Source organism: Mycolicibacterium neoaurum (assembly GCF_036946495.1).
Lineage (GTDB): Bacteria > Actinomycetota > Actinomycetes > Mycobacteriales > Mycobacteriaceae > Mycobacterium > Mycobacterium neoaurum_B.
In genome coordinates, this window is the sequence record NZ_JAQIIX010000002.1 from 2179553 (window position 1) to 2293999 (window position 114447).

General features: G+C 65.9%; 105 protein-coding genes, 4 tRNA genes and 1 pseudogene (2 of these 110 only partly in view). 54 read left to right on the top strand and 56 right to left on the bottom strand.

Going from position 1 to position 114447, the window contains the following annotated elements; genetic code table 11:
* From culp6 to PGN27_RS15835, 7 genes are all read left to right on the top strand, one after another.
* On the top strand, positions 1-364 hold the 3' portion of the coding sequence (gene culp6 / locus PGN27_RS15805) for a carboxylesterase Culp6 (RefSeq protein ID WP_335326970.1). 647 nt of this gene lie to the left of the window's left edge; the window shows 364 of its 1011 coding nt (coding positions 648-1011); its start codon lies off the left edge, out of view; it ends in the stop codon at positions 362-364.
* Positions 365-587: 223 nt separating this feature from the next.
* Complete coding sequence (fadD32, locus tag PGN27_RS15810) at positions 588-2477, top strand: long-chain-fatty-acid--AMP ligase FadD32 (RefSeq protein WP_335326971.1); 1890 nt, start codon at positions 588-590, stop codon at positions 2475-2477.
* Positions 2478-2538: 61 nt separating this feature from the next.
* The gene (pks13, locus tag PGN27_RS15815) at positions 2539-7968 is read left to right on the top strand and encodes a polyketide synthase Pks13 (RefSeq protein WP_335326972.1); all 5430 of its coding nucleotides are present in this window, start codon (positions 2539-2541) and stop codon (positions 7966-7968) included.
* The gene (locus PGN27_RS15820) at positions 7965-9539 is read left to right on the top strand and encodes an acyl-CoA carboxylase subunit beta (protein ID WP_019510929.1); all 1575 of its coding nucleotides are present in this window, start codon (positions 7965-7967) and stop codon (positions 9537-9539) included. The genes pks13 and PGN27_RS15820 overlap by 4 nt, the downstream gene beginning before the upstream one ends.
* A gap of 49 nt (positions 9540-9588) precedes the next feature.
* Positions 9589-10233 (top strand): dihydrofolate reductase family protein, encoded by a 645-nt coding sequence (locus tag PGN27_RS15825; protein WP_335326973.1) that lies wholly within the window; start codon positions 9589-9591, stop codon positions 10231-10233.
* A gap of 19 nt (positions 10234-10252) precedes the next feature.
* Positions 10253-10657 (top strand): hypothetical protein, encoded by a 405-nt coding sequence (locus PGN27_RS15830; protein WP_141867074.1) that lies wholly within the window; start codon positions 10253-10255, stop codon positions 10655-10657.
* Between the two features lie 164 nt (positions 10658-10821).
* Complete coding sequence (locus tag PGN27_RS15835) at positions 10822-11262, top strand: RDD family protein (protein WP_335328743.1); 441 nt, start codon at positions 10822-10824, stop codon at positions 11260-11262.
* On the opposite strand, the gene PGN27_RS15840 is transcribed toward PGN27_RS15835, so the two are convergent.
* The 4 genes from PGN27_RS15840 to PGN27_RS15855 all read right to left on the bottom strand — a co-directional run bounded on the left by PGN27_RS15840 (position 11259) and on the right by PGN27_RS15855 (position 19794).
* Positions 11259-12137 carry an MBL fold metallo-hydrolase gene (locus PGN27_RS15840; RefSeq protein WP_335326974.1) on the bottom strand — a complete coding sequence of 293 codons (879 nt, stop codon included), beginning with the start codon at positions 12135-12137 and terminating at the stop codon, positions 11259-11261. The two genes, PGN27_RS15835 and PGN27_RS15840, sit on opposite strands and share 4 nt — an antisense overlap.
* The gene (locus PGN27_RS15845; protein ID WP_335328744.1) at positions 12134-15298 is read right to left on the bottom strand and encodes an arabinosyltransferase domain-containing protein; all 3165 of its coding nucleotides are present in this window, start codon (positions 15296-15298) and stop codon (positions 12134-12136) included. The genes PGN27_RS15840 and PGN27_RS15845 overlap by 4 nt, the downstream gene beginning before the upstream one ends.
* A gap of 59 nt (positions 15299-15357) precedes the next feature.
* Positions 15358-18552 carry an arabinosyltransferase domain-containing protein gene (locus PGN27_RS15850; protein WP_335328745.1) on the bottom strand — a complete coding sequence of 1065 codons (3195 nt, stop codon included), beginning with the start codon at positions 18550-18552 and terminating at the stop codon, positions 15358-15360.
* 108 nt (positions 18553-18660) lie between these two features.
* The gene (locus tag PGN27_RS15855) at positions 18661-19794 is read right to left on the bottom strand and encodes an alkane 1-monooxygenase (RefSeq protein WP_335326975.1); all 1134 of its coding nucleotides are present in this window, start codon (positions 19792-19794) and stop codon (positions 18661-18663) included.
* 119 nt (positions 19795-19913) lie between these two features.
* Between PGN27_RS15855 and PGN27_RS15860 the strand changes: the two genes are divergently transcribed.
* Positions 19914-21530, top strand: a complete 1617-nt coding sequence (locus tag PGN27_RS15860; protein ID WP_335326976.1) for a GMC oxidoreductase — start codon at positions 19914-19916, stop codon at positions 21528-21530.
* Between the two features lie 165 nt (positions 21531-21695).
* Here PGN27_RS15860 and PGN27_RS15865 read toward each other — a convergent pair whose 3' ends face one another.
* Genes PGN27_RS15865 through PGN27_RS15885 form a run of 5 tightly spaced genes read right to left on the bottom strand, consistent with a single transcriptional unit; the run spans position 21696 to position 29434 of the window.
* Positions 21696-24884, bottom strand: a complete 3189-nt coding sequence (locus PGN27_RS15865; RefSeq protein WP_335326977.1) for an arabinosyltransferase domain-containing protein — start codon at positions 24882-24884, stop codon at positions 21696-21698.
* A 26-nt stretch (positions 24885-24910) separates the two neighbouring features.
* Positions 24911-26761 carry a galactan 5-O-arabinofuranosyltransferase gene (locus PGN27_RS15870; protein ID WP_335326978.1) on the bottom strand — a complete coding sequence of 617 codons (1851 nt, stop codon included), beginning with the start codon at positions 26759-26761 and terminating at the stop codon, positions 24911-24913.
* Positions 26761-27540, bottom strand: a complete 780-nt coding sequence (locus tag PGN27_RS15875) for a decaprenylphospho-beta-D-erythro-pentofuranosid-2-ulose 2-reductase (protein ID WP_335326979.1) — start codon at positions 27538-27540, stop codon at positions 26761-26763. Before PGN27_RS15875 ends, PGN27_RS15870 begins: the two co-directional genes overlap by 1 nt.
* Before the next feature lie 33 nt (positions 27541-27573).
* Positions 27574-28983, bottom strand: coding sequence for a decaprenylphosphoryl-beta-D-ribose oxidase (locus PGN27_RS15880; protein WP_335326980.1), 1410 nt, complete (start codon positions 28981-28983; stop codon positions 27574-27576).
* Positions 28984-29023: 40 nt separating this feature from the next.
* Positions 29024-29434: a GtrA family protein gene (locus PGN27_RS15885; RefSeq protein ID WP_030137463.1), complete on the bottom strand. Its 411-nt coding sequence runs from the start codon at positions 29432-29434 to the stop codon at positions 29024-29026.
* Positions 29435-29463: 29 nt separating this feature from the next.
* On the opposite strand from PGN27_RS15885, the gene PGN27_RS15890 reads away from it, so the two are divergent.
* Positions 29464-30087, top strand: coding sequence for an HD domain-containing protein (locus tag PGN27_RS15890; RefSeq protein WP_036464350.1), 624 nt, complete (start codon positions 29464-29466; stop codon positions 30085-30087).
* Here PGN27_RS15890 and pdxR read toward each other — a convergent pair.
* Complete coding sequence (gene pdxR / locus PGN27_RS15895) at positions 30077-31483, bottom strand: MocR-like pyridoxine biosynthesis transcription factor PdxR (RefSeq protein ID WP_335326981.1); 1407 nt, start codon at positions 31481-31483, stop codon at positions 30077-30079. The genes PGN27_RS15890 and pdxR overlap by 11 nt on opposite strands.
* Positions 31484-31533: 50 nt before the next feature.
* Between pdxR and PGN27_RS15900 the strand changes: the two genes are divergently transcribed.
* Positions 31534-32004: a carboxymuconolactone decarboxylase family protein gene (locus PGN27_RS15900; protein WP_335326982.1), complete on the top strand. Its 471-nt coding sequence runs from the start codon at positions 31534-31536 to the stop codon at positions 32002-32004.
* 33 nt (positions 32005-32037) lie between these two features.
* Here the strand turns inward: PGN27_RS15900 and PGN27_RS15905 are convergent, their stop codons facing one another.
* From PGN27_RS15905 to PGN27_RS15935, 7 genes are all read right to left on the bottom strand, one after another.
* A complete protein-coding gene (locus PGN27_RS15905) occupies positions 32038-33555 on the bottom strand; it encodes an HNH endonuclease signature motif containing protein (protein ID WP_335326983.1) in 1518 nt (505 codons plus the stop codon).
* A gap of 52 nt (positions 33556-33607) precedes the next feature.
* Positions 33608-34387, bottom strand: coding sequence for an alpha/beta fold hydrolase (locus tag PGN27_RS15910; protein ID WP_335326984.1), 780 nt, complete (start codon positions 34385-34387; stop codon positions 33608-33610).
* Positions 34388-34400: 13 nt separating this feature from the next.
* Positions 34401-34994 (bottom strand): hypothetical protein, encoded by a 594-nt coding sequence (locus PGN27_RS15915; protein WP_335326985.1) that lies wholly within the window; start codon positions 34992-34994, stop codon positions 34401-34403.
* Positions 34995-35082: 88 nt separating this feature from the next.
* Entirely contained in the window at positions 35083-35913 is an 831-nt protein-coding gene (wzm, locus tag PGN27_RS15920; protein WP_019510910.1) for a galactan export ABC transporter permease subunit Wzm/RfbD, read from the bottom strand.
* Positions 35910-36848: a galactofuranosyltransferase GlfT1 gene (glfT1, locus tag PGN27_RS15925; protein ID WP_335326986.1), complete on the bottom strand. Its 939-nt coding sequence runs from the start codon at positions 36846-36848 to the stop codon at positions 35910-35912. Before glfT1 ends, wzm begins: the two co-directional genes overlap by 4 nt.
* A complete protein-coding gene (gene wzt, locus PGN27_RS15930; protein ID WP_335326987.1) occupies positions 36841-37641 on the bottom strand; it encodes a galactan export ABC transporter ATP-binding subunit Wzt/RfbE in 801 nt (266 codons plus the stop codon). Before wzt ends, glfT1 begins: the two co-directional genes overlap by 8 nt.
* 6 nt (positions 37642-37647) lie before the next feature.
* Positions 37648-38151 (bottom strand): bacterial proteasome activator family protein, encoded by a 504-nt coding sequence (locus tag PGN27_RS15935; RefSeq protein ID WP_030137532.1) that lies wholly within the window; start codon positions 38149-38151, stop codon positions 37648-37650.
* 226 nt (positions 38152-38377) lie between these two features.
* Here PGN27_RS15935 and PGN27_RS15940 point away from each other — a divergent pair, with 226 nt between their 5' ends.
* A complete protein-coding gene (locus PGN27_RS15940) occupies positions 38378-39574 on the top strand; it encodes a cysteine desulfurase-like protein (protein WP_335326988.1) in 1197 nt (398 codons plus the stop codon).
* Here PGN27_RS15940 and PGN27_RS15945 read toward each other — a convergent pair.
* On the bottom strand, positions 39571-40551 hold the full coding sequence (locus PGN27_RS15945; RefSeq protein ID WP_335326989.1) for an NAD(P)H-quinone oxidoreductase: 981 nt from the start codon (positions 40549-40551) through the stop codon (positions 39571-39573). The two genes, PGN27_RS15940 and PGN27_RS15945, sit on opposite strands and share 4 nt — an antisense overlap.
* Before the next feature lie 41 nt (positions 40552-40592).
* Between PGN27_RS15945 and PGN27_RS15950 the strand changes: the two genes are divergently transcribed.
* From PGN27_RS15950 to PGN27_RS15960, 3 genes are all read left to right on the top strand, one after another.
* Entirely contained in the window at positions 40593-41105 is a 513-nt protein-coding gene (locus PGN27_RS15950) for a MarR family winged helix-turn-helix transcriptional regulator (RefSeq protein WP_335326990.1), read from the top strand.
* A gap of 19 nt (positions 41106-41124) precedes the next feature.
* Positions 41125-41214, top strand: a tRNA-Ser gene (locus tag PGN27_RS15955).
* A 1405-nt stretch (positions 41215-42619) separates the two neighbouring features.
* A complete protein-coding gene (locus PGN27_RS15960; RefSeq protein ID WP_335326991.1) occupies positions 42620-42829 on the top strand; it encodes a hypothetical protein in 210 nt (69 codons plus the stop codon).
* Between the two features lie 3 nt (positions 42830-42832).
* On the opposite strand, the gene PGN27_RS15965 is transcribed toward PGN27_RS15960, so the two are convergent.
* Positions 42833-43992 (bottom strand): IS3 family transposase gene (locus tag PGN27_RS15965; protein WP_335326992.1). Its coding sequence is split into 2 segments (ribosomal slippage): positions 42833-43701 and positions 43701-43992, totalling 1161 coding nucleotides; the frame shifts between segments, so codons are not numbered across the junction.
* Positions 43993-44063: 71 nt separating this feature from the next.
* Here PGN27_RS15965 and PGN27_RS15970 point away from each other — a divergent pair.
* Together PGN27_RS15970 and PGN27_RS15975 are read left to right on the top strand one after the other, a co-directional pair.
* Entirely contained in the window at positions 44064-44873 is an 810-nt protein-coding gene (locus PGN27_RS15970; protein ID WP_335326993.1) for a hypothetical protein, read from the top strand.
* Positions 44874-44944: 71 nt separating this feature from the next.
* Positions 44945-45394 (top strand): hypothetical protein, encoded by a 450-nt coding sequence (locus PGN27_RS15975; RefSeq protein ID WP_335326994.1) that lies wholly within the window; start codon positions 44945-44947, stop codon positions 45392-45394.
* Between the two features lie 349 nt (positions 45395-45743).
* On the opposite strand, the gene PGN27_RS15980 is transcribed toward PGN27_RS15975, so the two are convergent.
* Both PGN27_RS15980 and PGN27_RS15985 read right to left on the bottom strand, forming a co-directional pair.
* Positions 45744-46601: a PE-PPE domain-containing protein gene (locus tag PGN27_RS15980; protein ID WP_335326995.1), complete on the bottom strand. Its 858-nt coding sequence runs from the start codon at positions 46599-46601 to the stop codon at positions 45744-45746.
* A 305-nt stretch (positions 46602-46906) separates the two neighbouring features.
* A complete protein-coding gene (locus PGN27_RS15985) occupies positions 46907-47644 on the bottom strand; it encodes a 3-keto-5-aminohexanoate cleavage protein (RefSeq protein ID WP_335326996.1) in 738 nt (245 codons plus the stop codon).
* A gap of 438 nt (positions 47645-48082) precedes the next feature.
* Between PGN27_RS15985 and PGN27_RS15990 the strand changes: the two genes are divergently transcribed.
* Positions 48083-49105: a bile salt hydrolase gene (locus PGN27_RS15990; protein ID WP_335326997.1), complete on the top strand. Its 1023-nt coding sequence runs from the start codon at positions 48083-48085 to the stop codon at positions 49103-49105.
* On the opposite strand, the gene PGN27_RS15995 is transcribed toward PGN27_RS15990, so the two are convergent.
* From PGN27_RS15995 to hisC, 3 genes are read right to left on the bottom strand one after another with little or no spacing between them, the layout of a single operon-like run.
* Positions 49092-49901 (bottom strand): crotonase/enoyl-CoA hydratase family protein, encoded by an 810-nt coding sequence (locus PGN27_RS15995; RefSeq protein ID WP_335326999.1) that lies wholly within the window; start codon positions 49899-49901, stop codon positions 49092-49094. The two genes, PGN27_RS15990 and PGN27_RS15995, sit on opposite strands and share 14 nt — an antisense overlap.
* A gap of 29 nt (positions 49902-49930) precedes the next feature.
* The gene (locus tag PGN27_RS16000) at positions 49931-50386 is read right to left on the bottom strand and encodes a DUF3558 domain-containing protein (protein ID WP_335328746.1); all 456 of its coding nucleotides are present in this window, start codon (positions 50384-50386) and stop codon (positions 49931-49933) included.
* Positions 50386-51447 (bottom strand): histidinol-phosphate transaminase, encoded by a 1062-nt coding sequence (hisC, locus tag PGN27_RS16005; protein WP_335327000.1) that lies wholly within the window; start codon positions 51445-51447, stop codon positions 50386-50388. The genes PGN27_RS16000 and hisC overlap by 1 nt, the downstream gene beginning before the upstream one ends.
* Before the next feature lie 106 nt (positions 51448-51553).
* On the opposite strand from hisC, the gene PGN27_RS16010 reads away from it, so the two are divergent.
* The 3 genes from PGN27_RS16010 to PGN27_RS16020 all read left to right on the top strand — a co-directional run bounded on the left by PGN27_RS16010 (position 51554) and on the right by PGN27_RS16020 (position 52164).
* Positions 51554-51642 (top strand) — tRNA-Ser (locus PGN27_RS16010).
* Positions 51643-51683: 41 nt separating this feature from the next.
* Positions 51684-51756 (top strand) — tRNA-Arg (locus tag PGN27_RS16015).
* A gap of 18 nt (positions 51757-51774) precedes the next feature.
* Entirely contained in the window at positions 51775-52164 is a 390-nt protein-coding gene (locus tag PGN27_RS16020) for a nuclear transport factor 2 family protein (RefSeq protein ID WP_335327001.1), read from the top strand.
* On the opposite strand, the gene PGN27_RS16025 is transcribed toward PGN27_RS16020, so the two are convergent.
* Entirely contained in the window at positions 52124-54271 is a 2148-nt protein-coding gene (locus PGN27_RS16025; protein WP_335327002.1) for a putative bifunctional diguanylate cyclase/phosphodiesterase, read from the bottom strand. The genes PGN27_RS16020 and PGN27_RS16025 overlap by 41 nt on opposite strands.
* Before the next feature lie 292 nt (positions 54272-54563).
* Here PGN27_RS16025 and PGN27_RS16030 point away from each other — a divergent pair, with 292 nt between their 5' ends.
* The 4 genes from PGN27_RS16030 to PGN27_RS16045 are packed head-to-tail and all read left to right on the top strand — an operon-like array spanning position 54564 to position 58676.
* A complete protein-coding gene (locus PGN27_RS16030; RefSeq protein ID WP_335327003.1) occupies positions 54564-55073 on the top strand; it encodes a metallophosphoesterase family protein in 510 nt (169 codons plus the stop codon).
* A gap of 37 nt (positions 55074-55110) precedes the next feature.
* Positions 55111-56988 (top strand): alkyl/aryl-sulfatase, encoded by a 1878-nt coding sequence (locus PGN27_RS16035; protein ID WP_335327004.1) that lies wholly within the window; start codon positions 55111-55113, stop codon positions 56986-56988.
* 56 nt (positions 56989-57044) lie between these two features.
* Positions 57045-57644 (top strand): histidine phosphatase family protein, encoded by a 600-nt coding sequence (locus PGN27_RS16040; RefSeq protein WP_335327005.1) that lies wholly within the window; start codon positions 57045-57047, stop codon positions 57642-57644.
* 9 nt (positions 57645-57653) lie between these two features.
* Complete coding sequence (locus PGN27_RS16045) at positions 57654-58676, top strand: phosphotransferase family protein (RefSeq protein WP_335327006.1); 1023 nt, start codon at positions 57654-57656, stop codon at positions 58674-58676.
* Positions 58677-58683: 7 nt separating this feature from the next.
* On the opposite strand, the gene PGN27_RS16050 is transcribed toward PGN27_RS16045, so the two are convergent.
* A complete protein-coding gene (locus PGN27_RS16050) occupies positions 58684-59043 on the bottom strand; it encodes a LapA family protein (RefSeq protein WP_335327007.1) in 360 nt (119 codons plus the stop codon).
* A 129-nt stretch (positions 59044-59172) separates the two neighbouring features.
* On the opposite strand from PGN27_RS16050, the gene PGN27_RS16055 reads away from it, so the two are divergent.
* The 5 genes from PGN27_RS16055 to PGN27_RS16075 are packed head-to-tail and all read left to right on the top strand — an operon-like array spanning position 59173 to position 63221.
* Complete coding sequence (locus PGN27_RS16055) at positions 59173-60114, top strand: ABC transporter substrate-binding protein (protein WP_335327008.1); 942 nt, start codon at positions 59173-59175, stop codon at positions 60112-60114.
* Between the two features lie 8 nt (positions 60115-60122).
* Positions 60123-61229, top strand: coding sequence for an ABC transporter ATP-binding protein (locus PGN27_RS16060; RefSeq protein WP_335327009.1), 1107 nt, complete (start codon positions 60123-60125; stop codon positions 61227-61229).
* The gene (locus PGN27_RS16065) at positions 61230-61877 is read left to right on the top strand and encodes an ABC transporter permease (protein WP_335327010.1); all 648 of its coding nucleotides are present in this window, start codon (positions 61230-61232) and stop codon (positions 61875-61877) included. It abuts the gene before it with no gap.
* On the top strand, positions 61874-62644 hold the full coding sequence (locus PGN27_RS16070) for an ABC transporter permease (RefSeq protein ID WP_335327011.1): 771 nt from the start codon (positions 61874-61876) through the stop codon (positions 62642-62644). The genes PGN27_RS16065 and PGN27_RS16070 overlap by 4 nt, the downstream gene beginning before the upstream one ends.
* On the top strand, positions 62637-63221 hold the full coding sequence (locus tag PGN27_RS16075; RefSeq protein WP_418888606.1) for a putative glycolipid-binding domain-containing protein: 585 nt from the start codon (positions 62637-62639) through the stop codon (positions 63219-63221). The genes PGN27_RS16070 and PGN27_RS16075 overlap by 8 nt, the downstream gene beginning before the upstream one ends.
* Here PGN27_RS16075 and PGN27_RS16080 read toward each other — a convergent pair.
* On the bottom strand, positions 63184-64161 hold the full coding sequence (locus tag PGN27_RS16080) for a prephenate dehydrogenase (RefSeq protein ID WP_335327013.1): 978 nt from the start codon (positions 64159-64161) through the stop codon (positions 63184-63186). The genes PGN27_RS16075 and PGN27_RS16080 overlap by 38 nt on opposite strands.
* 63 nt (positions 64162-64224) lie before the next feature.
* Here PGN27_RS16080 and PGN27_RS16085 point away from each other — a divergent pair, with 63 nt between their 5' ends.
* The 3 genes from PGN27_RS16085 to PGN27_RS16095 all read left to right on the top strand — a co-directional run bounded on the left by PGN27_RS16085 (position 64225) and on the right by PGN27_RS16095 (position 65408).
* Positions 64225-64743, top strand: a complete 519-nt coding sequence (locus PGN27_RS16085) for a tRNA adenosine deaminase-associated protein (RefSeq protein ID WP_335327014.1) — start codon at positions 64225-64227, stop codon at positions 64741-64743.
* Entirely contained in the window at positions 64740-65192 is a 453-nt protein-coding gene (locus PGN27_RS16090) for a nucleoside deaminase (RefSeq protein ID WP_335327015.1), read from the top strand. The genes PGN27_RS16085 and PGN27_RS16090 overlap by 4 nt, the downstream gene beginning before the upstream one ends.
* Positions 65193-65317: 125 nt before the next feature.
* A tRNA-Ser gene (locus PGN27_RS16095) sits at positions 65318-65408 on the top strand.
* 42 nt (positions 65409-65450) lie between these two features.
* On the opposite strand, the gene PGN27_RS16100 is transcribed toward PGN27_RS16095, so the two are convergent.
* Positions 65451-66272, bottom strand: coding sequence for an aminoglycoside phosphotransferase family protein (locus PGN27_RS16100; protein ID WP_335328747.1), 822 nt, complete (start codon positions 66270-66272; stop codon positions 65451-65453).
* A gap of 80 nt (positions 66273-66352) precedes the next feature.
* On the bottom strand, positions 66353-68062 hold the full coding sequence (locus PGN27_RS16105; RefSeq protein ID WP_335327016.1) for an alpha/beta hydrolase: 1710 nt from the start codon (positions 68060-68062) through the stop codon (positions 66353-66355).
* 91 nt (positions 68063-68153) lie between these two features.
* On the opposite strand from PGN27_RS16105, the gene PGN27_RS16110 reads away from it, so the two are divergent.
* On the top strand, positions 68154-69317 hold the full coding sequence (locus PGN27_RS16110) for a zinc-binding dehydrogenase (RefSeq protein WP_241474216.1): 1164 nt from the start codon (positions 68154-68156) through the stop codon (positions 69315-69317).
* Between the two features lie 189 nt (positions 69318-69506).
* Here the strand turns inward: PGN27_RS16110 and PGN27_RS16115 are convergent, their stop codons facing one another.
* The gene (locus PGN27_RS16115) at positions 69507-70817 is read right to left on the bottom strand and encodes a PE-PPE domain-containing protein (protein ID WP_335327017.1); all 1311 of its coding nucleotides are present in this window, start codon (positions 70815-70817) and stop codon (positions 69507-69509) included.
* A 112-nt stretch (positions 70818-70929) separates the two neighbouring features.
* On the opposite strand from PGN27_RS16115, the gene PGN27_RS16120 reads away from it, so the two are divergent.
* Positions 70930-71271 carry a DUF732 domain-containing protein gene (locus PGN27_RS16120; RefSeq protein ID WP_030137504.1) on the top strand — a complete coding sequence of 114 codons (342 nt, stop codon included), beginning with the start codon at positions 70930-70932 and terminating at the stop codon, positions 71269-71271.
* 54 nt (positions 71272-71325) lie between these two features.
* Here the strand turns inward: PGN27_RS16120 and PGN27_RS16125 are convergent, their stop codons facing one another.
* Both PGN27_RS16125 and PGN27_RS16130 read right to left on the bottom strand, forming a co-directional pair.
* Positions 71326-71838: a lipoprotein LpqH gene (locus PGN27_RS16125; RefSeq protein ID WP_335327018.1), complete on the bottom strand. Its 513-nt coding sequence runs from the start codon at positions 71836-71838 to the stop codon at positions 71326-71328.
* Between the two features lie 119 nt (positions 71839-71957).
* Positions 71958-72404, bottom strand: coding sequence for a lipoprotein LpqH (locus PGN27_RS16130; protein WP_335327019.1), 447 nt, complete (start codon positions 72402-72404; stop codon positions 71958-71960).
* Positions 72405-72461: 57 nt separating this feature from the next.
* Between PGN27_RS16130 and tgt the strand changes: the two genes are divergently transcribed.
* From tgt to PGN27_RS16145, 3 genes are all read left to right on the top strand, one after another.
* On the top strand, positions 72462-73691 hold the full coding sequence (gene tgt / locus PGN27_RS16135; protein ID WP_335327020.1) for a tRNA guanosine(34) transglycosylase Tgt: 1230 nt from the start codon (positions 72462-72464) through the stop codon (positions 73689-73691).
* A gap of 112 nt (positions 73692-73803) precedes the next feature.
* Complete coding sequence (locus PGN27_RS16140) at positions 73804-75021, top strand: saccharopine dehydrogenase family protein (RefSeq protein ID WP_335327021.1); 1218 nt, start codon at positions 73804-73806, stop codon at positions 75019-75021.
* 101 nt (positions 75022-75122) lie between these two features.
* Positions 75123-76451: an acetyl-CoA hydrolase/transferase family protein gene (locus PGN27_RS16145; RefSeq protein WP_335327022.1), complete on the top strand. Its 1329-nt coding sequence runs from the start codon at positions 75123-75125 to the stop codon at positions 76449-76451.
* A 34-nt stretch (positions 76452-76485) separates the two neighbouring features.
* Here PGN27_RS16145 and PGN27_RS16150 read toward each other — a convergent pair whose 3' ends face one another.
* The 7 genes and pseudogenes from PGN27_RS16150 to PGN27_RS16180 all read right to left on the bottom strand — a co-directional run bounded on the left by PGN27_RS16150 (position 76486) and on the right by PGN27_RS16180 (position 82866).
* Entirely contained in the window at positions 76486-77268 is a 783-nt protein-coding gene (locus PGN27_RS16150; RefSeq protein WP_335327023.1) for an amino acid ABC transporter ATP-binding protein, read from the bottom strand.
* A complete protein-coding gene (locus tag PGN27_RS16155; RefSeq protein ID WP_418888657.1) occupies positions 77265-78659 on the bottom strand; it encodes an ABC transporter permease subunit in 1395 nt (464 codons plus the stop codon). The genes PGN27_RS16150 and PGN27_RS16155 overlap by 4 nt, the downstream gene beginning before the upstream one ends.
* 15 nt (positions 78660-78674) lie before the next feature.
* Positions 78675-79412: pseudogene (locus PGN27_RS16160) on the bottom strand (transporter substrate-binding domain-containing protein); the annotation flags it as partial.
* 98 nt (positions 79413-79510) lie between these two features.
* Entirely contained in the window at positions 79511-80377 is an 867-nt protein-coding gene (gene gluQRS / locus PGN27_RS16165; RefSeq protein WP_335327024.1) for a tRNA glutamyl-Q(34) synthetase GluQRS, read from the bottom strand.
* On the bottom strand, positions 80374-81015 hold the full coding sequence (locus PGN27_RS16170; protein ID WP_335327025.1) for an MBL fold metallo-hydrolase: 642 nt from the start codon (positions 81013-81015) through the stop codon (positions 80374-80376). The genes gluQRS and PGN27_RS16170 overlap by 4 nt, the downstream gene beginning before the upstream one ends.
* A gap of 73 nt (positions 81016-81088) precedes the next feature.
* Positions 81089-81757, bottom strand: a complete 669-nt coding sequence (locus PGN27_RS16175; protein ID WP_335327026.1) for a polysaccharide deacetylase family protein — start codon at positions 81755-81757, stop codon at positions 81089-81091.
* 44 nt (positions 81758-81801) lie between these two features.
* On the bottom strand, positions 81802-82866 hold the full coding sequence (locus tag PGN27_RS16180; protein ID WP_335327027.1) for an ATP-dependent DNA ligase: 1065 nt from the start codon (positions 82864-82866) through the stop codon (positions 81802-81804).
* A 233-nt stretch (positions 82867-83099) separates the two neighbouring features.
* Here PGN27_RS16180 and PGN27_RS16185 point away from each other — a divergent pair, with 233 nt between their 5' ends.
* Positions 83100-84428: an HNH endonuclease signature motif containing protein gene (locus PGN27_RS16185; protein ID WP_335327029.1), complete on the top strand. Its 1329-nt coding sequence runs from the start codon at positions 83100-83102 to the stop codon at positions 84426-84428.
* A 75-nt stretch (positions 84429-84503) separates the two neighbouring features.
* Here the strand turns inward: PGN27_RS16185 and PGN27_RS16190 are convergent, their stop codons facing one another.
* Complete coding sequence (locus PGN27_RS16190) at positions 84504-85433, bottom strand: LysR family transcriptional regulator (RefSeq protein WP_335327030.1); 930 nt, start codon at positions 85431-85433, stop codon at positions 84504-84506.
* Between the two features lie 99 nt (positions 85434-85532).
* Here PGN27_RS16190 and PGN27_RS16195 point away from each other — a divergent pair, with 99 nt between their 5' ends.
* The 4 genes from PGN27_RS16195 (at position 85533) to PGN27_RS16210 (ending at position 88802) form a co-directional block, all read left to right on the top strand.
* Entirely contained in the window at positions 85533-85880 is a 348-nt protein-coding gene (locus PGN27_RS16195) for a CBU_0592 family membrane protein (RefSeq protein WP_335327031.1), read from the top strand.
* An 89-nt stretch (positions 85881-85969) separates the two neighbouring features.
* Positions 85970-87574, top strand: coding sequence for an SLC13 family permease (locus tag PGN27_RS16200; protein ID WP_335327032.1), 1605 nt, complete (start codon positions 85970-85972; stop codon positions 87572-87574).
* Positions 87575-87624: 50 nt separating this feature from the next.
* Entirely contained in the window at positions 87625-88191 is a 567-nt protein-coding gene (locus PGN27_RS16205) for a TenA family protein (protein WP_335327033.1), read from the top strand.
* A complete protein-coding gene (locus PGN27_RS16210) occupies positions 88188-88802 on the top strand; it encodes a TenA family protein (RefSeq protein WP_335327034.1) in 615 nt (204 codons plus the stop codon). Before PGN27_RS16205 ends, PGN27_RS16210 begins: the two co-directional genes overlap by 4 nt.
* 15 nt (positions 88803-88817) lie before the next feature.
* Here the strand turns inward: PGN27_RS16210 and PGN27_RS16215 are convergent, their stop codons facing one another.
* The 4 genes from PGN27_RS16215 to PGN27_RS16230 all read right to left on the bottom strand — a co-directional run bounded on the left by PGN27_RS16215 (position 88818) and on the right by PGN27_RS16230 (position 91712).
* A complete protein-coding gene (locus PGN27_RS16215; protein WP_335327035.1) occupies positions 88818-89381 on the bottom strand; it encodes a type 1 glutamine amidotransferase domain-containing protein in 564 nt (187 codons plus the stop codon).
* Positions 89382-89426: 45 nt separating this feature from the next.
* Positions 89427-90179 carry an SDR family NAD(P)-dependent oxidoreductase gene (locus tag PGN27_RS16220; RefSeq protein ID WP_335327036.1) on the bottom strand — a complete coding sequence of 251 codons (753 nt, stop codon included), beginning with the start codon at positions 90177-90179 and terminating at the stop codon, positions 89427-89429.
* 12 nt (positions 90180-90191) lie between these two features.
* Complete coding sequence (locus PGN27_RS16225; protein WP_335327037.1) at positions 90192-91205, bottom strand: acetamidase/formamidase family protein; 1014 nt, start codon at positions 91203-91205, stop codon at positions 90192-90194.
* Positions 91206-91271: 66 nt separating this feature from the next.
* Positions 91272-91712: a MarR family winged helix-turn-helix transcriptional regulator gene (locus tag PGN27_RS16230; RefSeq protein ID WP_335327038.1), complete on the bottom strand. Its 441-nt coding sequence runs from the start codon at positions 91710-91712 to the stop codon at positions 91272-91274.
* A gap of 105 nt (positions 91713-91817) precedes the next feature.
* Between PGN27_RS16230 and PGN27_RS16235 the strand changes: the two genes are divergently transcribed.
* From PGN27_RS16235 to PGN27_RS16250, 4 genes are all read left to right on the top strand, one after another.
* Positions 91818-92894, top strand: coding sequence for a substrate-binding domain-containing protein (locus tag PGN27_RS16235; RefSeq protein WP_335327039.1), 1077 nt, complete (start codon positions 91818-91820; stop codon positions 92892-92894).
* Between the two features lie 96 nt (positions 92895-92990).
* Positions 92991-93614, top strand: a complete 624-nt coding sequence (locus tag PGN27_RS16240; RefSeq protein ID WP_335327040.1) for an AmiS/UreI family transporter — start codon at positions 92991-92993, stop codon at positions 93612-93614.
* A gap of 79 nt (positions 93615-93693) precedes the next feature.
* The gene (locus tag PGN27_RS16245; RefSeq protein WP_335327041.1) at positions 93694-94731 is read left to right on the top strand and encodes an aliphatic amidase; all 1038 of its coding nucleotides are present in this window, start codon (positions 93694-93696) and stop codon (positions 94729-94731) included.
* Positions 94732-94741: 10 nt separating this feature from the next.
* Positions 94742-95809, top strand: a complete 1068-nt coding sequence (locus PGN27_RS16250) for an AAA family ATPase (protein ID WP_335327042.1) — start codon at positions 94742-94744, stop codon at positions 95807-95809.
* Here PGN27_RS16250 and PGN27_RS16255 read toward each other — a convergent pair.
* Positions 95806-97038, bottom strand: coding sequence for an alpha-hydroxy acid oxidase (locus tag PGN27_RS16255; protein WP_335327043.1), 1233 nt, complete (start codon positions 97036-97038; stop codon positions 95806-95808). The genes PGN27_RS16250 and PGN27_RS16255 overlap by 4 nt on opposite strands.
* A 170-nt stretch (positions 97039-97208) precedes the next feature.
* The gene (locus PGN27_RS16260; protein WP_030137356.1) at positions 97209-97631 is read right to left on the bottom strand and encodes a nitroreductase family deazaflavin-dependent oxidoreductase; all 423 of its coding nucleotides are present in this window, start codon (positions 97629-97631) and stop codon (positions 97209-97211) included.
* Positions 97632-97706: 75 nt separating this feature from the next.
* On the opposite strand from PGN27_RS16260, the gene PGN27_RS16265 reads away from it, so the two are divergent.
* Positions 97707-98534 carry a sulfurtransferase gene (locus PGN27_RS16265; protein ID WP_335327044.1) on the top strand — a complete coding sequence of 276 codons (828 nt, stop codon included), beginning with the start codon at positions 97707-97709 and terminating at the stop codon, positions 98532-98534.
* 9 nt (positions 98535-98543) lie between these two features.
* Here the strand turns inward: PGN27_RS16265 and PGN27_RS16270 are convergent, their stop codons facing one another.
* Both PGN27_RS16270 and PGN27_RS16275 read right to left on the bottom strand, forming a co-directional pair.
* Positions 98544-99050 carry a hypothetical protein gene (locus PGN27_RS16270; protein WP_335327045.1) on the bottom strand — a complete coding sequence of 169 codons (507 nt, stop codon included), beginning with the start codon at positions 99048-99050 and terminating at the stop codon, positions 98544-98546.
* Positions 99047-99952, bottom strand: a complete 906-nt coding sequence (locus tag PGN27_RS16275) for an alpha/beta hydrolase fold domain-containing protein (protein WP_335327046.1) — start codon at positions 99950-99952, stop codon at positions 99047-99049. The genes PGN27_RS16270 and PGN27_RS16275 overlap by 4 nt, the downstream gene beginning before the upstream one ends.
* Positions 99953-100052: 100 nt before the next feature.
* On the opposite strand from PGN27_RS16275, the gene PGN27_RS16280 reads away from it, so the two are divergent.
* The 7 genes from PGN27_RS16280 to PGN27_RS16310 all read left to right on the top strand — a co-directional run bounded on the left by PGN27_RS16280 (position 100053) and on the right by PGN27_RS16310 (position 107194).
* On the top strand, positions 100053-101423 hold the full coding sequence (locus tag PGN27_RS16280) for an LLM class flavin-dependent oxidoreductase (RefSeq protein ID WP_335328749.1): 1371 nt from the start codon (positions 100053-100055) through the stop codon (positions 101421-101423).
* A gap of 42 nt (positions 101424-101465) precedes the next feature.
* Entirely contained in the window at positions 101466-101696 is a 231-nt protein-coding gene (locus tag PGN27_RS16285) for a hypothetical protein (protein WP_335327047.1), read from the top strand.
* 57 nt (positions 101697-101753) lie between these two features.
* Entirely contained in the window at positions 101754-102611 is an 858-nt protein-coding gene (locus PGN27_RS16290) for a DUF559 domain-containing protein (protein ID WP_335327048.1), read from the top strand.
* Positions 102612-102760: 149 nt separating this feature from the next.
* Positions 102761-104107, top strand: coding sequence for a sugar ABC transporter substrate-binding protein (locus tag PGN27_RS16295; protein ID WP_335327049.1), 1347 nt, complete (start codon positions 102761-102763; stop codon positions 104105-104107).
* 1 nt (position 104108) lies between these two features.
* A complete protein-coding gene (locus PGN27_RS16300; RefSeq protein ID WP_335327050.1) occupies positions 104109-105689 on the top strand; it encodes a sugar ABC transporter ATP-binding protein in 1581 nt (526 codons plus the stop codon).
* A 4-nt stretch (positions 105690-105693) separates the two neighbouring features.
* Positions 105694-106713 carry an ABC transporter permease gene (locus PGN27_RS16305; protein ID WP_335327051.1) on the top strand — a complete coding sequence of 340 codons (1020 nt, stop codon included), beginning with the start codon at positions 105694-105696 and terminating at the stop codon, positions 106711-106713.
* A gap of 22 nt (positions 106714-106735) precedes the next feature.
* A complete protein-coding gene (locus tag PGN27_RS16310; protein WP_335327052.1) occupies positions 106736-107194 on the top strand; it encodes a PPOX class F420-dependent oxidoreductase in 459 nt (152 codons plus the stop codon).
* Positions 107195-107200: 6 nt separating this feature from the next.
* On the opposite strand, the gene PGN27_RS16315 is transcribed toward PGN27_RS16310, so the two are convergent.
* The 8 genes in view from PGN27_RS16315 to PGN27_RS16350 are tightly spaced (at most 9 nt apart) and all read right to left on the bottom strand, a layout consistent with a single transcriptional unit that may run on beyond the window.
* Positions 107201-108001: a thioesterase family protein gene (locus PGN27_RS16315; RefSeq protein ID WP_335327053.1), complete on the bottom strand. Its 801-nt coding sequence runs from the start codon at positions 107999-108001 to the stop codon at positions 107201-107203.
* Positions 108002-108010: 9 nt separating this feature from the next.
* The gene (locus PGN27_RS16320; protein WP_335327054.1) at positions 108011-109090 is read right to left on the bottom strand and encodes an MSMEG_0565 family glycosyltransferase; all 1080 of its coding nucleotides are present in this window, start codon (positions 109088-109090) and stop codon (positions 108011-108013) included.
* 1 nt (position 109091) lies between these two features.
* The gene (locus PGN27_RS16325; RefSeq protein ID WP_335327055.1) at positions 109092-109928 is read right to left on the bottom strand and encodes a carbon-nitrogen hydrolase family protein; all 837 of its coding nucleotides are present in this window, start codon (positions 109926-109928) and stop codon (positions 109092-109094) included.
* 9 nt (positions 109929-109937) lie between these two features.
* Positions 109938-111353, bottom strand: coding sequence for an MSMEG_0567/sll0787 family protein (locus PGN27_RS16330; RefSeq protein WP_335328750.1), 1416 nt, complete (start codon positions 111351-111353; stop codon positions 109938-109940).
* Complete coding sequence (locus PGN27_RS16335) at positions 111353-112408, bottom strand: MSMEG_0568 family radical SAM protein (protein ID WP_335327056.1); 1056 nt, start codon at positions 112406-112408, stop codon at positions 111353-111355. Before PGN27_RS16335 ends, PGN27_RS16330 begins: the two co-directional genes overlap by 1 nt.
* Before the next feature lie 9 nt (positions 112409-112417).
* On the bottom strand, positions 112418-113689 hold the full coding sequence (locus tag PGN27_RS16340; protein ID WP_335327057.1) for an MSMEG_0569 family flavin-dependent oxidoreductase: 1272 nt from the start codon (positions 113687-113689) through the stop codon (positions 112418-112420).
* Positions 113686-113982, bottom strand: coding sequence for an MSMEG_0570 family nitrogen starvation response protein (locus PGN27_RS16345; RefSeq protein WP_335327058.1), 297 nt, complete (start codon positions 113980-113982; stop codon positions 113686-113688). Before PGN27_RS16345 ends, PGN27_RS16340 begins: the two co-directional genes overlap by 4 nt.
* Positions 113975-114447 carry the 3' portion of a carbon-nitrogen hydrolase family protein gene (locus PGN27_RS16350; RefSeq protein ID WP_335328751.1) on the bottom strand. The gene runs 427 nt beyond the window's last position, so only the last 473 of its 900 coding nucleotides appear in the window; its start codon lies off the right edge, out of view — the gene reads right to left on this strand; it ends in the stop codon at positions 113975-113977. The genes PGN27_RS16345 and PGN27_RS16350 overlap by 8 nt, the downstream gene beginning before the upstream one ends.

Below are 114447 nucleotides of genomic sequence, written 5' to 3' on the forward strand. Positions count from 1 at the left end.
GCAGAACCTGCAGCCCAATGCCCCGGGCCAGGGAGCCGAGATCACGCTGCACGAGGTGCCGATGCTCGCGGCGATGGGTCTGGCGATGACCGGACCGCGCGACGGCGGATTCGGGGAACTGGACAACCGGACCTATCAGATCTGCGCCAACGGTGACCTGATCTGTGCGGCACCCGAGTCGGCATTCTCGATCGCCAACCTGCCCGCCACGATCAACGCTCTGCTGGGCAGCACGGCAGGCCCGGTGCACGCGCTGTACAACACCCCGCAGTTCTGGCAAATGGACGGTAGGACGTCTACCCAGTGGACGCTCGGCTGGGCACGCGATCTGCTGCAGAACGCGCCGGAGCCCAAGCACGGTTGAGCCCCGGTTGAGCCGAGGTGCGGGTCGGGCGATATCCCGGTCGCTTCGCTCGCCTCGAAGCCGACTCGCCGGTAACCAGATTTGGCCTGCACGAATCGAACAATTAACATTAAGAGAAAACTAAGAGTGGCGTGTCGCCGAGTGCAGGCTTCGGCGCCGACCGCCGGTACGATTCCCCAGGTTCGGGGGCGACCATGAGAAGTGTGCGTGACAGGAGTATTCGATGCCGTTCCATAACCCGTTCATCAAGAACGGTCAGATCATCTTTCCTGACAACGCCAGCATCGTCTCCCACGTCGAGCGGTGGGCCAAGGTCCGCGGTGACAAACTCGCCTATCGCTTCCTGGACTTCTCGACCGAGCGCGACGGCGAGGTCCGCGAACTGACCTGGGCTCAGTTCAGTGCGCGCAACCGTGCGGTCGCCGCCCGTCTGCAGCAGGTCACCGCCGAAGGTGACCGCGTCGCCATCCTCAGCCCCCAGAACCTGAACTATCTGGTCGCCATGTACGGCGCCATCTACGCCGGCCGTATCGCGGTGCCGCTGTTCGATCCGTCCGAGCCCGGCCACGTCGGCCGCCTGCACGCCGTGCTGGACGACTGCAAACCCTCGGCGATCCTCACCACCACCGATGCCGCCGAGGGCGTGCGCAAGTTCTTCCGTAGCCGCCCGGCCAACCAGCGCCCCAGGGTGATCGCCGTCGATGCCGTGCCCGAAGAGGTCGCCGCCACCTGGGAGCCCGTCGAGGTCACCAAGGACACCGTGGCGTACCTGCAGTACACCTCGGGCTCCACCCGCATCCCCACCGGCGTGCAGATCACCCACCTCAATCTGGCCACCAATATCGTCCAGGTCATCGAGGCGCTGGAGGGTGAGGAAGGTGACCGCGGCCTGTCCTGGTTGCCGTTCTTCCACGACATGGGTCTGATCACCGCGCTGCTGGCCCCGATGATCGGCCACAACTTCACCTTCATGACCCCGGCGGCATTCGTGCGCAGGCCCGGCCGTTGGATCCGCGAGATGGCACGCAAGCCCGAGGACACCGGCGGCGTGATCTCGGTGGCCCCGAACTTCGCCTTCGACCACGCGGCGGCGCGCGGACTGCCCAAGGACGGTGAGCCGCCGTTGGACCTGTCCAACGTCAAGGCCGTGCTCAACGGCAGCGAACCGATCTCCGCGGCCACCGTGCGCCGGTTCAACGAGGCGTTCGGTCCCTACGGCTTCCCGGCCAAGGCCATCAAACCGTCCTACGGACTGGCCGAGGCGACTCTCTTCGTCTCCACCACGCCGTCCCAGGAAGAGCCCAAGATCATCAATGTGGACCGGGACGCTCTGAACACCGGCTCCATCGTCGAGGTCGACGCCGACTCGCCCAAGGCCGTCGCGCAGGCGTCGGCAGGCAAGGTGGGCATCTCCCAGTGGGCGGTGATCGTGGACGCCGAGTCGGCCACCGAGCTTCCCGACGGTCAGATCGGCGAGATCTGGATCAGTGGTCCGAACATGGGCACCGGGTACTGGGGTAAGCCCGAGGCCACGGTCGAGACGTTCCAGAACACACTGAAATCACGCACCACGCCCTCGCATGCCGAGGGCGCGGCGGATGACGCCACCTGGGTACGTACCGGCGATTACGGTGCCTTCTATGACGGTGATCTCTACATCACCGGACGCGTCAAGGATCTGGTCATCATCGACGGCCGCAACCACTACCCCCAGGATCTGGAGTACTCCGCACAGGAGGCCTCCAAGGCGGTCCGCACCGGGTTCGCCGCGGCATTCTCGGTGCCGGCCAATCAGTTGCCCGCCGAGGTCTTCGACGACACGCACGCCGGTCTGAAGTTCGACCCGGAGGACACCTCCGAGCAGCTGGTCATCGTCGCCGAGCGGGCCGCAGGTTCGCACAAGATGGAGCTCGGTCCGGTCATCGACGATATCCGCGCAGCCATCGCGGTGCGCCACGGCGTCACCGTGCGTGACGTTCTGCTGACCCCGGCCGGTGCCATCCCGCGTACCTCCAGCGGCAAGATCGGCAGGCGCGCCTGCCGGGCCGGTTACCTGGACGGCAGCCTGCGCAGCGGCAAGATCGCCAACGATTTCCCCGACGAGACGGACTGAGGCACATTCAGTTCCTCACCGCGCCACCCAGGCCGCACGGCGGCGAAAGTGAACAGTGAAAATGACTGAAGCGCAAGATAATTCGCAACCCGCCGGCGACCTGCCCGCGGTGTCAGGGTCGGCCTCGGATGCCGTCGCCCCCGCTCGCGGTGACATGACGGTCGCCGAGATGCGGGAATGGCTGCGCAACTGGGTGGCCAACGCCACCGGGCAGCCGGCCGACTCCATCAACGAATCGGCGCCGGTGGTCGAACTCGGGCTGTCCTCCCGTGACGCGGTCGCGATGGCCAGCGATATCGAGGATCTGACCGGTGTCACGTTGACCGCCACCGTGGTGTTCCGCAATCCGACCATCGAGGCGTTGGCCACCGTCATCATCGAGGGCGAGCCCGAGCCGGTGGTCGACAGCGACGAGGACTGGACCCGCGAACCCGGGGTCGAGGACATCGCAATCGTCGGTTTGGCCACCCGATTCCCGGGTGAGATGAACAGCGCCGAGCAGATGTGGGCGGCACTGCTTGAGGGTCGCGACGCCAGCTCGGATCTGCCCGAGGGTCGCTGGTCGGAGTTCCTCGGCGAGCCCCGCATCGCCGAGCGGGTGGCCAAGGCACACACCCGTGGCGGCTACCTCTCCGATATCAAGGGTTTCGACTCCGAGTTCTTCGCGCTGTCGAAGATGGAGGCCGACAACATCGATCCGCAGCAGCGGATGGCCCTGGAGCTCACCTGGGAGGCGCTCGAGCACGCGCGCATCCCGGCGTCGAGCCTGCGCGGCGGTGATGTCGGCGTCTACGTGGGCAGCTCGAACAACGACTACATGTTCCTCGCCGTGGCCGACCCGACCACCGCGCACCCGTATGCCATCACCGGCACCACCAGCTCGATCATCGCCAACCGGGTGTCCTACTTCTACGACTTCCGCGGTCCGTCGGAATCCATCGACACCGCATGTTCGTCCTCGCTGGTCGCCGCGCACCAGGGAGTGCGCGCGCTGCGCTCCGGTGAAATCGACGTCGCGATCGTCGGCGGCGTGAACGCCATGGTGACCCCGCTGGTCACCATCGGGTTCGACGAGGTCGGCGGCGTGTTGGCGCCGGACGGCCGGTGCAAGTCGTTCTCGTCGGACGCCAACGGCTACGCCCGTTCCGAGGGCGGCGGCATGCTGGTGCTCAAGCGCGTCTCCGATGCGCGTCGCGACGGTGACGAGATCATCGCCGTCATCGCGGGCAGCGCGGTCAACCACGACGGCCGCTCCAACGGCATGCTGGCGCCCAACCCGGATGCCCAGGAAGCGGTGCTGCGTAAGGCGTACAAGGACGCCGGGATCAACCCGCGCGATGTCGACTACATCGAGGCGCACGGCACCGGCACCATCCTGGGTGACCCCATCGAGGCCGATGCGCTCGGCCGGGTCGTGGGTCGTGGCCGTGCCGACGACAAGCCCGCGCTGCTCGGTGCGGTGAAATCCAATGTGGGCCATCTGGAATCGGCGGCCGGTGCGGCCAGCCTCGCCAAGATGGCACTCGCGCTGCAGCATGACAAGCTGCCGCCGTCGATCAACTACGCGGGTCCCAACCCGTACATCGATTTCGACAAGGAACATCTCAAGGTCAACGACACCGTCTCGGACTGGCCCCGCTACAGCGGGCAGGCCATCGCCGGGGTGTCCGGTTTCGGCTTCGGTGGCGCCAATGCGCACCTGGTGTTGCGTGAGGTGCTGGCCTCCGACCTGGTCGAGCCCGAGCCGGAAAACCCTGTCGCCGAGGACAAAACGTCCGAAACGCCCGACGAGGCCGACGAGCTGAATCTCAGCGGCCGGCGGATGGATGAGTACGGCGAGTTCGTCGAGGACGAGCCCGAGTACCCAGGCTACGACGATGACAACTACGAACTGCCCGGCCTCACCGAGGAAGCCCAGCGGCTCATCGACGAGGGTCGCGCCGCGCTTGCCGCCGCCGAGCCCGCCAGACCTGTTGTGCCGCTGTTCGTCTCGGGCTTCCTGACCTCACGTAAGCGCAGCACCGCCGCAGAACTCGCCGATTGGATCGACAGCGAGGCCGGACGCGCCTCCTCGCTCGAATCGATCGGTCGTTCGCTGTCGCGGCGTAACCACGGCCGCTCCCGGGCCGTCGTGCTGGCCCACGACCACGACGAGGCCGTCAAGGGCCTGCGGGCGCTCGCCGATGGCAAGCAGAGCCCGCTGGTCCTGGCCGCCGATGGGCCGGTCACCAACGGCCCGGTGTGGGTGTTCGCCGGATTCGGCGCCCAGCACCGCAAGATGGGCAAGGACCTCTACCTGCGCGATGAGGTGTTCGCCGAGTGGATCAACAAGGTCGACGCCCTCATCCAGGACGAGCGTGGCTATTCGATCGTCGAGCTCATCCTCGATGACGCGATCGACTACACCGCAGAGACCTGCGAGTACCCGATCGAGGTCGTCCAGACGGTGATCTTCGCGCTGCAGATCGGGCTCGGTGAGCTGCTGCGCCACCACGGCGCCACACCCGGTGCGGTGGTCGGGCAGTCGCTGGGCGAGGCGGCCGCGGCCTACTTCTCCGGTGGTCTGTCGCTGGCCGACGCCACCCGGACCATCTGTTCGCGCGCTCACCTGATGGGTGAGGGTGAGGCGATGCTGTTCGGTGAGTACATCCGGCTGATGGCTCTGGTCGAATATTCCGCCGACGAGATCAAGACCGTGTTCTCCGATTTCCCCGGCCTGGAGGTGTGCGTGTACGCCGCACCGACCCAGACGGTGATCGGTGGTCCGCCCGAGCAGATCGACGCGATCATCGAGCGCGCGGAATCCGAGGGCAAGTTCGCCCGCAAGCTGCAGACCAAGGGTGCCAGCCACACCCAGCAGATGGACCCGCTGCTCGGTGAGCTCTCGGCCGAGATCCAGGGTATCGAGGCCCGGCCGCTGCAGACCGGCTACTTCTCGACCGTGCATGAGGGCCAGTTCGTCCGGGCCGGAGCCGAACCCATCCACGATGTCGAGTACTGGAAGAAGGGGCTGCGGCACAGCGTCTACTTCACCCACGGCATCCGCAACGCCGTCGACAACGGGTACACCACTTTTCTGGAGCTCGCGCCGAATCCGGTGGCGCTGATGCAGGTTGGGCTGACCACGGCCAGCGCCGGGCTTCATGATGCGCAATTGATCGCGACGCTGGCGCGCAAGCAGGACGAGGTCGATTCGATGACCACGGCGTTGGCGCACCTGTACGTGTACGGCCACGATATGGACCCGCGGTCGTTGTTCCCGCGTCGCAATCGCGGTCTGGCCGGTGCGCTGGACTTCGCCGATATCCCGCTGACCCGGTTCAAGCGCAAGGAGCACTGGCTCGACGCCCGCTTCACCGGGGACAGCTCGGTCGTCGCACCGGGTACCCATGTGGCCACTCCGGACGGCAGGCACGTGTGGGAATACGCACCCAACGGCTCACCCGATCTGGCCGGCCTGGTGAAAGCGGCTGCGGCACAGGTTCTTCCCGATGCACTGCTGACCGCCGCCGAGCAGCGTGCGGTGCCCGCGGACAACGCCCGGCTGGTGACGACGTTGACCCGCCATCCCGGTGGTGCATCGGTGCAGGTGCACGCCCGTATCGACGAATCCTTCACCCTCGTCTACGACGCCATCGTCAGCCGCGCGGGTCAGCAGACCGCGCTGCCGACGGCCGTCGGGGTGGGCACGGTCGCCGAGATCGCCGCCGCCGCACCGGTATCGGTCGAGGAGCCCGAGGATGACAGCCCGGCTTTCGAGGCCGACAATCTCACCGCCGGAGCCAATCTGGGTTCGGATTTCGCGAAGTGGAACCCCGAATCCGGGGAGACGGTCGGGCAGCGGTTGGGCACCATCGTCGGCAGCGCCATGGGTTACGAGCCGGAGGATCTGCCCTGGGAGGTGCCGCTGATCGAGCTGGGCCTGGATTCGTTGATGGCGGTGCGTATCAAGAACCGGGTCGAATACGACTTCGACATGCCGCCCATCCAATTGACCGCGGTGCGGGACGCGAACCTCTACGCGGTGGAGAAGCTGATCCAGTACGCGATCGAGCACCGCGACGAGGTCAGTGCGCTGGCCGAGGCTCAGAAGGGGCAGTCCGCCGAGGAGATCGCGGCCGCGCAGGCCGAGCTCATGGGCGGTGCAACCACGGTTGCCGAGCTTGAAGCCAAACTGGCCGAGGCGGGTCATCCGCTCGCGGACAAGGCCGACGAGACCACCGAGTCCTTGGCCGAGGTCGGTATCGAAATCCCGCCGCCGACCTCGGATGTCGCCGGCGTCCCGGCTCAGACCTCTGATGTCGCCGGCGTCCCGGCTCCGCCGACCGATCCGAGTGGGCCCAAGAAGGCGACCGCCGCCGCGGCCGCGGCGAAGGTGCTCACCCAGGAGGCCGTCACCGAGGCGCTCGGCGCCGACGTGCCCCCACGTGATGCCGCCGAGCGCGTCACCTTCGCGACGTGGGCCATCGTCACCGGCAAGTCCCCCGGCGGCATCTTCAACGAGCTGCCCGCAGTCGACGAGGAGACCGCGGCCAAGATGTCGGCCCGGCTGACCGAGCGGGCCGAGGGCCCGATCAGTGTCGAGCAGGTGCGGTCGGCCAAGACCATCGAGGAATTGGCCACCCACGTCCGCGACCAGCTCGAGGACGGACTCGTCGACGGTTTCGTCCGGACCCTGCGCCCGCCGACCGGTGGCTCGAAGGCTGTGCCGCTCTTCGTGTTCCACCCCGCCGGTGGATCGACGGTGGTCTACGAGCCGTTGATCAAGCGGCTACCCGCCGATATCCCGGTCTATGGCATCGAGCGTGTCGAGGGTTCCATCGAGGAGCGGGCCGCCGAGTACGTGCCCAAACTCCTTGAGCTGCACGACGGTCCGTTCGTGCTGGCCGGGTGGTCTCTCGGCGGCGCGCTGGCCTATGCCTGCGCGATCGGTCTCAAGCGGGCCGGTGCCGATGTGCGATTCGTCGGCCTGATCGATTGTGTGCGCCCCGGTGTACCGATCGATCAGTCCAAGGAGGGGATGCGGGCCCGCTGGGATCGTTACGCCCGCTTCGCCGAGCGCACCTTCAACGTCGAGATTCCCGAGATTCCCTACGAGGAACTGGAAAAGCTCGACGACGAGGGTCAGGTCAAATACGTGCTCGACATCGTCGCCGAGAGCGGGGTGCAGATCCCCGGTGGCATCATCGAACACCAGCGCACGTCCTACCTGGACAACCGCGCACTCGACACCATCGAGCTGCAGCCCTACGACGGGCACGTCACGCTCTACATGGCCGACCGGTATCACGATGACGCCATCGTCTTCGAGCCGGCTTATGCCACCCGTCAGCCCGACGGTGGCTGGGGTGAGGCCGTTTCCGATCTGGAGGTCGTGCAGATCGGCGGCGAGCACATCCAGGCCATCGACGAGCCGATCATCGCCAAGGTCGGCGCTCATCTGAGCGAGGCCATCAACCGCATCGAAGCGAGCCAGAAGGGGAACCAGTGACGGAAACTCCCGTACAGCCGAAGACCGCCACCACTGCGGAGAAGCTGGCCGAGCTGCGCGAAAAGCTGGAGCTGGCCAAGGATCCCGGTGACGAGAAGGCCAAGGCTCGGCGCGACAAGAAGGGCATCCCGAGTGCCCGCGCGCGCATCCATGCGCTGCTGGATCCGGGTAGCTTCCTGGAGATCGGTGCGCTGGCCCGCACACCTGGCGACCCGAATGCCTTCTATGGTGATGGTGTGGTGACCGGTCACGGCACCATCGACGGCCGGCCGGTCGGTGTGTTCAGCCACGACCAGACGGTGTTCCAAGGCTCGGTCGGTGAGATGTTCGGCCGCAAGGTGGCCAAGCTCATGGAGTGGGTGGCCATGGTCGGCTGCCCGATCATCGGTATCAACGACTCGGCGGGTGCCCGCATCCAGGACACCGCCACATCGTTGGCCTGGTACGCCGAACTGGGCCGTCGCCACGAAATGCTGCGCGGCCTGGTGCCCGAGATCTCGCTGATCTTCGGCAAGTGCGCCGGCGGTGCGGTGTACTCGCCGATCCAAACCGATCTCGTTGTGGCCGTGCGTGATCAGGGCTACATGTTCATCACCGGTCCCGACGTCATCAAGGATGTCACGGGTGAGGACGTCACCTTCGACGAGCTTGGCGGCGCCGATGTGCAGGCCCGGCGTGGCAACATCCACAAGGTGGTCGAGTCCGAAGCCGCGGCCTACCAATACGTTCGGGATTACCTGAGCTTCCTGCCCGCCAACCACTTCGACGACGCGCCGATCGTCAACCCGGGCCTGGAGCCCGAGATCACCGCGCACGACCTCGAACTCGACACCATCGTTCCGGACTCGGACAACATGGGTTACGACATGCACGAGATCCTGCTGCGGATCTTCGACGACGGTGACGTCTTCGAGATCTCGGATCAGCGCAGTCCGTCGATGATCACCGCGTTCGCGCGGGTCGACGGTCGCCCGGTCGGCGTGATCGCCAACCAGCCGATGCACATGTCCGGTGCGGTCGGCAACGAGGCATCCGACAAGGCTGCCGGCTTCATCCGATTCTGCGACTCGTTCAACCTGCCGCTGGTGTTCGTCGTCGACACCCCGGGTGCCATGCCCGGTGTGGCCGAGGAGGAGGGCGGCATCATCAAGCGCGGTGGCCGCTTCTTCAACGCTATCGTCGAGGCCGACGTGCCCAAGGTGACCATCATCGTGCGCAAGGCCTACGGCGGCGGCTACGCCGTCATGGGTTCCAAGCAGCTCTCGGCGGATCTCAACTTCGCCTGGCCGACCGCGCGCATCGCCGTGATCGGCGCCGAGGGTGCGGCCCAGCTGTTGGTGAAGCGGTTCCCGGATCCGACCGCGCCCGAGGTGCAGAAGATCCGCGCCGACTTCATCGAGGGCTACAACCTGAACCTGGCAACCCCGTGGATCGCGGCCGAACGCGGCTATATCGACGGTGTCATCGAACCGCACGAGACGCGGCTGTTGATCCGAAAGTCGCTGCGGCTGCTGCGCGACAAGCAGCCGGTGAAGAAGGTGCTTCGCAAGCACGGTCTGACCCCGCTGTAATCGCCGGCGTGCGCGATGAGTTTTCGGGCCTGCGGTGGTCGTATCTGGCATGACACGGATCACCGCAGGCCTGTTCATCTCGCTCGACGGCGTGGTGGAGGCGCCCGACCAATGGCATTTCCCGTACTTCAACGATGAGATGGGCGCGGCCGTCGATGCCCAGTTGGGCTCGGCGGAGACCATCCTGCTCGGCCGCGCCACCTATGACAGCTTCGTCGGCGCCTGGCCACAGCGGGAAGCCGACGGTGGTGAGGACGCCGAGTTCGCCAAGAAGCTCGGTGACACCCGCAAGATCGTGGTATCGCGCAGGCAGTTGAGTTTCGGGCCCGGGGCGAGCGAAGCGACGGGGGATAAGCCCGACGCGAACTATGACTGGCGCAATTCCGAACAGCTGCAGGGTGATCTGCTCACCGGCGTGCGGGCGCTCAAGGCGCAGCCGGGCGGTGACATCGCCATCGCCGGATCGGTGTCCGTGGTGCGCGAACTGCTGGCCGCGGGCCTGCTCGACGAATTACACCTGCTGGTACATCCCGTCGTGGTGGGCACCGGCGCACGGCTGTTCCGCGACGGGGACGCGCTGCCGCTGAAACTGCTGAGCTCGAGCGCCTTCCGGACCGGCGTGGTGCACAGCGTCTACACCAAGGACGAGGCCGCGCCGAGTGGGTCCTACGAGGACGCCAAACAACACCTCTAGCAGGCACTACGATGCAACGATGTCCGATGCCGTGCATCCGGCGGTCACCGTCGCACTCGGGGCTGTCGCCGTGGCGTGCGACGGAGTGGCCGTGGCGTACAGCGCCGCCGAACGGCTGCCTGTCGTCGGGGGCTGGTTGCACCGCAGCCGTGTCGAATTGACCGCACGGGGCGAACGGGTGGTGGCCGCCGGCATCGAGACGATTCTGGACCAGATCGACCTCAACGCGGTGGCCCGCGACCGGCTGGACCTGGTCGGCCTTGCCGACGAGGTGGTCGACGGTATCGATCTGCCCGCGATCATTCGCACGTCCACGGACTCGGTCACCGCCGAGGTGATGACCGATGTGCGCAGTCAGGGCGAGCGTGCCGACGATGCGGTCGCCGGGTTCGTCGACCGGTTGCTCGGACGGGACGTCCGATGACATCCAGACGCTCGCTCGGCAAGCCTCGCTCGGTGCCGGATGGTTCGCTCGGCAAGCCTCGCTCGGTGCCGGATGGTTCGCTCGGCAAGCCTCGCTCGGTGCCGGATGGTTCGCTCGGCAAGCCTCGCTCGGTGCCGGATGGTTCGCTCGGCAAGCCTCGCTCGGTGCCGGATGGTTCGCTCGGCAAGCCTCGCTCGGCGGGCATCGTGAGCCGCGGGGCCGCCGCGGTCCTGGACATCGCCGTCGTCGCCATGACGCTGGGCGCGCTGTACGTGGGCCTCGTCCTGGTCCGCCTGATGTTCAATCCCACCTCATTCAGCCTGCCCACGGTCAACGCGGTGTTCTCCACCGCGGTCATGTTCACCGTCGCGGTGCTCTATCTGACCGGCTGCTGGACAGTGTCGGGCTGTACGGCAGGGGCGGCGTTCATGGGCCTGCGGGTGACCGGACGCCATGGTGATCGATTGGCCCCGGTGGTCGCGGCCGTCCGCGCCGTCGCGTGTGTGCTCTTTCCCGTCGGCTTGTTGTGGGTGGTCGTCGACAGGCGTCGCCGATCGCTGCAGGACGTCGTCCTGGGCAGCCGGGTGGTCTATCTCAGACGCTAGATCGGTTCGATGTCCAACCAGTCGTCCACCGTGAAGGCGTCACCACATGCCACCAGCGTGGCCCCGCCGTGGCCGGGGTAGTGCGCCGGGATCACGGTGGCGCGGCGGCGGGCCGCCTCGGTGAACACCCGTGTGCGGGTCGCTGCGGCCTGTGCGGCATTGCAATCGAATGCGCAGGCATCACCGGGGCGGGGAATCTGGATGGCGCAATGGGTCAGGTCGCCGACGAAAACCGTTGGCGCGCCGGCATCCAGCCACAGCACAGACGAGCCGGGTGTATGCCCGGCGGCCGGCCGCAACCACACCGATTCGCTCAGCTGATAGTCACCGTCGAACAATTCGACCTGCCCGGCCTCATAGACCGGCGCGACGCTGTCGTCGAAAACGATGCGGGCCGCGTCATCGCATCCGGCACCGTCCGGACCGAAGTGCCGAAAGTCCGCCTCCGGCATCAGGTATCGCGCATTGGGGAAGGTAGGAGCCCAGCCGGAACCGTCGGCGCGGGTGTTCCATCCGACGTGATCACTGTGCAGATGGGTGTTCACCACTACGTCCACGCTCTCGGGTGACACACCGGCCGATGCGAGCGCGGCCAGGAAACCGGTGTCCAGCCCGTCGAGTACCGGGATCGCCGGGCGCCGTTTACCGTTGCCCACCCCGGTGTCGATCAGGATGCGCAAACCATCCACATCGAGCACCCAGGTCTGGATCGCGACCCGCCAGGTGCGGGCCGCCAGATCGACGAAGGTCGGCGCGAGCAGGTCGGCGTGCTCGGCCCATGCGTGTTCCGGTGTGCCACCGAACATAGTGAAGCCCGGCGCGAACGACGTCTCCACCACCCGGCGCAGAACGGCGTTGCCCAGGCGCGTGCTCACGGCCCGATCCGGATTTCACCCGGGGAGTACAGACCCGAGTGCGTGCTGGTGCCCAGTTCGATCGCGGCGGGCTGCGCATCGACGATCGTGTCGAAGCGGCGCAGAGAACCCCAGTCCTGCCCCCAGTCATGGGACAGGTAGGTCGACATCACCGATGCCCGCAGCAGCAGGTCGGTGATTCCCAGCAGGCCGCCGTTGATGCCGTCCTGCCAGGTGTCGGTGCTCTGCAACTTGGCGTAGTAGTCCGGAGAGATACGGAACTTCGGCACCTCGGTCACACCGTTGGCGTGCAACATCGGTCGTTGACACGGGAACGCCATGCCCACTGCCCAGTCCATCAGGACCGGCTCGGTGGACCCGACGTACTCCTGCACCGAGCGCACCTCCGGCACACGCGGCGGTGTCACTGCGATCCAGTCGCCCTGGCCGAGCGACAGGTCCTCCGCGATGACCCGCACGGCAACGGCATCGGCGGGGATCTGGGCCCGCGGGTAGCGCAGGTTGCGCCACGACGGGGTCGGCCCGATGTCGTAGGGGGCGACCCGGCCTGCGGGCACGGGAGCACCATCGGGACCGGCGGTCGCATATTCCAGCTCCACGGTCTGCCCGGTGGTCAATCCCTTCGCCACACTCGTGCCGGTGATGGTGCCCGCGGCGGTGACGACGACGAGCGGATGCGCGTCGTCGGCGGCCGGCAGTTCATACCAGGCCGAGGCGAGCCGGCTTTCCTGTTGTGCGCCGGTGGAGTACGTGCCTGCCACCGGCACCCGCGCGGGGTCGAGCCCATAGGGCAGCGGCACCCGCGAGCCGTTGATTCCAGGGCGCGACAACCGCACCGGACGGTTCCAGTCGTAGTCGGTGCCCGGCTGAGGATTGTTCAACCGGATGGCCTCGGCGATGATGCGATCGGGCACGCCGTCGGGACTGAACCCAGATGGATCGGTGCCGCCCAGCGGGCCGAGCGGCCCGTAGTCGCCGGGCAGCGCGCGCAGGAAGCCGTCATTGGAATTCGGTTCGACGAGGACGTCGTCGGCCATTCCGCAGCCGCCGGCGAACGCCCGGATATTGGCCCAGCCGTTGGAATAGGTGGGGTACTGCCGGACGACACCGATGGCCATCGACGCGATGAACACCACGACCATGAAGCCGGCGGCCAACGGAACCGGTGCGGCCGTGAGCCGGTCGACCAGCCTGGATTCGGTCTTGCCGGACACATGCAACCAGAAGGCCCACAGTGCCGCGACGCCGAACAGCGCGAAGAACATCGTGCTGACGGTGACCCCACCGATCGCGGGTACCGAGTTGTTGAACGGCACACCGAAGTTGGAGACGTACCACCACCCGTTCACCGACGCGAAACACAGTGCCAGCACGAAGAAGACCAGGGCCAGGAAGGCCATCCGGTTACGTGCCGAGCGCAGGATCGCGGGCGAGACCATCACGGTGGCCAGCGCCGCCATCGCTCCGCCGACCGCGGCGAACAGACCGAAGTGGTGGATCCACTTGGTGGGGGTGAACATCAGGAAGAAGATCGTCGCGAAGATGATGCCCATCAGGCGCCAGGCCGGGCCCCGTGCGATGCCCGCGATCCGCTTGCGCCGCAACATCATGAACAGCGAGGGGAACAGGCACAGCGCGGTGAACAGGAAGGCGAACCGCCGTGAGATGGCGCCGTCGACGGTCGGCAACACCAGGTAGTAGTAGCGCAGGTTCTCGGTGTACCACTCCTGGCTGGGGCCGATGGCCGTGCGGATCCGGGTGGCCTCCAGCACCGTGGCGAGCGTCTGGTCGGCGAAGACCACCGCCAGGATCACGGTGCCCGCGGCCAGCAGCGGTGCCAGCAGCGGCCACAGGCCGACGGTGTGCCGCCTGCGCATGATGATGCGCAGGATGGGGCGGCCGCCGGCGACCAGTGCGGCCACCGCGATGAGCCCGGTGGGCTGGATGCCGAGGGTGAATGCGGCGGAGAAGATTGCCAGCGCGGCCGGGGTGAGTCGGCCGGAGGTGACGGCGCGTTCGATGAGGACGTAGGTGATCAGGGCACCGGTAGCGATTTGGCCTTCCGGGCGTAGTCCGTTGTTGAACGGCATCCACGCGCCGATCAGCACCAGGCCCGCCGCCCACAGCGCGGGCCTGCTGGCGATCACGGCGGGGCCCAGGCGCGGCAACACTTCCCGCGACAGCAGCACCCAGCAGACCAGCGAGCAGATCAGATCGGGCAGTCGCATCCAGATGCCTGCGGTGCTGACCTGGGACATCAATGCCAGGACGTTGTAGTACCAGCCGAACGGATCCTCGGGTACGCCGAACCACCGGAAGTAGTTCGCCATGTACCCGGAATGCTCGGCGGTACGCGCCATCTGCATCTGGTAACCGTCATCGGAGGAGTTGGTGCCGATGATGTACCAGAGCGCGAATACGCCGACGACGAACACGTCGACCGCGGTGAACGTCCGCCAACGCGTCGGGATGAGACGGCGCATCCGCCGACCGTCCATCCGATCCAGCCGCCACAGTGCAAGCAGCGCAATGAAAGTGGACAGGATCGCCAACACGATGGCCGCGAGCTTTGTCGGGGTCGGATGCGTGGTGAAGCGGGTGTCGATATCGGCCGTCAGCGACAACCCTTGCGGGGCAGCGCCGGTGAGATCGGTGAAAACGCCCACGATGGCCGGTCGCAGATTGGGGTCCGGGTAGCCGGTGCGCTGCGGTGAGCCGTCATCCTTGGTCAGTCCGACGAAGTCGGCGTACGTGCCATCGTGGTTGGAGACGATCTCGATGCTTGAGCAACCGCCGATCCGGTCGCGTTCGACGCTGGCGACCACGACGTTGCGGACGATGACGTCGACGCGGTCCTCACTGGCGGTCACCAGCATCGCGTTCAGCGCCGCATCCCGTCCCTTGGCGGGTGCGGTACCCATGATCAACCCACCGTCGGCGGGCATGCGCTGGATCACCGAACAGGGCACCGTCGCGGTCAGGCTCACCGGTGCCTGCGAGATCAGTGGTGCGGTGACATTGTCGAGTTGGTTGTTCTGCGGCCAGTTCAACGTCGCGGTGGTCTGGGTGACCGGCAACAGCGGAACCGCCACCGCCATCACGAAACCCAGCAGACCCGCGATGACGGCAACCCACCGGGCGATCTGGACGTCGCGCGCCATACCGGACTGGGTGTTCTGTTCCGTCACCGGCGCACTCACGGCAGGGTTCGATTCGCCGTTCACGGCAGTGCCCTGATCGGTCCGCCGCGGCTCCAGCCGTACACGTTCTGTGTCCCTTCTTCGATGGCTGCCTCGGGCGCCCGGTCGGCGGGCACCACGCGCACGTAGCGTTCCAGCGATCCCCAATCGCGGTACCAGTCGTCACGCAGGTAGGTCGGGATCGTCGAGGTGCGCAACAGCGCCTGGATGAACAGGAACGGTCCGCCGTCCTCGGCGGACTGCCACTGGTTCGACGACACCACCATCTGCTTGAAGTTCGGCAGGATCCGGTACTCCGGAAGTTCGGCAACGCCGAGCTTTTCGGTGAACGGACGCTGGCACGGGAAGTTCGACGCGGTGGCGATGTCCATCAGCACCGGGGTCTGGTTCCCCAGATACTCCTGTGCGGTCTGCAATACCGGAACCCGTGGTGGTGTGAAGGCGAACCACTGGTCTTCCGACAGGTTCGGGTCATCGGCGACGATGCGGGCGACGTTGGCTTCCGGAGGTGCCGTCGTCAACGGGAAACGCAGGTTGCGCCAGGCCTTCTGCTGGAAGATGTCGATCGGCTGGACCTCGTTGAGCGCCTCGTAGGACCCGTCCGGGCGGTGGACACCCCACTGCAGTTTCAGCGACTGCCCGTATTTGAAGGACCCGTCTTCCTCGTAGTACCAGATCGCACCTGCGGCGGCGACGCTCACCAGAGGACGGTCCGGTGTGCGCGGCGGCAACTGGTACCACGACGACGTCGCCTTGGCGGCCACGGTGTTCTCGTCGTAACTGCCCATCACCGGGGTGCGCGCCGGATCGAGTCCGAAGGGCAGGAACACCCGGGATCCGTTGACGCCTTCCGGCCCATATCCACCGCCGGTGCCGGCGGCGTAGCCGACACCGATGTTGGGTTTGTCGACCGGGCCGTCCGAGTTCACGGTGCCCGGATTCGCGGCCACGGGTTCGGCGGGCTCCAGTGTGTCGCTGACACCGTTGGGGGTGAAGCCGACTGGGCTCTCCCCGCCGAGCGGCCCGTAGCGTCCGTAACGCTGGCCCGGGACCGGTTCCAGCAGACCGGCATTGGTGTCGGCCTCGACGAGGACGTTGTCGGCCATCGCGCAACTGGTGCCCGACAGACCGGATCGCAGCGCCGACAGATTGGCCAGTCCCGTTGTGTATACGGGATAGCGGCCCGCGGTGGCTTTCACCATCGAGCCGAGTTCCAGCACCACCATGATCACGGCGACCACCAGCAGCGGTGTCGATGCCAATGCCCGGTTACGGCCGGTATCGGCCACCTCGGTATGCCCGGCGTAGTCGATGCGGAAGTGCAGCCAGGCAGTGAGCAGTCCGCCCACGATCGCCAGCACGAGGAAGATCGTCGTGACCGGGAAGCCGAGGATCACCGGTTGCTTGTCGAACCAGGGCACGCCGTAGTTTCCGGTGTAGAACCAGCCGTTGATACCCGAGGTGGCCCAGGCGAGGACGAACAGCAGGGCCGTCACGTACAGCGCGAGATTGCGTCTGCTGTGCAGACCGACCCGCGCCAGCGCAAACGCCGTCACCGCGCCCAGCGCACCTGCCAGCCCGGCGAACGCTCCGAACTGCACGGCCCACTTGGTCGGCGTGAAGGTCAACAGCAGCAATCCGATACCGGTGCTGCCGATCAGTCGCCACACCGGACCGTTCATCGCACCGGGGACAGTGCCACGGCGCAGCAGCACCATAAGCAGCCCGAACAGGCACAGCAGCAGGATCAGGACGGCGAAGCGGCGGGTCATCGAACCGTCGACACTGTCTTCCACGGTGAGGAAGTAGTAGCGCAGGAACTCCTGATACCAGGGGATCGTCGGCCCCACGGTGTACTTGATGCGCGCCGACTCGGCGACGGTGGCCAGCGTCTGGTCACGGAACACCACCACGAACAACATCGCGGCGGCGGCGCCCAGCGGGGCGAGCTGGGCCAGCAGCCCCTGGGCCGGCCTGCGGGCGGCGATCATCCGGGTGACGGCGCGCGCGCCGACGAGCAGCGGGGCGAGCGCGATCAGTCCCTGCGGTGCCAGCGTCACGCTGAACACGGCGATCACGATGGCGAGTGCGGTGGGCCACAGGATCCTTCGCGCCACCGAGATCTCGACGAGCATCCAGACCAGAAGCACGCCGAACGCGATCAACGGTTCGGGTCGCAGACCGTTGTTGAAGGGCAGCCAGGCGGCCAGGAAGACTGCGCCGCCGGTCCACAGTGCGATCCGGTTGTGGGCCAGCCGGGCACCGAGGCGGGGCAGCACGAAATGGCTGAGGATCATCCAGGTGCCGATGGCGGCCAGGGTGGCGGGCAGCCGCATCCAGACTCCGGCGGTGCTGATGGAGGCCAGATGTGCCAGCACGCTCTGGTACCAGTCGAACGGGGCCTCGGATGCGCCGAAGTAGCGGTAGTAATTGGTGACGTAACCGGCGTCGGACGATACCCGGGCGATCGTCAGGTTGTAGCCGTCGTCGGATGACTGCGGGCCGACGATATGCCAGAGCAACAACGAGCTCAGCACGCCGGCATCGGCCAGCCACGTCGCCCAGCCGGTGCGACGGCGGTCCCAACCCCGTAGGCGGCGCCCTGTGGTGCGATCCAACAGCGCCAGCGCGATGACCGAGGCCAGCACCGCCGCGGTGCCCAGCACCATCACGGCCAGTTTCAGCGCCGTCGGACTGGTGATGAAGCGGGTGTCGATGTCGACCCGCGCGCGCACGCCGGCGTCGAGACCGACCGGCAGCTCCGTGAACAGACCGGCCACCTGGGGGCGTTTGTCCACGTCGAGGGTGCCGCGCGCGCCGGGGATGCCGACGAAATCGGCGCCGACGGCGTTCACATCGGCCCAGATGTGCAGTTCGCCGCAGGTCCCGGAATCGACGGCGTCACGCGGGGCCACCGCGGCCACGGTGTCCCGGAAGGCGACGTAGACGACGTCGGCGTTCGCGTTGACGAACAGGCCGTTGCGTCCGGCGTCGATACCGCCCGGCGGGATCGTGGAGAACACCAGTCCGCCGTCGGCGGGCAGCGTGGCGATGGCCTGGCACGGGATGGTCACGTCCAGTTCGCGCGGTGCTCCCGATACCAGCGGGGCGGTGACATCGCTGATGAAGCCGTCGGCGCCGGCTGTTTGCGGCCATTGGATCGTCGCCGTGCTCTGCCGAACCGGCAACAAGGGCGCAAGAGCGCAGAGCACCATGCCGACGAGGCCCGCGATGATGGCTACGAGGCGGATGGTCCTAGTGGGCACGAGGTTCAACAGTAAGCGACGAGCCTTGGTGTGCCGTCCCGTGACCCGCGCGGGAAATCAATCTGGGCGGACGGCGACCAGGCTGGCGTCGCCGCCGTAGTGGGCGAGAACCCGCGGATCCATCACCCGGCGCCACAGCGGCGGGCACCAGGCCAGCACCAGCATGCTGCCGTAACCGGTCGGCAGTTGCGGGGCGATGTCCGACGGCTGCAGGGTCTGGTATGGCTTCTGCGGGTTGGCGTGGTGGTCGGAGTGGCGCTGCAGGTGGTACAGGAACACGTTGGCCATCAGGGTGTTGCTGTTCCAGCTGTGTCGCTGCCCGACCCGCTCGTAGCGTCCGCTTCCGACCCGCTGGCGGCGCAACCCGTAATGCTCCAGATAGTTGACGGTCTCCAACAGGCAGATGCCGATGACGGCCTGTCCCAGCAAATACGGCGTGATCACGGCGCCGAACCAGACGATCAGGACGGCGAACGACACCGCGGTCAGCAACCAGGCGTTGAGGATGTCGTTGGCCGGTGACCACTTCGACTTGCCTGCCTTCGCCAACCGTGCGGTCTCCAGTTGCCAGGCAGAACGCAGCCCGCCCAGCACGGACCTGGGGATGAACCGGTAGATGCTCTCGCCGAATCGCGCGCTGGCCGGGTCGTCCGGAGTGGCGACTCGCACGTGATGGCCGCGATTGTGCTCGACGAAGAAGTGCCCGTAGCCGGTCTGGGCCAGGGCGATCTTGCTGAGCCTGCGCTCCAGCGTGTCGCGGCGGTGGCCCAGTTCGTGGGCCGCGTTGATCGCGATTCCGCCGACGATGCCCACGGTGAACATCAGGCCCAGCTTGTCCGGCAACGTCATGGTGACCCAACCGCCGCCGGCCCAGAGCCAGCAGGCAAAGATCAGCGACAGGTATTGACCTGGCAGATAGAGATAGTTCGCCCACCGGTAGAACGGGTCGGTTTCGAGGTGCGCGAGTGCGTTGCCAGTGAGGTAACCGTCGTCAGTGCCAATTAGCTGGTCAACGATGGGGATCACGATGAAGGCCATCATCGGACCCACCCACCAGAAGATCGCGGAACCGGTCAGCTGGACCAGCACCCAGGCCAGCCCCACCAGGCCGGGGACGACGGCGCCGAGCAGCCACAAATACCTTTTCGCATCGCGCCACCTGCGCGTTGTGCGGGTCTGCGGGTCGAGCACTTCGTATCCTTGCAAGCTGGACAGTGAGCGAGTTTCCTGAACCATTTAACCTGGTTCTCAGAGCAGTGCAAACACGGGACGATAACGAAGGGGGATTTTGCTGTGAGGGTGGACCGGTTTTGCTGACAAGACGGCGGTTCCTGGGTGTCGCGCTCGGTGCGGCGGCCGGTGCCGGCGCCGTGGTGGCGTGCCAGCGGACCGAGTCCGGCGAGCGACCGGCCGATCGCGCGTTTCACCAGGCCATCGTGGTCGGCAGCGGGTACGGCGGGGGCGTCAGCGCGTTGCGTTTGGGGGAGGCCGGCGTCGAAACGCTGATCCTGGAGCGCGGTCGGCTCTGGGATACCCCGGACGAGGACGGTAAGCGGTTCAGCAAAATGTTGCCTGCCGACACCCGGGCGGGTTGGTTCCGCGATGTGCCACCGAGCCTGGTGCCCTCATTCGGCGGCATATCGGTCAACGCGGTCGCTGCCCAGAATCCTGGTTCGCAGCCGGTCCAGGCGGGCATCTGCGACAAGATCACCTACGGCGCCCACGAGGTCTTCCGCGGGATAGCGGTCGGTGGTGGCTCGATGGTGAACGCCGCGATCGCCGCGATACCCACGCCGGATCAGGTGCGGGCGGCCTTCCCCGACATCGACCCCAACGAGTTCCTCGGCACATATGTCGAGCGGGCCAAGACCACGCTGAAGATCAGCTATCGCGATATGGGCTGGTTCGAGCAGACCCCCTACTTCCAATATGCGCGGGTGGGGCGCAGTTATGCCGAGGCGGCAGGCTACGGAGTGGACTACAACGGAAGCGCCTACTCGTTCGATTACATGGTCTCCGAGGCCGCCGGCCAGGCGCCGAAGTCGGCACTGGACTGGGAATGCCAGTACGGCAACAACTACGGACGCTTCGGCAGTGTGGATCAGACCTACATCGCCGCGGCGCTGGCCACGGGCAAGGTCACGTTGCGTCCGCTGACCGAGGTGACCGGCATCCGACGTGAGCCCTCAGGTGAGTACGTGGTGTCCACCCGTGAGATAGATCGGTGGGGCAAGGAGCTGTCACGAAGCGAGATCGGTTGCAAGCAGCTGTATCTGGCGGCAGGTGTGGTCGGTACGGCCGAGCTGCTGCTGCGTGCACGCGAGAACGGCGATCTTGCCGACCTGTCCGATGAGGTCGGCGAGGGATACGGCAACAACGGGGACATCATGGTGGCCCACAACACCGCGGAGCAGGATCCGGTGGGCACGCTGCAGTCGCTGTTGGGCATGATCAACCTGGACGGTCGCGACGATCCGGACAATCCGGTGTACGCCAGCATGTTCTCGCTACCGTTGCCGCTGGAGACCCATGCGCTGGGCTACTACGCAATGGTGCGCACCGGTGACCGGGCGGTGATCAGCTATGACCGCGCATCCGATGCCATCTCCATCGATTGGCCGCAGAGCAACACCGACCGTTTGATCGAGCGGGCCAAGCTTGTCTTCGACAAGGTGATCCAGGCCAACGGGGTGGACTACCGAGACGATCTGTTCGAGGGGAAAGCCTTCGCACCCAACACCGTTCACCCCTTGGGTGGGTGTGTGAGAGGCGTGGCCACCGATGCGTTCGGGCGGGTCAACGGATACGAGAATCTCTACGTCAACGATGCGTCGCTCGTACCGGGATATATCGGCTGCAACCCGTACATGTCGATCACCGCGCTCGCCGAACGCAATATCGAGGCGATCCTGCAGGGCCGTAAGTAGGCACTGATGCTGGGCCAGGTCTACCTGGACTCAGTCGCGACGGTTCTTCCGTCGCCCCTGCTGAAGCCAGGTACGTCCCGGTGCCCGAATTCATACCTGTCGTCAGCCGCAAGGGGCGACTGCGCCGAGTGGCTGAAATCTGGTAGATGAAGGCTGATCGACCGGCTAGCTCGGCCGTAGCGGCGCCGGACTCCACAGCCCACTGCGGGTCGCGGTGCCGAGTTCCAGCTCTGCGGGTTTCGCGTTCGGGTAGAACTGCCGCAACTGCTGCAGCGAACCCCAGTCGCGGAACCAGTCGTCGCGCAGATATGTCGGTACCGGCACCGCGCGCAGCAAGAGTTCGGTGATCCCGAGCGGACCGCCGCCGAGGTAGTCCATCACCGGCGAATTCGCCTCTGCCCCGAAGCGATCCGGCAGGATGCGCCACTTGGGCACCTCGGTCACGCCGTTGTTGTGGAAGAACGGCCGCTGGCACGGGAAGGCCAAGCCCACAAGCCAATCCAGCATCACCGGATCGTCTGACCCGACGACGTCCTGCAGGGTGCGCAGTTCGGGGATCCGCGGCGGAGTGACGGCGATCCAGTGTTGGGGTGCCAGGTCGTCATCGGAGGCCACCAGCCGCACCTGGGTGGCCTCACCGGGAATGGCCGACATCGGAGCGCGCAGGTTGCGCCAGGCCGGCACCGCGCCCACATCGGCGAAACCGATTGTGCCACCGGGTTTGTCGGCAGAAGCTTGCTCGTCGGTGGCCCACTGCACCAACACTTCGCCGGCATCGAACCGGCCGGCGGCGGCCACGACCAGCAGCGGACCGCGTTCATCGCGCGGTGGCAGTCGGTACCAGGCCGACCGCAGTTTGGCCGGCTGCTGGGGTCCGGATCGCCAGCTGCCCAGCACTGGAGTGCGGGCCGGATCGAGGTTGTAGGGCAGTCGCGCCTGCGAACCGTTCACTCCGGCTGCGGCGGTGGTGCCGCCCTCGGTGCCCGGCTCGCTACCGGTCTCGTCGCTGGCCTCGGAGTCGGCGAAATTGCTGTCGCCGGGCTGGTTCATCACCGGATCGGCCTCGATATCGTCCGGAATCCCGTTGGGGCGGAAGCCGTCGGCGGTCACCGCCCCCAACGCGTCACCGACCGGAACGTCCACCGGTGCGAGCATCCCGACGTTGGGATCCTGCTCGACCATGACGTCGGTGGCCAGGCCGCAGGACTTGCCCGTCAGCGCCTCGAGGTTGGATCGCCCGACAGTCCACGCCGGGTACTGGGTCACCACGGCCATCGTCAGGGAGACCACCTGGAACAGCACCACGGCCCAGGCGATCACAGCCAGCGGGGCACCGGTGAAGCGGGTCCACGGCCGCTCAGGAGCTGGGCGTCCGGAGAAGTGCAGGTAGGCGGCGACCAACAGGGCGAGTGCCGAGAAGCCGAGCAGGATGGTGGTGAAGCCGAACCCGAAGGCCGGGAAGTCGTTCGACCACGGCACACCGAAGTTCGAGACGTACCACCACCCGTTGACGGTGGCGAAGGACAGCGCCGTCACGAACAGGATCATCGCGGTGACGACGGTGCGGTTGCGCTTGGACTTCATCGCCGCGGCGGCGATGGCCACCGCGGCCAGCGCGCCGATGGAGCCCGCCAGGCCGGCCAGCACCCCGAAGTGGTGCGTCCACTTGGTAGGGGTGAACATCAGCGACAGGAAGGAGATGACGGTGATGCCGATCATCCGCTGTGCGGGGCCGATCGCGGTCCCGGGGATTCGGCCCTTGCGCAACGTCATCGCGATCGACAACGCGAGGGCCAGCAGCATGGCCAGTACCGCGAAGCGGCGCGCCACCGATCCGTCGGGGCTGGTGGTGAACAACCGCGAGTACCGGATGTGCTCGTCGAACCAGGCCAGGCTCGGGCCGATGGTGGACTTGAACGAACTGGCCTGCATCTCGCCGACCAGGGTCTGGTCGCGGAAGATCAGGAACAGGGTGACGGTGCCCGCGGCCGCAACGGGAGCCAGCAGTGCCCAGTAGCCGAAGCGCGAAACATGTGCGGCCACAATCGTCTTCAGCGGCCCGATGGCGACCAGGACAGCGCCGACCGCGGCGATACCCGTCGGGCCGGAGAACAGCGTCAGCGCCCCGATGATCAGGGCCACCGCCACCGGGAGCAGCCGACTGGTGGCGACGCCACGCTCGACCGAACACCAGGTCAGCAGGATGCCCAGCGCGATGATCGGCTCGGGGCGCAGACCGTTGTTCAGCGGCAGCCAGAACGCCAGGAACATCGCCGCCGCGGTCCAGGCCGCGGGCCTGCTGTGTTTGACCGCGACACCGAGCCGGGGGATCACCTCGCGGCTGATGATCCACCAGCACGCGAGCCCCATCAGCAGGGTGGGTAGCCGCAACCAGATGCTGGCGGTGGAGACGTGCGCCCACAGCGCCAACAGGTCGTAGTACCAACCGAATGGCGCTTCCGGGGTGCCGAACCAGCGGTAATAGTTGGCCATGTAACCGGCATGCTCGGAAACCCGTGCCATGGTCAGGATGTAGCCGTCGTCCGCGGTGTTGGATCCGACGAAATGCCACCACACCATCAGCGTGGCGACCAGGGCGTCGAGCTTGGTGACCGACCACCAGCGTTGCGGCAGGAACCGACGGTGCCGCATACCGTCGGCGATGTCGAGACGATGCAGTGCGATCAGCGAGGCAATCGTCAGCAGCAGTCCCAGCACCATCACCAGGGTCTTGATCAGCGTCGGTGAGCTGCTGTAGCGGGTGTCGATGGTGGCCGAGAACTCCAGCCCGGGCGGGGCGGGGCCGGAAAGGTCGGTGAAGACGCCGACGATCTGCGGGCGGAAGTCGTAGCCACCGCGTTCACCGCGGCGGGGTTCGCCGGGGTCGGGATCATCCGAATCCTGGGTCAGCCCGACGAACTCGCCGGTGACCTTGTCGGCGTGTGCGGTGAACTTGAGTTCCCGGCAGTTCGGGCTGAGCACATCGATCAACGGCGCGCTGACCACCGGGGTGTTGCGCACGATGACCAGCAGCTCGTTGTTGACCCGCTCGATCAGCAGGCCGCGGTCGACTGCCTTGGGTGCCTGCTTGGGCACCGTGGAGAGCAGCACGTTGCGCTGACCGGTGAGATCCGCCGCCGCGCTGCAGGGGATGGTGATGTTCAGGTCCGTGGCGACGTAGCCGATCAGGGGAGCGTCGACGCTGTCCAGAGTGTTGTTCTGCGGCCAGTTGAGGGTGGCGGTGGTCTGGGTGACCGGCAGGAACGGGGTCGCGATCGCCAGGATGGTGCCCAGCAGTCCGGCGACGATGGCGACCAGACGGGCGGTGCGGTGGTTGGTCGCCGTGTCGTTCACGGAGCTAGATGGTAGTTGTGCGGCCATCAACCGTTGGCCTGTGGTTTACGGATGGCCAGCACGAACGGTCCCTCGGTCGAGACGTCCCAGCGCTCGTCGTCGAAGATCGCCGGGTCCAGCGACACCTGGTAGCGCCGGACATTGGGTTGGTTGGGGTACACATCGGCTGCCAGTCGGAGCGTGTAGCTGTCCGGGCCGCCGCGGCGCATCAGGAATACCGTCGGTGCAGGCCAGGGCAGCCGGTCCAGCGCAGTGGCGAACTGGTCCGCAGTGGTCAGCAGCGCCCAGCTCTCGATGGCGGCCGAGCGGGCCTCGAACTGCGCCAACGGGTTCGCGTAATGCGATGTGAGGCCCTGAAATCCGTAGTAGGGGTAGAAGGACAGGAAGCTGTAGTCGGCCGTCAGCACGACGGTCTCGTTCGGTGGACGACCGGTGACTTCCCGGATGCGCTCATCGAGCGCCCGGTAGTACTGCTCGGCCCCCGGCGGCCGGCGGTCGGCGCGCTGCCCGTAACCGTCGGTGTCGGTATAGGCGACGTTGATATCGGTGCGCAGGACGTCGGGGATGTCCTGGCTGAAGGTCAGCCCACCGATCAGGCCGATGGTGGCCGCGACGGCGACGACGTGCCGGCCCGGGTGCTGATAGCGGGCGACGGCGGCCTGCGTCAGCCAGATGAACCCGAACGTGCCGGCGGCGGCCAACAGCACCGACAGCGTGGGCTGCAGGCGGAACGACAGCAGGGTGGTGCCCAACAGCGTGTAGAGCATCGACAGCAGCGACCAGGCGTAGACGGCCAGTACCCCGACGGCCAGCGGGCCCGCCGTCGACGATCTGCGGGCGTGCACCACCAGCCAGACGGTGCCCAGCATGCACAGCGCACCCAGGAGGGTGAAGTCCAGCATCGGGAAGGTCAGCTCGGCACCGTCCATCGGCAGGTAGTGCCTGGCGGTTCCGGTATCGGCAGGTGCTCCGCGCAAGGCGGCCAGCAGGTATGGGGCCCAGGTCAACAACGCCAGAGCGCCGGCGATGACGGCGATGACGAGCAACCGCAACAGCGGCATGATGGAGCGCCGGGCAGCCGCGAGCACCAGCGCCATGAGAGTGATGGTGAAGGCGGCATACGCCAGCAACAGTGTGTAGAACAGTGCTGCCACACCGAGGAACAGCCCGGCAGCCACGATGGCTGCCCGGTTTACGCCCTTGAGGCCCGACCAGGCCAGCACGAAAACCGGTGGCAGCAGGACGGTGATGACGGCGGCGTAGGGCTCGGCGGAGGTGTAGGCCAGGGTGACGGCGGCGGTCGCGGTGGTCACGGCCAGCGCTGTCTCGAAGCGCACCATCGCCGTCCACAGCACCAAGGCGACCGCGATCGCGGCGGTGATCGAGATGATGGCCCAGGGCTTGAACATCTCCCAGGCCGGCATGCCGGTCAGATCCGCCATCCGACCGCCGAGCCAGAACCAGCCGGCCGGGTAGTAGGGCGGCAGGCCTATGTAGGTCATATCGTGCAGGGCGGGGCTGTCGGCCAGCCGGGTCAGGTACTCCGTGCGGAACTGCTGATCGACCGAGATGCCGAACAGGTAGAGCCGGGTGGCGCCCAGCGGCATGGCCAGCGTCACCACCGAGAAGGCCGAAAGAAACACCACCGACGCGATGCGCGCCAGCAGTCGGCGTCCGCGTCGCCACAACACACCCGCGGCGAAAACTCCTGCCAGGAAGAAGAATTGACCGACAGTGGTGAGCGCATGCAGCTGGTTGGAGGAGTTGTAGGCGGGCCACTCGACACGGGCGATCGCCAGCAGTGCGATGACGGCCAGCGCCGTCGCGGTGGCGGCCGCGGCCAGCATCTGGCCGGCCGTCCTGGCCGCCAGGGTCATCAGAGCGGGAGCTTGCGGAAGACCGGCCGCGGGATGTGCCGAATCACCGACATCAGGTACTTCACCGGCCCGGGTGCCCAGACGAGTTCCTTGCCCTTGGCGGCTGAGGCGACGGCCAGTTCGGCGACGTCCTCCTTGTCGACGGTGAAGGGGGCCTCCTTGGCGCCGGTGGCTTTCCAGTGCTCCAGGGTGGTGGTGGTGCGGACCTGGCCGGGACGGATCACCAGGACGTGCACACCGAACTCGCGCAGGGCCTCGCCCAGGCCGAGGTAGAAGCCGTCCAGGCCGGCCTTGGTCGAGCCGTAGACGAAGTTGGAGCGGCGCACCCGTTCCCCGGCCACCGAGGACATCGCGATGATCTGGCCGAAGCCCTGCGCGCGCATCTTTTCGCCGATCAGCACGCCGACCGATACCGCGGCGGTGTAGTTGATCTGCGCGGTCAGCACCGCCTTGGCCTGGTTCTGCCACAGTTCTTCGGCATCGCCGAGGATGCCGAAGGCGACGATCGCCACGTCGACGTCACCATCGGCCCAGGCTGCCTCGATCACCGCGGGGTGGGTGGCGGTGTCCAGCGCGTCGAAGTCCAGGTACTGCACCGACTTCGCGCCGGCGGCTTCCAACTGCGCGATGGCCGCTGCCTTGCGCGGCGAGTTGGGTAGATCGGCCAGGATCACCCTTGCCTTCGCGTCGCGCAGATAGCGCTCGACGATCGCCAAGCCGATCTCGGAGGTACCGCCCAGCAGCAGGATCGTCTGCGGGTTTCCGGTCGCGTCAATCATGGAGGGGTAAGGCCTTTCTGGAGCGGCTCGCGGTCAGAGGAGTTCGAGACGGCGAGCCATGTCGGAGGCAAACACGCCGTGTGGGTCCGCCTTGCGGCGGGTGGCGATCCATTCGTCGATGCGCGGGTACATCTTGTGGAACTTCTCGGCGCTGACCCGGGAATCTTTTGCGGTGTACACCCGGCCGCCGAATTCCATTGCGCGGTCGTCGAGTTCGTTCAGGAACTCGTTGACTCCGGCTTTGATGGGGAAGTCCATCGCGACGTTCCAACCGGCCATCGGGAAGCTCAGCGGTGCCCGATTGCCGGGGCCGAAGAGTTTGAAAACGTTCAACGCGGAGTACTGCCCGCTGGTCTGGATCCAGCGGATGATGGCCTTGAACTCGTCCAGCGCATCGGGCGGCACCAGGAACTGATGCTGCGCGAAACCCTTTGGGCCATAAGCATTGTTCCACCCGCTGACGAGATCGAGCATGTGGTAGAACTGCGACAGGTTCATGATCTTGCCGGAGTACGTGCCGCCGAGGCGGTAGTACACCTCACCGATCGCGGTGAACGACAGCTTGTTCATCGCACTCACCGGGAAGATGTCGGGCACCTTCAGCAGTTGCGGGGCATCGAACTTCAGCGGGTTCTTCGCCAGCTTGGGCGGAAGCTGATCCAGTTTGGCCAGGCTGCCGCGGCTGACGGCGGCACGGCCGAGCTTCGGCGGGGGGCTGATCAGGTCGAACCAGGCGCTGGAGTAGGTGTAGTTGTCCTCGCTGCCGTCGGTGTGCACCGCGATCGTCTCGTCGAGGTCGCGGGTGGCGACGCCGTCGGCGATGAAATACGCGGTCTCGGTGCGGGTCATGGCGATCCGGGCCCGGATCACGATGCCGGTCAGCCCGTTTCCGCCGATGGTTGCCCAGAAGAGTTCGCTCGTGTCGCCGTCCGGGGTGAGCGTGCGCACCTCACCGTCGGCCATCAGCAGATCCAACGACCGCACATGGTTGCCGAAGCTGCCCGCGCTGTGATGGTTCTTGCCGTGGATGTCGGAGCCGATGGCGCCGCCTACGGTGACCTGTCGGGTGCCCGGCAACACCGGGACCCACAGACCGAACGGAAGCGCGGCCTTCATCAGCTGGTCCAGGCTGACGCCGCCGTCGACGTCGGCGATCGCGGTCTCACTCGATATGGAGTGGATGCGGTTCAGCGGGGTCATGTCGACGACGATGCCGCCGCCGTTGCAGGCGTGATCGCCGTAGGAACGGCCGAGGCCGCGGGCGACGATGCCGCGCGTATACGGCGATGATGCGGTGCCCGGGTGGCCTGCGGCGTCCGCCACGCGCTTGACGGTGGCGGCGATGACCTCGACGTCGGGGGTCGAGAGCACGTGAGCCACGCTCGGCGCGGTGCGGCCGAAGCCGGTCAGAGCGCGCGGAACGAGGTGGGGTTCGGTAGTCATGTCAGTGGCAGACGATACCGGTCGGGCTGCCGGGGCAGGTTCAACGCAGCCGGAATATCACCGTGCGCTGCACGACGAAGTTGATCACCGTGGCCGTGCCCTGGGCGATGACGAATGCCACCGGCACCTGCCACGGTCGGCCCTCGAACTGCAGGTAGAACAGGTAGTTGATGCCGACCTGGACGGCGTAGGTGAGCGCGTAGAGCACCATCACCGCGACGAATCGGGCCCGGCTGGGTTCGGCCCGGAAGGTCCACCTGCGGTTGATCAGGTAGGCCGTCGTCGTACCGGCGATGAAGCTGAGTGTCTTGGCCACGTTGACGTGCAGCCCGAGTTGCAGCATCAGCACGTAGAGACCGAAGTCGACGATCGCCGACAGACCTCCGGTGATGACGAACCGGGTCGCCTGGACGCGCAGGCTCAGGGGCTCGTTTTCCGGGGTCGCGGTCACGCGGGCAGCTTACGGGCAACAATGGGGAGGTGACCGATCTGCTCCTGCAGTGGCAGGCCCTGCTCGGGCGCCACACGACCGCACCGGAGATCGGCGCGGCCGGTGCCGCGCTGTTGAACCGCTGGTCGGAGCCGCACCGGCGCTATCACGATCGGGGTCATCTGGAGGGCGTGCTGCTCGCCGCCGACGAGCTGGCCGAATACGCCGATGACCCGGACGCCGTGAGACTGGCGGCCTGGTTCCACGATGCGGTGTACGCCGGCGCGCCCGATGACGAGGAGAACAGTGCGCTGTTGGCCGAGTCAGAGCTTGCCGCGCTCGGTGTCGACGCAGCGTTGGTGGCCGAGGTGGCCCGCCTGGTGCGGATGACCGCCGAGCACAATCCAGCGGAGACCGACCGCAATGGTCAGGTGCTATCCGATGCCGATCTGGCCGTGCTCGCACTGGAGCCGCAGGAATACCGCAACAACACCGCCAAGGTGCGGGCCGAATACGGCCATGTGTCCGATGCGGACTTCCGGGCGGGCCGAGCCAGGATCATCAGGACGTTGCTCGCCGAACCCTCGCTGTATCGCACGCCCGACGGCCGTCGCCTGTGGGAGGCCGCGGCGCGGCGCAATCTGGAATCGGAGTTGGCCGCCCTCACCGGGTGAGCCCGGTGAGCACCCGGCACAACGCATCGACCGCTGCAGGAAAGGCATGTTCGGCCGGAGTGCCGAAGCTCACGACGACGCCATCTGTTTCGGGCACGTCGGGGCCCGTGTCGGGATGGCGCAGGACATGCAGGCCTGACAGTCCGATTCCCGCCTCGCCGGCTCGGCGCATGACCTCGGCTTCGGTGCCCGGCGGCAGCGCGAGTTGCAGGTGCAGGCCCGCTGACAGGCCGCGGATGCCGATTCCGAGGGGTTGCAGTGCGGTGGCCAGGTGATCGCGCCGTCTCCGGTAGATCATCCGCATCCGGCGGATGTGCTTGTCGTAGGCGCCGGAGCTGATGAAGTCGGCCATCGTGAGTTGGGATAGTGCGTTGACGTAGAACTGCTGACCACCCATCGCGGCGATGACGGGCTCGACCAGATCGGCTGGCAGCACCATCCAGCCCATTCGTAATACCGGGGACAGGCTCTTGCTGGCCGAGCCGAGATAGACCACCCGGTCGGGATCCAGACCCTGCACCGAGCCGACGGGCTGGCGGTCGTAGCGGAACTCGCCGTCGTAGTCGTCCTCCCACACATAGCCACCGGTGCGGTGCGCCCAGTCCAGGACGTCGGTGCGTCTGCCGGGATGCAGCGGTACCCCGTGCGGGAAGTGGTGGGCCGGGGTCAGCAGCACCGCGGTCGCCACCGTCGTGTCCAGTTCGCTGATCACCGCGCCGTCGTCGTCGACCTTGATCGGGACGCTGTGGGCACCGTTGGCGGCGATGGCGTCGCGGAACAGGAACAGACCGTAGGCCTCCACGGCGATCGGGCCGCCCAACGCGCGGGTGAGGATCTCGACGCCGTGCCGGGTCCCGGCGCAGATGACGATCTGGTCCGGTGTGGTACGTACGCCGCGGACCCTGCCCAGGTATTCGGTGAGGGCCTCGCGCAGTTCGATGCGCCCGCTCGCATCGCCCATCCGCAGCGCCTCGGTGGGCGCATTGGTCAGCGCGCGGCGGGTGGAGGTGAGCCATGCGTTGCGCGGAAACTGCGAGACATCACCGGAACCCGGCATCAGGTTGTGGGTCGGTATGCCTGGGGTGCCGCGCGGGCGGGCCTGCGCGGCGGTGGTGGCTGTATTGACCACCCAGGTGCCGGCACCCTGTCTGGAGGCCAGCCAGCCTGCTGCGACCAGATCGGAGTAGGCCTCGCCCACCGTGTTTCGGGCCACTCCGAGGTCGTTGGCCAAGGTGCGCGAGGGCGGGAGCATGGTGCCGGGGAGCAGTCGACCGGATCGGATGGCGTCCCGCAGGGCGTGCACCAGAGCTTCCCGGGTGCCGCGGGCGCGTGGGGTGACGGCAGCACGCAGATCTAGGTGTAGATCCCGCCCACCCGAATTGGCCCATGAATTCACCGTCGGATTGAACCATGCGTGTGGGCTTTTAGGGTCGTAGCGTCGTGGGCATGACACAGACACTGAACAATCGCCACGCAATCGATCGCCTCAACATCTACAAGGTCTCACCGGAGATCTACGACGCCATGATGAAGTTATCCACCGCCTCGGCCAAGGACATCGACCCGGTGATCGCTGAGCTGGTCAAAATCCGCGCCTCGCAGATCAACCACTGTGCGTTCTGCCTCGACATGCATGTCGCGGACGCGCGCAAACAGGGGGAGACCGAGCAGCGGTTGGCGCTGGTCGCGGCCTGGGAGGAGGCCGGTGATCTGTTCACCGATCGGGAGCGCGCGGCGTTGGAGCTGACCGAAGCCATCACGTCCCTGCACGACGGGCATGTGCCGGATGCGGTGTACGCCAACGCTGCCGAGGTGTTCACCGAAAAGGAACTCGCTCAGGTGATTGCGATGGCTGTCACCATCAATGCCTGGAATCGTTTCAACGTTGCGACGCGGATGCCCGCCCCGCGTCGCTGAATCGCACCGCCAGGCCGCCGCTCCGCTGGCCCTTCAGAAGGGTGGTGGGTGGGCGTCGATGTGGGCGCGGTTGTGTCCGCGTTCGTGGGCTATTCGGTAGGCCCGGTTCTGGGCGCGGGTGCGGGATCGTGTGGGGGCGGCCCGTTCTCGGCCCGGCGTCGGCGGTGGGATATCGATGGTGCCGAGGTCGGCGGTGGCCACGGTGAACTGCGGGAGGAACAGTGCGCCCTCGGGTTTGGTGGTGTAGACCCGCCCGTTGGGGGCGGTGAGGGTGATGGTGCCATCGGGGTGCTGGGTGTCGTTCCAGCCGCCGGGCCCGCAGTGGAATGTCTTGATCAGGTGGTGGATTCGGCAGTACAGCTTGGTGTTCGACGGATGCGTCGGACCATAGGGCCAGGGTGTGGTGTGGTCGATATCGCAGTGCCCCACCGCCATGGTGCATCCGGGCCAGCGGCACGTCAGGTCGCGGCAGCCGACGAAATCAGCCAGCCCGCGCGACGGGTGATAGCCGGGTTCGATACCCAGGGCGGTGGCGTCGGGGACGGGTCGGATCCGGGCCGCAGGTAGTAGGTCGGCCAGTTGCTCGACGGTGATCGGCCCGTACCCGGGGATCAACGCGCGAGCTGGTGTCTTCGCCGGTGCAACCGAATCCTCGGACGCGCCGCGACGTTCGGCCATCCTGATCTGCTTCTCGGTGGCCGTGGTGCCGGCTGCCGCTGCGACGCGTTCGGCTCCTGCGGCGGCCACCGTGTCACGCTCGGCGAGCACGTGAACAATGAACTGGCCGCTCGGCACCTCGTTGCCTGCTGCCGGGCAGTCTTGGCGTCCGCACAGACACGCGATACTGGTGGCCCGCAGCGCCAGGGCGTCGAGGGCGTCGGCGCGGCGTTGGGCGTGGGTGCGTGGATCGTGCGGGCACACGGTGCGCGCCAACGCCTGCACACTCTGGTCGAAGATCGCCCCTTTGGCGGCGTCGACGAGTCCGTGGATTTCGACCATCCCGTCCCCGACCGGTTCGACATTGAGGTGACGGCGCCGCCGGGTTTCCCGGGCCCGACGCACCGCCACGGGGTCGATCTCGATGATCATCCAGTCGATCAGTTCGGCGATCCGTTCATCCGACAGTGGGTTCCACGAGGGTGCGGCCGCGGCGAGCTGGGTGTCGATGACGGCCGTGATGTCGGGGTCGGTGATCAACGCGCACCGGTGCAGGATGACCCGCAGTACCCGCAGGTCCACCCCGCCCCCGGCGAAGACCTGGGCGAAGACCGGGAGCCGGGTGAGCAGGTCACGGCCCTGGGTGATCAGCGTGCAGGCCCGGCCTCGGCTGATCCCCAACTCCGCGCCGAGCTCGGCGGCGACCAGTTCCCAGTCATCGACGATCAGATCGTCGAACCCGTGCCCCAACTCGGCCATCCGGGCCAGTGCGAACCGGCCCGCCGCGAGCACCTTCGCCGCCACCGCGGTGCGTTCGGCGAGCAGCTGACCGCGCGCGGCATCGAGGTGGTCAGCGACCACCATCCCCGGTCCTTCGAACTGGTGTTCGATCACCTCTCCGAGGTTACTCCGCACCTCTGACACGTCGGTCCGCCAAAAGCGACGCCTACGCCAACCCGTCCAGGAACTCCTGCACCGCCGCGGCCATCAATTCTGGCGCGGTCGTCATGGCGAAATGCGAATGCTCGGCCCACACCACGCGATGCGCGGCAGGTAGGGCCGCGGCCAACGCCTCCATCCCTTCGGGCAGCGGAGCCCAGCTCTGACCGCCCTGCATCAGCAGCACCGGAACGTCGATCGCCGCCCAGCGATCGACGCGTGAGTCGTCACCGGCCATCGCCTCCAAATCGGCGAGCGCGCTCATCGCCGCGACGGGATCATCCGGAATGGTCGACCCGTCGGCCAGTACGTCGGTGGGGATCTGGGCGGCCTCACGCAGGAACAGTTCCAGGGCATCGGCGTAGCGCACCGTGGTGAAAAGCCTTTGATAGCTGTCGATCACCGGCCCGAGATGCGGACCCGTCAGCAGCACCGGCGGCTCGAACAATGCCAGCGAGGTGATGCGGCTGCTGTCGGCCAGTGCCGCATGCAACGCCACCGTCGCCCCATAGGACGCTCCGACGACGTGAGCCCGGCCGACGGACTCGAGTACCGCCTGCAGATCTCCGGCCTCGGCGTCGAAACTGTTCGGAGCCGGGCCCACCCCGCTGGGTGGATGGTTGCGCCGGGCGTAGCGGATCGTTTGATAGCCGCTCAGGCGGTCGGCGATATCGGCCCACGAATCCAGATCGCCGTTGGATCCGTGGACGAAGACGACCGGCGGCCCCGACCCCGTCACCTCGGTGACGAGTTCGGTGCCATCCGGTCCTGCCAGTGTGGTGCTCACAGGCACCGATTGTTCAGGAAACGGCGTCGCGAATCGACCGGCGGGCCACCGCGAAGCGGGCCTCGACGGCTTCGCGGACCGACACCGCGGTGGCGTTGAATTCGCTCCACTCCCGGTCGATCACGTCACGCACGTCACCGCGCCTGCCGACGGTGACGGCCACCTCGAACACACCGTCCACTGCCGAGGACACAAGCTCGCCCTGCCCGCGTACCGCCGCTGCGGCCACCTCCGCGGCGCCGGTGATCACGGCGTTCGGCAGCGGTGCCTGCTGATTGACATACGCGCCGACCGCGGTGCGAATCCGACTGCCCGCCATCAGGACCGCATCTTGGACGGCCTCGTTGGTCTCACCGAGTGCGGCGGGCAGCGTGGCGCCGCTACGGATCGCCGCGATCACCTTCGCGGGCGACTCGACCACCGCGACGGCGGCGTCGGTGGTTGCCTCGATCAGCTGGTTGCTCAGATCCTGGCCCGCGTCGAGCTGCCGCTCGAGGACGTCGCCGGCGTGGCGACGGGTGTCGGATTCGACCACCGGCACGATCTCGGCGTCGATGAAGGCGTCTGTGGCGGATTCGGTGTTCTCGGGGGTGACGGTGTCGGTCATGGGAGGCCATTCAACGCCGCAGAGCCGACAGCGCGGTGGCGTCGGGATGGCCGCCGGATGACGCGGACGGATCGGTCAGCCGAATCGGCTACACCCAGTACGGCACACGCGCGCGGTACTGGCGCATTGCGAACGCCGCACAGAGCCAACCGACCGCCGTACACACCAGCACGACGATCCAATGCCGCAGCTCCTGATCGGCGCCGAGCAGCGGTGCGCGGACGATGTCGACATAGTGCAGCAACGGATTGAACTCGATGATCTTCGCCCAGCCGCCGGCACCCTGCCTGCGCAGCGTCTCGTCGTTCCAGATGATGGGGGTCATGTAGAACAGCAGCTGCGCGAGGCTGAAGAGCAACGGGCTGATATCGCGATACCGGGTGGCCAGGATGCCGAAAACGATTGCCACCCAGACGCAGTTCAGCACAATCAGGAACAGCGCGGGAATGAACGTCAGGTCGGTCCACTTCCACGGTTGCGGGAAGATGATCGCGATGATCACGAAGATGATGATGTTGTGCGCGAACAACAGCACCTGGCGCCACACCAACCGGTAGACGTGCACACTCAGTGGCGTCGGAAGCTGTTTGATCAGACCCTCGTTGGCGACGAACACGTCGGCACCCTCGATGATCGCCGCATTGATCAGGTTCCAGATGATCAGGCCGAGAGTCACATACGGCAGGTGCTCGGACAGTTCGAGATTGAACAGCTTGGAGTACAGGCCGCCGAGGGCCAGCGCCATGGTCCCGGTGGCGATGGTGATCCAGAACGGGCCGAGCACCGAACGCCGATAGCGCTGCTTGATGTCCTGCCACCCGAGATGCAGCCACAGTTCGCGCTTGCCGAACCCGCCCCGCAGATCACCCCAGGCGCGCGCCATCGTCTTGGACTGGGCCGCCGCGTCGACGATCGTCATGCGCCCCGCCTCTCCGCCTCAGCCTGATATCTCGAAAACTTTTCGTGCCTGCCCAATTTGCGCAAACGCAGCCACTCCCGCAGACCCGCCGGGTCGCGTCGGGTCACCAGGAAGAACCACCCGAAACGCACCCATTCCTGGAGTATCAGTCTGCGTAATCCGCGCTGCGCCTGCAGATAACCGCGGTTGCGGTAGGTGAAGTATCGCTTCACGGCATCGTCGGGATACTGCGTGTGCATGCGACCGCCCAGGATCGGCTTGAATTCGTCGGCGCCGTCCGGATGCAGATACGACGCGTCCAAACAGGTGCCGAACGGCAGACCGGACAACACCAGTCGGCGGTGCACATCGGTCTCGTCGCCGCGGATGAACAGTCGAAGATCGGGGACCCCGACCGATTCCAGTGTGGTCGCGGCGAACAGCGCTCCGTTGAACAGCGAAGCGATGCCCGGCAGCAGGTCGTCCGATGCGTCGACCTTCAGCTCCGAGACATGCCTGCGCCATGCCACGCCCCGGCGCAGCGGGAAGGCCAGCCGAGAAGGATCTGCGAGATCGCAGACCATCGGCGATACCGCGGCCAGCGCGTGCTTCTCGGCACAGCCGAGCAACGTCGCCAGGACGGAGTCGTCGGCGGGCCGGCCGTCATCATCGGCCAGCCAGACCCAGTCCGCGCCGAGTGCCAACGCATGCAACATGCCGAGCGCGAAACCACCCGCGCCGCCCAGGTTTCGGCGGGAGCCGAGATATGTCGTCGGTATCGGTTGGGCGGCCACCAGCTCGGCGACCGCCTGATCGTTGTCGTTGTCGACGACGATCAGATGGTCGGGCCTGCGGCGCTGGCCGGATACCGCGGCCAGCGACACGGTGAGAGCCTCGACACGGCGGTGGGTGACGATGACCGCGACAACACGCTGCTGGGTCGCGGCGTCAGCCATGTCGTTCGTTCTCATCGAGCACCTCACGCACGTGCCGGGCCGCATCGGGGCCCTCGTAGGCGCCGACGACCTCCTCGATACCGCCGGTCATCCGGATGGTGCCGTGATCGACCCACATCGCCGTCTTGCACAGCTGGGCGAGGAACTCGTTGGAGTGGCTGGCGAACACCAGGATTCCGGACCGCGCGACCAGGCTCTGCAGCCGGGTGCGGGCCTTCTTCATGAACTCCGCGTCGACCGCGCCGATCCCCTCGTCGAGCAGCAGGATCTCCGGGTCGATGCTGGTGACCACGCCCATCGCCAGCCGCACCCGCATACCGGTGGAGTAGGTGCGCAGCGGCATGGACAGGTAGTCGCCGAGCTCGGTGAAGTCGGCGATCTCGTCGACCTTGGCCAGCATCTGCTTGCGGGTCTGGCCGAGGAACAGGCCGCGGATGATGATGTTCTCGAATCCGGAGATCTCGGGATCCATGCCGACGCCGAGATCGAACACCGGGGCCACCCGGCCGCGCACCGTCGCCGATCCGCGGGTGGGTTCGTAGATGCCCGACAGCAACCGCAACAGCGTCGACTTCCCGGCACCGTTGTGCCCGACGAGGCCGACGCGGTCACCCATCTGCAGGGACATGGTGATATCGCGCAGCGCCTCGATGACCACGACATTGGCGTCATTGCGGCCGATGGTGCCGCCGGCCTTGCCGAGGAAGGCCTTCTTCAAGGACCGCGATTTGGCATCGAAGATCGGGAACTCCACCCACGCGTTCTGGGTGGAGATGTAAGGACTGTCGGTCACGGGCGGCTACAGGTACTGCCCGGTGCCCGGGTGGGTCGGCCCGCGCTGGCCCTGGGGCGCCATTCCCGGCGGCAGCTGACGCATCTGCTCCAGCTGCGCGCGGGCGGCCATCTGCTGGGCGAACAGCGCGGTCTGGATCCCGTGGAAAAGGCCTTCCAGCCAGCCGACCAGCTGGGCCTGGGCGATGCGCAGCTCGGCATCGGAGGGCACCGAGTCGTCACTGAAAGGCAGCGTCAGGCGCTCGAGTTCTTCGCGCAACTCCGGCGCCAAGCCCTCCTCGAGCTCGCGGATGCTGCTGCTGTGGATCTGTGCCAGCTTGCTGCGGCTGGCCTCGTCCAGCGGAGCCGCCCGCACCTCTTCGAGTAGCTGCTTGATCATGGTGCCGATGCGCATGACCTTGGCCGGTTGCTCGATCAGGTCGGTCAAAGCCTTGTCCTCGTCCGCGCCCGACGGGGCATCGTCGCCGGTGAGGATCTCGACGTTGTCGTCATCGCCGGAGTGGATCGTCATGGTGTCCGACACTAGTCCTTTCCGGTCCCGGTGAATCTGCCCGGCCGTACCGATGTTGCTCCCGCGCATACCAGCAACAACGGCGGTGATTGGGGCCACGGGCCGTGCACGGCCTGCATTAGTATGGCTGCCGAAGTGATCCGGGCCGGGTCCCTGCAGCGCGGCAGGCCCCGTAACCCGATGCGTGTCCGTCTGTGCGATTCACGGACGTTCTAAGGTGGCTGACATGGTGTATGACGTTGCCCGGGTGCGGGGGTTGCACCCGTCGTTGGGCGACGGCTGGGTACATCTGGACGCCCAGAACGGGATGCTGCTACCGGATTCGGTGGCCACCACCGTGTCGACGGCTTTCAGAGGCTCCAAGCCCATCGCCAGCGGTCCGCACCCGTCGGCGCGTCGCAGCGCGACGGTCCTGGCCGCCGCCCGGCAGGCCATCGCCGATTTCGTCGGTGCCGATCCGGACGGTGTGGTGCTCGGTGCTGACCGGGCCGTCCTGCTGACAACCCTGGCCGATGCCGCATCGGTGAAGGTGGGGCTGGGCTACGAGATCGTGCTTTCCCGGCTGGACGACGAGGCCAACATCGCGCCGTGGCTGCGTGCGGCCAACCGGTACGGCGCCAAGGTCAAATGGGCCGAGGTCGACATCGAAACCGGTGAGCTGCCCACCTATCAGTGGGAGAGCCTGATCACCGCGCCGACCAAACTGGTCGCGCTCACCTCGGCATCGGCGACGCTGGGAACCGTCACCGATCTGACTCCGGTCACCAAGCTCGTCCACGAGAACAGTGGACTCGTCATCGTCGACCATTCGGCGGCCGCGCCCTACCGGCTCATCGATATCGACGACATCGATGCCGATGTGGTGGCGCTCAATGCCGTCGCCTGGGGTGGCCCGCCGATCGGTGCGCTGGTCTTCCGCGACCCGGCCGTCATCGACCAGTTCAGCTCCGTATCGCTGGATCCGGATGCCACCGGGCCCGCCCGGTTGGAGACCGGAACTCATCAGTTCGGGCTGCTCGGCGGTGTGGTCGCCAGCATCGAGTACCTGGCGAATCTGGACGAGGGTGCCACCGGCTCGCGCCGGGAACGCCTGGCGGTCTCGCTGGAATCATCGGCCGCCTACCTGGACCGCTTGTTCGGCTACCTGTTGTCCTCGCTGCGGTCTCTGCCGCTGGTAATGGTGCTCGGCAATCCGGTCGAGCGGATCCCGGTGCTCAGCCTGGCCGTCGACGGGGTGCCCGCCGAGCGAGTGATGCAGCGGCTGGCCGATAACGGCGTGCTGGTGAGCAGGAGCAAGCACTCGCGGGTTCTGGAGGCGTTCGGCGTCAACGACATCGGCGGTGCGATCAGTGTCGGTCTGTCGCACTACACGACCGCCGCCGAGGTCGACCAGTTGGTTCGGGTGCTCGCCTCGCTCGGCTAACTGTTGTCGGACACCTTCAGCAACACCTTTCCGGCGACATCGCCGGAGGACAGCAATGCATGCGCCTTGGCGGCGTCCTGGACGGGTAGCTCCGCACCGATCAGTGGGCGGACCCGTCCCGCGGCGATCATCGGCCAGACGTTCTCGGTGACCTGCGCGACGATCGCGCCCTTTCCCTCCGGGCCATCCACGGGACGGGAACGCAGCGCAGTGGCCAGAACACCGGCGCGCTTGCCGAGCAACTTGGCGATGTTCAGTTCGGCCTTGATGCCGCCCTGCATCCCGATGATGACCAGCCGTCCACCGGGCGCCAGCGCGTCGATGTTCCGGTCCAGGTACTTGGCGCCCATGATGTCGAAGATGACGTCTGCGCCACCCGCCGCGGACACCCGCTCGACGAAGTCCTCGTCGCGGTAGTTGATCGCGATTTCGGCGCCCAGTTCGGTGCACAGTGCCAACTTCTCGGCCGAGCCGGCCGTCACGGCCACCCGCGCGCCGAGTTCCCGTGCGACCTGGATGGCGTGGGTGCCGATGCCACTGCCTCCGCCGTGCATCAGCAGCAGTGCACCCGGGTTCAGGTGTGCGGTCATCATCAGGTTGGACCACACCGTGCAGGCGACCTCGGGCAGGGCGGCTGCCTCGTGCAAACCGATACCGTCGGGCACCGGCAGCAATTGTGCGGCGGGCACCGCTACGTACTCGGCATATCCGCCACCCGCCAGCAAAGCGCATACCGGCTGACCGATGGTCCACCCGCGTACCGCGTCGCCGAGTTCGGTGATCGTGCCGGAGACTTCCAGGCCGAGGATGTCGCTGGCACCCGGTGGTGGCGGGTAGTTGCCCGCGGCTTGCAGCAGGTCGGCCCTGTTGACTCCGGCCGCGGCCACGCGGATCACCACTTCACCCGCTTGAGCTGCGACATCAGGAACTTCTTGCCATGTCATACGTTCGGGTGAAACAACTGAAACAGCCTTCATTGACGCTAGGCTACGCTGCCGCGCGAACGTAGGATCGGGCGATGGAAGCGTTGATGGGGGGGCGTACGGCAAGCTCGATGCCGGGCCTGGATATCGCCGAGCAGAAATCGTGGCAAAACTTTCTGGACTCGGCACTGCGGCTGTACGCAACATTGAACCGGTCGTTGGCCGACAGTCATGGACTGACGCTCAATGACGTGCGATTGCTCGACATTCTGGACAGTTCCGACAGTGGTTCGGCGCGGATGGGGGATCTCGCCGAGGGACTGATGTCACTGCCCAGTCGGGTCACCAGGCAGATTCACCGGTTGGAGAAGCTGAACCTGGTCAATCGGGTCGCCAGCCAGGATGACCGGCGCGGCGTGCTGGCGACCATCACCGACGAGGGCCGTGCCCTGCTGGCGGACGCCATGCAGACCTACGGCTCAGAGGTGCGCAGCCACTATCTGAACCGGTTGTCGCGCTCGCAGATCACCGCAATGGGCGAGAACTGCCGGCGGATCAGCGCCGGTCTACAGGCCGATGGGCGGGCCGCGAAACTCGGACGGGTGTAGACCGCTTAGGCTGTCGGACGGTGGCGTGGCAGAGCGGCCTAATGCACTCGCCTTGAAAGCGAGAGACGGCTAACACCGTCCGGGGGTTCAAATCCCTCCGCCACCGCCACAGGATCGATGGTCGAACCCGGCGGACGCTGGGGTTTGCGTGCTTCACAAAACTAGTTGGCCGTGCTTTCTGTCTGCGTTGTGCGTGGCTGGGCCCTCCAATGCCCAACTTCGGAACGGGTGTCTCGGGTTTCTAGATTGCCGGCTTTGGCGCTGACTGCCTCTGCGACTTTGATCGCCCGGGCCGATGGACATGCGTGAGTGGATCCGCTGCTCGTCCGCGCTGAGACGCTGCCTCGCTCAGCCGCAGCATTTACGGCATGACCGCACGCCCGAAGACGCCCAGTTGTCCTGGGACGCATCACCGACCGCTGTCGGTATCAAAGGAAGCGGCGCTAGCCAGGTGTAGCGAAGCTATCGGCTATCGGTGGATACATCCAATCCAGCCGCGGAAGGCAAATTATGTGGGCGATGGGCATGGCGGTTTGGCGCCAAAATTCCGGGCAGAAATTGAAGCTGCTACGGCGCGAAGGTGCGGTTTGCGCGAGCGCACTGAACGTTTGCTTGATTGCGGAGTCAACTATCAGCTACGTGCATAAATGCTATTTCGCGTAGATTGCCACCGCTGCGGCGAATGTAGGAGTACGTTCGCGAACCTGGGAATGATCCTGCCTAAGGGGGCGGCTATGGGGATCTTTCGTTGGGTGTGCGTCGACTCGGCTGTTGCTGTGTGCGTGTGGGGCGCTGCGTGGATAGCGCCGGCTCATGCCGAGCCGGTTGCCGATTGCGCTAGTTACCCGATCACAGGATTCTGTGCACCCGGTGGTCCAGACGCTCCGCCGGGGGCGGATGCGGGGTACGTTCCCGGCCAAGTGCCGCCGGATCCCAATGCGTCAGGGAACGCAATTCCCGATCTGCAGCCCGGAGGAGATGTCAGTGGTGGCGGGCCTGCTGCAGACGCGATCGGTGCGTATCTCCCTAGCTTCAACGATCCATCCATCGCAGAAGGCGACGGTTCGCACGTGCTCGGGTGGGTTGGATGTGGACTGGGTGTTTTCAATCCTTCTGTAAGGCAGATGTTTTCGGTACTCAATGCCCTCAACAAATGTGGTCAACGGGCGGGTATCTACGCCACCCGTGGATACTGGCGCGTCGGGGCGCTATGGGCTGGGGGAATCGTCATGATCTCCCAGAGAGCGCTACAGAGCCCCCTTCAGTACTTGCCAGAATGCATCGGACTTGGCGGTGACGTCGCTGGCGGCGGCCCCGGCGGTGGTCTGGTTTGCACCGATCGGTACGCCATCACGACGCCGAGTGACACGTACTACGTGGCGATAACCGGATTGCCAGGTGAGGTATGTGGCGCCATCGCCAGCGCACATGCGGCGTATCCACACTCGCCGTGGTGACTCACCAGCTGTCAGTCCAATCCAATCGATCATCGACCGAATGTAGGGGTGAGAGCTATGAGCATCTCCGTCCTTCCTGAAATAGCTGTGACGACCTATCGCTATCTGCGGGGTGGGTTGGTTGTCGCGGTCGCGGCACTGGCAGCAGGGGTATTAACCGACCGAGCCGGCGGAAACTGCTTCGAAGCGTCCATCAGCGCGTACTACTTCACCTCCGCCCACAGTGTTTTGGGACTGCCCCGGGTTCAGTTGACTCGCGGGGTGTGAACTTCAGGCCGCGGTTGCGACCGGTGTGTGGAGCAGTTCGAACTCTATCGGGGTGAGCCTGCCGAGGGCGCGTTGTCGCCGGCGTCGGTGGTAAGTCCGTTCGATCCAGGTCACGATTGCCAGGCGTAGTTCGGCTCGGGTGGCCCAGCGTCGCCGGTCAAGTACGTTGCGTTGCAGCAAGGCGAAGAACGACTCCATAGCGGCGTTGTCCCCGCAGGCACCGACGCGTCCCATTGATCCATGTAAACCGTTGTGCGACAGCGCGTGGACGAATTTTCTGGATCGAAATTGACTGCCTCTGTCAGTGTGAACGATGGTCGCGACAGGTGAGCGCAGAGCCACGGCGTGATCGAGGGCGGCCACGGCCAACGAAGACTTCATCCGTGAGTCGATCGAGTAGCCCACGATGCGGTTGGAGTAGACGTCTTTGATGGCGCACAGGTAGAGCTTGCCCTCGTCGGTGCGGTGTTCGGTGATGTCGGCCAGCCAGACCTGGTCGGCAGCGTGGGCGCTGAACCGACGTTGCACGAGGTCGTCATGCACCGGCGGTCCGGATCGACGGTTCAGCCCTCGCTTCTTGGCGAAGATCGACCAGATCCGCTCCTGGGAACACAGCCGGGCGACACGGTTCTCGCCGGCGATGATTCCGCGCCCGGGTAGCTCATCAGCGATGAACCGGTAGCCGAAAGCTGGATCGTCGGCGTGGATGTCGCGGGCCGCGTTGATCAGATGTGCGTCGTCCCAATCCCGCTGCGAGACCGGTGCTTTGCGCCATTTGTAGAACGCCTGGGTCGAGAATCCCAGGACCCGGCAGGTCACCGTGACGGGCACGCCGTCCGCGGCAAGGTCGAGGACCAGCGGGTACATCATTTTGGGTTGGCGTCCCGCGACAGATATCCGACTGCGCGGCGCATCACCTCGGCCTCTTGCTCGAGGAGTTTGATGCGCTTGTGCGCCTCGCGCAGTTGCGCAGCCATGTCCTCAGCATTGGCCGGTGAGGCGGGCTGGCTGCGGCCGTCCTCCCGGTCGGCGATTTTGAGCCAGCGGTGCAGGCAGGCCTCCGAGATGCCGAAGTCCTTGGCGATCTGGCGCAACGGCGCCTCGCCCTTGCGGGCCACGGCGATGACGTCGGCTCTGAACTCGGCAGGAAACGGTGTCGGCACGAGATTGATCCTTCCAGCAAGGACGAATCCTCACAGGTCAGGAGTCAACCAAACTGGGGTCAGTCCCTTTCGTGGCCGTGCTGTGCGCGGCGGGTGTGCTGATGATCGTGTACACCGGCGCCAGTCACACCGAAGATGTGCTTCTCAGCCTTGCCGGCGTGCTGGCGATCGTCGTCGCGATGGTTCCGACAGCACGCCCGGTGATCATCTGTGGCGGAGGGGAATTACCCCCAGGCTATGAGATCTCGAAGTCGGTATCCACCAACATCTGGGCAGTCACGATTGCACTCGTGCTCTCATGTCTTGCGCTGTGGTGCCGCCCCAGCCGCAACGATACTGCTCGCCAACATAAGAACAGCGTGCTCGGAACGTTCGCGACGTTGCTCGCATGGGTGCTGATTATCGGCGGATTCATCGTCTTCCTTGCGGACCAACCCCGATTCGATAAGTACGCGCATGGGGTTTCGGCCGTCATCATGTTCCTGGCAATATGCGCAACGGTTGGCCTCACCGCTCGGATTACTCTGGAGCAGAACGAAAGCGAGTGTCCGAACAAGCGCCGGTACTTTGCCTGCTATGTGACTCTTTCTGTGCTCATGGTAGTGACCATTGCCGGCGTTGTGGCCGTCCACCTGCTGCTCGACGGCTGGAATCATTGGGTCATTGTTCTCGAAACACTTTTGCTCCTTCAGTTTACGGCCTACTGGATCGTGCAGACGGTCGAACTATGGAGAGTTCAGAGTCGCGTCGAGCTGCTGACCGGTCAGGCTAGGGAGGCTATCGCGACCGAAAGGGCGGCATCCGGTTTGAAGGGGCTTCTCGATGACACCAAGCAAGTCTTGGCTGCCCCTCGGCCGGAGCGGCTCTTGCGCGCCATGTGACCCAAGTGCCGCCCCAACGAGACTCCGCGAAAAGAAGAAAGCCTCAGCACGCAACGACTATTGGAGGAACGATGACCGACCAAGATGCGGATGAAGCCGTTGACCATGTTGACCCAGCCGAGATTGCTGAGACGGAGACGTCTGGTGAGTGGGGCGAACTCGTCATCGACGTGGATGACGCTCCGACCGCAAGTGTAGTTGCCGCCGGATCTATCAGGACCGACGCTGTTCGCTTCGAACGCGTGAGCTGCGCAGGCGGCGTCACCGTCAAGTTTACGGTTCCTATCCTGGCCTTCGGATGGCGTTCGCGGCTGCGCAGTTACAACGCGCAGGGCGGGTTCATCGGACAATCACAGATCGTGGAGCTCAACGGCTCCTATCCGTCTGGCACGGCGATCGTCGTTGCGTATCGCGGCCCGTTCATCCGCGGCACCAAAGAGATCCGCGCATACGTTTGGTACGGAAATCCTGCCCAGGGTGACGGAACGATGTATTGGAACCTCAAACGGATCAACTGCTAGCGCCGCGAACACGCCGAAAAAACTCCAGCTACACGTCCGCAGTGTGCAGTCCGAGGCCTTCGACGACGATCCGACCAACAACCGCCCGTTGTGTTCATTCCGGCGTGCCTCTGCCGGCAGCAAGTTAGACAGGTGGTATGGGTGCAATGAGTATCCAGATGTGCCACACATCCAACGAGTAGACCGCGGCGGCAAAGGGCGCGAAACTTCGTAGGAGACGGTGTTGGTCGGTCAGGAGCAATGGCAGAGAGTTACGATCTCGGAGCCGTTGGTATCTACGTCGCCGGTGGTGTGGAGTTTGGTCGCCATACCCGTCTTTCAGATGGGTCGCGGATTCAGATCACTCAGGCTATGAGGTCGGCGGCGTCGGTGATCCCATGGGGCGACCGTAATTGAGTTCGACCTGAGGGCGTAGCTCCAGGTCTTGGGCTTGTTTCTGCGCTTGGGAAATCCATTTCTGGGTCACCATGGGCAGGTAGTAGGTGGCTGGTGAGCCCAGGACGTACTTGACGTTTCGATCGACGTACACCTGATTGTTCGGGTCGTTGAGCCCGATCATGCTGTAGTCCAGGTGTACAGCTTTGAGCTCTCCCTTTCCGCCGACGGAGTTGGCCGCGTTCCGGTTCTTGTCAGCCGGGGAGCCGTTGACGAGCGGATTGGGGCAGTCTGACCAGTAGTCGTATTGGCGGGAGATGACGGTCACGTTGTAGCGGGTGTCGTCGGGAAAGCCCGGGCCGGTGAAGCCGCCGGGGGCGTCATAGCTGTGGTAGATGAATTTGCATACCTTCTTGTCGGGCTCGGTGGGAGTGGGCGCGGGGACACGCGTGCATCCGTTGAATCTGTGCTCTGGGTCGCCGGTGAGGATGAATTGCACTGTGGCGGGATCGATATCGCTGGTCGGGCCGTAGCGGCGAAGCCAATCGTCTTGGACCTGTGCTCCCTCGCTGTGGCCCAGGACGATCTTGGGGCCTGCGGTCGAGTGCAGCAGCTCGTCGAGAAGGTCCGCACCCTTGTGAACGTTGGCAGCCGCGGGAAAGTTGTTGTACGGCACTTTGACTGTGGTGTTGGGCGCGGCGAAGAGTTCGCCCCGCAACCAGTTGCTCGGCAGCGGGAAGAACGCCGGCGCCAACGTGAGAACCGTGGCTCCAGCAGGTTCGGCGTGCGCCGGTATGGGCGATACCAGCCCCATGCCGAACGCCACGGACATCGCAATCGAGGCCATATGGCGTAGACGTTTCGTAACCCCCATTTGACGCTCCCTCCCCGGGAATGAAGCGAGATTCGCGAGAAATGAGGGCCAGTTGACCCTTCAGCTGCGGCTTGCAGATGTCGAATCCCGATATCCGAGGATCTACCCAGAGGGTTACCGTCACATCACCGTTCGCGCGATCGATGTCGACGTGAGACCGGATCGATGCCACATCGTCCCCTCGGTCGGACACCACTTCGAACGGCAGGATTGCGTGAGTTGGTCGAAACCGATTCGACTGCTGTTACTTTCGAAAGTTCTGACTAGCGGCTGAGAATTTCATACGCCGCCGCAACGAGTTCGGCGTTACCCGGTGCCGTCGACCCGTCGGGTAGCAGCACGGTGTCCTCCAGCCCGATGCGGGTTTGCAATCCCTGCGCGCCCGCGTGCGCGAGCAGCGGCCAGCAGCTGTCGTCGAGGCCGTGCAGCAGCACCGGCGCGGGCGACCCGGCACGACTTACGCGCGCCAACACATCGTCGGCGATCTCGATATCGCCGTCGGGCCCCAGCTCGACCATGACCCGTAGGCAGCGGGCAGCCACGGGAGAATTCGCCCAGGACTCCGCTGCTGCGGCGTGGAAGATGCCGGCCTCCACCCCGATACCCCGGTTCAGCAGTAACAGCGCCAGTTCTTCGGCGCCGGGTTCATCCCAGTTGACCGAGGCGAAATCGGGCAACACCGTCCACGCCTCCACAGTGCGCAACCGCCGATGCGGATCGGGCAGCGCCCAGAACCCGGTCGTCACGCCCAGCGGCAGGCCCGGTGCCGCCTGGCGCACGGCACTCACAGCGGCGGCGACAATCGCCGGTTCCAGCGAATCCACGCCGTCGGCAGTCTTGGGATGAAGGTGCACAGCCATGGCACCGGCACTTTGCGCGGCGACCGCGGCGGCGGCCAGCTGCTTCGGCGATACCGGGAGCCCGGCGTGCTCGTCGGGGGTGCGGGCGCCGTTGATGCAGGCTTTGATGTAGGGCGCTTTGATGCCGGGCTTTGTGGCCATACGCCATTCTGACGGTGCGTCCAAGAGGCGCTTTGTCTCGGGTGAGGTGCGTCTCCTGTGTGCCGGACCATATTGACGCGGGCGCAGCACGCATGTCATGGTCTTCGGGGAATGATCTTGATGTGTGCTCGGCAATGCCTGATTCGCCGAGATGATCATCAGATGACCAGTTCAGTGACTTTTCGGGAGCCTTGACGATGCAGTCAGCTATAGCCAGCGGATTGCTGTGGTTGATGGCGGCAACCTTGCTGATCGGAGCTGTCGGTGCCGTGATCGGCGCCGCGCCTCGGCGGACCCGTTCCCGGACTCCGCGCTCCTGCCCGTGTACCCGAGGCGACTGCTCCTCATGCCCGGCGCGATGGTCGCTGTGACACCGGGTAGCGGCACGCTCGCCCAAGACTGAATTCTCGCAGCCCTCTCCTGGCTAGGCTGACGCGCATGTGCACCCGAGTGATATGGCCGGACGCCGGCGGAGCCGTCCTGGTGGGACGGAACATGGACTTCCACAAGGACCTGATGACCAACCTGTGGAAGCAGCCGCGCGGTGTCACCCGCGACGACGGCGTCACCGGCGCGCTCACCTGGACCTCGAAGTACGGCAGCGTCATCGCCACGGCCTTCGACATCATTTCCGTCGACGGCCTAAACGAGGCCGGTCTGGCCGGTCACGTGCTGTGGCTGGCCGAATCCAACTACGGACAACCCGATTCCGGGCGCACCCAGCTCAGCCAGGCGATCTGGTTGCAGTACTTCCTGGACAACTTCGCCACGGTCGCCGACGCGGTCGACTGGATCGCCGAGACGGACGTGCAGGTCGTCCAGATGGATGACCCCACCGGCGGCAAACCGCCGGCCATCCATCTCGCCCTCGACGACGCCACCGGCGACTCTGCGATCATCGAGTACATCGACGGCAAGGCGCAGGTCTACCACGACCGGGCCTATCGGGTTATGACGAATTCGCCCACCTTCGACCAGCAACTCGAACTGGTCAAGACATTCACCGGACTGGGCGGCACCGAGCCGCTGCCCGGCTCGACAGAGGCCGCCGCCCGCTTCGCCAGGGCCAGCTACTACGCGAGCCGGCTTCCGCAACCCGCCGGTCAGGTCGATGCGATTGCGGCCATGCTGTCGGTGATCCGAAATGCCGCCCAACCCTTCCGGGTCCCGGATCCGGGCAAACCCGATGCGTCGCAGACGATCTGGCAGGTGGTGCTGGACCTGACCAGGAAGCGCTACGTCTACGAATCGACCACTCGGCCCAATATCGTCTGGGTCGATCTGGCCGATCTGGACTTCAGTGCGGGCAGCCCGCAGCTCAAACTCGACCTCATCGGTGAGCTCGCGGTGCAGGGCGGCATCGCGGGCAACGTCTCGCATCGGTTCGAGGACAAGGGCCCGATGACGTTCCTGTCCATGCAGCTGCTGGATCAGCTGAAGGGTTCCGCTACTCCCCGGTGAACGTAGGGGCGCGCTTACCGAACATCGCGGCGACCGCCTCGCCGAGGTCCTTCGAAGGCAGGAATGCCGAATTCCATGCCGCCACATAGCGAAGGCTCTCCGAGACTCGTGCGATGCGCTGCTGGTCCAGGACGTCCTTGACGCCGTGCACGGTCAGCGGTGGGTTGGCGGCGATCTCGGCGGCGGTGGCGTGCGCTGCGGCCAATGACGCCTCGGCGTCGGCGTGCACATCGTTGACCAGACCGATCTTCTCGGCGCGCGCGGCGTCGATGTCCTTGCCGGTCAACGCGAGTTCGCGCAGATGGCCGTCGGACAGGATCAGCGGAAGGCGGGCCAACGAGCCCACGTCGGCGACGATCGCCAACTTGACCTCACGGACCGAGAACTTGGCATCGGCACTGGCGTAACGGATGTCGACCGCGCTGATCAGATCGACCCCGCCGCCGATGCACCAGCCGTGCACCGAGGCGATGGTGGGGGTGCGGCAGTCGGCGACGGCACTGATGGCCTGCTGCATCGTGAGGATCGTCTTGTGGAAGTCGGCCCGGGCCTTGGCGCCGGCGTCCAGACCGGGCAGGGTGGCCCCCATCGCCGCCAGGTCCAGTCCGTAGCTGAAGTTCTTGCCGGACCCGGTGAGCACGATGGCCCGGACTCCGGCGTCGGCGTCCAGGGTGGCGAACACCTCGGGCATCTCGGCCCAGAAGGCGGGCCCCATCGCGTTGCCCTTGCCGGGGCCGATCAGTGTCACGCGGGCGACGTGATCGGCGATGTCCACGGTCACGGATTCGTAAGCCATGGGTGCAGGCTAACCCCGTCTGCGGATGCCTAGGGGACGGGCCCACCCAGCAGCACCTCGCGCACGGTGCTACCGGTCAGGAACTGGCACACCGCGTCGGCCAGCGACGTGGCGATCTCGATGTTGTCCGGTCCCAGGATGGACTGCTCGCCCTTGAGGATCGCGTTGACGACCGCCTTCTGAGTGGCCTCGTCGAGCTGGTTGTAGTCCGCGCACGTCATCGTCAGCGCATCGGGTGGTGGCGGGACATCCGGAACGTTCGAGCCCCGGGTGGGGAATCCCGGGATGGTGATATCGGGCAAGCCGGGAATCTCCGGTAGACCGGGGATGACCGGGGGACGGGCGCTGGTCGTGGTGGTCAGCGGCGGACCGGGCTCGGTGGTCATCGCAACGGTGCCCTCGGTGGTGCGTCCGCAGCCGGTCAGCAGCCCCAGTGCCATCAGCGCGCTGCCCGCCACCATCGTCGCCCGCGTGGCCATCCCCATCATGACCGCTCACCCCGGATCCACTCCTGCGCGAAGGCGAGGAATGCGTCGTTCTCGTGCGGAGCGGCGACCGTCACCCGAACGCCATCCTGCCCGTAGGGCCGGACCAGGAGCCGGTTGTCGGCGGCGGCATTGGTGAAAGCGTCGGTGCGCCCCGGGATCACCAACCAGACGAAGTTGGCCTGCGAGGGTGGCAACTCGTATCCCATCTCCCGCAGCGTCGCACTCACCCGTGCCCGTTCGGCGACCACCGCGTCGGTGCGGGCCAGCAGCTCGTCGGCGGCGTCCAACGAGGCGATGGCCGCGGCCTGGGAGATGGTGGTCGCGGTGAACGGCACGTACACCTTGCCCAGTGCGGTCACGATGTCCGGGTCGGCGACGGCATAGCCGATGCGCAGACCCGCCAGCCCATAGGCCTTCGAGAAGGTGCGCAGCACAACGACATTCGGGTAACGCCGGACCAGGCCGAGGCTATCGGGCAGTAGGCCGTCGCGGATGTACTCGACGTAGGCCTCGTCGATGACCACCAGGATGTCCGAGCGGACGGCGGCCACGAAGGCCTCCAGCGCGGCGGGGTCGACGACGGTCGAGGTCGGGTTGTTCGGATTGCAGACGAAGATCAGCCGGGTGCGATCGGTGACGGCGGCGAGCATGGCGTCCAGATCGTGGGTGTGGTCCTTCAGCGGCACCGGCACCGGCGTGGCACCCGCGGTGCGGATTTGCAGCGGGTAGATCTCGAAGCTGCGCCACCCGAAGATCACCTCGTCGCCGACGGTCGAGGTGATCTGGACGAGCTGCTGACACAGGCTCACCGACCCGGCACCCACCGAGATGTTCTCCGGGGCGAACTCGACATGCTTGGCCAACCGTTCGCGCAGATCGAGGTAACCGTTGTCGGGGTAGCGGTTGATGCCGGCGGCTGCGGCGCTGATCGCATCCAGCACGCCGGGCAGCGGACCGTCGACGGTTTCGTTGCTGGCGATCTTGATGGCGCCGGGCACCGTGCGACCGGGGGTGTAGGCGGGAAGGTCGGCCAACTCGGGTCGCAGACGGGCGGTCACCCAGCCATTCTAGGGGTGCGCGTACTCGCGCTTTGCCTTCCGCCGTGCAGCCTGTGTAATCTGTGCGCTCGGCGGTTCCGGGGGTCCGGTACCCTCAGATCGTTCAGGAGGCGTGCCAGAGCGGCCGAATGGGACTCACTGCTAATGAGTTGTCCCCCTTACCGGGGACCGGAGGTTCAAATCCTCTCGCCTCCGCCGAGTTTGACCAGCAGTACCGAATTGAATAGCACGACCAGGCGCCCGTAGCTCAACGGATAGAGCATCTGACTACGGATCAGAAGGTTAGGGGTTCGAATCCCTTCGGGCGCACTCAGGCAGTATGCAGTCATGAGTTCTCCGCATCTGGAACGCTGGATCGAGTTCATGACCGATCACGACCCGGCGGTCCTCGACGACCAGCTTGCCGACGACGCCGTCTTCTACTCCCCGGCGGTGTTCACCCCGCAAGAGGGCAAGGCCTTGACGGCCAAGTATCTGAACGCCGCGGCCGAGCTCTTCGGAGATGCCGACTTCCGCTATGTCGAACAGTGGGAGAGCGACCGTTCGGCCATCCTCGCGTTCCAGGCCACCGTCGATGGTGTGACGGTCGACGGTGTCGACATGATCCACTGGAACGACGAGGGCAAGATCGCGTCCTTCAAGGTGATGATCCGGCCGTTGAAGGGTCTGCAGGCCGTCATACCGCGGATGGCGGCGCTTCTTGGGCAGGCCCGGTGATACCGCGTTCGGGCATGGGCAACTCCTCGGCGTAGACCGCCTCGCCGAAGTATGAGCCCTGGGCTACCGCGCAACCGTACCCGCGCAGCAGCTCGGCGGTGTCGGGGTCGGCGACGCCCTCGGCGACGCTGGTGATGCCGAGTGTGTGGGCCAGCGCGATGATCGAGTGCACGATCGCCGCCGCCCTGGTGTTCTCCAGCATCGGCGCGACGAAATGCCGGTCCAGTTTGAGCTCGTCGACCGGGAGGTCGCGCAGATAGCTCATCGTCGCGTAGCCGCTCCCGAAATCGTCGATGGACACCCGGAATCCCGCGGCCCGGAGCTGTTCGATGACGCGGCGCGCCTGGCGCACATTGGCCAGCAGGTAATGCTCGGTGATCTCTATCGTCATCGACGTCGGGGTCAGCCCATGCCGCGCCAGCACCGTGCCGATGCGTTCGGGCAACGTGGCGTCGTCGAACGACGGCGCGAACAGGTTGACCGATACCGGGATCTCGCGGCCGCCGAGCCGATGCCAGGCCGCGGCGTCGCGGGCAGCCTGCTCCACCACCAGGTCGGTCATCGCTCCCATCAATCCGCTGCGACGTATCAGCGGTAGGAACTGATTCGGGGTCAGCACCCCGAGTTCGGGGTGCGGCCACCGCACCAGAGCCTCGACGCCGATCATCTCGCCCGTGGCCAGCGAAATCTGGGGCTGATAGGCCAGTCGGAGCGCCCCGTTGTCGACGACGCGGCGCAACTGTCCGAGCAGTTTGATCTCGGGCACCACGGCCGTGGGCGCGGTGTCCTCGTCCCAGACCGAGCGGGTGCCGGCGACTTCCATGTCCGCGGTGTACACCTGCACACCGCCCACACCGGACCTCTTGGCCACGTACATCGCGATATCGGCCTGTCGCAGGAGCTCTTCGGTGCCGGTCGGCACATCGCTGACCTCACCCACCCAGGCCAGACCGATACTGGGTCGGATGTACACCTCGTGACCACCGAGATCGAAGACCTCGTCGAAGGCGTGGGCCACCGCCGCGGCGATCTCCTCGGCGGATTGCGGACCACCCTCGATGATGACCGCGAACTCGTCACCACCCAGGCGTGCCACGGTATGACCGGAAGGCAAACAGGCGACCAGTCGTCCCGCGATGTCACGTAGCAGCTCGTCCCCGCAGTGGTGTCCCAGGTTGTCGTTGACGAGTTTGAAATCGTCGAGGTCCAGCGAGAGCACCGCCGTCGGCCGGCCGCCGCGGCGTTGGCGGGCGATGGCCTCCTCGAGCCTGGCGGTGAACAGCAGTCGGTTGGCCAGTCCGGTCAGCGGATCCTGGAACGCGTGGGCGGCCACCTCGTCGAGCAGGCGACGGTTTTCGACAAGCACGGTCAGCTGCCGAATCAGGGCGGAGATCACCAGGATCGTCGAACCGAGCAGCACCGGCCGGATGTTCGCGTCGGGCCACAGGTGCACCACCGCCGCGATGACCGCAAAGGGCATGGGCGCGTAGGGCAGCCAGATGATGGTCATCGGCGACGGACGTGGGTCGTCGTGATGGGGTGTCCTGATGTCCTGGGACGACATGTAGGCCCCCGCCGAGACCATCAGCAATCCGGTCACCTTGCTGATGATCGGGAAGACGCTGACGGCGTCGGCATAGTCGTGCATCTGGACGTACACCTCGGCGACCTCACCGAGGGCGATGGCGGCCAGCCCCGTGGTGAACAGACCGAGTACCTGACGCCGCCCAGGCCGGACCACCGTCAGCACCAACATCGACAACGTCACCATGGTGAGCGCCGAGATCGGGTAGACGGCGGTCAGCACGGCGTCCACGGCGCTGCGCTCGCCGACGGTGAAGAGACGATCGAGCACCGCCACCCACACCACGACGAACAACGCCGATGCGATCACCAGGCCGTCCATCAATTGACGAAACAACGACAGCGGATCCAGGGTGGTGCGCAGCAGCCACACCACCACGACGGCCAGCGGTAGTGCGAGATATCCGAGATCAGCCACCGACGGGAACGGCGGCACCTGGTGTAGGAACACGCCGTAGTAGGCATCGACGGTACTTCCGAGGACCCAACCGAGGAACCCGACGGTGAGTGCAGCCCACGCCACTCGGATGCTCCCGCGGCCAGAAATTGCGGCAGCAACCGTGCACGCGCACGTCGCTGCGCAGAACGCAACGAACCCGAGCGACCCGACGGTTGCCGTTACCTGCGGTCCGCCCCAACCGAGAATCAACCAGCAAACGAACAGCAGGTAAACCGCCACACCTGTGGCGTAACCGAAGTTCGTTCTGGAAGCGGGCATTACATGCAGTTTAGAGCGAATTTTGGCTGTTGAGACGGCGTTTCGAGGCAGTCCCTCCAGCAACTCGCTTCACGGGAGTTGCGCTACCCTCGTACCGGTGCGGCTGCTGCTGATCTCCGACACCCATCTGCCCTCCCGGGCGCGCGATATGCCGGCCGAGGTGTGGGCCGCGGTGGACGACGCCGATGTCGTGTTCCATGCCGGCGATTGGATGGAAGTCGACCTGTTGGACCGGTTGTCCGAGCGGTCGCGGCGGTTGGTCGCGTGCTGGGGCAACAATGACGGCGACGAGTTGCGGGCGCGGCTGCCCGAACGTGCCAACGTCGTCCTGGACGGACTGCGCTTCACCGTGACGCACGAGACCGGAGCGGCGGCCGGGCGGGACAATCGCATGGCGCGCACCTATCCCGATACCGACGTCCTGGTGTTCGGGCACAGCCACATCCCGTGGGACTCGACCGTCGACAAGCCCGGCGGCGGGGCACTTCGACTGCTCAACCCAGGCTCACCGACCGACCGCCGTCGGCAGCCGCATTGCACCTATATGACGGCCGAACTGTCCGACGGTGAGCTGGGCGCGGTGGCACTGCACAAACTGGTCCGTTAGCGCTCGCGCGGCGCGCCCGCGTGGCAGTCTCACGCATATGAACGCCAAGCCACCCAGCGATGTGATCGCCGCTGCCAACCGTGCGCACCGGGACACCCTGCCTTTCGAGGACAGTCGCGATTTCGTGGACGCCGACCGTGGCTTCATCGGGGCGCTGGAGCCCGGTGTGGTCACGGGAGCCGGCGGGAAGGTCGTGTGGGACAACGACAGTTACGGGTTCCTGGCGGCCGACGCGCCGGACAGCGTGCACCCCAGTCTGTGGCGGCAGTCGCAGCTCTGCATCAAACAGGGACTCTACGAAGTGGTCGAGGGCATCTATCAGGTGCGCGGCCTCGATCTGTCCAACATCAGTTTCATCGAAGGCGACACCGGAGTGATCGTCATCGATCCGCTGGTGTCCACCGAGACCGCGGCGGCCGCGCTGGGCCTCTACCGGGCGCACCGCGGCGAGCGCGTCGTCACCGCGGTCATCTACACCCACAGCCACGTCGACCATTTCGGCGGCGTACTCGGGGTGACCAACCAGGCCGATGTCGACGCCGGGCGCGTGCAGGTGCTGGCGCCCGAGGGGTTCGTCGAACACGCCGTGCAGGAAAACGTCTACGCGGGCACGGCGATGACGCGCCGGGCGGCCTATATGTACGGTGCGGTGCTGGCGCGTGGGCCGCAAGGGCAGGTGGGGTGTGGACTCGGCCAGGCACCGTCGCTGGGCGAGGTAGCCATGATCGTCCCCACCATCGATGTGCGCAGCACCGGTGAGACCCACACCGTCGACGGTGTGCAGATCGAGTTCCAGATGGCCCCGGGTACCGAGGCCCCTGCCGAGATGCACTTCTATTTCCCGCAATTCCGTGCGTTGTGCATGGCCGAGAACGCCACCCACAACCTGCACAACCTGCTCACCCTGCGCGGTGCCCTGGTACGCGATCCGCACGGCTGGGCCGGGTACCTGACCGAAGCCATCGACTCGTTCGCAGACCGAACCGACGTCGTCTTCGCCTCCCACCACTGGCCCACCTGGGGGCGCGAGAACATCGTCGAATACCTCTCGCTGCAACGGGATCTGTACGCCTATCTGCACGACCAGACGTTGCGACAGCTGAACCAGGGATTCACCGGTATCGAGATCGCCGAGACGTTCCGGATGCCGCCTGCGTTGGAGAAGGCCTGGCACACCCACGGGTACTACGGTTCGGTCAGCCACAACGTCAAGGCGGTCTACCAGCGCTACATGGGCTGGTTCGACGGCAACCCCGCCCGGCTCTGGCAGCACCCGCCCGAGGCGGCCGGCCCGCGCTATGTCGAGGCGATGGGCGGGCTGGACCGGGTGGTCGAGATCGCCCGCGCCGCCTTCGATTCAGGTGATTACCGTTGGGCGGCAACCCTGTTGGATCATGCCATCTTCACCGACCAACATCACTCGGCGGCGCGCGAGCTGTATGCCGACACCCTCGAGCAGCTGGCCTATGGAGCCGAGAACGCGGTGTGGCGGAACTTCTTCCTCTCCGGGGCAACCGAGCTGCGGGATGGCAACTTCGGTACCCCGACCACGACGACGGCGCCCACCATGATCGCCCAACTGAGCCCCGAGCAGATCTTCGACACCCTGGCCATCAGCGTCGACGGACCGCGGGCCTGGGATCTGGACCTGACCCTGGACGTGACGTTCGTCGACCTGGGTGCCGATTACCGGCTGACACTGCGCAACGGCGTGCTGGTGCACCGCCGCGTCGCCGCCGATCCGGCGACGGCGACGGCCACCGTCACCTTCGCGACCAAGGGCAGGCTATTGGCCTTCGCCGCCGGCGACCGCGACTCGCCGGGGGTGGAGTTCACCGGCGACGCCGGGGCGCTGGGCACCCTGCTCGGGGTGCTCGACCGGCCCGACCCGAACTTCGACATCATCACGCCATAGTCGCGCGGGCGACGGTCGGTCAGATCGTCGGCCGTCGCCCGCCATATGGTGTCGTGGTGCAATTGCTTCTGGTCCGGCACGCGCTGCCGTTACGCAGCGAGCCCGGTGCGGGTTCCGATCCCGATCTGTCCGCTGACGGTATCGCCCAGGCGGCGCGACTGCCCGCGGCGCTCACCCGTTTCGCGATCACCCGGCTGGTCAGTAGCCCCCAGCGGCGTGCGCAGCAGACCGCGCAGCCGGTGGCTGACGCGCTGGGGCTGTCTGTCGACATCGACGAGCGACTCGCCGAGTACGACTACGGGTTGTCGCACTACACGCCGATCGAACAGGCCTCCAAGGAGGATCTGCAGCGGTTGATCAACGGCCAGCTCCCCGGCGACGTCGATCCCGAGGCATTCCAGGCCAGGATCTGGGCGGGCATCGAGGACATCATCGCCGGCTCGGGCCATGACGACACGGTTGCCCTCTTCAGCCACGGTGGCGTCATCAACGCGGTGGTGCACCGGGTCATGAAGACCGAGCGGTTGTTGTCGGTCCAGGTGGACTATGCCGGTGTCACCCGGGTGCTGTCCTCGCGCAGCGGCCGACTGTCGGTGGCGGCGATCAACAGCACCGAACACGTATGGGATCTGCTGCCGCGAAATGCGCAGTGGTAAACATTTCGCGTGACCAATCTTGACGGCCTGGACCTCGACGCCCTCGATCGCCATCTTCGTGCCGAGGGCATCGCCCGCGCCGGTGAGCTGCGCGCCGAACTGCTTTCCGGCGGACGTTCGAATCTGACCTTCCGGGTCTGGGATGACGAGTCCGCCTGGGTGCTGCGCCGTCCGCCGCTGCACGGTCTGACCCCGTCCGCCCATGACATGGCCCGTGAGTACAAGGTGGTCGCCGCACTGGCCGGGACCGCCGTGCCGGTGGCCCGGGCGGTCACTATGCGCAATGACGACTCGGTGCTGGGCGCCCCGTTCCAGATGGTCGAAAATGTCGACGGCAATGTGGTCCGCAGCGCGGCGGAACTGGAGGCGCTGCAGCAGGCCGGCGGGGCCGGAGTGATCGACGGATGTGTGACGTCGTTGATCACGGCGCTGGCCGACCTGCATGCCGTCGACCCCGAGGCCGTCGGGCTCGGAGACTTCGGCCGCGCCGAGGGCTACCTGGAACGGCAGGTGCGCCGCTGGGGCTCGCAATGGGAGCATGTGCGACTCGCCGACGACACCCGTGACGGTGATGTCACCCGATTGCATTCGGCTCTGGCGGAACGCATTCCGGCCAGTCCGCGGGCGTCCATCGTGCACGGGGACTACCGCATCGACAACACCATCCTGGACGCCTCGGACCCCACCGTGGTGCGGGCGGTGCTCGACTGGGAGCTGTCCACACTCGGCGATCCGCTCTCGGACGCGGCCCTGATGTGTGTGTACCGCAACCCCAGTTTCGACGATGTCCTCGGCATGCGCGCGGCATGGACGTCGCCGCTGCTGCCGTCGGCCGACGAACTCGCGCAGCGTTATGCGGTGGCCAGCGGTCAGGAATTGCAGAACTGGGATTTCTACATGGCCCTGGCCTACTTCAAGATCGCCATCATCGCCGCGGGCATCGATTTCCGTGCAAGGGAGAGCGGTGACACCAACGGCGGCGTCGGTGCCGCGGTGGCCCCGCTGCTCGCCGAGGGGCTGAAACTGATCTAGAGCCGACCTAGGTCACGCGCCGGGCGGCTTTGAGGTTCTTGCGCGCGGCGATACGCAGCTGGACGATGCGCGCCGCGCCCACCAGGACCGCGAGCAACCCGCCGCCGACCGCGGCGAGCAGCAGTGCCACCCCCAGCGGCAGCGTCCAGTTCCAGCCGAGGAAGTGGAAGGTGCCCTGATCGGTGTTCTGGGCGATGAAGATCAGCAGCACGATCAGCACCAGGAAACCGATGATCAGGGAGGTCCACAGGGCCGCCGCCCTGGTGAATTTGACGTTGTCCTCGGGTGGGGGGACCGGCTCCGACGTGCCGATGGGTGGGTTCGGCTGCTCTGCGTCGTACGGCAGCGCGTTCGGGTCGGTCGTCATGGTCTTATCTTGCCCCCTACGCGGCGTTGGCAAACCACCTCACGGTGAATCAAAGCGCGGCATGTCGTGGCGACGCCGGTTAATGTCGAAGGAATTGCCAGGCGTCACACAGCCACCTGAGGGGACGGTATGCGCTGCAGGAAACGGTTCACTGTCTTCATAGCAGCGTTGCTCACCCTGGTGAGTGCGGGCTGCGGGAGTTCCAATCCGCTCGGCGGTGGGGAGATATCGGGGGATCTGAAGACCATCGCGGTCGGCTCGGCCGATTTCACCGAGTCGAAGATCATCGCCGAGATCTACGCACAGGCGCTGGAGGCCAACGGCTTCAACATCAGTCGGCAGTTCGGCATCGGCAGCCGGGAGACCTACATCCCGGCGGTGCAGGATCATTCGATCGATCTGATCCCGGAGTACACCGGCAATCTGTTGCAGTACTTCGACAAGGAGGCGACCGCCACCACCTCCGATGAGGTGCTGCTGGGATTGCTGCGCGCCCTTCCGGGTGATCTGGCGATCCTGTATCCCTCACCGGCCGAGGACAAGGACACCCTGGCGGTGTCCGAGAACATCGCCAGGGAATGGAATCTGAAGACCATCGCCGATCTCGCGGCCCGCTCGCCCGAGGTGAAAGTCGGTGGGCCGTCGGAGTTTCAGACCCGCCAGACCGGTCTGGTGGGATTGCAGCAGAAGTACGGACTCGAGATCGCCCCCGCCAACTTCATCGCGATCAGTGACGGCGGCGGACCGGCCACGGTACAAGCGCTGACGAACGGTACGGTCACCGCGGCCAATATCTTCAGCACCTCCCCGGCGATCGAGAAGAACAATCTCGTGGTGCTCGAAGATCCGGAGAACGTCTTCCTGGCCGCCAATGTGGTGCCGCTGGTGGCCTCGCAGAAGATGTCGAACGAGCTCAAGACGGTCCTCGATGCCGTCAGCGCCAAGCTCAGCACCGAGGCCCTGATCGAGTTGAACGGATCGGTGGAGGGGAATTCGGGTGTCGACCCCGACGAGGCCGCGCAGAAGTGGATCGCCGGCAACGGATTCGACCAGCCCCTGCCGGGGAAGTGAGTGAGCCGATGATCACCTTCACCTCGGTCACCAAGACCTACGCCGATGGCACCGTCGCGGTCGATGATCTGACCCTCGACATTCCCGAGGGCACGCTCGCCGCGTTCGTCGGACCCTCCGGGTGTGGCAAGACCACCTCCATGCGGATGATCAACCGGATGATCGATCCCACCTCCGGCACGCTGACGGTCAGCGGGGAAGACGTCACCAAGGTCGATCCGGTGAAGTTGCGACTGGGCATCGGCTACGTCATCCAGAGCGCCGGGCTGATGCCGCATCAGCGGGTGGTCGACAACGTCGCGACTGTCCCGGTGCTCAAGGGCCAGTCGCGACGTGAGGCGCGCAAGGCCGCGCTCGGCGTGCTGGAACGTGTCGGCCTGGATCCCAAGCTGGCGCAACGCTATCCGGCGCAGCTCTCCGGCGGCCAGCAGCAGCGTGTCGGGGTGGCTCGCGCACTGGCCGCAGACCCGCCCATCCTGCTGATGGATGAACCGTTCAGTGCGGTGGACCCGGTCGTACGTGAGGAACTGCAGACCGAGATCCTACGGCTGCAGAGTGAACTGCGCAAGACCATCGTCTTCGTCACCCACGATATCGATGAGGCGCTCAAGCTCGGGGACAAGGTCGCGGTGTTCGGCCGCGGCGGTGTCCTGCAGCAATTCGATCCGCCACAGCGCCTGTTGTCCAATCCGGCAAACGATTTCGTCGCCGGATTCGTCGGCGCCGACCGCGGCTACCGCGGTCTACAGTTCCTGCGCCACAGTGGCCTGCCACTGCACGATATCCAGCACGTCGGTGAACCCGGTATCGACGCACTCGATCTCGCACCGGGGCAATGGGCGCTGGTCACCAAACCCGGTGGTGAGCCCTACGGCTGGATCAACGCCGAGGGCGTGGCCCTGCACCGCGGCGGAAGTTCGCTCTACGACAGCACCATCGCCGGTGGCTCGCTGTTCCGGCCCGACGGCACGCTGCGGCTGGCGTTGGACGCGGCGCTGTCCTCACCGGCGGGTCTCGGTGTCGCCGTGGACGAGAACGACCAGGTGCTCGGCGGAATCCGCGCCGAGGATGTGCTGGCCGCCATCGACGATGAGCGCAAGCGGCGGACCGGGTAGATGCAGTATCTGCTCACCCACCTCGACAACGCGTGGACGCTGACGCTGATCCATCTGCGGCTGTCCCTGGTGCCGATCGTGCTCGGATTGCTGATCGCGGTGCCCATCGGTGCGCTGGTGCAGCGCACCACCGTGCTGCGCCGGGTCAGCACGGTCACCGCCAGCATCATCTTCACCATCCCCTCGCTGGCGCTGTTCGTCGTGCTGCCGCTGATCATCCCGACCCGCATCCTCGACGAGGCCAACGTCATCGTGGCGCTGACGCTCTACACGACCGCGCTGCTGGTCCGTGCGGTGCCGGAGGCGTTGGATGCCGTCCCGCCCGCGGTGCGTGACGCGGCCACCGCCGTCGGTTACCGACCCTTCACCCGGGTGGTGAAAGTCGAACTCCCGTTGTCCATCCCGATCCTCGTCGCCAGCCTGCGGGTGGTCGCGGTGACCAACATCTCGATGGTGTCGGTGGGTTCGGTGATCGGCATCGGCGGGCTGGGCACGTGGTTCACCGAGGGGTACCAGGCCAACAAGAGCGGCCAGATCATCGCGGGCATCATCGCGATCTTCGTCCTGGCGGTGGTGGTCGACACCCTGATCCTGTTGGCGGGCAAGGCGATCACCCCGTGGACCCGAGCGAAGGCCGGTGCAGTATGAATTTCCTGCACGAGGCGCTGGCGTTCATCTTCACAGCGCAGAACTGGACGGGGCCTGCCGGTCTCGGGATCAGGATCGTCGAGCACCTGCAGTACACCGGTATCGCGGTGGTGTTCTCGGCCTTGATCGCGGTGCCCATCGGCCTGATCATCGGACATACCGGACGCGGCACCTTCCTGGTGGTCACCGGAGTCAACGCGTTGCGCGCCCTGCCAACGCTCGGTGTATTGCTGCTCGGGGTGCTGTTGTGGGGGCTAGGGCTCATCCCGCCGACGGTCGCGCTGATGCTGTTGGGCATCCCGCCGCTGCTGGCGGGCACGTACTCGGGGATCGCGGCCGTCGAACCGTCGGTGGTCGACGCCGCCCGGGCGATGGGGATGACCGAACGCCAGGTGCTGTTCCGGGTCGAGGTGCCCAACGCGCTGCCGCTCATCGTCGGCGGTCTGCGCACCGCGACGCTGCAGATCGTGGCGACCGCCACGGTGGCCGCCTACGCCAGCCTTGGTGGCCTCGGCCGGTACCTGATCGACGGGATCAAGGTACGAGAGTTCTACCTCGCCCTGGTGGGTGCGTTGATGGTCACCTTGCTGGCCCTGGTGCTCGATGCGCTGCTGGCCGCCGCGGTGTGGCTGTCCCAACCCGGCGCCGACCGGTTCGCCAAGTCCACCGAGCTGCCCCAGCCACTGCTCGACGACGAGGTGGCGTTGGAATCCTCCAACGTGGCTACGGAGCCCCGGGGCCGTCGCATACGGTATGAGGGTGACTGAACCAGCCGAAGCCTGGCCCGCGATCCTGACCTGGAGAGCACACGATGTGCCGAGGATGGAGTCGGTACGGATACAGCTTTCCGGTAATCGGATCAAGGCGTATGGCCGCATCGTGTCGGCCGCCACCTCGACCGATCCTGCCTTCAGCGCCTCCTATGACCTGGTCACCGACGAAGTGGGCGCCACCAAGAGGCTGTCACTGACGATGACGCTGGCCGAGCGCGAACGCCAGCTTTCCATCGCCCGCGACGAGGAGGGCATGTGGCTGGTCCGCGATCACCAGAACCAGACCAGTCGCGCCGCCTTCGACGGAGCGCTCGATGTGGACGTGGTGTTCAGCCCGTTCTTCAACGCGCTGCCGATCCGACGCAACGAACTGCACAAGGGCGGCCCCGAGTCGCTGACCCTGCCGGTGGTCTATGTGCGGCTGCCGGAGCTCAGCGTGGAGCTGGAGAACATCACCTACACCCGTGAGACTGATGGCTTCGGACTGAAATCGCCGGTCGCCGAAACCACCGTCACCGTCGACCAGGACGGGTTCATCCTCGACTACCCAGGACTGGCAGCGCGGATCTGATCACTCCGCCGGCCCGCCCGGCGGCGGCCAGTTCGTCCCGCCACTGCGGGGCACCGATGGTGACATGCAAGATGTCGGGTCTGCGGAAGCTGTCGTAGCGAACCCGGGCGGCGTGTCCGGACTCGACCAGCGCGGCCACCGAGGTGTGCGTGCGCAGGTGGTCGCGCGCGTCGGTGAGCATTTCGATGGCCCGATCCAGGCCGGTGGCCAGGTGGTCGGCGTTGGCCTCGCACATGGCGCGCACCAGATCGGGTGCGGTCGCCGCGACCCGCGTGCCGTCCCGGAACGACCCGGCGGCCAGCGCGAAGGCCAGCGGGACGTCGGCCGCGGTCACGGCCAGCGTCTCGGCCAGCAGATGCGGCAGATGCGAGATGGCGGCCGCGGCGGCGTCATGCTCGTCGGACCGCGCAGGCACCACGACGGCACCGCACTCCAGGGCCAGCCGCATGACCTGAGCGAAGACGGTCGGGTCGACGTTATCGTCGACGCTGATCACCCACGGGGCGTCGACGAACAGGCCCGCGTCACCGGCAGACCAGCCCGAGTGCGCGGTGCCGGTCATCGGGTGCCCACCCACAAAACGGGATCGCAGACCGGCCTTCTCCACCGCGGCCAGCACTGCGCCCTTGACGCTGATCACATCGGTCAGCGCGCAGCCCGGTGCGACGGTGCGGATGTGGTCGAGCATGCCGGCCAGTGCCGGCATCGGCACGGCAAGCACGATCAGCGCATCGGTGTTTGCGGCACGCTCAAGGGCGTCGTCGAGGTTGGTGGTGGCATCGAATCCGTCGGCTCGCGCGGCACCCACCCCGTCGATCGACCGGTTGTACCCGAACACGGTGCGACCGGCCGCAGTGGCGGCCCGCACCACCGAGCCGCCGATCAGTCCAAGGCCCAGCACGCATACCGGTGTGTCGGTCACCGCTCTAGGTTGGCACATGGTTGATGGGGACTGGCTGTGACCGCTGGTCAAGCACTTGGTGGACGACTAGCGTAAGCGGCCATGGGAGCACAACGGGCCACCGCACAACAGGCAGCCGAACTGCCGGGCGGGTTCGGCGTCGCGGTCGTCCGGGAGGACGGCAAGTGGCGGTGTACGGCCCTGCGCAGGACGGCGTTGAACAGCTTGACCGCGGCCGAGACCGAGCTCCGTGAGCTGCGCAGTGCCGGTGCGGTGTTCGGTCTGCTCGACGTCGACGAGGAGTTCCTGATCATTCTTCGGCCCGCCCCGGCGGGCACGCGCTTGTTGCTCTCCGACGCCACCGCTGCGCTGGATTACGACATCGCCGCCGAGGTCCTCGACACCCTCGATGCCGATATCGACGACGAGGACCTGGAGGACACGGACCCATTCGAGGAGGGCGATCTCGGGCTGCTGGCCGATATCGGCCTGCCCGAAGGTGTACTCGGGGTGATCATCGCCGACGAGGAATCCGAGATCGAAGAGCAGATCACGGCGATCGCCGAGCGGATGGGCTTCGCCGTGGAACTGTCGGCGGTGCTGGACAAACTCGGTCGGTGAGCTCCGACAGCGAGCTGATCCGGCAAGCGCTGGAGGCGGCCCGGCTGGCCGGGCCCGACGATATCCCGATCGGGGCAGTGGTGTTCGGTCCCGACGGGTCGGAGCTGGCCCGTGCGGCCAATGCGCGCGAGGTCCTCGGCGACCCCACCGCACACGCGGAGATCCTGGCTATGCGGGCGGCGACGCAAGTGTTGGGCGACGGCTGGCGGCTGACCGACTGCATCCTGGCCGTCACCGTCGAGCCGTGCACGATGTGCGCGGGTGCGCTGGTGATGGCGCGGGTCGGCCGGCTGGTGTTCGGGGCGTGGGAGCCCAAGACCGGCGCCGTGGGGTCGCTGTGGGATGTGGTGCGCGACCGGCGGCTGACGCACCGTCCGCAGGTGCGCGGCGGGGTGCTGGAACGCGAATGTGCGGCGCCGCTGGAGGAGTTCTTCGCGCGGCATCGTTGAGGTCGTGCTCTTCGAGCTCGCGCCGAGACGACGGTTTATCACGTGATCGGGTCCGTTTTTCGCCAAAACCCGTCGTCTCGGCACGCGATTAGGGCTCACGGCGACTGCCCGGTAAGCTTCCCGCCGGTGGCGTGTCCGAGCGGCCTAAGGAGCACGCCTCGAAAGCGTGTGACGGGTAACCCCCGTCCGAGGGTTCAAATCCCTCCGCCACCGCCATAGCCCCGATCCTGCTGACGCAGGTGAGGGGCTGTTTCATGCTCAGGCCGCGAAGTCGGCCCGGATCCGTTCCAGCGTGCGACGGCATTTGTTGCTCATGATGGGATTGCTGTCCACGTAGTACCAGACCGCGCCCATGGCCTGTTGGAACGCCCAACCGCGACCACGTTGCCATTCGTCGTCATCGCAGCCCAGGTACGCCCGCATCAGCTCGCGACGGCGGTCGTCGAGCAGGTGCCAGGCGCTCACCAGGTCCAGTGCGGGATCGGCCGCTGCGAACCCGCCTACGTCGAGCACGCCGGCGAGACGACCGTCGACGGTCAGCACGTTGGGCGGGATCAAGTCCCCATGGGTCATCACATCCGGGGAGTCGCCGCGAGGCAGCACGCGTATCTCTTCCCAGATCGCCTGCAAGGTCGACACATCGAGCAAGCCTTCACTATTGGTCAGGCACAGCTGCATCCATTCGTCATGGGATCCCAGCTCGCCACCGCGTCCATTTCCGGCATAGGTGCGTCCGCGGGTGTTAATGGCGCGGACCGCGAGGATGAACTCGGCCAGATCGGCGGCGAAGACATCGGAACGAGAGCAGCTGTCCGCGGTCGCGGGGTCACCGGGCAACCAGGTGAACACCGACCATGGCAGGGGATAGCCCGCGCCGGGTTCGCCGATCGCCAGCGGAGCCGGCGTGGCCACGGGCGTACGGCCGCTCAGCTCCCGTGCCGCTTCGGCTTCGTGCTCAAGGTCGTGCCGCACCGCCTCGACATCACCATCGGGCTCCAACGGAAACCGGGTGACGACGTGGTCTCCGATCCGGAAGATGGCGTTGACGGTTCCCGCCCCGGAAACCGGCTCGACGGGCAGACCCGCCCACTACGGGAACTGCTCGGCGATCAGTCTGCCGACCGTGAGCGGCGAGACCGTCAGTTGGCCGGGGTGCACGTTCAGACGGCGACGGTGACGGTGGTGGGTACCGATCGCCCGAGCACCACTCCGTACGCAGTGCCATCGGGCGTGCTGATCGGCAGGGTCGACCCGGGCACCAGATCGTCACCGTTATCGGTGTCGCCGTCGAACCAATCGTTGAACCACTCGGCGCTGAGCTGCCAGACCGCAGGCGGGTTCTGCGGCTGAGGGAAGCCGGCCAGCACCGAAGCGAGGAACTGCACGATCGGGTTGCCGCCGCGCATCGAGTCCATGTGGACCCCGCCCGCCAGTACGACACCGTTGAACCGCCCGGGCCGTGCCTCGTTCAGCGATTCGTTGATATTGCTGATGAAGTTGAAGAGATTGGGCGGAGCGCCGATCTCGCGGACCGGGATGTAGCGTCCGGTGGCGTCCTCGTAGGCCTGCAACTTGGCCAATGCGTCCGGCATGACCGAGCCGGTGGGCACGCCGTCCAGGGTGATCACCCCGACGAGATCATCGGCGGCGCCCTTGTCCACGAGATATCCCGCGACGGCGCCGACCAGCTGACCGCCGGCGGAATGCCCGGCCAGGCCGAACTTCTGGGGCAGCACTCCCACGTAACCGGCGTCGCGGGCACTGTCGTTGAGGGCGGTTCGTTCCCCGACGAACAGCTCGGCGATGTTGTTCCACATGCCCGCGCCGTTGAGCCAGGCGTCGTCGTCTGCGAAGAAGTTCGACGACAGCGTGGGCGTGACGACGATGCTGTTGGTGCGGACCGCCAACTCGGCGGCGGTGTAGCTGTACATCGGTGCCAGCGCGAAGAAACCGTGCTGTAGCAGGATCAACCGGTCCGGCTGCTGCGCGCCCTCGGGCACGTCGGGGAAGTACCAGTTCGCCTGCACCCGTTGGCCATTGGCAAGCAGGATGGTGGATGTGCGCACCGTGACCGGGCTGTTGACCGGAACCGCGGGTGGGCCGGTCAGCAGTGCCTCGAGCGCCTGGATGGTGTTGAACACCAACGACCCGACGCCCTTGATGAGATTTTCGGTCAGGCCCTGCAGCCACCGCAGCAGGTTAGGTGACGAGGGGGCGAAGGCGCGTTCGGCGGGCGGCTGCTCGACCACGACCGCCATGGACACGGCCGGGGCTTCGGTCACCTGTGCCGTCGCGCCGTCGCGGTTGGGGCTGCGATCGGGTGTCGCGGCGGCCTCGGTCACCAACGGAGCCGAAGGTTCGGTCTTCGTGGTGGTGCCGGTCTCGTTCTCGGCGGACGTGCTGTGCTCGGCGTCCACGACGACGGGGGTGCTGATGCTCGGTATCACCGCGGCGGGTCGTGTCTTTTTCCCGAGCACGATTTCTGTCTCGGCGGCGTCGTTCGGGGGTGTCTTCTCGTGGTCCTCGAGGGTGGCCTCATGCTCGGCCTCGGCCTCGAGTTCGGGCTTCAGTTCCGGTTCGGTCTCATGCTTGGACCCACCCGGTGTCGTGCTGTCGGCCTTGTCGTCGGTCTCGGTCTTGTCGGTCGACGTCGACTCGGCGCGAGATTCCGGCGTCGTGTCGGTCTTTGTGCGCGGCGTACTGTCGTTGGCCGGACTCGATGCCGACCCGGGGCCCGCCCCGCCGGACGTATCGTCGGCGACTGCGGCACCGGCACCGGCGAGCACCGCGGCCGACACCCCCGCCGACAACAGGCCGGCACTCACCCACGCCGAAAGCCGCTCCATGAAGACCCCTGACCCTGTGCTCACCGAACCGTCTCGAATATTGACACTGGCGACAGCGTAACCGAGCAGTTTCGAGCAACGGCCATACTCGAAGATCGACGAAGGGAATCACCCCATGAGGGCTGTCAGTTGTAAGGCCGGCGAACTGTCGGTGATCGAGATGCCGGCACCACGACCCGCCGCCGGTCAGTTGCTGCTCGACGTGCGTCGTTGCGGAATCTGCGGGTCCGACATCCACGCGAAGGATCACGCCGATGAACTGACCGAGGTCATGGCCGCCGTCGGATATCCGGATTTCATGAACAGTTCCACGCCGGTCGTACTCGGCCACGAATTCTGCGGCACGGTCGTGGAAAAGGGTCGCGGAGTTGCCAAGGAATTCAAGTCCGGCACCACCGTGGTGTCCTTCCCACTGGTGCGCGCGGCGGGCGGTGTGCACCTGACCGGACTCTCACCACTGGCCCCCGGCGGTTACGCAGAACAGGTGCTCGCCGAGGCATCGATGACGTTCGTGGTGCCCAACGGTTTGGATGTCGACACCGCGGCCCTCACCGAGCCGATGGCTGTCGCGCTGCATGCCGTACGACGCAGCGACATCAGCCGCCGAGACACTGCCGTCGTCATCGGCTGCGGCCCGGTCGGCCTGGCCGTGATCTGTCACCTGAAGGCCAAGGGGGTAGGCACGATCATCGCCAGTGACTTCTCCCCGGGCCGCCGTGCCTTGGCCGCCAAATGCGGGGCCCACGTGGTGGTGGACCCGGCCGTCGAGTCGCCCTATGAACGTTTCGACCGGCAGAAGGGCGTGATCACCGCGGCGCCGCAGTTGTACGAACTGGGTGTCGGGTCGATGGAGAAGCTGCGCAAGGTGCCGGGCTGGTCACATCTCTACCGGCTCGCGGAGTCGTTCGGCGCGGCCGGGCCGAAGCGTCCTGTGGTGTTCGAGTGCGTTGGTGTGCCGGGAATGATCGACGGTGTGCTGGCGGCCGCGCCGGTGCAGTCCCGGGTGGTCGTCGTCGGTGTGTGCATGGGCGAGGACCGTTTTCGTCCGACGTTGGCCATCGGCAAAGAGATCGACGTGCGCTTCGTGTTCGGCTACACACCGCTGGAATTTCACGACACCCTCAACCTGTTGGCGGAGGGCAAGGTCGATGCGTCGGCGCTGGTGACCGGGACCGTCGGTCTCGACGGAGTCGAGGCGGCCTTCAACGCGCTGGGTGATCCGGAATCGCACGCCAAGATTCTCATCGACCCCACCAGTTCGGCAGTCGAACCCGGTTAGTCGGATCGTCGAAATCTGTTCACTCCCGGTTTTTTCGGGTGGAACCGGTGTGTCGTCACAGGTGTGTCACAGTGGCCCCATCATGCGTCAAACCAAGCGAAAACGTCTCCGGCTCAGCGATCCGCTGTCGTTGTCGTTCGAGATGCACCGAAGGGTGTTGCTGGCCAGGCTGAATCGCCGGCACCGTCGTCAGGCCGCCTCGGCCCCGGCGTCGCGTTCGTCCTGATCGGCGTCAGATTCGTTGTCGACGAGGTCATCCTGGTCGTCGGACTCGGCGTCGGACGGCGGCGTACTGACAGTGATCCGGTCGACGATATCGGCCGGATCATCGGTGTCGTTCTCGGCGCCGTCGCGATCGGTGTCGTCCAGCAGCGAGGTGCGCCTACCGTTTTCGGTCGGAGTCCCGAGTTCATCGACATCGGCATCGATACTGCGTACCTCGGGCGATTCCGGCCCGGAATCCGCGGGCAGCGGGGACGGTGTTACCTCGGTCCGGCTCGCGGCCGGCGGCCTGCTGCCGGTCAGATTCTCCAGCCCCTCGTGCAGTGCAGCCGGGATCGCCCGCAGCGCCTCGACGATCTTCGGCATCGGAGTGATGAGGGAAAAGGGTTGGTGCACATCTGGATTGAGATTAAGTCGATCCGTGTAGGCCATGTCGACGATAACCCTCAGCAGCGGTTCGACCGCACCGATGAGCCGTTCGGCGAGCGGCGACTGCCCGAGGAAACGCGCGAGGTCGCGAAGGGGTCCGAACAGCGGTAGGTGTTCGTTGGGAACCAGAATGTAGCGATCCACCACACCGCCCGGCTTGGTGACCTCCTTGGTGATCACCCCCGGTGAATCCAGGTCGATCGGGTCATAGAACGGATCGGGATGGGCGTATCCCGCGGCCAGCAGGGTGTTCAGCAGCGCGAGCGGGTTGAAATAGGCGGGGAAGTCGGCGTAGGTGTCGTACTCCATGGTCACGTAGGTCGTGCCGTACGCGGAGGGGGCCGCGACGCCCATCGCCGGGATCACGCCGGGGATCCCGAGGAAGGGAAATCGGGCCAGGATGCCGCCGTTGGGGATGAAGGGGGCCGCGATCTCCAGGAAGCTGAGGTCATCGGGGGACGGTGCGGTCGCGGCCACGTTGAGATCGCGCTTGATCTGCTCGGTGAGCAGCGTGCCCTCCGAGTATCCGGCGATGATCACCGGACCCGTCGTCGCGGCCAGATGTTCCAGCAGGACCGGCATGCCCACCCGCACGCTGTCGATCATGTTCAACGATGCCGGGTAATGGCAGGGGACATAGGCGTGGTCAGGCGGACCGATCTTTCCACGCAACTTATCCGGGATGCGTACACCGGCAGGATCGTCGCGGCCACCGATGCCGATGACCGTGGCACTCGGTGCGACTGCATATCGCACCGATACGATCGCGGTCATCATGCCGTTGAGCAGCCACGACGAGAGCATTACTACCGTGAGCAACGCCAGCGGCGTGCGAAAAGATCTCCCCATGCATCCCCCGACGCATCATCCATAAAGCGATGTGCGGGGGACGTTACTCCCAGAGGGCTCGTGTATACGGAATTATGCCGAACTTCTTTAAGCGCGATTAGAGTCAGCGGTTATGAAGGCGATTCTGGCGACCGCTGCGGCGGCAGCGATGGGTCTCGGCGTTCTGTCGGCGGCGCCGGCCTCGGCGGACACAGTGGCCTATCTGGTCAACGTGCATGTCCGGCCGGGCTACAACTTTCCCAATGCCGAGGCCGCCATCGGCTACGGCAACACCATCTGCGACAGGGTCGCCGCCAAGATGCCGTATGCCGAACTGGTCAACCAGCTCAAGGCCGATTTCCACACCACCGACTACTACCAGGCCGGGTACCTGATCAACCAGGCCGTCAACGAACTGTGCCCGGCGCAGATCTGGCAGCTGCGCCAATCCGCCGCGGGCTACACCGGGCAATAAAAAGAACGGTGGCGCCCCATTTCGGGACGCCACCGTCGTCTGTGCCGGTTCCGCTCAGGGGCAGGTGACCGTGATCTCGAACGGCTTGCTGACCGGGTTCATGGGGTTGGCCATGTCGATTCCGGTGGCGGTGCCGCTGATGGTGTAGGTCTTGTCGGCCCTGGTGGCCGTGGCCTCACCGCCCGCGCCCTGCGTGAACCCGAGGGTGACGCCGTTGACGTTGCCCAGCCCGACGGAGCTGACGCTGGACCCGTCCTCGCTGACGACCGCGGCGATACCGGTGAGGCCCTCCCCGATGGCGATGTTCACATTGCCGCCGCTGGTTGCGCAGACCACCGAACCCTGCACGGCCTGGTCTTGACCGTCGATGGTGACCTTGGTGGCACCGGATTCCGCGGCTGCCGACGATTCCGGCGGGGCGGTGGTGGCCGCCGCCGAGGTGCTTACCGCCGCACTCGTCTCCGAGGCGGTCGACTCAGATGATGACTTGTTGTCCGAGGAACAACCGGACAGACCGGCGATGACGAGCGCTGCGCCCCCGACGGCCACTACGAACCCACGCTTCACCACGAATCTCCTTGAGGTTGTGCGATCGATCAAGATCGCCCGATGATCCACGTGCAGTATGAGACGCGAAACGGCCGATGAAACCCGATTGGGCGAAAATCTCCGCAGTTCTGGCCCGCTCAGCACGCGACGCGGAGCGTGAACTTTCCGTCCGTGGTGAAGCTGGCCGCGTCGGTGCGGAAGCCGGTCGCGGTACCGATGATGACGAAGGTCGGGCCGATCATGCTGACCTCCGCGTCCGGTTCGCCGAGCCCGGCGTTGTAGTTGCCGGTGAATCCGGCAAGGTTGCGGATGGCCACCGACTGGGCGGACAGCTCGTCACCGCCGGAGACCAATGCGCTCACCCCGGAGTCAGGGTCCCCGGTCTGGATATCCGTCGAGAACCCCTGCGATGCGCACCGCACCTGATGCGTGGTGCCCCCGTCGCGTCCGTCGATCGTGATGTGAGCGGTGCCCGCCGGTAGCCCGCCTTCGGGTATCGGGGCGGCCGGGCTCTCGGAGGAGCAGGAGGCGCAGGCGGCGGCCACCGCAGACGCCACGGCCAGGACGAGCCAGGGTTTCCTCATGGGAGTGAATCTAGCGGCGGCGCGGGACCGGACACAGCCGCTTGATTGAATGTCCGGATGTTCTTCGAAGTGCAGGCCGAGCTGCCCGGGCGTCCCGGACGCGTCGGCACCATCCACACGCCGCACGGCGATATCCAGACCCCGGCCTTCATCGCGGTGGGCACCCAGGCGACCGTCAAGGCGGTCTTGCCCGAAACGATGAAAGAGATTGGCGCTCAGGCGGTTCTGGCCAATGCCTACCACCTCTACCTGCAACCGGGCCCGGATGTGGTCGACGAGGCAGGCGGGTTGGGGGCGTTCATGAACTGGCCCGGACCGACGTTCACCGACAGCGGCGGGTTCCAGGTGCTGTCGCTAGGTGTGGGGTTCAAGAAGGTGTTGTCGATGGACGCCACCAGGGTGCAGGCCGACGACATCATCGCCGAGGGCAAGGAGCGGCTGGCGCACGTCGACGAGGACGGAGTGACATTTCGCTCCCATCTCGACGGGTCGACGCACCGCTTCACCCCGGAGGTCTCCATCGGTATCCAGCATCAGCTCGGTGCCGACATCATCTTCGCTTTCGACGAGTTGACCACCCTGGTCAACACCCGCAGCTATCAGGAGCAGTCGGTGCGGCGCACCCACCGATGGGCCGAGCGCTGTCTTGCCGAGCACCATCGACTCACCGAGGTGCGTCACGACAAGCCCTACCAGGCGCTATTCGGGGTGGTGCAAGGCGCACAGTACGAGGATCTGCGACGCCAGGCCACTCGCGATCTGGTCCGCATCGGTGAGGGCTCAGGTCCCGCGGAGGGGTTGAGCTTCGACGGATACGGCATCGGCGGGGCGCTGGAGAAGCAGAATCTGGCCACCATCGTCGAGTGGGTGACCAGCGAGCTGCCCGCGGACAAGCCGAGGCACCTGTTGGGCATCAGCGAGCCCGACGATCTGTTCGCGGCGGTGGCCGCCGGCGCGGATACCTTCGACTGCGTATCGCCGTCGCGGGTGGCGCGCAATGCCGCGGTCTACTCGGTGCACGGGCGCTACAACATCACCGGAGCCCGGTACAAACGCGACTTCGCCCCGATCGACGCCGAATGTGACTGCTATACCTGCGCGCATTACACCCGTGCGTACATCCACCACCTGTTCAAGGCGAAGGAGATGCTGGCGTCGACGTTGTGCACCATCCACAACGAGCGGTTCACCATCCGCCTGGTCGACCGGATCCGCGCGGCGATCCTGGCCGGGGAGTTCGACGAGCTGCGTGCCGAGGTGTTGGGCCGCTATTACGGTTCGCGCTGAGGAACACCTGGCTGCGCTTTCCGTCGCCACTTGCCGCCGAAGCGATCAAATCGGTGTAAAACTACCCGAGAAATTCACCATTTCGTCGGTGTGGCCGCCGTAGGGTAGGCCAATGCGAATTCTCCTGGTGGGTGCCGGTGGTGTCGGTTCGGCGTTCTGTGCCATCGCTGCGCGGCGGGACTTCTTCGAGCAGATCGTGGTCGCCGACTATGACCTGGCTCGCGCGGAGCAGGCCGCGGAGACGGTAGGTGACCCGAGGTTCAGCGCGGCGCGGGTCGACGCCACCTCGGCCGATGCGGTCGCCGACCTGGTCCGCGCACACGCCGTCACCCATGTGATGAACGCCGTCGACCCGCGGTTCGTCATGCCGATCTTCAACGGTGCGCACGCCGGTGGGGCGGACTACCTGGACATGGCCATGAGCCTGTCGGTGCGCCATCCCGATAAGCCCTACGAGCTGACCGGCGTCAAGCTGGGCGACGAGCAGTTCGCTGTCGAGCAGCAGTGGCGCGATGCCGGCAGGCTGGCGCTCGTCGGAATCGGTGTCGAGCCGGGCCTTTCGGATGTGTTCGCCCGCTACGCCGCCGACCACTTGTTCTCCGATATCGAAGAACTGGGTACCCGCGACGGATCCAACCTGACCGTCGACGGCTATGACTTCGCGCCGTCGTTCTCGATCTGGACCACCATCGAGGAATGCCTGAACCCGCCGGTCATCTGGGAGGCTGACAAGGGCTGGTACGTCACCGAACCGTTCAGCGAGCCCGAGGTTTTCGACTTCCCCGACGGTATCGGACCCGTGGAATGCGTCAACGTCGAGCACGAGGAGGTGCTGCTGATGCCACGTTGGGTGGACTGCAAGCGCGCCACCTTCAAATACGGCCTCGGTGAAGAATTCATCGACGTCCTCAAGACTTTGCACAAACTCGGTCTGGACCGCACCGAGAAGGTGCGCGTCGGTTCGAAGAACGGCCCCGTCGAAGTGTCTCCGCGCGATGTCGTCGCCGCCTGCCTGCCCAACCCCGCCGATCTGGGGCCCAAGATGAAGGGCAAGACCTGCGCCGGGTTGTGGGTCACGGGTACGGGCAAAGACGGAAAGCCACGGTCGACGTACCTGTACCACGTCGTCGACAACGAGTGGTCGATGGCCGAGTATGGGCATCAATGTGTGGTGTGGCAGACGGCCGTCAACCCCGTCGTCGCACTCGAGCTGCTGGCCAACGGCGTCTGGAGCGGGACCGGGGTACTCGGTCCCGAGGCATTCGACTCCGTGCCGTTCCTGGAGCTGCTGACCGCCTACGGCTCCCCCTGGGGCCAGAAGGAGCTGTAACCCCCCCGTTTTCCGGCTAGCGTGAGTGTCTGCACCCCAACACGCCGGCCTGACAGATGAGTTCGCGCACGTTTGCCGGGAAGGGAACGTAGCGTCGAGGCATGCCAGAAGAGCTCACCGCCGAGCAGGCCGCCGCGCGGTTGAAGTCCGCCGACACCCTCGGGATCCCACTGGGGCCCGGCCAACCGCCGACCTTCCTGCAGGCGTTGGGTGAGCGCACGGACTGGACCGACCTCCGGGTGTACGGCGCACTGCTCGCGGTGATCACCGAACTGTTCTCCCGGGACGGGGTGTACTACCTGTCCGGGTTCTTCGGTCCGCTGGAGCGTGCGCTGCGTGACAGCGGGGCGGCGGTGGAGTTTGCCCCGGCCGACTTCCGGCGGTTCGGCCCGCTCCTGCAACGGCAATCACCGCGCGTGATGACGACCGTCTGCGCGCCGCCGGACTCCGACGGCTGGTGCTCGCTGTCATTGCACGCCGGTGGCACCGTGGACGAATTGCGCCGCGCCGGATCCGATCCCGACCGGCTATTGATCGTCGAGGCCTCATCGAAGTTCCCGCGGACCTACGGTCACGGTGACATCCGGCACGCGCTGCACGTCGACGAGATCGACATCCTGATCGCCACGGACGCTGAACCGCTTGCCCTACCCGGCGGCGACGCCGAACCCACCGACGTGGACCGGGCGATCGCCGAGCACGCCGTCGCCTATATGCCGAGTGGGGTGACTCTGCAGACCGGTATCGGCAGCATTCCCAACCAGATCGCGACCCTGCTCGCCGAGGGTGACGGCGACGGGTACGGCCTGCACAGCGAGATGTTCACCGACGGCTGCATGAAACTGCACCGGGCCGGCAAGATCGCCAACACCCGTAAGGGACAGTACGACGGGGTGAGCGTGACGACGTTCGCCTTCGGGTCGCCAGATCTCTACGCCTGGCTCGACGACAACCGCGATGTGGCATTCCTGCCGGTCGAGATCGTGAACTCACCGGAGGTGATCGCCGATAACAACCGGATGGTCACGATCAACGGTGCGCTGGCCATCGACATCCAGGGCCAGGTGGTCGCCGACACCATCAACGGCAGCCAGTTCAGCGGGATCGGCGGCGCCGAGGACTTCGTCGCCGGTGCCGGGCTGGAACTTTCGGACCGCTCACTGATCTGCCTGCCCGCCACATACTCCAAGGACGGTCGGCTGCAGTCGCGGATCGTGCCGTGGTTCGGAGCGGGTGCGGTGATCACGACGCCCCGCCACCACGTGGATGTCATCGTCACCGAGTACGGCACCGCCGAGTTGGAGGGCCTGACGGTGCGGGAGCGCGGTGAGGCGCTGGCCGCGATCGCGCACCCGGACTTCCGGGAGGATCTGCTCCGAGCCGCCGAACGCGCATCGGGCGGACGCTCTCCGGTGATCAGGTTCGTCTGAGTCCGTTGCCGAGCACTCTCACCGATGACGTGGGCTAGAGCGGATTGAGGATCCGGTTGAGGAACTGGCGGGTGCGCTCTTCCTTGGGGTCGCCGATCACCGCTGCAGGTGGACCCTGCTCCAGAATGATGCCCTGGTCGGTGAACAGCACCTGATCGGAAACCTGTTTGGCGAACTGGATTTCGTGGGTCACGATCACCAGCGTCCAACCGTGGTCGGCCAGGTCCTTGATCACCGACAGCACCTCGCCGACCAATTCGGGGTCCAGTGCCGAGGTGGGCTCGTCGAACAGGACGACCTTCGGTTTGAGCGCCAGCGCGCGGGCAATCCCGACGCGCTGCTGCTGGCCACCGGAGAGCTGGAACGGATACTGGTCGGCCTTGGCCGCCAGCCCGACCTGCTCCAAAAGGGTGACGGCCTCGGCAACGACCTCCTCCTTCGGCCGTCTCTGCACGATCACCGGTCCCTCGATCACGTTCTGCAGAACCGTCTTGTGGGGGAACAGATTATGGCTCTGGAAGACGAAGCCGCTGCGTGATTGGAAGCGCCGCACCTCGGGTTTGGGTGTGGGCGTCGAGAAGTCGATCTCGACGTCGTCGACGCGGATCACCCCGGCGTCGGCCCGGTCCAGGGCATTCAGCGTCCGCAACAGTGTGGTCTTGCCCGAGCCGGAGGGTCCGATGATCGCCGTCGCGGTACCCGTGGCCACCTTGAAGGACACCCCACGCAGAACCTTGTTGTCGCCGAACGCTTTCTCGACGCCGGTCGCCTCGATTGTGTACTCGACGCCTCCGGCGTCGGTTGTATTCTCGGTCATCGCGCCACATGCCTTTCCAATCGATGTTCCAGCCGGGCCTGGCCGAAGGACAGCACCAGGCAGATCACCCAGTAGTAGATGGCCGCGGTGCCGTAGAGCGCGAAGAACTCGAACGTCGGGGCCGCCACGATCTGGGCTTGCCGCAACAGTTCTGTCACAAGGATCGTCGAGGCCAGCGAGGTGTCCTTCACCAGCGATATCAAGGTGTTCGACAGCGGCGGTACCGCCACACGGGCGGCTTGGGGCAGGATGATCCGCCGCAGCGCACCCGTGTAGTTGTAGCCGATGGTTTCGGCCGCCTCCCACTGTCCCTTCGGCACACTCAGGATCGCCGAACGGATGATCTCGGCCGCGTAGCCGCCGACATTGAGGCTGAAGGCGATCACCGCCGCCGGGAACGGGTCGATCTTCACCCCGAATTCGGGCAGTGCGTAGAAGACTATGAACAGCTGCACCAGCAGGGGGGTGCCGCGGATGATCGAGATGTACAGCCGGGCGATGTTGCTCAGCACCATATTCGACGACAACCGGGCCAGTGCCACGCCCAGCGCGATCACCAGGCCGATCGCGAAGCTGATGATGGTCAGCGGGATCGTCATCGTCAGCGCGGCCTTGGCCAGCGGCCACAGGTTGTCAAGGATCAGCTCCCATGCCGAACGCACCTGGGGCTCAGGTTGATCGGTGACCTGTGGCGCTTCCTGTGCTTTACCGGTCGCGTCGGCTTTCAGGTACTTCTGGGAGATCTCGGTGAGCGTGCCGTCGGCGCGGAGCTCGTCGAGTGCCCCGTTGAGCTCGGGCAGCAGTCCACTGTTCTTGCGGGCGGCGAAGCCCTGGTCGCTGGTTTCGCCGGTCTGGGCGGCGATCTTCACCGAGGTATCACCGGTTTCGGCGAGGTAGGCGTAGACGGCCACGCTGTCGTTGACCGTGGCATCCACCCGGCCCTGGTTGAGCAGCGTGATGGCCTGTGCAAAACCCTCAACCGCCTGCACATCGGCGCCGGCATCGCGGGCAACCTGTGCCCAGTTGCTGGTGATCGACTGAGCCGTACTCTTTCCCCGCAGGTCGGCCAGCGAGTTGATCGATTCGTCGTCTGCCCTGGTGACGATCACCCCCTCGCCGACCGTATACGGTTGGGAGAGATCATATTTGGCCTGGCGCTCGGGATTGATGGTCACCTGATTGGCCACCACGTCGAACCGATTGGCTTCCAACGCGGCGAAGATCGAATCCCACGGTGTCTCGACAAACTCGACCGGCACACCCAGTTTGTCGCCGACGGCTCGGGCGACATCCACGTCGTAGCCGGTCAGTTGATTGGTCGCAGGGTCGTGATAGCTGAAGGGGGCGTAGGTTCCTTCGGTGCCGACGCGCAGCACGCCGGCGTCCCGGATGGGGGTCGAGGCCGGTGATCCCGTGGCATCGGCCTTGAGATATCGCTGGGAGATCTCGGTGAGAGTGCCGTCGGCGCGCAGCTCGCCGAGGGCGCGATCCAATTCGGGCAGGTAGCCGCTGTTCTTGCGGGCCGCGAATCCTTGCTCGCTTTTCTCGCCGACGGTGCCGGCGATCTTGACGCTTTTGTCGCCGGTCTCGGCCAGGTAGGCGTAGACGGCGATGCTGTCGTTGATCACGACGTCCACACGACCCTGGTTGAGCAGGGTGATGGCCTGGGTGAAGCCTTCGACGGCCTCGACGTTTGCGCCGGCATCGCGGGCCGCTTGCGACCAGTTACTTGTCGCGTTCTCGGCGGCTGTCTTGCCGCGCACATCGGCAAGGGTCGTGATGGTGTTGTCGTCTGCCCTGGTGACAATCACACCCTCGCCGACGGTATAGGGCTGGGAAAGGTCGTATTTGGCTTGTCGTTCGGGATTGATGGTGACCTGGTTGGCGACGATGTCGAAGCGGTTGGCTTCCAGCGCGGCGAAGATGGAGTCCCACGGTGTCTCGACGAATTCGACCTTCACTCCCAGCTTTTGGCCGACGGCCTTGGCGACGTCGACGTCGTACCCGACGAGCTCACCGGTCTTGGGATCGTGGTAGCTGAACGGTGAGTACACCCCCTCGGTGCCGACACGCAGCACGCCGGCCGCCTGGATGGGGTTCTCGCCTGCATCACGCGAGGAGCCGCAGCCGGCGACACCGGCGATGACGAGTGCGCCGAGAATGAGGGCGAGCAGGACCCGCCGTAGGTTTCCGAACACGGCCGGACGGTAGCAACGCTCTCCCGTCGGGTACAGGGTTTCGCTCACATCGGGCGGTATACCCACGGTGCGCGGGGTAACCCCGCGGGATCGAACTCGGTGAGCATCTCGGGGAGGGTACGGCCGAGGTACCCCAGCGAATCGGCGATGAGGGCCAGCGCACGCTCGACGCCGATCTCGGCGAGGGTCACGGCACCGTCCCGCTTGGCGAGCCGTTTACCCTCGGCGTTGAGCACCAGCGGAACGTGGGCGTAGGTCAGCGATTGGTAGCCGAGCAGTTTGGCCAGATACGCCTGCCGAGGTGCCGAGGACAGCAGATCATCCCCACGTACCACCTGATCGATGCCGCCGGCGGCATCGTCGACGACGACCGCGAGGTTGTAGGCAGTCACGCCATCGCCGCGGCGCAACACGAAATCATCCACCACACCGGTGAACTCGCCGTGCAACAGGTCGGTGACGGTGAACGGGGCGTTGTCGCTGCGCAGTCGCAGCGCCGGCGGACGGGCGTGATCTGGCGGACCCAGACGATCGCGGCAAGTTCCGGGGTAGGCACCCTCGGGTGCGTGCGGCGCGCGGGGCGCGGCCAGGATGTCTTTTCTACTGCAATAGCATTCGTAGACCAGTCCGCGGCGGCGCAGGTCGTCGATCACGGCGTCGTAGCGGTCGGCGTGCGCGCTCTGGAATTCGATCGGTTGATCGGCGGTGACACCGATGGCGGCCAGGTCGGCGAGCTGGCGGGTGGCCACCTCGGTGAATGTCCGATCATCGAGGTCTTCGACCCGTATCAGAAACGTTCGACCGGTGCTGCGGGCGAACAGCCATGCGAGCACCGCAGTGCGCAGGTTGCCGATGTGCAGGTCAGCCGACGGGCTCGGCGCGAACCGGCCCGCGCCGGGTGGGCGGGTCACGCCAGCAATGTAACGCCTGCCCGCGCCTGTTCCACACACGCCGCCCATCGTCGGCCCGGCACCTGTACCGCCGAGGCGGCAGCGAAGGCGCTCGAGATCACCAGATCGGGCTGCACGTGGGCGAGCAATCGCAGGCTGTCCCGCAGCGTATTCGCGTCGCTGAACCCGGGGAAGTATCCGGCTGCCCACGCACCGTCGGCCCCTAGGAAGATGGTGTCTCCGGTGAACAGGTAGCTCTGCCCGTTGGCGCCGGGTACCAGGTAACAGGTGCTGCCCGGGGTGTGCCCGGGGGTCGGGATCACCTCGATCCCGTTCTCGTCGACGTGGCGGTCGGTCAGTGCGATGTCGATGGTCGTGTGCTTGCCGATATCGGCGCGTTCGACGGCCGGGGCGTGCAGGACAGCGCCGAAGCGAGATTTGATCAGGGCCAGTTGCGGGCCTGCCTCGTCCCGGTGAGACAGGTATTGGTGCGCAATGCCGCCGAGCACGGTCATCTCGTCGAAATCGGCGTCGGTCGCGGTGCTGTAGAACAGCACGTTGCCGGTCGTCGCTCCGGTCCACAGATAGGCGTGCGTGGTCAATCCGGGGAATGGGTTGTCGACACGGGTTTCCCAAAGGTCGCTGCGGATCTGGCGCATGATGGATCCTCCTGGTGATTCGTCGTGATGCTCACACCAGCCTGCAATCTGAACTATGGTTGAGGTCAACCCGTCATCTGTTGCCGCGCATGGCCAGCAACTGAGATACCGTCACGAAGCGGTAGCCGGAGCTGCTCAGTTGTTCGATGATCCGCGGTAGCGCCGCCCTGGATTCTGATCGGCTGTCGACCAAGACGTGGAGCAGGACGATGGACCCCGGCCGCACCGATCGGACGGTGTGTTCGACGATAGCGTCCCTGTCCGGGTTGCCCGCGGAGTCGGGAGCGACGTCCCACATCACCGTCACCCGGTCTCGGGCGGCCAGGTAACGGGGCAGCGTCCAGAGCTTCTTGCCGTAGGGTGGCCGAAAGGTCAACGGACCGCCGTACCCTGCGTGCCTGACCGCTTCGTCGGTGCGTTCGATCTCGTCGGATACCGTGTTCTCGGATACGAACACCATGCGGCGATGTGAATAGGAGTGGTTGCCGATCTCGTGCCCGGCGTTCGCTATTGCGGTGACCAGATCGCGATGACGTTGCGCCTCCGATCCGTTGAGATAGAACGTCGCCGGCACATTCCTGGACGCAAGTACCTCCAGCACCTCGGGTGTGTGATCGGTGGGGCCATCGTCGAAGGTCAGCGCCACCACTCTGGCATCTGTGTCGACCCTGCTGACCAGATGCCCCGCGAGTTGGAATGTTCTGGCGTTGATCAGGGTGTACGTGCTAAGTGACACTGTCAACGTCGTCACCAGAACCGCTACGGCACAGGCAATCTTGCGCACGGTCAGCCCAATCCCGGCACGATGTCCGTGAGGCGGAAGCTTGTCGGAACCTCGAGTTGCTCGAAGGTGCACGACCGCGGATCCCGGTCCGGCCGCCATCGGCCGAACTGGGCGGTGTGCCTAAAACGTCTTCCCTCCATATGGTCGTACTTGGCCTCGACCACGCGCTTGGGCCGCAACGGGGTGAATGACAGGCTCTTGTCCGGGTTCCAGCGGGAGTTGGCCGTGCGGCGGACGGTCGGCTCGACCGGGATATGTGCGGCCCAGTTCCATGGGTGCTCGTCGAATGTGGTGACCAGTTGCTGTAGTTCGTCGAACAATTCGCGGCGGCGCGCCATCGTGAACGCCCCGATCACACCGACGGATGCCAGCGAGCCGTCATCGTCGTAGAGCCCGAGCATCAATGAGCCGATGGCCTTGTCGTCGGATTTGTGCAGTCGGTATCCGGCCACCACGCAGTCTGCCGTGCGAGCGTGCTTGACCTTGAACATGATTCGCTTGTCGGGTAGGTAGATGCCGTCGAGGGGTTTTGCGATCAAACCGTCCAGACCTGCGCCTTCGAAGTCGGTGAACCAGCGGACCGCGGTGTCCTCGTCGGTGGTCGCGGGGGTGAGGTGGAAGGTGGGTCCACAGCCGGTCAACGCCTCGGCAAGAGCCGACCGTCGCCGAGCGAAGGGCTGTCCGGTCAGGTCGTCGTTACCGAGTGCAAGCAGGTCGAAGACGATGAACGCGGCCGGGGTCTCGGTCGCCAGCTTGATCACCCGCGATGCCGCGGGATGCAGCCGCAACTGCAGTGCCTCGAAATCGAGCCCCGCGTCGCCGGCGATGACGATCTCACCGTCGAGAACGCACCGTGACGGCAACTCTGCTCGGGCGGCGGCGACGAGTTCGGGGAAGTAGCGTGTCAATGGCCGTTCGTTGCGGCTGCCCAGCTCCACCTCGTCGCCGTCACGGAACAGGATGGAGCGGAAGCCGTCCCACTTTGGTTCATACGAGCACCCGTGGGGAATGTCGCGGACCGGTTTGGCCAGCATCGGCGATATTGGCGGCATGACGGGAAGTCTCATCGTTATCGACGATAGCGCCAGTATGGGATAGCAGTTGCGCGCCAGCCGCATTCAGCGTAGTGTCGAACACAAGTTCGAATGCGCCGTGGTTCCCGATCCTCGGATCTGGTGAGCCGCAGACCGCGACTTCGGTCGCCGCGGGGTTCGACGGTCCCTGTCTGGGGGGTCGTGCGGGCTGTGTGTGTTTGATGGTGCCCTTGGTTGGGTGCTGTGGGGGAAAGCCGGTTTCCGTTGTGGACGCCACCTGTCTTGATGTGTTTGTTGATGCGTTGATCGATGAGCTGACGCCGGGAATCTGTCCTGAGGATGATGTCGGGTCGAGCTTGGGTCGGGTGGTGCGGTGTGCTCGGCCGGTGGTCGATGACGAGCCGTTGTTGGCGGTGTTGGCTGCGGCGGTGTCGGCGCGGAATCTGCTGGATTTTGTGATCGCTTCGGCGGTGGCGGCGGCTGAGCGGGCGGGTGTGCCGGGGCGGCGGCACCTGCGCACCGGCACCGATTTGTTGAGGTTGTTGGGTATGGCCCCGGGTGCGGCGACCCGCGCGGTACGGGTCGGGCGGATGGCCCCGTCTTTGGGGGCGTTGACGACCGCGCAGCGGTTGGGTGGGATCGGTATCGAGTTCGCCGACGCCGTCGGCAAAGGTGTCACCCACATCGACGCGCGGACGCCCTTATCCGACGACGATCGGGCGGCGGTGGTGCGCGCGTTGATGATCCAGACCACCCCGGCCGAGGTAGCCGCGAAGGCGAGGACGATCGCCCTCGACCGCGCCGCGAGTCTTCCGCCCGAGGAGCGGGTGGTGCCGGTCGCCGAAGACACCACGCTGAATGAGATGACCCTGGTCCAGAACGCCGAGGGCCGGTTTGAGGCCATTCTCGACCTGGACGTCGGGACCGGGGAAGAACTCTGCGCGGCGTTGGATCCGTTATGCCGGCCGGTCCCGCTGCCGGACGGCTCTCCGGACCCGCGGCCGATCAACACCCGGCGGGCGGAGGCGATCGGACAGGTGCTGCGCACCTATCTGTCGCAGTCGAGGCGGCCGATGTCCGGCGGGGTGCTCCCACACGTCACCCTCATCCGACCAGGGGTGGCAGTGGCGCAGGACGGTCAAGAAACAGTCGATCGGCTCGGGTTCGCCGGACCGGTCAGCGCCGCGACAGCGGACCTGATCGCCTGTGATGCCACGTTGACCTCGGTGGTCGTCGATCACACCGGAGTACCGCTGGATGTCGGCCGTGCAGAGCGGCTGTTCACCCCGGCGATCCGCAAAGCACTCGGCGTGCGTGATGGTGGGTGTGCCCATCCGGGGTGTGGACGCCCGGTGTCCTGGTGCGATGCCCACCACATCCAACCCTGGAGCGCCGGGGGCGCAACCAGTGTGGACAACGGGGTGCTGCTGTGCCGGCTGCACCACAGTCTCATCCATCACGGTGGCTGGCGGGTCTACCTCGGCCCAGACCGCCATCCCTGGTTCATCCCACCGCACACGCCCGGCGGACCCGAACCGGAGCATCTGCGCTCGCACGCCCGCCGCACCATGACCGACCTACCGACCGCCGCATAACCCAAAGCGCCCAAAGTCGCAGCGCGCGTTGCCAACTCGCACATTGAAAACTACACAGAGAAACCGGGTCGACCGTCAGGAGGCCTGCGCTGCCTCGTCGGCAGTGATGTTCAGCACTGCCTCGTGGATCAGTGCGAGTACGGCATCGAGCACCGCGCCCGCGTGCTTGCCGCGTGCGTAGCTGCGAAGCACCACACGGCGGGTCCCCAGGCCGGGTACATCGACCGTCTCCACGCCATCCTGCGGCATGCCGCGCAGCGCGAGCATCGGTATCAGCGTCATGCCCTCGCCGGCGGCCACCAGTGCCAGGGCGGTCTGGGTGCCGAAGTAGCGATGCACGATCGGCTGATTCAGCCCGATGGAGCGGCTCAGCCGTGCGGCCGCGCGAGCAGTGGCCGACGACGGCTCGACACCCACCCACGGCAACGGCAGGCGTCCCAGCTCGGTCACATCGCTGGCGAGTGTGCCGGCCGGCACCACCAGCTTCCACGGCTCATCGAGCAGCGGTACCTCGACGATCCCGGCCGGCGGGCGTTTCGGTATGTCCGCGGAGTCCAATTCGACGATAGCGGCATCCAATTCGCCATCCTTGAGCGAGCGCATGAGCAGTTCCTGTTCGGCCTCGACGACCTCGAACCGGATACCAGGCAGTTGGTGGCGCCACTCCGGGAGCATCGGTGCGATCACCACCGACAGGAAACTTTGGAACCCGCCGAGGCGCATCGTGCCGCGAATCTCGGCTTCGCCTCGCTCGAGCTGCAACTGCGCTTCGGCGAGTGCACGTTCGATCTGCTGGGCGGCCTCAGCCAGGATCTGGCCCTCGTGAGTGAGTGCCGAACCGCTGGTGGTGCGGGTGATCAGGACACGGTCGGTCTCGCGTTCCAGGCGGGTGATCTGCTGCGACACCGCCGACGGTGTCATCTGCAAGTCATCGGCCGCTGCGAGGACGCCGCCCTCGCGCGCCACCGCCAGCAGAAAGCGCAGCCGACGCGGATCGATATCCATTCACAAAAACTACACTGACAGTACAGATCTATTCAATTGTGTTTAATGCGCTTGGCGCTGATACTTCTGCTGGTTTTGGTTGGCATGAAGGCGGTTTAGATGATTACGGCAACCCTTGGTTGGGTCGGGGCGGCGGGGACGTTGTTCGCGTACCTTGCGGTCAGTCGTGGTTGGCTCGGCGGGAAGTCGCGCCCCTACGCAGCGCTCAACATCACGGGTGGGCTGATGGCCGGCGCAGCCGCTGCAATGTACGGCGCCTGGCCGAGCGCTGCATCGAACCTCGTCTGGGCGTTGATCGGGTTGGCGTCGGTGGCGACCCATCTGCGCGAAGTGCGCCACCACCGGCTGGTGCTCGTCTCCACGGTGCCTGCGCCGCGCTACTCGCTTCGGCGGGTTATCACCGCGCCGTCCGCTCCGGTCGTCGCCGAGGCCCAGCCCTGCGCCTGAACGCCCAGGATTACCTGATGCGCTGAGCGGGCACATCTCCTAGGTCAGAAGTGACCTGTGCCACAACGGCGTGACGTGCAGGAGAGGCCATGACCACAGAGCAGCCTGTGAAGAAGACCGATGTCGACAGCGCCCTGATGGGCGGATCCACCTACCGAAGTCTCGGCGAGCAGCGGCTCAGGCCACAGGAAGAACGGTTCGAGAGGGCCCGCCGGACGACGGGTTTGTTCCTCGCGCCGGTCGTGGCAGCCGTGTTCCTGCTGCTGCCGCTGGACATCCCTCCGCAACAACAGACGCTGGCCGGCGTGCTGCTCGGCGTGATCGTGCTGTGGGTGACCGAGCCGATTCCCATCCCTATCGGCGGACTCCTCGGGGTCGCCGTCATCGTGTTCCTCGGCGTGGCACCCGTCGACGAAGTGTTGGCGCCGTTCGGATCATCGACGGTGTTCACCTTCATCGGCGCGTTCATCTTGGCGCAGGCCATGCTCAAGCACGGCCTCGCCCGCAGATTCGCCTTCCGTATCCTCGCTATACCGCGAGTCGGGCAGTCGACCACCGGCGTCATCCTCGCCTTCGGTGCGATCACCTGCCTGCTTTCGGCGTTCGTGTCCAACACAGCCACCGTCGCAATGCTGTTGCCGACCGCGATCGGCATCATCGGTGTCGTTGCGAAAATCTTGCAGGCGCAGGGAAAGGTCGCCGACGACTTCGATCCGTTACGGCTGAAGATGGGTGCGGCGATCATGCTCATGCTCGCCTACTCCGCGAGTGTGGGTGGACTGCTCACCCCGGTCGGTAGCCCGCCCAACCTGATCGGACGTGGTCTCATCGAGGAGGCGACGGGGGAGAAGATCAGCTTCGGACAGTGGATGGTGCTGGCCGCGCCGATCTGTCTGGCCATGTTCCTCGTACTTGCCTTCGTCCTCATCAGGATCAACAAGCCCGAGCTCAAACGCATCGAAGGCGTCACGGAGTACGTGGCCGAGCAGCGAGTAGAGATGGGCACGCTCTCTCGAGCGGAGAAGAACACCTTGATCGCCTTCGGCATCACGGTCACGCTATGGGTCCTGCCGGGCGTCATCGCGCTCATCTTCGGAAACGACTCCGATGTCTACACGACCGTCAGCGACCGCCTGGACGAGGGAACGGTCGCAGTCTTCGGTGCGGCGTTGCTGTTCCTGCTGCCCACCGATTGGCAGCAGCGTGAATTCACCATGCGCTGGAAGGATGCCGCGGCCATCGACTGGGGCACCATCGTGCTTTTCGGTACCGGAATCATCTTCGGATCATTGCTCGCGGACACCGGGCTCGCCGAGACCATCGGTACGTCGGTGGCCGACGGTCTCGGCTTCACCAGCGTGCTGGCCATCACGATCTTCGCGGTCCTGCTGGCCGTCGTCGTCTCGGAGACGACGAGCAACACCGCCGCGGCCGCAGTCGTGGTACCCATCGTCATCCCCATCGCCGTCGCAGCTGGGGTGAATCCATTCGTCCCGGCGCTGGCCGCGACATTCGCGGCATCGTTCGGATTCATGCTTCCGGTGTCGACACCACAGAACGCCATCGTCTACGGCTCCGGCGCGGTACCCATCACCACCATGATCCGCTCCGGAGTGACTTTCGATATCGCCGGAGCCATTCTGATCATCGCGTTGTTGCCGCTCATGGTCGCGGCGCTCGGCCTCGGCGCGTGAGCCGGTGGCAGTGGCGAGGGGAATGATGCGCAGCGGCTAGTCTCGTCGGCGTGTCTGATGACCTCTGGGCCGCCGCGACCCACCACCCATTCCTCGACGCGGTGCGCGATGGAACCGTCGCCGCATCATCCTTCGACCGGTGGCTGTCCCAGGATGCGCTGTTCGTCGCCGATCTGCTGATCTTCCAGGCGCGCCTGCTCGCGCGTGCGCCGCGGTCGGCACAGGGTGTGTTGGCCGGCGGATGTGTTGCGCTGGTGGCCGAGTTGGACTGGTTCGACGGCCACGCCGCCAAACGCGGATTACCCTCAACCCCCGAGCCGCTTCCGACGACACTGGCTTATCGAGACTTGCTGCGACGGCTGGACAACGAACCGTTTGAGGCCGCCGTCACCGGTTTGTGGGTCATCGAGCGGGTCTACCTACTGGGCTGGACCTCTGCGAAATCAGCCGACTCGCCGTACTCCGAATTCATCGATCATTGGACGGTCCCGGAATTCGTCGAATACGTCGACGGCCTTGCGGCCCTTGCGCAGCCACGACATCATGCCCGTCTGGTCGACGAAGTCCTACGGCTGGAGGTCGAATTCTGGAATATGGCCTGGGCGGATGCGTCATGAGTCTGTCAGCCCAACTGTGGGAGACAAACGCCGATATCGTCGCCGAAGTTCTCGACAACCCGTTCGTGCGTGGGATCGGTGATGGATCGCTGGACCGGGCCGCATTCGCCGGCTACGTCGCACAGGATGCATTCTTCCTCGAATCCTTCGCGCGGGCTTACGCATTGGCCTTGGTGCGCAGTCCCGACACCGATTCGCTACTGACCTTCGCCGATCTCATCGCCGGTGTCCGTGCGGAACTGCGTCTGCATGACTCGTATGCTGCCCGGTGGGGTATCGATATGGCGGCGGTCCAACCGTCAGCGGCAACTCTGGCCTATACCGAATTCCTGCTGGCCACCGCAGCCACCGGCGAACTCGGCGTCATCTGCGCGGCCATGACCCCCTGCATGCGGCTCTATGCGTACATCGGCACGGTGCTGGATGCCGACAGAGCCGGACCCTACGCAGAATGGGTGCAAACATACGCCAACACCGAGTTCGAAGAGGTGGCAGCGCTTTTGGAACGGCTACTCGACCATCACGGCGAGGACGCCCCAGCCGTCCGGGACGCCTATCGCCGTGCGATGCGCTTGGAGCAGCAGTTCTTCACCGCCGCGTACAACGCCTGAGTCCGCCACCGGTGGCTACGCCCTGGAACCGTTGGCGATCGCATCGACCACCGCCGCGCAAAAAGCGGGCAGGTCATCGGGTGAGCGGCTGGTGATCAGGTTGCCGTCGACGACGACTTCCTCGTCGACCACGGTGGCACCCGCATTGCGCAGGTCGGTGCGCAGGCTGGGATAAGAGGTGAGGGTGCGTCCCTTGGCCACACCGGCCTCGACCAGCGTCCACGGCCCGTGGCAGATCACTCCGACCGGTTTACCCGACTCGACGAACGCTCGGACGAAGGCCACGGCGTCATCATCGGAGCGCAGCTTGTCCGCATTCACCGTGCCGCCGGGTATGACCAGTCCGTCGAACTCTTCCGCTTTGGCGCCCTTGACCAGACGGTCGACGCGGTAGCTGCCAGACGGTTCCAGGTCGTGATCGCGGGCGTCGATATCGCCCTCCTGCAGCGATAACAGGGTCACGGTGGCACCGGCTTTGTCCAGCGCGTCCCGGGGTTCGGTCAGCTCGAGCCGTTCGACACCGTCGGTAGCGAGGATGGCAACGCTCTTGTCGGTCAGTGCGGCATGTACATCAGTCATCCGCGCTGGATTCCACGGCCGCGACGCGGCCAAACCCTGGGATTCTCAGAATTGCACGCCGCGGGTCAGCGCGCCGTCGACCAGCAGATTGGTCCCGGTGATGAAGCCGGCGGCGGGGCTGGACAGGAACACCACGGCGTTGGCGACCTCCTGGGGCGTGGCCATCCGTCCCGTCGGGTTCAGCGCAAGTGCGGTCGCGAACAGTTCTGGGTCGTTCTGCTCGATCGAGGACCACACCCCGTCGGGGAAGTAGGTGTTACCCGGACTGACGGTGTTGGCCCGCACACCTTTGCCGGCCAACTGATAGGCCAGGCCCTGCGTGTAGTGGATGATCGCGGCCTTCATGGTTCCGTAAGGTCCTGCCGCAAAGTCGATTTCGCGTCCCGACACACTCGATATCGTCACGATCGAGCCGGAACCGCTCGCGAGCAAGTGCGGCAGCGCAGCGTCGACCAGCCCGACGGTGCCCATGAGATCGACTTCGAAGCTGGTGCGCCAGTTGTCTGCCGACTCCGGGATGGCCAGCGCGCTCACATTGGCCACCACACCGTCGAGGCCACCGAGCGCCTCGGCACTCGCATCCACCCAGGCCGCCAGGGCGGCGGTGGTGCCGACATCGACAGCGGTTCCGATGGCACCATTGCCGAGTTCCTGCTGGGCGGTGGCAACGGCCTCGGAGGTGCGGGCGCAGAAGGCCACCGTCGCCCCTTCGGCGAGGAGGCCCTCGACCACCGCCCGCCCGATACCGCGGGTACCGCCGGTGACCGCGAAACGTCTGCCTTTGAGTCCGAGATCCATCGATCTTGCCCCTCAGTAGGTGATACTGCCCAGATTTCTTGCCGCAGAACGAAGCTCGGCATGCACGCCACCATATGCCGCGGCGGTGGGCAACAGCTTCTTTTCGATCTTCGTCACCGAACTGTAGTTGGTGTCGACGACGTTCGCGATCGGTGCCAACGAGATCTGGGTCAGCAGCTGGTAAGCGTCGAAGCGGTCCAGCCCGTACAGCTCCCCGAGCCAGCTGATCATCTCGACCTGCCCGGCCCGCCAGGCCTCCTCCAGCGGGCGGCCCGAGCCGATACACATCAGGTGGGTGTCGGTCTCCAGTCGCGGCCAGGCGGGCCCGCCACCCTTGATCAGGTCGACGATCGCCGTGACGTTCATGGCGCCCTCCACGGCGGTGCCGCACGACTCGCCCTCGCCCTGTCGGTAGTGACCGTCACCGAGGGAGAACAGGGCACCGGGCACGTTGACCCGCAGGTAGCAGGTTGCGCCCGCGGTCATCTCCGGGGTGTCCATGTTGCCGCCGAACACGTCGGGCACCAACGAGGTGCGCACCTCACGGCGGGCCGGCGCCACCCCCACCGTCCCGAGCATCGGATTGGCCGGCAGCGCGACCTCGAAATTGCTGCCGTGTGCTGAGAAGCCGACGGTACCGGTGGCCGAATCGTATTCGTAGATCCAGGTGCGCTCGGGCAGCGGTTCCTGAAGCGTCGGGTTGACCGGGACGCTGGTGAGCCCGCCGAAGAACGGGATAAGCGTTGATGCGCCCCAACCGCGGGCCGGAGTCAGGTCCACCAGATGCACGGCGAGCGTATCGCCAGGTTCGGCGCCCTCGATCCAGAACGGTCCGGTCTGCGGGTTGAGGTCCTCGGTGTCCAATGCGCTGCTGGCGATGTCATCAGCGCTGGTGATCCGCCCACCGTAGGCATCCTCGGTCCACAACCGCAGTGCCGTCCCCGGCTTGATACGCATGACCGGTTCGGCGCCGCCGAAGGTGAAGGCGAACTGCTCAGGTGTCGGGACGAAGGTGATGTGGTCCATGACACCATCCTTGTCGCACCGCACCCGTGCGCGCCACTGATGTCCGGAAGATGTTGTGGTGCAGCGCTAGTGGTTGGGCCGACTCTTGGCCCGCTGCCTTCCAGCGATACCGACCCGGACCGTCGGGCCGTCGACATCCACCCAGCTGCGTTCGACAGCTGCGATGCCGGGACGAAGTTCATCGTGCATTGCGGTGCCGCGCGCACTGAGATAGACCCGCACCTTGCGGCGGTCGAACTCATCGACCTCGCGGTACACCAGCGAGCGGGACACCAGCTTGTCGACCACCCGGGTCTGGGTCGGTCCTGCGATCAGTGTGGCGGACTGCAGTTCGGCCATCGTCAGGCCGTCACCGGATGCCAGGGCATCGATGACCAGCCAATGGTCCAATCCGAGATCGGCGCCCTGCAGTTCTGCTTCCAGGTCGGCGCCGAGTCGTCGTGCTGCGCGCAGTACGACGAGGGCAATAGAACCACCTGCACCCGCTGCCACCGACGCGCTCGACATGACGAATATCCCCTCAAACCTTGCCGATCGCGTGTGAGGCGCGCGATACTTCCAGTTGGAAACGATAGCAGTTGTCCGTCGGTAAACACAGGTGAGGACGAGAAGATGACGGGTCCGCCCTCGGCAGGTGGTGACCCCGAGCGCTGGCGGATAGCCATGGTCGTTCCGCTCCAAGGGCCGGGTGGGATCTTCGGACCCGCGTGCGAGGCCGTCAGCCACCTCGTCGCCCAGGACCTCAATGCTGCGGGCGGTGTCCTCGGCCGGGAAGTGCAGGTCGAAGTTGTCGATGGGGGAGCGCCCCCCGATGTGGTCGCGGATCGGATCGATGCGCTCATCAGATCCGGTCGCATCGACGCGGTCAGCGGGTGGCACATCTCCTCGGTGCGTAACGCGCTGGCGCCGGTGGTCGCCGGGCGGGTGCCCTATGCGTACCCGGCGCTGTACGAAGGTGGCGAGCGGCGGCGCGATATCTACTGCTGCGGGGAGACTCCGGACGCGCAGATCGCTCCGGCGTTGCGATGGCTGCGCGACAATCTCGGTGCGCGCCGATGGTTCATCGTCGGCGATGACTATGTTTGGCCGAGATCGTCGATGGATTCGGTGCGCCGTTACGCACGCGAGCTCGATCTGGACATCGTCGGCGGTCGGTTCGTCGATCTCGGCAGTGCCGATATGACAGAGGTGGTCCGCGCGGCGGTGGCATCCGATTGTGATGCCGTCCTGATGTTGCTGGTCGGCCACGACGCCATCGAATTCAACCGCACATGCGCCGAACTGGGCGCCGACGCGGCGTTCTTGCGGTTCAGCCCGCTGATGGACGAGAGCATGTTGCTGGCCAGTGGGGACGACGGCACCCGTCGACTCTTCTCGGCGGCGTCCTACTTCCGCTCGATCGTCGGCGCCGGACCGATGGAACTGCTGGGCCGCTATCTCGAACTGCACGGTGCCGCGGCGCCTCCGCTGAGCGGAATCGCCGAGTCGTGCTATGAGGGACCGCAGCTGCTGGCCCGACTCATCCATCGGGTCGGCCGGCTGAGCGATATATCCACCGCGGATGAGATCTCGTATGAGAGCCCAAGGGGCACCGTGCAATTCCGGCACGATGGAACATTGCAGCCCGTGCACCTGGCGATGGCTGACGGGTTCGACTTCGAGGTGCTCACCACGCTGTCGCGACACTGAATCGATCGCGGACCGCCATGCGCCCTTGACACTGTGGCCCGGCTCACATACTTTCATTTGGAGATAATCCAGATGAAATCAATGGCGAGGTGTCGGGTGAACAATGTCGGATTGCTCTATGTCGGCGCAGTGCTTTTCGTCAACGGTCTGATGCTGCTCGGCCGCGTACCAGCCCGTTCCGCGGCGGTGTTGAACCTGTTCGTCGGAGCGCTGCAATGTGTCGTCCCGACCGTCATGCTCATCCAGCACGCCGGTGACCCCGCTGCCGTGCTCGCCGCATCCGGTCTGTACCTATTCGGGTTCACCTATCTCTACGTGGGTGTGGTCAACCTTGCCGGACTCGAACCCGAAGGGCTGGGCTGGTTCTCGCTGTTCGTTTCCGGTGCGGCCGTGGTCTACTCGGTGTTGTCGTTCACGGTGTCCGGAGACCCCGCCTTCGGCGTGATCTGGCTTTCCTGGGCCGTCCTGTGGTTCCTGTTCTTCCTGGTACTTGGTCTGCGCCGCGAGGAGTTGACGCGCTTCACCGGTTGGGCGGTCACCCTGCTCAGTCTGCCCACCTGCGCCGTACCGGCCTTCCTTGCGCTTACCGGCACCTACCAGACCTCGGGGGCGATCGCTCTCGGCTGGGCGATCGGACTGTCGGCATTGCTGCTGGTGGCCAGATTGCTCAGCGCCGGACCGCGTCGGGTTTCCGTAGCCGCGGGCGCGGCGTACCGCTGACGCGCACCTCGGCGCAATCAGTTCTCTCATCAAGTTAGTTGTCCGCAAACCAGTTTCACCAACCAGAAGGAGAAATAGCATGCGTCACGGTGACATCTCGTCCAGTCCCGATACCGTCGGTGTCGCGGTCGTGAACTACAAGATGCCCAGACTGCACACCAAGGAGCAGGTGCTGGACAACGCACGCAAGATCGCCGACATGATCATCGGTATGAAGTCCGGGCTACCCGGCATGGATCTCGTTGTCTTCCCCGAGTATTCGACGCAGGGCATCATGTACGACCCTGACGAGATGTACGCCACCGCTGCCACCGTTCCTGGCGACGAAACCGACATCTTCGCGGCCGCCTGCCGGAAAGCCAAGACCTGGGGCGTCTTCTCCATCACCGGCGAGCGCCACGAGGACCACCCGAACAAGCCGCCGTACAACACTCTGGTCCTGATCGATGACACCGGCGAGATCGTGCAGAAGTACCGAAAGATCCTCCCGTGGTGTCCGATCGAGGGCTGGTACCCGGGTGACACCACGTATGTGACCCAGGGGCCGAAGGGTATGAAGATCTCGCTGATCATCTGCGATGATGGCAACTACCCCGAGATCTGGCGCGATTGTGCGATGAAGGGTGCCGAGCTGATCGTGCGTTGCCAGGGGTACATGTACCCGGCCAAGGATCAGCAGGTGATGATGGCCAAGGCGATGGCCTGGGCGAACAACTGCTATGTGGCGGTCGCCAACGCCGCCGGATTCGACGGCGTGTACTCATATTTCGGGCACTCGGCGGTGATCGGATTCGACGGCCGCACGCTGGGCGAGACCGGCGAGGAGGAGTACGGGATCCAGTACGCCCAGCTTTCCCTCTCCGCCATCCGCGATGCGCGGCAGAACGATCAGTCGCAGAACCATCTGTTCAAACTGCTGCACCGCGGCTATTCGGGCGTGCACGCCGCCGGTGACGGTGACAAGGGTGTCGCCGATTGCCCGTTCGAGTTCTACAAGCTGTGGGTCACCGACGCGCAAAAGGCGCAGGAAGTTGTCGAGTCGATCACCCGTGACACCGTCGGCGTGGCGGAATGCAGGGTCGGCACGCTGCCCGTCGAACAGACATCCGAGGCCTAGGAGCTTTCACGTGCCGTTCCTCACGGACATGTACCACGAGCAGAACGCCGCCCACGATGACCACACCGGTGACGCAGCATCGTTGCCGGATTCGTCGGTGGCATTCGACCAGAGGCTGTTTCGTGAGCGACTCGGTGGCAGGATCCTCGGTCAACCCGATGCGATCGACGCCGTCGCTCGTGCGGTGGCGATCGCCCGAGCGGGAATCACCGATCCCGGTCGGCCGCTGGCCAGCGTACTGCTGGTCGGCCCGACCGGGGTCGGCAAGACCGAGCTGGTCCGTCAGGTGGCGGCCGAATTGCGTTCGGGACCCGACGACCTGTGCCGCATCGATATGGCGGCACTGGCCCAAGAGCACTACGCCGCGTCTTTTTCCGGTGCCCCTCCCGGCTACGCCGGCAGTAAGGAATCGTTCACCCTGTTCGACCGGAGCAAGATCGAAGGTGATCCGTTCACACCGGGCATCGTGCTGCTCGACGAGATCGAGAAGGCCGATCCCACGGTGATCCGCGCACTCCTTCATGTGCTCGACAGCGGTCAGCTGCGGCTTGCCAACGGGCGGGAGACCATCTCCTTCCGTAACAGCTACATCTTCATCACATCGAATCTCGGGTCCAAGGACGTTGCCGACGACGTGCGTCGACGTCGCCGACGATGGCCGCGCAAAAAACCCGTGGCGAGCGAGCAGTACTCGCGGAGACTGGTCGTTTCCGCTGTCGAGGACTTCTTCGATCCGGAGTTCTTCAACCGCATCGACGAAACCGTCGTACTCGACCCCTTCCAAACGTCGACGGCGCGACAGGTGACGATGCGTGAGGTCGACCTGGTATGCAGGCGGCTGGCGACGGAATCCGTACACCTGGCTGTGGACGACTCGGTACTGGATATGTTGCGTGCCAGTGGGTTCGATCCGATCTACGGTGCGCGCGGGTTGCGCAGGACCATCCGCGAACAGCTGGTCGCTCCGGTGGCCGAAGCTCTCCTTGTCGCCCGCCCGGCGGGCCGGGAACCGGTGTCACTGACGGCGTCGGTGGTCGACGGTCGCGTCGCGGTGGCGGCGGTGGCGCCTCCGGCCTAACCTTCGCGCGGTATCAGCCGCCGGAACTGGGTGACATGCTCGGGGGTCAGCTCGTCGAGAGCGGTCACGCCGAGCAGTCGCATGGTCCGGCTGATCTGCTCGGACAGGATCTCGATCGTCCGATCGACACCGGCCTCGCCACCGGCCATCAGGCCGTACAGGTACGCCCGCCCGATCAGCGTGAACCGGGCGCCGAGCGCGATCGCGGCGACGATATCCGCGCCCGACATGATGCCGGTGTCCAGGATGATCTCGGTATCCGCCCCGACGGCGGTGGCCACCTCGGGCAGGAGGTGGAAGGGGATCGGTGCTCGATCGAGTTGACGTCCGCCGTGATTGGACAGCACGATTCCATCCACTCCGAGATCGGTCACCGCCCGCGCGTCGGCGACGGTCTGGATTCCCTTGACGACGAGTTTGCCCGGCCATTGCGACTTGATCCACGCCAGGTCGTCGAACGTGACGGTGGGATCGAACATGGTGTCCAACAGTTCGGCCACCGTGCCCGACCACCGGTCCAGCGTGGCAAAAGCCAATGGTTCGGTGGTGAGGAAGTCGATCCACCATTGTGGTCGAGGGATCGCGTTCAGCACCGTCTTGGCTGTCAGTGCCGGTGGGATGGACATTCCGTTGCGCTTGTCACGCAACCGCGCTCCGGCGACCGGCACGTCGACGGTGACCAGCAGCGTGTCGTAACCGGCTGCGGCGGCCCGCTCGACCAGCGCCATGGAACGGTCCCGGTTTTTCCACATGTACAGCTGGAACCAATTGCGCCCGTGGGGATTAGCGGCCTTGACGTCTTCGATGGACGCCGTGCCCATGGTGGACAGGGAGAACGGGATGCCTGCGCGGGCCGCGGCCCGGGCTCCGGCGTATTCGCCCTCGGTCTGCATCATCCGGGTGAATCCGGTTGGCGCAATTCCGAACGGCAGCTCGGAGCGACCGCCCAGAATGGTGCAGCTGGTGTCGACCTTGGACACATCGCGCAGGATTGCCGGGTGAAATTCGATGTCCTGGAAAGCCTGTCGGGCACGGGCCAATGACAGCTCGGCCTCGGCGGAGCCGTCGGTGTAATCGAAGGCGGCCTTCGGGGTTCGGCGTTTGGCGATGGCGCGTAGATCCTCGATGGTCAACGCGCCAGCCAGGCGACGCGTGCGCGCATTGAACTCCGGCTTCTTGAACTGCATCAACGGAGCCAGGTCGGCGATCCTCGGGACGCGGCGTTGCATGTGTCGACCTTTCTACCCAGCGCGGCCGGCACGCTCTGGCATAGCCTGCGCCAACACAACCTACCGCAACGGGCCCCGGCCGAGTGCATCGTCGTGTCCCCGCACGGCGAATACACGGTGCAGGAAAACCGATTTCGGTGGAGGGCGCCACCATGTCGGACGCGGCTGCGTTACTCCAGCACGAACACCGGAATCTGACGGTCGGTCTTGGTCTGGTACTCGGCATAGGGCGGATACGCCTGCACGGCCAGGTCCCACCAATGCGCCCGCTCGTCCCCTTCGACCTCCCGCGCGGTCAGCTCGACCACCTTGTCACCGTCTTGTGCGGTGACCTGCGGATGGGCCTTCACATTGTGATACCAGGCGGGATGCGCCGGGTCACCTCCCTTGGAGGCGATCATGGCGTACTTACCGTTCTCCTCGACGCGCATCAGCGGCACGTACCGCTTCTTGCCGGACTTCGCGCCGGTGGTGGTGAACAGCACGACCGGTCGGTCGAGTACCTCGACCCCTTCGGTGGTGCCCTGCTCGAGGATGCGTTCGGTCTGTTCGCGAACCCAGTCGGTGGGGCTCAATTCGGGATTCTCGGCCATGGGCTCTAGAACACCACATCGCGCCGTATTGTTTCCGGTTTCGACGACCGGCTCACCATCTGGGACGCTGAATGTATGACCGATGCCTTCATCACCGTGGCTGAACTGGCAGACCTGCTTGCCGCCGGGGAGCCGGTGACCGTGCTGGACGTCCGCTGGCAGCTGATGCAGCCCGACGGGCGGGCGGACCATCGGCGCGGGCACATCCCCACAGCGGTGTATGTGTCCCTCGATGACGAGCTCAGCGATCACTCAGTGGTTGGGCGCGGTCGCCATCCGCTGCCATCGGGAGCGCAGCTGCAGGACGCCGCCCGGCGCTGGGGCGTACGCCGCGGGGTGCCGGTCGTGGTGTACGACGACTGGAACCGGGCCGGATCGGCCCGGGCCTGGTGGGTCCTGCGCGCCGCCGGTATCGAGAATGTGCGGATTCTCGACGGTGGGCTGGGCGCGTGGACTGCCGCGGGGCACGCCTTGGAGACCGGCACCGTCGAGCCCGAACCCGGCGACGTCGTAATCATTCACCAGGATCTGTACGACGGCGCCATGCCGACCATGACCGTCGATGAAGCCGCCGTCCATCCGAATCTGCTCGACGCCCGGTCGCCGGAGCGTTTCCGCGGCGAGGTCGAGCCGGTCGATGCAGTGGCCGGCCACATTCCCGGTGCACGCAACTTGCCCAGCACCGCTGTCCTCACCGCGACTGGCACCGTGCTCTCCGAGGACGAGCTCTCCGCGCTGGGCTGGACGTTCGGTGGCAGCGAGCAGGTCGGCGTGTACTGCGGGTCGGGCGTCACCGCCGCGGTGCTGGTGGCGGCGCTGGCCGCCGCCGGGGTGGAGGCTGCCCTCTTCCCCGGTTCGTGGTCGCAGTGGTCAGCCGACGGTCGACCCGCCGAGACCGGGTGATACGAGTGGCTAGTGGTGCGCGATCATCTTGACCGCGACCACGGCCGCGCCCGCCGCGGTCAGCAGCAGCACCGCCAGTAGCTGCTGCCACCAGAGCAGTCCGGCCCGGCGCACGGCGAGGTAGGCGATCAGGGCCATCTCGGCGACCAGGAACCACATCGCGATCCAGACGGCCGTAGCGGTATCCATCACTCCGAAGCCCGCAAGGGCCAGGATCACCGCCGGTGCGGCCGCGGCTTGCATGATCTGACCGGAGGCCGCCAACATTGCCCAGGCCGCCCTGCCCCGGGGTGCGGCTCCCTCGACGCTGAGCCGGGCGACGAACTCGGCGAGCAACGCCGCGGCCCACAATCCGCCCGCGGCCACCGCGACGTCGAGCACCCGATACCAGGCGTTGGTGTCCGCGCCGGTGTAGCGGGCCAACGCTGCCAAGGTCGCCAGACATGAGATCGCGCCGTACAGCCGTTCTCGCAGTGCGGCGACGACGTGCTCGACGGGAGGCTCGGCCGTACTCATGACAGGCGCTCCAACAGGAACGCAGCGATCTCCCGTATCGACGCGTCCATGATCGACCGGTCGCCCTGGGTGTTGAACGCGTGGTCGGTCGGATAGCCGGTATGGACGACATCGACGCCGCCGCTACGCAACCGGTCGGCCACCTCGATCATCTCCGGGCCCAAGGTGTCTAAGTCCCCCGTTTGGATGAGTGTCGGTGGCATCTTCGCCGGCAGGTCGTCGTCGTAGTACGGTGAGGCGACCGGGTCGGCGTGACTCGCGGGATCGACGAAATACATTCTGGCGGAGAACTTCTGGAGTGTCGGGGAGATGATCGGGTTGGCCTTGGGTGACGTGCGGCCGGTGCGGGTGCAATCGGCCACCGCGTAGGACAGCACCGCGGCTCGCAAGGCGATACCCACCTCATAGGCGTACTGGGCCAGGTTCATGCTCAGCTTCCCGCCGGCACTTGCGCCGCCGACACTGACCCGGTCCCCGTCCCAGCCCTGCTGGTCGGCGCGGTCGACAGCCCACTGCAGTACGTCGATGCATTCCTGCTCCGCCACTGGGAAGAGCACTTGTGGGGCCGTGTGGTAGTCGATGGCCAACACCGTGCAGCCCACATCGGAAGCCAGGAAACGACAGATGTGTGCGTCCTCGGCGGTGTTGCGCAGCACGAAACCGCCGCCGTGGATGTCGATGTGCAGCGGCGGAGCGCCTGGTCCGGCCAGGGGTGCGGACGGATGCGGCCGGTAGACGAAACAGCGGACCGGCCCGTGCCGGGTCGGCACCGCGACGACGTCGGGCGGGCCCACCGATTGGGCAGGCGTGGGAATGCCGGGCGGGCGGAAGACCAACGGTGCGGTCTGTTGCGCCAGGTAGGCCAGGGCGTACTCCAGCGGCGTGATGCGGGGGCTCGCCATGACTGTCACGGTAGCGGGTTTTGTGACGGCACGTCACGGACTCCGGATCGCGTCGATCCGATAGCTGGACCCGGTGCGCACCGTGCTCCATGGTGGCGAGGTGGGCAAGCAGATCATCCTCAACGCCTTCGACATGAACTGTGTCGCTCATATCGTGGCGGGCACGTGGCGGCACCCAGAATCGCAGGCGGCCAGGTACAAGGATCTGGAGTACTGGACCGACCTTGCGGTGCTGCTGGAGCGCGGGTTGTTCGACGGACTGTTCATCGCCGATGTGCTCGGGGTCTACGACGTCTACGGTGGTGGCCCGGACGCGGCCCTGCGTGCCGGAACGCAAGTGCCGGTCAATGATCCGCTGTTGCTGGTATCGGCGATGTCGGCCGCGACACGGAACCTCGGGTTCGGTATCACGGCGGCAACATCTTTCGAGCACCCCTACTCGTTTGCCCGCCGGATGTCGACGCTCGACCATCTCACCAAGGGCCGCGTCGGCTGGAACATCGTCACCGGGTATCTGGAGAGCGCCGCGCGCAACCATGGCCTCGACACCATCACCCCGCACGCCGACCGCTACGACATCGCCGACGAGTACACCGATGTGCTCTACAAGCTCTGGGAGGGCTCTTGGGAGGACGATGCCGTCGGCACCGACCCGTCGCGCCCCCACTACGCCGACCCGGCCAAAGTCCATGCCATCGACCATGATGGCAAGCATTTCCGGGTACCGGGCATTCATCTGTGCGAGCCGTCGACTCAGCGGACGCCGGTGCTGTACCAAGCCGGTGCCTCGGACCGGGGCCGATCCTTCGGGGCGCAGAACGCCGAGGTGATCTTCATCGGCGCAGCCACCAAGGAGTCGCTGCGCGAGGCCGTTGCCGATGTCCGGACCAGGGCCTCGGATGCCGGACGTGATCCCTATGACCTCAAGATCGTCAACGGACATGTCGTGGTGACGGGCGCGACTCCGGCCGCTGCCCGTGCCCGACATGACGACTTCCGCCGTTATATCGATCCCGAAGGGGCCCTGGCGTTGTGGTCGGGTTGGCTCGGCAGCGATCTGTCCCGGTTCGACCTGGACGACCCGGTTGCGGTGACCGACAACGAATTCCTGAAGTCCTCGGTGCAGATGTTCGGGCAGGGGCAGTGGACGCTGCGTGACTTCGTCGACGCGCACGCCATCGATGCGGAGGGCGGATTCAGCGTTGGCTCGGGCAGCGAAGTCGCCGACGACCTGCAGTCCTGGATCGAGGAAACCGATGTCGACGGTTTCAACATCACCAACGTGATCACTCCGGGTTCGTTCGCGGATGTCATCGACCACGTCATCCCGCAGCTGCAGCGCCGGGGTCTCTACAAGACCGAGTACACGCAGGGGCCGCTGCGGCACAAGCTTTTCGGGCGTGGCTCGCGGCTGCCCGAGACCCATCGAGCCGCCGCATATCGCCGCACCTACCAGGAAGCGACCCGATGAATCGGTGAGATCGCCGCTGTCGCGTACGCGGCCGGAGCCACCGTGGTCATCGACGCGCTGGCACAGAAGGCGACCTCGCAGATCTTCGAAGTGGGTGGCGCGTCGGTGTTCCGTCAGGCACCCCTGCTGGATCGGCACGGGCGCAACATCCACCCGCTGGCATCGCACAACCCGATGTCGTACAAGGCCCAGGCGATCGGCGCCTACCTCACCGGCGGCACCAAACTTCTGACGTGTGATTTGTGGAGTTTCAGCCGCCACGGTGACGGCTGAGACTCCACAAATCGCAGACGATGGAACCGTTCGGCCGGGCGCTGCGTCCAAGTCTGCATGCTCGCGGACATCTTGCGTCGCCACGACGGCGTCGTCACCCTTGCCCATGCTCGATCAGCAGGCTTGGGTCAGGACGCCATCGACTACCGGGTGCGCACGGGTCAGTGGCGCCGGTGTGCGAAGGGGGTGTACTTCGCCGATGACCGTGAGTTCACCGACCGGGCCCGGATCCGGGCCGGGATCTGGGCCTACGGTGATCAGGCGGTCGGTAGCGGACTGACGGCAGCGTGGTGGCAGCGGCTCACACAGTTCGCGCCGGACGTTGTCGAGGTCACGGTGCCGAGAGAGTGCCGACTGCGCTTCCAGCCCGGCACCAGACTGCGTCGCCGCGATCTCGATCCACGGGAGATCGTCGAGGCCGACCACCTTCGGGTCACCGCTCTGCCGCTGACGGTTGTCGAAGCGGCCGTCCGACGTCGCGGTGGTGCCGCACTGATGGACGCGGCCCTGCAACGCCACGTCGACCTGCGGGCGCTGTGGAGGGCCCACCTCAACAACAAGGGGCGCCACGGTTCACCGGCCGCGCGACTACTGTTGCGTGCCGCCGAGGACGGAACTCGCTCTGCTGCAGAGCGGTTGCTGGGCAAGCTCCTTCGCTCGGCGGGCATCACCGGGTGGAAGGCCAACTATCCGGTGGCCGGTTACAAGGGCGACTATGTGTTCGTCGACCGCAAGCTGATCCTCGAAACCGACGGCTGGGCATTCCACAGCGACGCCGACGATTTCAACAACGACCGGGTACGCCAGAACGCGCTGATGCTTGCCGGCTACCTGGTCTTGCGATTCACCTGGTTGGACCTCACCGAATACCCCGATCGTGTCATCGCCCAGGTCCAACGTGCCCTCACCCGGTGATTTGTGGAGTCCTAGCCGCCACGGTCGCGGCTGAGACTCCACAAATCGCGTGGTGCAAGAGTTTCACTCAGCCTGGGTTGCAGTCACGGTTATTTTTATCCTGCGCGAGATGCTCGGCGAAATCCGCTGAGCTGACTACCTTCTGGGCGATGACATCCGAGAGCGACAACCGTCGCGCCATCGACTCCGTTCTGGAGAAGCTGGACACCTATGGCCTGGGCCGGCGGCAGTTCGTCAAGCTGCTGGCCGGCAGCACCGCCGCACTGGCGTCGGCGGGTGCGCTGACCGCGGTCGGGCGCCGCGATGCCGCCCGCGGTGGCGCCGTGGCGTACACCGACGGTCAGATCGCGCTGCTCAACTGGTCGTCTACCGGTGATTACCAGGTGCAGTGGGGTAAGGCTTTTCAGGAAGCCGCCACGCAGTTGGGTTACAAGTCAGTGGTGCTCGACGGCAAAAGTGACGCCGCGGTGCAGTCGAACCAGTTCAACCAGCTGCTCACCCAGAAGACGACGGCGATCTTCGTCGGCCTCAACGACCCGGGTTCGTTGCCCACATTAGCCCACGACGCCAATGATCGGGGCGTGCTCTTCCAGGCTGCGTGGAACTCACCGGCCTGGTATACGCCGTGGCACAGCGATCGTTACGGCGACAAATACAACTCATTCCTGATGCCCGACGAGTACCTCTCGGTGAGCAAGGCCGTGGATGTGCTGGCCAAGCAGATCAACGAGGAGGGCACGGTCGTGCGGGTGGGCGGCTACTACCCGTCTATCGACGGTCTTGAGGTGCAGCGCAGGCTCGCTGTGCACCACACGCTGAAGAAGTACCCCAAGATCACCTTCGCCGGAGAACTGCACGCCAAGTACGACGCCGACCTCTCACAACGGGCGGCCGCATCATTGCTGGCCCGTTATCCCGACACGGTCGGCATCGTGGCGGTCAACGACGACGCGGCCACCGGTGTCGTCGCAGGTATCGAGGCGGCAGGCAAGGTACCGGGCAAGGACGTGTTCGTGGTCGGGGCCAACGGTTCGACCGCCGGTATCGACCGCATCGTGCAGGGCACCCAGCTGGTCACCACCGGCAATGTCCCTGCCTACCCCTCGTTCGTCACGCTGGCCCAGTTCCACGATCGTCTCAACGGGTGGAAACCCGAAGCGGCCGAGCGCTTCTACGGCTGGCATGCCGAGATCATCACCGCCGAGAACGTCGGTGCATTCAAGGCCCGTTACGTCGACGGACCGATCGCGGAGTCCTTCGACGTCCGGTTGCTTTCGCGCACCGAACATCCCACTGATTTCGACCTGCAGTTCGATGGCTACCCGGTGGAGGATCTGGAGACCATCTGGCCGGGGCTGCCGAAGCCCGAGGGGTTCGAGTACCCCGAGTCGTACCTGAATGCGAAGCGCAACGGCGACTTCGAGCGAATCCGCGCCCTGTACAAGGACCACTACCGCACGCCGGTGCTGGGTCCGTCGCCTTACAAGAAGGTGTGATGTGAGCACTGTGAGCGGCGGGCCGCGCCTACTGGCCCACAACATCGTCAAGACCTTCGGCGCGCATCGGGCCCTCAAGGGCGTCGATCTGACCGTCGGCGACGGCGAGGTGGTGGGTCTGATCGGGGAGAACGGTGCGGGTAAGAGCACCATCCTCAACATCGTGTCCGGGGTGCTGCCCTTCGACTCGGGCACCCTGCAACTCGATGGCCGCGATATCGCGCCGAAGTCATATCAGGACGCCAATCGCCTGGGCATCTTCCGGGTCTTCCAGGAGCCGGCGCTGATTGACTCACTTCCGGTGTATCAGAACGTCTTCTTCGGCTGGGAGCAGTTGTTCCGGACCCGGCTCGGTGGGCTGGATCACCGCGCGTTGCGCAGGGCCGCCGATGACGCGCTGAGCAAGGCCGATGTCGACGGGGTGGACGTGGATGCCCCGACGGGATCGCTGACCCCGGGGCAGAAGCAGAGCCTGGACATAGCACGGGTGACCGCGCTGGCCGATCTGCTCGAGGTGGCGCGGCCGGTGGTGCTCTTCGACGAGCCGACCACCGCACTCGATTCCGCGCACGAGGACAACTTCCTGCTGCTGCTGAAGCGTCTGCGCGGTGTCGCCGCCGTGGTCTTCGTATCACACCGGTTGCAAGAGATCGTCGAGTCGACTGATCGGATAACGGTTTTCAAGGACGGCGAATCGGTGGCCGACCGCCCCACCGCGGGCGTCGACGAAAGCGAACTGCACCGGTTGATGGTCGGCCGGTCGCGGACCGAGAATTACTACCGGGAGAACCTGCAGCGCGGTATCGCCCAGGACGCCCCACCCCGCTTGGTCGTGGAGGGCGTGGCGGGCGCCGGGGTACTGCGTGATGCGACCCTGCAGGTCGCCGCCGGCGAGATCATCGGGCTGGCCGGTACCGAGGGCTCGGGTAAGCGAGTGCTGGGTGAGATCATCGCCGGAGTGGTCCGGCCGACGGCGGGAAGGATTTTGGTCGGCGGCAAGACGGTGGCCGGGAGCATCGGCGATCATGTCCGGGCCGGCATCGCCTATGTCCCGCCGGATCGTTCCGAGAAGGGCTTGGTGACCTCGTCGTCGATCGTGGACAACATCCAATTGGCCTCGCTGCACGATCATTTCGCGACCAAGCGGATCGGATTGTGGGCCGTCGGGCGCGCGCGCAAGGTTGCCGAGAAGTATGTCGGCGAGCTGGGCATCGTTGCGCGGGGCATCGATGCACCGGTGTCCTCACTCTCCGGCGGAAATGCCCAGAAGGTGCTGATCGCCAAGTGGCTGCTGCGCAAACCGGATGTGCTGGTTCTCGACGAACCGACTCAGGGCGTCGACACCGGTGCCCGTGAGGGGATCTATGACCTGCTGCGACAGGTGGCTGCCAACGGCACCACGGTGGTCCTGGTCAGCGACGACCTACCCGAACTGATCGGCCTGTCCAACCGGATCGCCGTGGTGACCGAGGGGCGCGTGGTGGCAGTCGTCGACGCGCAGGCGGGCAACAAACCCACTGAACACGATCTTGTCGCGTTGATGATCCCCGGCTCGACCCAAGTACCTACCACCATTGGATGAGAAAATGACCACCGAATTGACCCGCGCCGCAATCACACCCGATGTCACCACGGAACGCGAGTCGGCCGGCTCACCGCCGAGCCGGCTCAACATCGTGCGCGACGTGCTTCCCTTGGCGGCCCTGCTGGCGTTGGTGGTGTTCTTCTCGCTGCGTGCCGAGGCGTTCCTGTCGGCGGCGAACCTGACCCTGATCAGTGGGCAGGCCGGGATCCTGCTGTTGGCCTCGCTCGGTGCCACCCTGGTGATCGTCGCAGGCAGCGTCGACTTGTCCGTCGGCTCGATCGCCCTCCTCACCGGCGCCGTCATCGCCTCACTGATCAACAGCGGATTCGGCAACCCGATCGTGGTGCTGCTCATCGCGATCGTCGTCGGTGCCGCGATCGGACTGATCAACGGCGTCGTATTCGCATACGGTCGGGTGCCGTCCTTCATCGCGACCCTGGGCACGTTGTCGTTGTTCGCCGGTATCGGGTTGACGGTGTTACAGGGCAGCACGATCAACTTCACCAACGAAGCGGTCCGCAACCTGGCGATCGGCCAGTTCGTCCCGAACATCCAGAACGCCGCGCTGATCGCGCTGCTGACCCTTGCGGTGGTGTGGTTCCTGGCCCGCCGGACGCGATTCGGACTCTACGTCTACGCGATCGGCGGAAACGAACGCGTGGTGGAGCTGGCGGGCGTACGCACCGCGCGCGTCAAGGTGCTCATCCTGGTGCTCTCCGGGATCACCGCGGGGTTGGCCGGGCTACTGCTTACCGCACAGCTGGGGGCGGCGGGGCCGACACTCGGTTCGACGATCCTGCTGGATTCGATCGCCGCCATCGTCATCGGCGGCACCGCGCTCTCCGGTGGCGTCGGCGGTGTCGGTCGCACGGTCCTCGGTGTGCTGATCCTCACCGTTCTGTCCAACGGGCTCAACCAGATCGGAGCGGCCGACTACACCCAGACCATCATCAAGGGTCTGGTCATCATCGTCGCCGCGGTCTTCACGATGGCCTCCCAGCGCAAACTGATCGTCAAGTAGTCCGGCGCACTAGAATCGAGGCATGGCCCGTAACTATGCGACCGCTGACACGGTCACCCGCGACGAGTTGCTCGCCTTCGTCCGACCCCGCCACCAGATGGTACTGACCACGTTCCGTACCGACGGCTCGGTGCAGAGCTCACCGGTCACCGGTGGTGTCGACGAGCAGGGGCGGATCGTGATCGCGAGCTATCCGCAACGAGCCAAATCGCGCAATATAAGCCGTGATCCGCGAGCCAGCGTGACCGTGTTGTCCGAAGAGTTCCACGGGCCATACGTGCAGATCGACGGTGATGCCGAGTGCATCGACCTGCCGGACGCCGTCGAACCGTTGGTCGACTACTTCCGTGCCGTCGCCGGTGAGCATCCGGACTGGGACGAATACCGGCAGGCGATGGTGGACCAGGGCAAATGCCTCTTGCGGATCACGCCTCGACGGTGGGGTCCGGTTGCCACCGGGGGATTCCCGCCGCCGAGCTGACCGCGGTCACCTCCGGCCGGCCGGGTCGAACCCGGAACTGGCGATCGCCGTCGACAATCCGATGCCGATCTGTCCGAGATGATCGAACAGTGCCGTCGACCCGGTGGCGATACCGTCCGCGGTACTGTGGGTCTGCACGGCGAGGCCGATGTACGGGCCGTCGGGTAGCCGACTCAGCGTCAGCGTGTAGTCGGCGTTGATGAATGCCAGCCCGGCAGTGCTGAAGTTGGCCATCGAGCTGGTGATGTCGACCGCCATGGCCGCACGCACGAACGCCGTCATCGACTCGCCCTGCACCAATTCCCGGAACTCGCGCACCCAGGCTTGGCGCGGTCCGTCGTGCTGCCACGGAAAGTCGGCATCATCGGGGGATCCGTAAGCCCGGATGAACATCGGCATGTTCTCGCCGATGGCATCGGGTTCGTCCGGTATCGGCGGTAGTTTCACCGGTGCGCTCCAGAACCGGCCGGGCGGTTGAACGCTGCGCCGCAGGAACAGTGCGGAGGCCCGGGCGACCACGTCGCCGCCCTGGGTCATGGTGGCGTCCACCGAACACATCCGCCGACCGGTCCGCAGCACCGAAGCGTTCGTACGCACCGGTTCGGTGGCCACCCGTCGCAGGATGTCGACCGTCAGCCTGGCCGGATGCAGATCGGGGTCGGCGACCTGCTCCTCGATGGCCCGGGCCAGCAGGCCACCGATGACCTGTCCGCCAAGGGTGGGGCCCCAGCCGCCGTGGGCGACCGCATTGGGAACCAAATCGTCCCCATGGCGCGTCGTGAACGGTCTCGCAGCGGTGTCTGCCATCCCGGCATATTACAAAATATGATGATGGTGTAATGCGGAAAGCTGCTTCTCGTAGAACGACAAGTGAGCTCGGGCCGCACTGTCCCAGTTCAGCGACAGGGCCAGCGCACGACCGGGACCGGGGTCGCCTGGATCGGCGAGTGCCGCCGAGATCTCGGCCGCGAATCCGCGCACATCGGAGGCAAACCGAGCAGTGGAGCCGAATACCTCGCGAAGGACCGGCAGATCGCGGGTGACGACCGGCCGACCGGCCGCCAGTGCCTCCAGTGCGGCCAAGCCGAAGCCCTCCTTGGTGGACGGAAAAGCGAACACCTCGCAACCCGCCACCAAGCCAGGCAGCTGGTCATCGGCGATGGCCCCGAGGATGATCGGATCGATTCCCAGCGCGGCGCTTCGTGATTCGAAGGATTGGCGATAGTCGCGGTAGTCGAACAACGTCTCGCCCCCCGCGATTACCAGCGACAGTGCCGGATGCCGGCTGCGCACCAGCGCATAGGCCTCCAGCAGGTCGAGGGTCCCCTTGCGAGGTTCGATGCCACCCACGGTCAGTAGGTAGGGGCGCAACTGATCGAATCCGGGCTCGGCGTCGATGAATCGTTGTGCTGCAACGCCGTTCGGAATCACTGTCGGATCCAGACCCCAGCCCTTCCGCACTTCGGCGGCAACGGCGGAGGACACGCAGATCCGTGCGTACGGCGCGGTGATCGCCTTCTCATGGCACTCGGCAAGGATCGGCGTGGTGAACTCGTCCAGATGGTGGATGGTGCGGATGCAGTGCCCTACGGCATTGGCGCTGATGCAGTCCTGGGCGTGCACGATCTCATAGCTGCCGGGGGTGAATTCACGTCGCAAGGTGTCGATCGATCGCACGATGCGGTCGGTGACGGTATCGCCGGGGAGGTCGACGAACTCGACCAGTCGTAACGTGACCGCCGGATCCAGGGGCCGGAAGAATCCTCGGTCGCCGGCGCGCGCCAATGACCAGACCGTGACGTCGGCGCCGGCTCGTGCCAGCGCCTCGGCGAGATTGAGGGTGTGCACCACGCCGCCGCGCGGTTTGGTCGAGTAGGTGAGCAGGGCGATCCGCATGTCACCTCCGCACCCGGTAGATGTCACTGCGCAATTCCGCGAGGTGATTCAATACCTTTCTCGCCCTGGCAATCTCGGTCTCGACATCGACATTCGCGGCGGCCAACCCACCCTTTGACCTGGTGGTGCACAGAATGTCGCCGCCCGGACCGACGATCTTGGCCTGGCCGAGAAACCGCAGATTCCCCATCACCCCGGTTTGGTTCGAGGACACCAGCACCACTTGGTTCTCGGCGGCGCGCGCGCAGTCATAAAGGTCGAACAGGCGCGACTGGCGGTCCGCGGGCAGCCGGGAGGCACGGTCGGTGATGCTCGCCGGCCATGCCGACAACGCGGCGATGATCTGCGCCCCGTCGAGCGCCAGGGTTCGGGCGGCCTCCGGAAAGGTCTTGTCGTAGTCGATGAGCATCCCGACCCGGCCGACGGGGGTGTCGAAGCTGTCGAATCGATCACCGGCCAGATAGGTCAGCGACTCACCGGCAGGCTGGTGCACCTTGCGGTAGCGACCGAGGACACCGTCACCGGAAACGCAGACGGCTGCGTTGTAGCGGCTGCCGCCGGCAGCCTCCTCGGCATAACCGACGCATACGGTCATCGGACCCGCCGCGGCGATCACGGCTGCAATCTCGGGGCCGTCGGGATCCAGAGCGGGTGGCGGGTCATCGGGGTCGGGGGCAGAGAAGTCACCGATGTAACCGCCGAGGCAGGCGTCCGGCAGGACCAGCATGTCCACTCCGTCGCGGGCGGCGGACTCGATGATGCCCACGACCTTGGATACGCCGCGATCGAGATCACGCCCGAAGTGTGCGGCGACCGCGCCGAGGGTGACCGGTGCCATGCGCTCTCCTCAGGCCGGGCCGAGTCCGGTGACCGGCGACGACAGTGCGGTCGTGGTGACCCCGTCGGGCCAGCGTAGGCGCACGCCTGCGGTTGCGGTCAACCGTCCGCAGTCGGCGGCCGCGACACCGTGGGGAAGTGGCACCGGCTGGGCATATCCGGCGGTCAGCATGGCGTAACCCGGGAAGCAGGTCAGCCAGGCCGCGAGGTCGGCGGTCTGCGGCCGGGGCACGGCGGATACCTCCAGCTCGGCGCCGGTGCCGCTCGCCTCGGCGAGCATGCCCAGGGTGCCGACCACTCCGGCCATGCTGACGTCCTTCGCGGCGCGGGGGCGCATACCGGCAACAATCGCCGACAGCGCAGTGAGGTCCGCGCCGGACCGGGTGCTGCTCGAATCCCACTGCTTACCGGTGTAGCCGGTCCGCCAGCCGCCGGTCAGGTCGGCGGTCAGCCGCACGCGGTCGCCGACGCGCCCGCCGCCGGCGGGTACCGCATCACTCGTCCGGCCGAGTGCGGTGACGGACAGGGCGGCGGGGACACCGAGTTGGGTGTGCCCACCGAGAACCGGGACATCCCATGCAACCGATGCGGCCGCGATACCACCGATCACACGCTGCACGGTCTGCCGCGTGGGAGCCGCCACCGCGTCGAGCAATCCGGTGGGAACGGCGCCCATAGCGGTCAGATCGTTGATGTTGACCAGCACCGAGCACCAACCGGCCCACTCCGGATCGCGTTCGACCATCGACGGGATGATGGCATCGCATGCGGCGACCAGGTCCGTGCCGGGTACCGGCGCACCGTCGTCGCCGATGTACCCGTCGGCTCCTAGTCCGCCCGGCACAGCGCGTAGGGGGGCCAGCGAACGACCCAGAAAAGACTTCGTTGCGGCCGCGAGTGCGCCGAAAGGGTCGATGGGGTAACGCATCCGGGTGTGTGGCCGGTCGCCGACCTGATCGTCACCCAGACGTTCCCACCCCATGGCGGCGAAGACGGCCTCGTACCGGGCCTGCACACAGGCTTCGAATCGCAACACTCCGACCGATTCGGCGTAGGCGCAGGCGGCTCGGATCAATGCCGGTCCGATGCCCGCCGAACGGGCCTTCGGTGCGGTCACCAGGCGACTACCGGTCCACCATCCGAGGTCGTGGGACCCGACCGGTGCCAACCGCACACCGCCGAGGATTTCGCCGTCGGCGGCGACTGCAACCAGCACGACGGTGCGCGGGTCGTCGTCCATGTCGTCGGAGTCCGATCCTGCGAACAAGTGCTGGACACCGACGAACTCGATGCGGCGCAGGGTGCGGTAGGAGCGGATATCCGCTCCATCGCCTCGACGGATGAGAAACGGCGCGCGCGGCCGTGTCCCGGCCAGGATCGACAGGTCTGCCGGCGACGTCGAGGTGCTGTGGTCGAAGGGGATCATCACGCTCCGAGCCCTTGCAGCACCGAGCACGCACCACAGGCCGCGCAGCCGGCGCGTTGTTCGGCGCCGGCCATGCCCGCCATCGTCAGTTTGGTAGCCACCTCGCGAGATATCTTCTCCACCAGTGCGGAATCCGGCGCCCTCGCATGATCGACCTCGACCGCCAGTGACCCGGCCTGGGGGCGGTAGGGCACGACGAACGGATAGACCCCCATGTCGATCAACTCGGCGGCGCCGGCCACCAGGTCGTCGGGGTCCTCGCCCAGGCCGACGAGTAGATAGGTGGACACCTGGTTGCGGCCGAATACGCGGACGGCTTCCCGCCAGGCGTCGCGGTACTGCTCCAACGGTACGGTCGCCTTGCCGGGCATCCACCGCCGGCGCACGTCGTCATCGAGTGATTCGACGTGGATACCGATCGCGGCGGCCCCTGCTTCATGAAGGTCACCGATGACGGACAGATCGGCGGGAGGCTCGCACTGCACCTGGATGGGCAGTTCCGGGACCGCCGCCGTGACCGCTCGAACGCATCGGGCCAGATGTCTTGCCCCCCGGTCGGTTCCGGCGGATGTACCCGTGGTCATGACCATTTGTGTCACCCCGTCCAGCCGTACCGCTGCCGCGGCCACTTCGGCCAACTCGGCCGGTCGTTTGACCGCAGTGGTCGAGTTCGTGCGCAGGGACTCTTCGATGGTGCAGAAACGGCAGCGCTGTTCGGCGTCGTAGCGAATGCATGTCTGCACCACCGTGGTGGCCAGCACGTTGCGGCCATGCAGCCGAGCGATCTTCTCGTACGGGACACCGTCGGCGGTTCGTAGATCGTAGAAGCGTGGGCGCTCGACCACGTCGATGTCCAACCCGGTGTCCACACCGTCGCGAAGCACCCTGGTGCCGTCGAACACGAACGGACTGTCATCGTTTCGTGGGATCGCGGCATTGAGACCGTCGATGACGAGGTGTCCATCGGCGCTCGGGCCTGCGCCCGAGGTGCGGCTCACCGGTGGCTGCCCGCGGAATCCCATCAGGGCGAGGTCGACTCTGGTCGATATGGTCATTGCTACCCCTCAGCTGGCCGAAGCGATCGTGTGAAACCTGCTCTGCTGCGCAATGATCGACTCGGCGACATGGCGCGCGTCGCGGTCGATCCCGAGGAACCGTCCCGACCCCCAGGTGTGCATCCACGGCAGTCCGATGAAGCTCAGTCCTGTCACGCCGGTGATGCCGCGGGTCTGCATGGGTCGGCCGGCACCGTCGAACGCACTGGCTTCGATCCACCGGTAATCCGGTCGGTAACCGATGGCCCACACGATGCTTGTGACGTTCCGGCCCACGAGATCGAGCGCGGTCGGCTCATCCCGGGGTGTCCATACGGGGGTGTAGCGCGACGCCGGAGGTGCCGAGATCCCCTTCTGCTCGATATATGCGTCGATATCGGCGCATATGGAGTTGTAGACCGAATCGGCGTGATCCAACGCGGCGGTCAGATTCGGGGCGAACCGCAGCTCACCGTCCCTGCCGTCGGTCAGCGAGCCGTACAGCGTCATGCCTTCGAGGGCGAACTGGCGGAGGTCGACATCGCGGCCACCGTCGCGTCCGGTGACGTAGTGGTTGGTCTTCTCGATCGCCGCCTTGCCGCCGGGGTACTGGGCGGCGGACCGATCGTAGAGACCCATATCGGACAGCCAGGTCATGCAGTCCCTGCCGCGATAGTTCCGCGCCACCCGCGGTGCGCCACCGACGGCCAGATGCACCGCTCGGCCCGCCAGGTGCAGGTCCTCGGCGATCTGGGTGCCCGATTGACCGGTACCGACCACCAGAACCGCCCCGTCGGGTAGCTGATCGGGGTTGCGGTAGAGCTCGGAGTGGAGTTGGCGGATCGATGGGTCCAATGTTGCGGCGAACGGCGGTATGACGGGCAACGGGTAACCGCCGGTGGCGATGACGGCGTGGTCGCAGGTGAGAATGTGCGAACCGGCGGCATCCTCGACGGTCAGTTCGAACCCGCCGTTGATGTGATGGGTCAGCTTTGTTACCCGGGTATGGGTGCGCAGCGGCGGGGTGAAGGTCGCCAACCACCCGTTCAGCCATTCGACCACCTGATCGCGAGTCATGAAACCGTCCGGATCGGAACCGCTGTAGGAGTAACCGGGCAGTCGACAGTGCCAATTGGGTGTCACCAAGGTGAAGTTGTCCCACCGGCTGTCCGACCAGGCATGAACGGGTGTCGCGGCTTCCAGGACGAGGTGCTCGATGCCGGCCCGGCCCAGGTACCAACTGACCGACAATCCGGCCTGGCCGGCACCGACGACGACCACAGGAATATGGGTGTTGGTCATCGCTGCTCCGATCCGGGGTTCATCGAGGTGATCTCGACCAGCGCGTCGAGCGGGAAACCTGCAGCGGCGCCGCTGATCCTGGACGCGGTCTCAGCCGCGGAGGTGCAGGCGAAGCCGAACTTCGCCCGTACGCGGTCACTGGCCTCGGTCATGGCGTCTCCGGTGCGCTGTACCAGCTCGCCGACGGTGTAACTACCGCCGGCCGAGAGGTGATCGTGCACGACCAAACTCGGCGAGTAGTAGCGCTGGGTGTTGCCGTCGGGCCAGCGAATGTCGAATGTCATCTCAGGCATGAGCGAGCGCCTGCCAGTTCGCCTCGTGTTCCGAGGTCGGGGCGATCAGCGGGCCATAGACATCGGGCCTGCGGTCGCGGAGGTGGAACATCCCGGCGCGGGTGGTGCGGAAGGCATTCTCCAGGTCGACCTCGGCGATGGCCATTCCACTGTCCAGAAGCGTTGTGGCAAGGATGTTTCCGCCAGGATCGACCACTTTTGCGTTGCCGACGTAGCGCAGCGATCCGAAAGTGCCGCTCTGGTTGGATGCCACCCAGAACACCTGGTTGTCCAGCGCGCGGGCAGTGTCGAAGAGATTGAACCGATAGGTCCAACGGTCGTCCTGCAGATTCTGGGCAGTGGCGGTACGTGCCGCCGGCCAGGCCGACAGGCTCGCGATGATCTGCGCGCCGTCCAAAGCCATCATCCGAGCCGCCTCGGGAAATGCCTTGTCGTAACAGATCTGTAGGCCTATCCGGCCGACCG

What these genes read in the sequence shown, in the direction of transcription:
- PGN27_RS15870 (WP_335326978.1), bottom strand. Translation starts at nt 26,761, where the DNA reads ATGACCCTGGCGGCCAGGACGGCCGGCCAGATGCTGGCCGCGGCCGCC.
- PGN27_RS15875 (WP_335326979.1), bottom strand. Translation starts at nt 27,540, where the DNA reads ATGATTGACGCGACCGGAAACCCGCAGACGATCCTGCTGCTGGGCGGT.
- PGN27_RS15950 (WP_335326990.1), top strand. Translation starts at nt 40,593, where the DNA reads ATGGAAGCGTTGATGGGGGGGCGTACGGCAAGCTCGATGCCGGGCCTG.
- PGN27_RS16000 (WP_335328746.1), bottom strand. Translation starts at nt 50,386, where the DNA reads ATGGGGATGGCCACGCGGGCGACGATGGTGGCGGGCAGCGCGCTGATG.
- PGN27_RS16140 (WP_335327021.1), top strand. Translation starts at nt 73,804, where the DNA reads ATGCGAATTCTCCTGGTGGGTGCCGGTGGTGTCGGTTCGGCGTTCTGT.
- PGN27_RS16245 (WP_335327041.1), top strand. Translation starts at nt 93,694, where the DNA reads ATGCGTCACGGTGACATCTCGTCCAGTCCCGATACCGTCGGTGTCGCG.
- PGN27_RS15915 (WP_335326985.1), bottom strand. Translation starts at nt 34,994, where the DNA reads ATGACCGACACCGTCACCCCCGAGAACACCGAATCCGCCACAGACGCC.
- PGN27_RS16145 (WP_335327022.1), top strand. Translation starts at nt 75,123, where the DNA reads ATGCCAGAAGAGCTCACCGCCGAGCAGGCCGCCGCGCGGTTGAAGTCC.
- PGN27_RS16330 (WP_335328750.1), bottom strand. Translation starts at nt 111,353, where the DNA reads ATGATCCCCTTCGACCACAGCACCTCGACGTCGCCGGCAGACCTGTCG.
- PGN27_RS16290 (WP_335327048.1), top strand. Translation starts at nt 101,754, where the DNA reads ATGCTCGCGGACATCTTGCGTCGCCACGACGGCGTCGTCACCCTTGCC.
- fadD32 (WP_335326971.1), top strand. Translation starts at nt 588, where the DNA reads ATGCCGTTCCATAACCCGTTCATCAAGAACGGTCAGATCATCTTTCCT.
- PGN27_RS16195 (WP_335327031.1), top strand. Translation starts at nt 85,533, where the DNA reads ATGATTACGGCAACCCTTGGTTGGGTCGGGGCGGCGGGGACGTTGTTC.
- PGN27_RS16215 (WP_335327035.1), bottom strand. Translation starts at nt 89,381, where the DNA reads ATGACTGATGTACATGCCGCACTGACCGACAAGAGCGTTGCCATCCTC.
- wzm (WP_019510910.1), bottom strand. Translation starts at nt 35,913, where the DNA reads ATGACGATCGTCGACGCGGCGGCCCAGTCCAAGACGATGGCGCGCGCC.
- PGN27_RS16115 (WP_335327017.1), bottom strand. Translation starts at nt 70,817, where the DNA reads ATGGGGAGATCTTTTCGCACGCCGCTGGCGTTGCTCACGGTAGTAATG.
- PGN27_RS16070 (WP_335327011.1), top strand. Translation starts at nt 61,874, where the DNA reads ATGAATTTCCTGCACGAGGCGCTGGCGTTCATCTTCACAGCGCAGAAC.
- PGN27_RS16335 (WP_335327056.1), bottom strand. Translation starts at nt 112,408, where the DNA reads ATGACCATATCGACCAGAGTCGACCTCGCCCTGATGGGATTCCGCGGG.
- PGN27_RS16020 (WP_335327001.1), top strand. Translation starts at nt 51,775, where the DNA reads ATGAGTTCTCCGCATCTGGAACGCTGGATCGAGTTCATGACCGATCAC.
- PGN27_RS16110 (WP_241474216.1), top strand. Translation starts at nt 68,154, where the DNA reads ATGAGGGCTGTCAGTTGTAAGGCCGGCGAACTGTCGGTGATCGAGATG.
- PGN27_RS16230 (WP_335327038.1), bottom strand. Translation starts at nt 91,712, where the DNA reads ATGTCGAGCGCGTCGGTGGCAGCGGGTGCAGGTGGTTCTATTGCCCTC.
- PGN27_RS16170 (WP_335327025.1), bottom strand. Translation starts at nt 81,015, where the DNA reads ATGCGCCAGATCCGCAGCGACCTTTGGGAAACCCGTGTCGACAACCCA.
- PGN27_RS16150 (WP_335327023.1), bottom strand. Translation starts at nt 77,268, where the DNA reads ATGACCGAGAATACAACCGACGCCGGAGGCGTCGAGTACACAATCGAG.
- PGN27_RS16130 (WP_335327019.1), bottom strand. Translation starts at nt 72,404, where the DNA reads ATGAGGAAACCCTGGCTCGTCCTGGCCGTGGCGTCTGCGGTGGCCGCC.
- PGN27_RS16260 (WP_030137356.1), bottom strand. Translation starts at nt 97,631, where the DNA reads ATGGCCGAGAATCCCGAATTGAGCCCCACCGACTGGGTTCGCGAACAG.
- PGN27_RS15830 (WP_141867074.1), top strand. Translation starts at nt 10,253, where the DNA reads ATGTCCGATGCCGTGCATCCGGCGGTCACCGTCGCACTCGGGGCTGTC.
- PGN27_RS15980 (WP_335326995.1), bottom strand. Translation starts at nt 46,601, where the DNA reads ATGTCCGTGGCGTTCGGCATGGGGCTGGTATCGCCCATACCGGCGCAC.
- PGN27_RS16220 (WP_335327036.1), bottom strand. Translation starts at nt 90,179, where the DNA reads ATGGATCTCGGACTCAAAGGCAGACGTTTCGCGGTCACCGGCGGTACC.
- PGN27_RS16225 (WP_335327037.1), bottom strand. Translation starts at nt 91,205, where the DNA reads ATGGACCACATCACCTTCGTCCCGACACCTGAGCAGTTCGCCTTCACC.
- PGN27_RS16275 (WP_335327046.1), bottom strand. Translation starts at nt 99,952, where the DNA reads ATGGCGAGCCCCCGCATCACGCCGCTGGAGTACGCCCTGGCCTACCTG.
- PGN27_RS16305 (WP_335327051.1), top strand. Translation starts at nt 105,694, where the DNA reads ATGACCACCGAATTGACCCGCGCCGCAATCACACCCGATGTCACCACG.
- PGN27_RS16235 (WP_335327039.1), top strand. Translation starts at nt 91,818, where the DNA reads ATGACGGGTCCGCCCTCGGCAGGTGGTGACCCCGAGCGCTGGCGGATA.
- PGN27_RS16340 (WP_335327057.1), bottom strand. Translation starts at nt 113,689, where the DNA reads ATGACCAACACCCATATTCCTGTGGTCGTCGTCGGTGCCGGCCAGGCC.
- PGN27_RS16295 (WP_335327049.1), top strand. Translation starts at nt 102,761, where the DNA reads ATGACATCCGAGAGCGACAACCGTCGCGCCATCGACTCCGTTCTGGAG.
- glfT1 (WP_335326986.1), bottom strand. Translation starts at nt 36,848, where the DNA reads ATGGCTGACGCCGCGACCCAGCAGCGTGTTGTCGCGGTCATCGTCACC.
- PGN27_RS15850 (WP_335328745.1), bottom strand. Translation starts at nt 18,552, where the DNA reads ATGGTGCTCTGCGCTCTTGCGCCCTTGTTGCCGGTTCGGCAGAGCACG.
- PGN27_RS16315 (WP_335327053.1), bottom strand. Translation starts at nt 108,001, where the DNA reads ATGGCAGACACCGCTGCGAGACCGTTCACGACGCGCCATGGGGACGAT.
- PGN27_RS16265 (WP_335327044.1), top strand. Translation starts at nt 97,707, where the DNA reads ATGACCGATGCCTTCATCACCGTGGCTGAACTGGCAGACCTGCTTGCC.
- PGN27_RS16320 (WP_335327054.1), bottom strand. Translation starts at nt 109,090, where the DNA reads ATGCGGATCGCCCTGCTCACCTACTCGACCAAACCGCGCGGCGGCGTG.
- PGN27_RS15825 (WP_335326973.1), top strand. Translation starts at nt 9,589, where the DNA reads ATGACACGGATCACCGCAGGCCTGTTCATCTCGCTCGACGGCGTGGTG.
- PGN27_RS16080 (WP_335327013.1), bottom strand. Translation starts at nt 64,161, where the DNA reads ATGTGCCAACCTAGAGCGGTGACCGACACACCGGTATGCGTGCTGGGC.
- pks13 (WP_335326972.1), top strand. Translation starts at nt 2,539, where the DNA reads ATGACTGAAGCGCAAGATAATTCGCAACCCGCCGGCGACCTGCCCGCG.
- PGN27_RS16085 (WP_335327014.1), top strand. Translation starts at nt 64,225, where the DNA reads ATGGGAGCACAACGGGCCACCGCACAACAGGCAGCCGAACTGCCGGGC.
- PGN27_RS15880 (WP_335326980.1), bottom strand. Translation starts at nt 28,983, where the DNA reads ATGACTACCGAACCCCACCTCGTTCCGCGCGCTCTGACCGGCTTCGGC.
- PGN27_RS15845 (WP_335328744.1), bottom strand. Translation starts at nt 15,298, where the DNA reads ATGGCGCGCGACGTCCAGATCGCCCGGTGGGTTGCCGTCATCGCGGGT.
- PGN27_RS16200 (WP_335327032.1), top strand. Translation starts at nt 85,970, where the DNA reads ATGACCACAGAGCAGCCTGTGAAGAAGACCGATGTCGACAGCGCCCTG.
- PGN27_RS15900 (WP_335326982.1), top strand. Translation starts at nt 31,534, where the DNA reads ATGACACAGACACTGAACAATCGCCACGCAATCGATCGCCTCAACATC.
- PGN27_RS16345 (WP_335327058.1), bottom strand. Translation starts at nt 113,982, where the DNA reads ATGCCTGAGATGACATTCGACATTCGCTGGCCCGACGGCAACACCCAG.
- PGN27_RS15985 (WP_335326996.1), bottom strand. Translation starts at nt 47,644, where the DNA reads ATGGCCACAAAGCCCGGCATCAAAGCGCCCTACATCAAAGCCTGCATC.
- PGN27_RS16050 (WP_335327007.1), bottom strand. Translation starts at nt 59,043, where the DNA reads ATGACGACCGACCCGAACGCGCTGCCGTACGACGCAGAGCAGCCGAAC.
- PGN27_RS15945 (WP_335326989.1), bottom strand. Translation starts at nt 40,551, where the DNA reads ATGAAGGCTGTTTCAGTTGTTTCACCCGAACGTATGACATGGCAAGAA.
- PGN27_RS16065 (WP_335327010.1), top strand. Translation starts at nt 61,230, where the DNA reads ATGCAGTATCTGCTCACCCACCTCGACAACGCGTGGACGCTGACGCTG.
- PGN27_RS16325 (WP_335327055.1), bottom strand. Translation starts at nt 109,928, where the DNA reads ATGGCACCGGTCACCCTCGGCGCGGTCGCCGCACACTTCGGGCGTGAT.
- PGN27_RS16190 (WP_335327030.1), bottom strand. Translation starts at nt 85,433, where the DNA reads ATGGATATCGATCCGCGTCGGCTGCGCTTTCTGCTGGCGGTGGCGCGC.
- PGN27_RS16310 (WP_335327052.1), top strand. Translation starts at nt 106,736, where the DNA reads ATGGCCCGTAACTATGCGACCGCTGACACGGTCACCCGCGACGAGTTG.
- PGN27_RS15935 (WP_030137532.1), bottom strand. Translation starts at nt 38,151, where the DNA reads ATGACGATCCACTCCGGCGATGACGACAACGTCGAGATCCTCACCGGC.
- PGN27_RS16120 (WP_030137504.1), top strand. Translation starts at nt 70,930, where the DNA reads ATGAAGGCGATTCTGGCGACCGCTGCGGCGGCAGCGATGGGTCTCGGC.
- PGN27_RS16270 (WP_335327045.1), bottom strand. Translation starts at nt 99,050, where the DNA reads ATGAGTACGGCCGAGCCTCCCGTCGAGCACGTCGTCGCCGCACTGCGA.
- PGN27_RS16180 (WP_335327027.1), bottom strand. Translation starts at nt 82,866, where the DNA reads ATGAGACTTCCCGTCATGCCGCCAATATCGCCGATGCTGGCCAAACCG.
- PGN27_RS15995 (WP_335326999.1), bottom strand. Translation starts at nt 49,901, where the DNA reads ATGGCTTACGAATCCGTGACCGTGGACATCGCCGATCACGTCGCCCGC.
- PGN27_RS16060 (WP_335327009.1), top strand. Translation starts at nt 60,123, where the DNA reads ATGATCACCTTCACCTCGGTCACCAAGACCTACGCCGATGGCACCGTC.
- PGN27_RS16055 (WP_335327008.1), top strand. Translation starts at nt 59,173, where the DNA reads ATGCGCTGCAGGAAACGGTTCACTGTCTTCATAGCAGCGTTGCTCACC.
- PGN27_RS15975 (WP_335326994.1), top strand. Translation starts at nt 44,945, where the DNA reads ATGACCGACCAAGATGCGGATGAAGCCGTTGACCATGTTGACCCAGCC.
- PGN27_RS16210 (WP_335327034.1), top strand. Translation starts at nt 88,188, where the DNA reads ATGAGTCTGTCAGCCCAACTGTGGGAGACAAACGCCGATATCGTCGCC.
- tgt (WP_335327020.1), top strand. Translation starts at nt 72,462, where the DNA reads ATGTTCTTCGAAGTGCAGGCCGAGCTGCCCGGGCGTCCCGGACGCGTC.
- PGN27_RS16035 (WP_335327004.1), top strand. Translation starts at nt 55,111, where the DNA reads ATGAACGCCAAGCCACCCAGCGATGTGATCGCCGCTGCCAACCGTGCG.
- PGN27_RS16255 (WP_335327043.1), bottom strand. Translation starts at nt 97,038, where the DNA reads ATGCAACGCCGCGTCCCGAGGATCGCCGACCTGGCTCCGTTGATGCAG.
- PGN27_RS15940 (WP_335326988.1), top strand. Translation starts at nt 38,378, where the DNA reads ATGGTGTATGACGTTGCCCGGGTGCGGGGGTTGCACCCGTCGTTGGGC.
- PGN27_RS15990 (WP_335326997.1), top strand. Translation starts at nt 48,083, where the DNA reads ATGTGCACCCGAGTGATATGGCCGGACGCCGGCGGAGCCGTCCTGGTG.
- PGN27_RS15960 (WP_335326991.1), top strand. Translation starts at nt 42,620, where the DNA reads ATGAGCATCTCCGTCCTTCCTGAAATAGCTGTGACGACCTATCGCTAT.